The organism is Erythrobacter sp. MTPC3 (assembly GCF_042854385.1).
In the GTDB taxonomy this organism is placed as follows: Bacteria; Pseudomonadota; Alphaproteobacteria; order Sphingomonadales; family Sphingomonadaceae; genus Erythrobacter.
In genome coordinates, this window is record NZ_BTGP01000003.1 from 57,672 (window position 1) to 168,264 (window position 110,593).

A 110,593-nucleotide genomic window follows, 5' to 3' on the forward strand; every position below is an offset into this window, starting at 1 on the left:
GGGCGCGAGCGCGGGCCATCGATATCCTCTATCCGCAGCAGGAATTCGCCGTCTGCGCGTTTGGCCATGTCATGCGCGTAAATCGCCGAAAATGCGTGGCCAAGGTGCAGGTGACCGTTGGGGCTGGGTGCAAAACGCGTCACGATCGAAGGCGGCGAAGTCATGCATCACCGCATGGCACACGCGCAAGTGCCGCGCCATCCCTGCCCCGGTTTCACCCACCGCACTGCCCGCAATACCCCGTTCATTGCAGCGCCTTACCGTATCACCACTGTGGATATGGGTGTTGTCGCAGCTTTGACTCTTTTCTGTGGCACGGCATGTTCGCATCAATCAGGGAGGAACGCGCGACGTGTTCAAACGTGAACTGATCGAAACGGCAGCGAAATTTCGCAGTGCTCAGGAGGACCCGACACGCAACCTGTCGTCCTGTCCTGCGCTAGTGCTGAATGCGGATTACACGCCGCTGTCCTATTACCCGCTCAGCCTGTGGCCGTGGCAGACAGCGATCAAGGCAGTCTTCCTCGACCGGGTCGATATTGTCGAAAGCTATGACCGGCAGGTGCATTCGCCCAGCCTCGACATGCAAATCCCAAGCGTGATCGCGCTGCGGCAATATGTGAAGCAAAGCGAATTTCCCGCCTTCACACGCTTTAACGTGTTCCTGCGCGACAAGTTTGAATGCCAGTATTGCGGCAGCGGCGACACCTTGACGTTCGACCATGTAATGCCGCGGCGGCTTGGCGGAAAGACAACGTGGGAAAACATCATAACCGCCTGCGCCCCGTGCAATATGAAAAAGGGCGGGCGCACGCCGAAACAGGCGAGTATGCCGGTGCATATGAAGCCAATCCGGCCAACCAGCTGGCAATTGCAACAATATGGCAAGCAGTTCCCGCCCAATTACCTGCATGAAACCTGGCGTGACTGGCTTTACTGGGACATCGAACTGGAGGCCTAGCCGCCCCAGCCCGCTGGCAAACTTGCGCTTTTTGTATCCAGCCGGATATAGGCACGGTTTGGACATGCGCTGACATGGGGCACGGGGATGCAGGACTTACTGGCAAAATATGGTAAGGTTGCGCCGCTGCTTTCGCAGGAACAGGACGCATTTACCGGGCTTTCGACGCGGAAACGCAGCTTTGATGCTGGCACCAATCTCGTCTGCGGAGAGCTGGATGATCCCGATCAGCTTTATATCGTCGAAAAAGGGCGGCTGTTTGCTTCAACCGAACTTGCCAATGGCGAACGTGCGATCACGCGGCTGTATTTTGCAGGCGATATCGTGGGCACGGCCAATATCCCGTTTGAGCACGCGACCCAGACCATCACCGTAAACGCATCCGCAGAATTGTATATTTTTCCGCGCAAGAACCTGATCGATACATTCACCAATATGCCCCGCGTCGCAGCGATTTTCTACACCTTCGCTGCGATGGAGAACGCAATCCTCAACGACCGGCTTGTTTCAATCGGAAGAACGCGCGGCAAAGCCCGGCTTGCCTCGCTAATCCTTGAGATCGAGGCGCGGCGCAACCTGCTGCTTGACCCGGCGCGTGAACGGATCGATCTTGGCCTGACACAGGCGGAAATCGGCGACGCGATTGGTTTGACAGAGGTGCAGGTCAGCCGCCTGTTCCGCCAATTTATCGAGGATGGCATTGTCGAGCGCAGGCACGGCCAGACCAAGATTTTGGACCGGGGCCGTTTAAGCAAAATCGGGCAGTTCACCGACCGCTATGACGATCTCGATCTCGACTGGTTCGAGGATGCGTAAGCAAAGGCATCGCTGAATTTAATTGCCCCGCCGGACTGACAGGAGCCCGGCGGGGCGAGAAACCTGCCACATCGCTGCGCCGACAGGCTGGCCTCTCATTCAAAATCGGTGGAAGGGCCGCAGATGGCCCGGTTTTACACGGCGGGTTTAACCAGCCAAACGCCGCTTTCCTCAACCAGTTGCATACGGCAGATCAGGGTGTCGCGTTCATACAGATCCGCCCAGTCGCCCTTGGCCGAATTTTTCGCGACATCCAAAGCGCCCGCCGTAGAGTGTGCGTGAAACGATACTTTATGCTCGCCTTCGGAATCCTCCGCCGCGAACCGCAGTGTGTATTTGATCATACGCCGACTCCAGTAAAGGGGATTGGATAGCGCGCGTGCAGATCGCTGCCATAACAAATGATGGTGCGCCGGCATTCTGCTGCGGCGCGAAATCATGAAGTTAAGTTACAGCCCTAGGTTACGGCTGCGCGGCGATTGAACTCCTCATGCTGCCATTCCCCGGCGTCCAACACTTCCGCCAGATGCCGTGCAGCTTCGCTCATATTGGCAAAGCTGAGATAGGCCGGGGCGAAGCCCAGCCGCAGGATGTCAGGATCGCGAAAATCGCCGATCACGCCTCTCGCGATCAGCGCCTGACAAATCGCGTAGGCGTGCTCATGACGGAAGCTCAACTGGCTGCCGCGCTGGTCGCTGCTGCGCGGGCTAATCAGATCAAGGTCGAGGCCGCGTTCTTCGATACATTCCAGGAAAAACTCCGACAGCGCCTGCGATTTTGCAAACAGGCGATCCGGGCCGAGCTCCGCGATGATATCCACGCCGACTTCCAATGCCGCAAGGCCGAGAACGGGCGAAGTGCCGCATTGCAATTGTTCGATGCCGGGCGCGGCTTCGTATGTGTCGGAAAACGCGAATGGCCGCGCATGGCCGAACCAGCCGGTCAGCGGCTGTTTCAGCGAGCCATGATGGCGATCCGCGACGAAGGTAAAGGCGGGCGCGCCGGGACCGCCGCACAAATATTTGTAACCGCACCCGGTCGCGAAATCCGCGCCCGCTGCATTCAGATCGACTGGCAGCGCGCCGGTGCTGTGCGACAGATCCCACAGGACCAGCGCTCCTGAATCATGCGCCGCTTTCGTCAGCGCCGCCATGTCGAACACCTCGCCCGTTTTGTAGTGGGCATGGGTCAGCATCAGCAGCGCGACATCATCGTCCAGTGCAGCGATCAAATCACCGCGCTTCGCCAGTTTCTGCTTGGCTAGGCCCTGAGCCTCCAACCCTTCGATCATGTAGATATCGGTCGGGAAATTGCCCGGCTCGGACAGGATCGTCTTGCGACCGGGCCGCATTTGCAGGGCAGCGGCGATCAGTTTGAACAGGTTCACGCTTACCGTGTCGCAGGCGATCACTTCGTTTTCCCGCGCGCCGATCAGCGGGGCTATCTTTCCGCCGATACGGGCTGCCATGCCGAACCAACTGGCATCATTCCAGCTGCGGATCAGCCCTTCGCCCCACTCGTCTTCGATCACTCGCTGCATCACATCGGGCGTCGCCTTGGGCAAAGCGCCCAGCGAATTGCCATCGAGGTAGATGATGCCGCCGGGCAGGGTGAAACGCGAACGAAACTTCGCCATCGGATCGGCAGCATCGAGTTCGCGTGCGCGGTCAATCATGGCAGTTCTCTCAAAATAGCGCGCACCGGCGACGCATCGCCGCCAGCGATCGCCAGCGGCAGGGCGATAAGTTCGTACCGGCCCTCGGGCACGTCATCCAGCACCAAGCCCTCCAGCACGCGGATGTCATGTTTCAGCACCGCTTTGTGCGCCAGCATATCCTTCGATGATTGCGGGTCGATCGAAGGGCCGTCGATGCCCACCAGCTTGACGCCCTGTACCGCGAGCCATTCAATTGTTTCCGGTGCAATCGCAATTGTATCGGCGTCCCAATCATCTTTCGGAAATGTCTCGAACGTGCGGAACAGCACGCGGTCCGCACTGCGCAAATGCGGCAGGTCCGCAATCTCGATCTCCGCCCCGGCATCGCGCGCATCAATGACGAGGCACTCGCCAAGATACGGCTCTAGCGTGACTGAGGCGATGTCGGGGGCGGTCTGCGAATAATGCAGCGGAGCATCAGCATGCGCGCCCGAATGGGTGGACAGCGTAATCGCAGACACGTTGACAGGAGAGCCCTCCTCCATCTGCCAGGTGCGCGCCTGCTGAAACGCGGTGTCGCCGGGCCAGACGGGGAGGTCGGGGCGAAGCTGCTGCGAAATATCCCAGATGCGGCGAGCCATCAGATTGCGGTCCTTACGCTAAGCAATTCGGGAAAGAACGCCTGTTTCAGCACCCCTTCGAGATATGGCACACCCGGAGTGCCTCCAGTGCCGCGTTTGAAACCGATGACCCTCTCCACCGTTTTCAGATGGCCGAAACGCCAGCGTTGGAAATGGTATTCGAGATCGACGAGTTTTTCGGCAAGCTCGTAAAGGTCCCAATGCTTTTCAGGCTCGCGGTAGATGGCGGCCCACGCGTTTTCGACGCTGGTATTGTGGACGTAGGGTGCAGTTAGGTTGCGCTCTGTCGCTTTCTGGTCGATTTCAAATCCGCGCCGCGCCAGCAACTGGATCGCAGCATCATACAGGCTCGCTCGGGCGGTTTCGCGGCGCAATCGCCCCGACCAATCGGAGGTTTTTTCGTGAAGGGCGATATGTTTCAGATCGCGGCTGCCCAGCATGAATTCCATCATCCGGTATTGCGGCGACTGGAACCCGCTCGACGCGCCAAGATGCGGCCTGATGCGGGAATAATCGTGCGGCGTCATTGTGCTCAGCACATCCCAGCTCTGGATCAATTGCTGCTGCGCCCGCGCCACCCGCGCGAGCATTTTGAACGCCGGTCTCAGATTATCGGCCTCCACACAATCGCGCGCGGCGGTGAGTTCATGGAGGCATAGTTTCAGCCACAATTCGCTCGCCTGATGGACCACGATGAACAGCATTTCGTCATGCGCACCCGATGCCGGGTGCTGCGCTTCGAGAATGCGGCCAAGATCAAGATAGCTGGAATAGGTGACATTTTCGGCCATGTCGCACGCCCTAGCGCGCTTCATCGCGAAAAGGAATTACCCCTCGATGATACGGGTTTCGGGATGGTGTTTGTCGAGGTGTTTCTTGATGATCCGCAAATTGCGCGAATTGGAACGGAAAACGAAGTCAGCCGCATCGCCGACGATCGGGATCAGGCCAATCGCGGTATCGAACGCGACATTCGCGCCCATGCGCGTGAGTTGCCATTTCGACAGGCCAAGATTGCGCGCCTCCCATACGATATAGGCGCCCATGGCCGTGGTAATCAAATCGCCGATTACAGGGACCAGGCCGATGATCGCATCAAGGCCGATCGGCATATTCACACCGGGGACGCGAAAGCTGCGTTCCAGCAACATTTCAACCGCCTCTACACGCGCCCGCACGGATGCAGGGTCTGTGCCGCTTGGCAGGTTTATGCCCAGTGTCTGGGGCCGATCGGGGCCTTCCATAACGTCTCCTTTGCCTCGCTATGTGGTGGGCTGGGACAGCGGGAACAAGGGGTGCAGACCCCATTGGTTCGCCCGGTATGCTGCTATTGCGCCGCGCACCAGCGACCATCGCACCGGCGCGCCCAGCGGTATGAACACCTCTTCGGCGATCAACAGTCTGTGCGCCTCGGCAAGGGCGGCTTGCTTGGCTTCGGGATCGGTCAGGGTCAACGAAGCGCGCACCAGTTCATCGGCCTCGGCAGAGCAAAGTCCGATTTCCAGCTCGCAATTGAACTGGTTGAGGAACCAGCGCGGCGATGAATACCGCGCCAATCGGTCGCGCAGCTCAAGATCGGCACCTTCTCCCGGAGCGACGCGTTGCAAAGTAATGCCAATGTCCTGCCAGCTGCTGGCGATTTGATCGAACAGGATGTCGCTGCCCGGCCCCTCTGGCAGGCCCAGCCGCAGCTCCACCGGGCCGCCGCCTGCCCCGTTCCACTGGGCGATGCGGCGGCGCGCGATTGCCACGCGTTCTTCAGCGGTCAGGTTCGGCCACCTGCTGTCTGCATAAGGCGCGTCGGCAAACAGTGATGGCGGCACGATCCATGTCGCAGGTTGCCAGCCTCCAATGCCGAACGGCTGGATCAGCGCCTCCCGGTCGAGCGCCATCGACAGCGCCTCCCTGCGCTCAGGGTCTTGCAGCACGCCCGTATCGCTTCGGAAGACCAGCCCGAATACGCCAATCGCCGGATCGACTTGAATGGCCCCGCGCGACAGCGGGCCAAGCTGGGCGAGCGGGAAGCTGGACAGCCTGCCATTCAGGATCAGGTCCACTTCGCCATCTGCGAACGCTTCGACCGCTGCCTCTGCCGGAGCAGCCCGGACCGTGATACCGCGCGCCAGATCTTCCCAGTCCGCACGCGATGGCAGCCCGCGGCTTTCGGGCGGCAACGCGCTTAACCGCGCGAGCGGTGCTTCGTCATCGCGAGAGGCGATCATCGGTCCCGCCCCGCCGCCGCTTTTGACAAAGCCCAGTTCTGGCTGTGCCAGCAATCTGAGAAATTCAGGCATCGGGCTGGAAAGGCGCAGCTCCACCACGCGGCCTGTCATCGCGCGCACTTCGACCAGTTTGGCAAGATCAAGGCCCAGCGATGTGCCCTCCAGCCGCTCAACCGTGTCATTCAGGAGGTCGCGAATATCATTGGCGGTGATCGGTTCACCGTCTGGCCACTGGGTGCTGCGCAGTCTGAAAATATAGCTGAGCCCGTCATCGGCGATGATCCAGCGTTCAGCGATTGCGGGGACGATCTGCCCTGCCGGGTCGAGCGCAACCAACCCTTCGAACGATGCAGCGCGCAGGTGCTGCGCTGCCGGAGACAGCCGCACACCCTGCTGGAACATGCTGGACGGTTCGCCGACAATCACGACACTGATGGGGCCATCATCACTTGCCGGGCCGCAAGAACCCAGCATCACAGCTGCAAGTAGAAGAGAAAGGAGACGATTCACGTCTAGCGCACTAGCACCTTGCCGCGCGCCGGTCAGCTTCCGCTGACAAATCTTCCCATCAAATTATGATCAGACCTTGCGGTAGGCTTTCGGATCTGGCGCTGTCGGGGCACGGTGCCGCCATGACCGCTCTACTGGACCGCCGCCTTCAGGCGTTTCGGCCACCTGTTCAGGCCTGCGAGCACGCTGGGAATCGATGTCTTCATCGAATGCGATCCCGAACCGGTCATCCTGCACCCACGCCACGGTGCCATCGACATGCCCAACATTGCGCAATTCGATCCGTAGCCGGTTGCCGCGTTTCACGCGCAAATTTCCTTCGCCCATCATGCCGCCATCCGACAGGTTACGAACACGAATGCGGTGGGTTTTTTCGTCCTGCTCAACCTGGATATCTGCGAGCAATAGCAAGCTGTCGCGAGATACACTCCTGGTTTCCAGACCTGTCATAATCGAACGCCTCCTTCGGGCTTTTATAAGCGACCGCGTTTCGTTTCACCGCACCAGGCACCGTTAACCCAATACGCCGAAACACAGTCCTCGGCTATAAATTCAAGGTTGACGAATTATGAAGTTCTTAGCCTGAAGGAAGACGGATGGAAACCGCGTCCCAAACTGACACGTCACTGCGTCAGAAAGTTTGCTGGCAAAACAAGACCTGAAAATCAGTCGTCGCGGGAAATTTTTTCGCGGCGCTCATGCGCTTCCTGCGCTTCGACCGTCATGGTTGCGACCGGGCGCGCGATCAGCCGTTTCAGCCCGATAGGATCGCCCGTTTTCTCGCAATATCCATATTCGCCCTCATCGATGCGGCGCAGGGCGGATTCGATTTTTGAAACGAGTTTGCGCTGACGATCCCGGGTTCTAAGCTCGATACCCCAGTCCGTTTCGCTGGAAGCACGGTCATTCAGATCAGCCTCGCGGATCGGGCCATCCTGCAGCGATTGAAGCGTCTGGTCGGCGGCATCACGGATCGAACGTTTCCATTCGATGAGCAGCATCCGGAAATACGCCTGTTGCTGTTCGTTCATGTATTCTTCGTCGTCGCTCGGCACGTAGTCCGGCGCAAGAATGCTCTTCGCATTCTCCAGAACTTCATTCTCTTTAGACGCAGTCGTGGCCATGTGATGCTCTCGTCCCAATCACTTCCCGTCAGACTGTCCCCGTCCTTGCGCCCTAATTTCCCCGGCGCAATTCACCCAAGCAAGTCAATGCTTGGCCGCGCCTATAGGCAAGCGGCCCGACCTGCACAAGCCGTTTGCACGTCAGACTGACGGCATCGGTGGAATAATCCTCGCTTCGCCCCGCCCGGCGGACACACATCCATGATGCGATTGCGAAAAAAGCATGGCGCACGTTAACCAATTGTTGACCATGATCCGCAAGTTTCATGGCCAACGCAGCCTGCACAGGGGGTACGGGCAGCGGTATATTTGGGGAATACAAAATGAAACTGACACCGCTTAATGGAGGCGAGTTTGATACCGCCCATGGAGCTGAAATAGACTTGGTGGTCGCGCAAACACTCGCCGACGCATCTGGCGGAGACGTTTCGGCGCTGTTCGATCTTGGTGTTGCGTTTTCGACCGGTTCCAACGGTGTGACCTGCGACCTCATCGAGGCGCATAAGTGGTTCAATATCGCTGCCTCACGCGGTCACGAAGAGGCCGCATGGTGCCGCGCCGACGTGTCGGATGAAATGTCCGCTCGCGAAATTTCCGAAGCCCAGCGCCGCGCGCGCCAATGGCTGAATGAAACACGCGCGAAAGCGGCCTGACCGCCTTTCCGACTAGTCTTTCTTGAACGGTGTTCGCTCGCCCAGGAAAAGCTGGTCTGTCGCCACGCCATCGCGCTCACGCTCAAGGAAATCGGCGACAGCTTCGCGGAAGCCGGCATCAGCCAGCCAGTGCGCCGAATAGGTTTGAACAGGTTCATACCCTCGGGCAAGCTTGTGCCCGCCCTGCGCGCCGGCCTCGACACGCGGCAGGCCCAGCTCGATTGCGATATCGATGGCCTGATAATAACACAGTTCAAAATGCAGGAACCGCACGTCGCGGCTGCATCCCCAATACCGGCCATACAGCGCCTGCGATCCGATAAAATTCAGCGCACCTGCAATGGGGTACCCGTCGTCATAAGCAAGGATCAGGACCATCCGGTCCCCCATCCTCTCACCAAGCAGCGTAAACGCCTCACGCGTGAGATAGGGCGTGCCCCATTTTCGGGCGCCGGTGTCCTGGTAGAACGCCCAGAACGCGTCCCAATGTTCCGCCTTGATATCGTCACCCGACAGGCGCTCAATGCGCAACCCTTCCTGGGCGGCTGCGCGCTCCTTACGCAAGTTCTTGCGCTTGCGCGAGGCCAGCGCGTCCAGAAAACCGTCAAACGCGGTGTAGTCGCGGTTGAGCCAGTGGAACTGGATATCGTTGCGGATCAGCCAGTCACCCGCCTCAAACAAGGGCAATTGCTCTTGGTCGATAAAGGTCGCGTGGGCTGAGGACAGATTGTTCTGGAGGCAGACTGCCTCCGCACCTTTCAGCAAATGCGGGGCGAACGAGGGATCGGACAGCAGCAATCTGGGACCGCTCGCAGGGGTGAACGGCGCGGCGATCTGCAATTTAGGGTAATAGCTGCGCCCGGCCCGCTGCATCGCGTCGGCCCATGAGTGGTCGAAGACATATTCGCCCTGGCTGTGCCCCTTGGCATAGCTCGGCATTGCGGCGAGCAAATTGTCCGCCGCATCGGTAATCACGATAGGCACAGGATCCCAGCCGGTCCCCGCGCCGACGCTGCCGGAATCCTCCATTGTGCTGAGGAATTCATGGCTGACAAAAGGGTTCTCGTCCCCGCCCAGCGCATTCCATGCACTCGCATCGAAGCTTCCGACAGACGGGGCAAGTCGAACCGTTAGTTCAGACGCAGGTGGATCGCTGTCACTCACGCGAGGCCGTGCCCTTCCGAAATAAGCGCATCTACATGAGCCAGCGCCTTTGCCCGGCGTTCAGCAGTGCTGATCGTCCAGCTGAGCAGCGGCCTGCCCTGTGCGCGCCAGTCATCTGCCAGTTCATCAGGCAGGTCGCGAATATCGACCGCGAGAAAATCGGGGTCCGCCCGGTCAATAGCGCCGTCTGCTCGCCACGCGCCGAGCCATCCGTGATCGAGTGTGTCTGTGCAAACAAGTCCGCGGATACGTCTGGCGTCATTGGCAGCGAACCATTCGCTGCAGCGCGGATCAAAGCTCATGACGGCGACATTTCCCTCATATCCCGCAATCGCCTCTGCGACTGCGGCGCATGCCTCTTCGATGGTGAAATCGGGCAGCGACTTAACCTCGATCAGGATCGGCACCCGCTGATCGACCTGCGCAAGCAAATCGCCAAGACTCTCGATCCGATCACCGGTTTGGGTGAGCCGCATCTGGCGCAGATCATCGGCGCTGTGATCGGCCACAAACCCGCTGCCGTCGGTCAAACGCTCCAGAACCCAGTCGTGGAACACCATCGCCTGCCTGTCCCGGCTTAGCTGAATGTCGCATTCGATACCCATGCCAGCTTTAATCGCCGCAGCGAAAGCGGAGCGCGAGTTTTCAATCAGAGCATCGTTGCCTGTCCCGCCGTGCAGCCCGCGGTGGGCGTATTCCCATTGCGTAAGCCAATCGGGAGCAGTCCGTTCGGTCATATTGGTTCAGTCGCCCGCGATAGCTATTACCGCATCCACTTCCACCGCCGCGCCCAGGGGCAGCGCGGGCACACCGACAGCGGCGCGGGCGTGCCTGCCTTTTTCGCCGAACACGTCGAACATCAGATCGGAGGCACCGTTCGCAACCTTGGGCTGGTCAGTGAAATCGCCGGCCGAATTGACGAAAGCGCCAAGCTTCACGATCCGCTCTACTTTGTCGAGCGGAATCAGCGCCGCTTTAAGCTGGGCTAGAATCATTAGCCCGCATGCGCGCGCCGCCGCTTCGCCGTCTTCCAAACTAACATCCTCGCCCAGTCGGCCCGTCACCAGCTTGCCATCAACGAATGGCAGCTGCCCCGAAACGTAGGCGATCCCGCCTTGCACAACGACGGGGACATAGCTTGCCACCGGAGCTGCTGCTTCGGGAAGGGCGATGCCGAGCTGTTCGAGCCGCGCTTCGATAGTCATGCTGTTTCTCCGTCCAGTTTTTCCATCAACCACGGTAACGCTTCGGACCAGCGGTCGATCCGGGCGTCTGCATGTCCGGCCTTATGAGCGCAGTCGATCGCGCCCGCCACCATTGGCTCTCCGCACATATGCAGCCGGACGACATCGGGCGTGGTTTCGAGCACGGAATGGTGATGCTGCGGCAAATCGTCGATGAAAAACGCCTGACGCGGGGCAAGCTCTTCGACGATTTTTTGCAGCGCCGGACCTTTTGGTCCCTGATTGGTGTAGACGGGCGCATGAATGCCGTGGGCCGCCAGCTGCGCTGCGCGCATGTCGCGCCGTTTGTCGACCAGATTGGTCAGGATCACGATATCGGCGTGCTCGCTCAATGCATTGATCGATTCCACAGCGCCCGTAATTGGCATCTGACGGTCCATCTCCGTGTCGAAAAAACCGCCCAGCAGGCGCCACACTTCATCCGACGGAACCAGATCCCCGCTTTCCTTCCAGCGCATCGCCTCGCCAAAGTTGGCGCCCTCGAGGTTGAAATCGACCCCCTGGCTTTCCTCAAGCCAGTCTTTGAAAGGGGAGACCATGTACAGCAGCACCTCATCGCAATCGCTGATGATGAGAGGTCGTTTCGATAGGCGGTTCATGCAGTAAGCTCCTGACGGGCGGCGACCAGTTCCTCCGGCGTGACCGCAATGGCCTCCGCCGCGCGGATCAGGTCCGGTTCGTGATTGGATAGAAAATCGAGCGGCGCGGCGAGAATGGCATCATCGCCAAGCCCTGCGCGAAGGCTGTCGGGATCAAGCCCGGTGAGGCTTAGAAACCGTTCTGCACGGTCGCCATCCTCCAGAACCCAGCCGAGCGCGGCAAGCGCAAGAGTGCGCGCGGATAGCTGGCTTGATTGATCGCCTTGCGGGTAATCGGTGTTATGCGGGATTGTGGTGACCTCTTCGTCAGGGTAGTTTGGCTTAGATGTGGGTATTGGGGCGCGGTGTGGCAAAGCGAATTATGGTTGTCGAGGATAATGACCTCAACCGGAAACTGTTCTGCGACGTCTTGAAAGCCAATGGCTTTGAAGTGGAGCCGGTGGCCGACGGGGAAAGCGTGCTTGAAACGGCGCGCAGCACTGTGCCGCACCTGATTATCATGGATATCCAACTGCCTGGTATTTCCGGCGTGGACCTGATCGAGGCGGCCCAGCGCGATGCCAATCTGCGCAATATTCCTGTCCTCGCGGTGACTGCGTTCGCTGCAAAGGGGGATGAAGAGCGCATCCGGTCCGCTGGCGCATCGGGCTATCTGGCCAAGCCTGTCTCGATCATGCCGTTTATGAACGCGGTGAACGAACTGGTTGGCTGACGCCCGCCCCCCCCCCGCATACCAGTGCCTTGCACGCAGCTAGGGCCGTCCTAAATATCCCATCATCCGGCGCGTACGGGCACTGAAACTTGACAATCAGCGTCCGCAGCCGCTTTGCAGACGTAATAGATGGGTACGCTGAGCCCGCGATCATACAGAAAGTAGTGAGCTATCATGACCGAAGCCGAAGTCGACACTCGCATTCGCGCGCTTATCGAACCCTTCAACAAAAAGGGCGTCGAGATTACCGACAAGACGACTTTTCAGAACGATCTGGAATTCGACAGTTTGACCGTGATGGATTTCGTAGCCGAGATCGAAGACGAATTCGACATCATCATCAGCATGAACCAGCAGGCCGAGATTGAAACCTATGGCCAGCTGACCAGTGCGGTGCACAAGCTGCAAGATAGCTGATAGAGACCATCCCATGACCGATACCGCAACCGCCGAAACCGCGCCTCGCACAGACCTGTTCGCGAAATTCGATCCGATCATCCAGACCCGTGAGACTTTGCTCGCGAGCGGGGTCGAGGATCCGTACAACCTTGTGATGGAAAAGGTGCTCTCGCCGACACGGGCGATCTGCAACGGGCGCGATACGATCCTGCTGGGCACCTATAACTACATGGGCATGACCTTCGATCCGGATGTGCTGGATGCGGGCAAGCAGGCGCTGGCCGATTTCGGTTCGGGCACCACCGGCAGCCGTGTTCTCAATGGCACGTATCAGGGCCACAAGGAATGCGAAGACGCGCTCAAGGAGTTTTACGGGATGGACCATGCGATGGTCTTTTCCACCGGGTATCAGGCCAATCTCGGCATCATCGCCACCATCGCGGGCAAAGGCGATTACGTGGTGCTCGACATCGACAGCCATGCCTCGATCTATGATGGCTGCGCGATGGGCAAGGCGGAGATCGTTCCGTTCAAGCACAACGATATCGAAGCGCTGGAAAAGCGGTTGAAGCGCATCCCGGAAGGCGCGGGCATTCTCGTCGTGCTCGAAGGCGTGTATTCCATGCTCGGCGATGTCGCGCCGCTGAAAGAAATGGTCGCCATCTGCAAGAAATACGGCGCAATGGTGCTCGTCGACGAAGCGCACTCGATGGGCTTTATCGGCGAAAACGGCCGCGGCGTTGCCGAGGAACAGGGCATCATGGACGATGTCGATTTCATCATCGGCACGTTCTCGAAAAGTGTCGGCACCGTGGGCGGGTTCTGTGTTTCGAACCATCCTAAATTCGACATCATGCGACTGGTTTGCCGGCCTTACGTCTTCACCGCCAGCCTGCCGCCGAGCGTGGTGGCGACGGCGGCGACTTCCATCCGCAAACTGATGCACGGTTCGAACAAGCGCGCACATCTGTGGGAGAATTCGAGGACGCTGCATAAAGGCTTGCTCGACCTCGGGTTCGATCTCGGCACCCCCGAACCGCAAAGCGCGATCATCGCCGTGATCATGCCTGACCTGCAGCAAGGGGCGATGATGTGGGAGGCGCTATTGCGTGAGGGGCTTTACGTGAACCTCGCCCGCCCGCCCGCTACGCCTGCCAATATGACGCTGCTGCGCTGTTCGCTGTGTGCGGAGCATTCCGAAGAGGAAGTGCAAACCATCCTGCAAATGTTCGAGCGCGCAGGGAAAGCTGTCGGTATTATTTAGGCCATTCGAAGAATAACGTATTGATTTTACTTTAGCCTCCGATAACTTGACCTCCGACTAATCAGGGGGTCTCAATGAAATCTTCCAGCGCATGTTCGCGTTATTCCTTTAGCGCGTTCGCAGGTTCGCTTTGCCTTGTGCTGGCGGGATGCGGAGGGGGTGGATCTTCGCCTACGCCATCTCCCACACCTCCACCTGTGCAAACAGCGCCAGCACTGACCTCCAGCACGTCCTTAAGGCTGGCTGAAAACACGACCGGGACATTCTACACCGCGACAGCTTCCGACCCGCAAGGCGATCCGGTAACGATTGAGCTTTTCTCAGGCGCTGATGCCGATAAGTTCGTGATGGATGCGAATGGCAATTTGCGGTTCAATGGCAATCCGAATTTCGACCTGCCGGTCGATGCAAATTTGAACAACGTCTATGAAATCTCGCTGCGTGTTTCAGCAGGCGGGGAAAGCCGAATTTATTCGGTTGGCATCACGGTCGAGAACGATCGCGAGGGGATTGTCGTAAGACGCGTGGCCACCGGCATTCAGGATCCCGTTGCGATCGCTCAAATCGTGGGGGAACCGACCCTGCTTATCGCGGAATCATCTGGCCGGGTTCTCCGGTTTGATCAAACCAATGACACGCTGGTGGAGGATACGTTCATTCGCGATTCTCGTCTGCCTGGCGATATTCTGGAAATTGGTTACGCATTCCCGGGCAGGACTTATCAGGAGGGTGTTTACATGATCACCCACAGCCCGACCGAGGGGCTGTTATTGCAGGCATTCGATGCCGATCGCAGCGCATTTTCATCGACAAAGCTTGCAGAACCCTGGTCACAGCCGACCACGGTATCCTTTATTTATCAGCCCAAGGTGATGATTGCAGTCGGCGCCCCTACGCAAACGGAGGCTCAGGATGCCTCGACGGGCTATGGTAAACTGTTTGAGCTTGGGGTCTTCAATCCGTATGCTGTCGCCAGTGTTCCGGACCCGACATCAGTGGTGCTGCTGCCCAAGATAATCGGCGACGGTATCCAGCAGCCCGGCGGTTTTTCTTTGGCTGGAAACTTTTCATATCTGGCGGATCGCGGATCGAGTGTTAGCCATGAATTGACAATTTTCCGGCCCGAATGGCGCCCACTTGATTTCGGCTGGCCGTTTTACGAAGGCGCCGAAGAGGTGCGCGTAGACGCACCAGCTCAGGTTAACGGTCCGACTCTTGTTTACGAGATTGGAGACGGACGCAATCAGGGGCGCGGCATCATTGCCGGTCAATTGTTCCGCGAAGAATTCGACCCGGCGTTCGGAGATGCTTATGTTTTCTTCGATGTTAACGGGACCATTTTCTCGATCCCGACCAGCACGCTCAATAATGGTTTCAGACACTCGGCAAATGTGTTTGAGAACAAAACGCAGGACTTTGTCCCTGACGCGGGCGAGATCGGCTCGATTGTCGGTTATGGCGCGGGCGTCGGATCAACATTTTTCTACCTGCTCGACAGCGACGGCGAACTGTTTGAAGTAACGCAGGAAAGCAAATGATGCCGGCCGGGTCTTAGTCCGCAGCGATATCTTCGATGCTGGTTACGCTGTCGCAGCGGTTGTCTGACGCTTCATCATCGCCGCCGCCCAGCTGCGTCATCGCGACGAACCCTGCGACAACGAGCACCACGAAGATCGTCGTCACCGTGCCCAGATATTGATCAATCACCCGCTTGATCGGCGCGCCAAAGATCTGGAACAGCACCCCGACCACCATGAAAATCAGCGCCCGGCCCGCAATCGCTGCGCCCAGGAACGTCAGCAAATCCATTTCGATGAAGCCTGCCGTAATTGTCATCAGCTTGAACGGAATCGGCGTTCCTGCCGCCAGGAATACTGCCGCTGCGCCCTGATCGCGGATATAACATGCCGCGACGGGAAAACTTTCGGTGAGGCCCAGCGCGCCCAGCATCCAGGCACCCACAGCCTCATACAGGAAATATCCGATAGCATAGCCGAGCAGACCGCCCAGCACCGACGAGACCGTGGCTATGGCCGCATATTTCAGCGCCTTTTTCGGCTGCGCAAGACACATCAGGCCAAGCAGGGGATGCGGCGGGATCGGGAAAAAGCTGGATTCAATAAAGCAGAAAAATGCGAGCCAGTAGGGCGCCTGCCGGTGGGCTGCCTTATCCATGGTCCAATTGTAGAGCGCGCGCAGCCAAGCCATGAATTCGAAAGCCCTTCTTCCGTATGAGCGCGCACGCTTAAGCGAGGGGCTTTGCAGGCGCAACAGCCATTATATAACCTATTTGGCACTTTTGTATTGACATCGTCACGCTCTTTGGTTAGTAAGGGGCATAGTCGAAAAATACCGAGTCGCCAGCAGGCAGCTTCCCTCTCCGGGACGCTGCCTTTTTTGTGCCTGCAACGGAGAAGAACGATGGCCGCCAAGGGCAAACAGCGCACCGAAATTAAACGCCAGTTCAAAGAAGGAGAAGCCGCGCGGCTGAACCGTCATTGGCGCGGCTTGTTTCTGGATTACCTCGCCGAAAGTTCAAACGTTTCGGAATCCGCACGCAAAGCCGGGGTCAACACCAGCCGCGCCTACAAGGTCCGCCGCGAAGAGCCGGAATTTGCAAGGCAGTGGCTCGCCGCCTTGTGGGAGGGGTATGTCCATCTGGAAATGGAAGTGCTCCGCCGCCTTCGCGAAGGTGACCAGCAGACAGATGCAGCGGACAAATACGATTTCGCCAACGCGATCCGCCTGCTCAATGCGCACCGTGACAACGCCGCGCGCGCTCAGGCTGAAATGCGCAATGTAAGCGCGGCAGAAGTGCGGGCATCCATCGACCGCAAAGTAGAGGACATTCGGCTGCGTCTGCGGCAGAGCGCAGGCCGTCCAGCAGCCGATGAGGCCAAAGATCAATGAGCGAAAAGCTCGACTGGCTGGCGCAAGCCGGCCCGGACGAATTTGATCGGCTCGCTCAATCCTTCAACACCGCCGAACGTGATGAATTTCTCTACCACTGGAAATTTTTTGCCCGCGAGACCCAGTTCGCGCCGCCGGGTGATTGGCGCATCTGGCTAATCATGGCCGGGCGCGGGTTTGGAAAGACCCGCGCCGGGTCGGAATGGGTCCGCACTATCGCAGATAGCCACCCTGCAGCGCGCATTGCGCTGATCTCGTCCTCACTGGCCGAAGCACGTTCTGTCATGGTCGAGGGGGAAAGCGGCATCCTCGCCTGCTGCCCGCCCGACCGCGAGCCTGTATTCGAACCGTCCCTCAGGCGGCTGACATTTCCCAATGGCGCGCAGGCACAGCTGTTTTCCGCAGCGGAACCAGAAAGCCTTCGTGGGCCGCAGCACAGCCATGCGTGGTGTGACGAGATCGGCAAGTGGCCGCTCTCTCACGAGCGCGCTTCACGGTGCTGGGACAATTTGATGATGGGCCTCAGGCTCGGCAGCGATCCGCGCGTAACGGTCACGACGACGCCGCGCGCGGTTCCGCTGGTGCAGCGTTTACTGCGACAGGAAGGTGCCGCCTCGACCGTGGTTTCGCGCGGTTCGACCTATGACAATGCCAGCAACCTGCCGCGCAGGTTCCTGGACGCGATGGAGAGCGAATATGCAGGTAGCCAGCTCGCCCGGCAGGAAATCGGCGGCGAGCTTGTCACCGATATCGAAGGCGCTTTGTGGAGCAGATCGCTGATCGAGCAATGCCGTGAACGCGGTGCCCGGCCGCAGGACCGCCGGATTGTCGTCTCGGTCGATCCGCCCGCATCCAGCACCGGGGATGATTGCGGCATCGTGGTCGCCGCCATGGGTGACGACGGGCATGGCCGCGTGCTCGCTGATTGTTCGGTTGCAAAGGCCCAGCCCAGCGAATGGGCGGCCGCTGTCGCCCGTGCAGCCAATGACTGGAAGGCCGACCGCGTCATCGCCGAAGCCAATCAGGGCGGCGCTATGGTCGAGGCGGTCTTGCGGGCTGCGCAAAGCACCCTGCCCGTAAAACTTGTCCACGCGACCCGCGGCAAAACGGCGCGGGCCGAGCCGATTGCGGCCCTCTACGCCTCTGGCCGGGTGAAACATTGCGGGCTGTTTCCGCAGCTCGAAGACCAGATGTGCGGATTGATGGTTGGCGGCGATTATGCCGGACCGGGCCGCAGTCCCGACCGTGCCGATGCGCTTGTCTGGGCGCTTTCTGAATTGATGCTCAACCCTGCCGCTGTCCCCAGCGTGCGCACGATCTGACGGGCATTCCGCCCTGACATTTGCCTTAACAAAGGAACAGCTATGGCTTTGTTCGAAACACTGCTCTCCGCCTTTAAAAGCGGGGAGGCAAACCGCATGCCGCTCTCACCGCATCATTTTGCTGCATATTCTTCGGCTTTTGACGGCGGCGGGCGGGCGCCTGCTTACGATTATGACCGCGCGGTGCGCACGGGTTTTCTAAGTAATCCGATTGCCCAGCGCGCCGTGCGCATTGTGGCAGAGGGCGTGGGACAGGCTCCGCTGTCGGCGGGCGATGATGCGCTGAAAGCATTGGTCGCCGCCACCAGTGCAGGCCAACCGCTGCTGGAAACGCTGGCCGCGCACCTCCTGCTGCACGGCAACGGATATGTGCAGATAATCAAGGATGCAGCGGGCCGTCCGGTGGAACTGTTCGCCCTGCGCCCGGACCGCGTGAAGGTCATTGCCGGAAGCGATGGCTGGCCATGCGCATATGAATACACCGTCGCCGGAGACGCAATCCGCATCCCGGTTGAGGATGAAGATGGCTGGCCCGGCATCATCCATATCAAGACCATGCATCCACTGGAGGATCATTACGGTGCGGGCGCTCTCGAGGCCGCGCATCAGGCCATAATGATCCACAATGCCGCCGCCGAATGGAACCGCGCCTTGCTGGAAAACGCTGCGCGGCCATCGGGCGCGTTGGTGTATGATGCCGATGACGGTGCAAACCTGACCACGGATCAGTTTGACCGCCTGAAACGAGAGCTTGAGATGGCCTATTCGGGCGCGGTCAATGCGGGCCGGCCAATGGTGCTGGAGGGCGGACTCACATGGCAAAGCATGGCGCTGACCCCGGCGGACATGGATTTTGCCACGCTTAAAAGCGCCGCCGCGCGCGAAATTGCGCTGGCATTCGGTGTGCCGCCCATGCTGCTCGGTCTGCCGGGTGACAACACCTATTCAAATTACCGCGAGGCCAATCGTGCGCTGTGGCGGCTTACGCTTTTGCCGCTCGCGGCCAAGCTGTTCTCCGCCATTCAGGAGGGGCTAACCCCGTGGTTTCCCGAGGCCAGCCTGTCGGTCGATCTCGATCAGGTCACTGCTCTTTCGGAGGACCGCGAACGGCTCTGGAAACAGGTGTCGGATGCGGATTTCCTCTCGCCTGCTGAAAAACGAACGATGCTTGGCCTTGCGGCAGAGGGAGAGGCGCAATGAACCGCTCCGACGTAATTGCCAGCCTGATGATGCAGGCCAGCAAGGAAGGCGCAGAAACCGCCACACTGCGGGCCATAATCGAGGAGACGAGCGAGCTGGCTGCCGATCGTGCGCTGGGCCGGATGGGCCTTGCCGATGCGGGGGCGGAGGATGATCTGGGCGAACTGCGCGAATTGCTTGGCGCGTGGCGCGAGGCGAAATCCTCCGCTTGGAAAGCGATGATCGACTGGGCCATCCGCGCCGTTTTGGCGATGCTGCTGATTGGTATCGCGGTGCGCGCCGGTGTGTGGGACTTGCTATGACCGATACGAAGCCCATCCGGTTTGCCGGATATGCCGGTCTGTTCGATGTGCCCGATGCTGACCGCGATATGATCCGAAAGGGCGCTTTTGCCGAAACCCTGTCGCGGCGCAGCGCCCCGCTACCGCTTCTTTGGCAGCATCGCCCCGAACAGCAGATCGGAGAGATCGAAAGCGTCACGGAGGACGAGCGCGGGCTGCGCGTTGTCGCCCGCATTGATCGGCCCCAAAGCCGCGCTGCACGGATGCTGATGGAACGCACGGTGAGCGGCCTCAGCTTTGGCTACCGCGCCCGGCTTTCGCGTGTGACCGATGCGGGACGCGAACTGAATGAAATCGACCTCTTTGAAGTGAGCCTCGTCACTCACCCATTGCAACACGGCGCGCGGGTTCACCTCGTCGCCTGACCCTTGCTCATTTGAGCACCCACCGGTCGCCCTTGGGGCGGCCTTTTTCATGCCCGAAAGAAAGGCCCGATACCCTATGGATATCACTGTTACCCCAAACACCGTGACCACCGGTTCTGCCAAGCCCGCAGACCCGATGGAGCAAAGTTTCGATCTGGTTGCCCGGCAGGACAAGGCAGACGAAGAGATTGCCGGTCTGCGAACCGATGTCGATGAGGTCAAAGCCCGTCTCGACAAGGTTTCGCGGGCGGCATCGCGTCCCGCCATCGGCGGCGCGCGTGAGACAGCAAGCGAAGAGGTCAAAGGTTTTGTTGACGGCTATCTTCGCCGTGGCCGGGAAACCGAAGTGAAGTCGATCAACGGCTCCGTCCCTTCCGATGGCGGCTATGCCGTGCCCCGGACGATCGATGCCATGATCGCCCGCGAGCTGGCCGAAATCAGCCCGATCCGCTCGCTTGCGCAGGTCGTGCAGACCGGCACTTCGGGCTATCGCAAGCTGGTGGCAACGGGCGGCACGGCATCCGGATGGGTCAGTGAAACCGCTGGCCGTCCCGAAACGAGCGCTCCGAATTTCGCTGAAATCGCCCCTCCCGGCGGCGACCTCTATGCCAACCCCGCTGCGAGCCAGTCGATGCTGGATGACGCCGGTTTCGACATCGAAAGCTGGCTGGCGAATGAGATCGCCATCGAATTTGCCCGCGCAGAAGGTGCCGCGTTTGTGGGCGGAACCGGGATCGATCAGCCGGAAGGTTTCCTTACCGCCCCGACCGGCACCGGCGAAGACGGCGTGCGCGCTTTTGGCCAGATCCAGTATATCGGATCGGGCGATGCCGCCGGTTTCGATGCTGCGCCAGAGGCGAAGCTGATCGACCTTATTCATTCACTGAAAGCGGGCCACCGTCAGGGCGCAAGCTTCGTGATGAATTCGGCGACATTGGCGACTGTGCGCAAGCTCAAGACTGCCGATGGCGCGTTTCTGTGGCAGCCGGGCATGGTCGAAGGTCAGCCGGATCGCCTGCTTGGCTATCCGGTGGTCGAAGCAGAAGACATGCCGGATGTGGCGAGCAGCGAATTCCCGATCGCCTTCGGGAATTTCCGTCACGGCTATCTGATTGCTGAACACAGCGCGACGAAAGTCCTGCGTGATCCGTTCACCAACAAGCCGTTCGTCCACTTCTACGCGACCAAGCGTGTGGGCGGCAAAGTGCTCGATTCCAACGCGATCAAGCTGCTTAAAATCGAAGCGTAAACCTTACGCTTTGACATGATCCCGGCAAGGTTGAGTTCCCCCTTTTCTCCCTTGCCGGTTCCTGCACCCGCGCCGCCCGCGGCAATTCCTCCCGCCGCGAAGAGCGGCGCGGGTGCACTTTTTCAACTATTCTGGGAGACCCCGCAATGCAGCGGACAATTACGCAGGCGGCCGACGTATCGGGAGAACCGCTGGCGGACCTCAAGAGCTGGCTCGGCATATCCCGGACCAATGAAGATGAATTGCTGATCGGCCTGCTGCGCGCAAGCCTGGATATATGCGAAGGCTTTACCGGACAGATGCCGCTCGCCCAGACGGTCGAGGAACGCGTCTCGCCCATGGCAGGATGCCGCACCCTCGCATCACAGCCACTTGTGAACGTGGTGTCCGTGCAGGCGATCGCAGAAGGCGGAACCCGCGCCGAGCTTGCCCCGGATAGCTACACGGTGACCTTGCAAGCGGCAGGCGGCGCCTCTTTCGAGCTTAAACGAAGTCTGCCTGATCAATTGGTCGCCATTTCGCTGGTCGCCGGGATTGCGGGCGATTGGCAGACCATGCCGGGCGCTCTCAAACAGGGCGTGATCCGCATGGCCGCCTATCACTACCGCGACCGGGAGGGCGACGGGACGCGCAGCAGCCCGCCGCCTGCCAGCGTCGCTGCATTGTGGCGCCCGTGGCGTCAGCTGCGCCTTTCATGATGGCTCGCCCATGATCCGCGCCACATCGGACATCGCGGATCTTGCCGACCGGCTGCGGGCAAAGGCCGAAAGGCTCGCCGTGGCCAAGGCATCCGCCGCGCGGTCCGTTGCGCATGGCAGGCACCCTTGGCGAAGCGCCGATGCGCTCTGGCCAACATTCGGACAGGACTGACAGACATGGAAAACCACCTTCGCGCCAGTCTGATCGACTGGCTACGCAGCGATCCGGCGCTGGAAACCATCAATTCCATCGAAGAAGAATCGCCCCTGAAAGCAAGCGCCCCCTGGCTTGGCATAGCCGCCAGCGCCTCGGCTGATTGGGGCGTCAAGGGCCGACAGGGGCGCGAGGTTCGCATCGCGCTTGAACTGGAAAGCCGCGCCGATGAACCCGATGCCAACGCACAAGCGCTGGCCGCGATTGAGCGGCGCATTCACGAATTGCCTGTGTTCCAGACCGGTTTCGAACTTGCATCGATCCGGTTCCTTCGCGGCCGCAGCGAGGCCCGACCGAACAATCGGCGCGGTGCGCTGCTGGAATTTCGCTTTCGCATTCTCGAACCACTAACGGAGTAAGCCCATGCCAGCCCAAAACGGCTCAGCCTTCCTGCTCAAAATCGGCGACGGAGCAACGCCGCCTGTCTATGACACGATTGCAGGCCTGCGCACCACGCAGATGTCGATCAACGGTGACCCGGTCGCCATAACCCACAAGCAGTCCGGCGGCTGGCGAGACCTGCTTTCGGGCGCAGGAACGCGCTCCGTTTCGGTCAGCGCAGCCGGTATTTTTCTTGGCAGCGCAGCAGAAAGCGCGCTGCGAGCGCACGCTCTTGCCGGAACGATCGATGATTACGAATTGTCGTTTGAGGACGGCGAGCGATTGCAGGGCCGCTTTCTCGTTCAGCGTCTGGATTACGCTGGCGATTACAATGGAGAGCGCAATTACACGCTGCAGCTGGAAAGCTCCGGTCCGGTGGTCCCTGCGTGAGCCAGCGCGCCAATCCGCTTCGCGGGGAAGCTGAATTTATCATTGCCGGTTCGGTGCATGTGCTGCGGCCAGATTTCACAAGCCTTGTATGCGCGGAAGAAGAGCTCGGTTCGCTATTCGCCTTCGTTGAGCGCGCCTCGCAAGGCGCGTTGACCCTGAACGAAATGGCTGCGCTCATTTGGCATTGCCTCGCCCCGGACAATCGCCCGGAGCGCAAGGAAGTGGGTGATGCAGTGCTTGCTATCGGCCTAGTCGCCGCGACCCAGCCGGTGAAAGCCGTGCTCACGCAGGTGCTGCAAGGCAGGACGTGAGCGAGGATCAATTTGCCAGCGATGCCCGCGCATGGTGCGGAATTGCCGCCCGTGTGCTCGGCTGGAAACCGGCTGATTTCTGGCAAGCCACTCCCGCTGAACTCGTGATGTCCCTGGGCGATCCAGCAGGCAGCGCGGCGACCTCTGCGCCAAGCCGAGAATTAATCCAATCCCTGATGGAGCGCGATGCCAATGAATGACACTTTCGACGAACTCGTGGTTGACGTGCGCGCAACCACAGACGGTTTTTCCGCCGATTTGGACAAGATGCGCGGCTCTCTCGACACGTCGCTGCTTGATGGATTCGACAAAGCTGGCTCTGTTCTGGAACGCGGACTGCTTTCCGCAATCAGACAGGGCAGCCTCGGCTTTGACGACCTGAAAAACGTGGCGATGAGCGCGCTCGACCAGATCGCTTCGCACGCGCTGAGCAATGGGCTCGATTCGATCTTCGGCGGTTCTGGCGGCGGGCTTGGCGGGCTGTTTGGGCAAGGCATCGGTGCCTTGCTTGGCTTGCCCGGCAGGGCGACAGGCGGCCCTGTTTCTCCGGGCCGCGGCTATCTGGTTGGCGAAAATGGTCCCGAATTGTTCGTGCCCACCAGCGCCGGAAAGGTGGAGCCAAACGGCACTCTCGTTTCTGGAAGGCGCGATGTGAAAGTTGCGATCCAGCTTGCCGCACCGCGCGGAACCAGTGCGCCCGTGGCAATGCGCCGGTCATCGCGCCAGGTTGCCAGCGCAGTGCGCCGCGCTCTTCAAGACAGCTGATCAAAGGAGCATTATATGGCTTTCTGGCTGGCCCGCGAACGCCGCGGGCAGGAATCCTCATACATGCAGCGTTTCGACGCGCGTTTCTGGACGGTTGATTTCCCGCGTCCCGCGATGGCCGCGGCCACGGCGTTCGGTGAAAACGTCTTGCGGGTCGATGTCGAGCTGCATCACAAAGGTGAACTGGTCGGTGTAATCTGGGACAGCGTCGATGCGTGGGACCACCCGCTGCTCGCCTATGAAACGAGCCGTGATTATTCCAACACCGTGCTGACATTTGATTGGCGCTCTACAGGCGTAATGGAACTGGACCAGCCCAATGGACCGACGCTGACGATCGAAGGGCGCGATGCAGCAGGCAATCCGCAGACCTGGTATATCCGGCTGTGGAATTACGCAGTCGGCACCCCGACCTCGGCCAGCATAACGCTTCCATTCTCTGAATTGGAGAGCGGGTATGCCCTGCCCGGCACTCCGATCCACGCCGGAGACATCGACCGGATGTTCATCTCTCTGGTGGCCCCCGAATACGAAGCCCGCAGCACTGAACCATTAAGCGAACCGCTGGTCGGTGCGGTCAGGCTGGCGAACCTGAATGTCGATGGGGCGAACGCCATGCTTGAGCTGGGCGATGTCATGCTGCCGCCCCATGGCGAGCGGATGGCCACCGCTTATGACGATGCGTACAACCAGACACCCGAACGCCTGATCCGTAACCTGATCGGGCTCGGTTACCGTGATGATATCGTCCATTATGTGGGCATGAGCCACTTCATGCGGCTTCAGAGGCAGGCTTCTGGCGAATTGAAAGCCGCACCGGATGCAGAGCTGTGCCTGCCCGCGCTGATTTGGACGATCACCTTTTTCCGAAATGCAAAGGCCGCAGATTTCGAAGTCATCGCGTCAATCTCATACGAGTTGTTTGACGAATACTGCCCGGAAAGCTGGAAGCAGAGGACGTATTCAGGCGACCCGGCCCTGACAGGCTGGGAGCCGCCTTCAACGTTATTAAGCCCGGCAAACCCAGAGGCGATGGCATGGCTTCAGACAAGCGCCGGGCGATTTGTCGCCCTTCTGGAATCTGCCGAACTGCCAGTTCGCATGCAGATCGGAGAGCCCTGGTGGTGGGTGACGCCGGAAAAGCAAATCTGCCTCTACGACGATGCTGCGAAAGCGGCGTTAGGCGGACAGCCGGTTCGGATTGACGATCTACGGGACGAAATGGATGCAGCACAGACTGCGCTGCTTGATGCGGCTGGCGCCCTGCTTGCTCAATCAACCGCCGACCTGACTTCATCCATCAGGAAGGCTGCAAACGGCACTGCGGAGGTGCTGCTGCTGGCGTTTACGCCGACCATCCTCGATCAGGAAACGCCCGATCAATACCGGGCAAACCTCCCCGAAGGATGGGCAGCGCCCGCTTTCGACCGGTTACAACTCGAAGATTATGACTGGCTGACGGCTGGCTCTGACGCGCTGCGACGCGCCGCATATACCTTCGTCGATAATCGGCTCGGCTATGCTGCAGAAGATCAGGACTATCTATCAGGTTTTGTCCTCAACCAAGAAGATGCCGAACCATTCTGGACGCGGATCGACAATGCGCTGGACGAAGCGGCCGCCCGCGGGATCCCGCGTCGATATGTCTGGGCGCTGCCGCAGGTCAACCGCGATGGATACACCCGCCTGCTTTCCAATAATGAGGATGCCATGGAACCGTTTGATGACGTGCTTTACCCCTTTGCGCTGGGCCGCAACACCGCTGTCGCGCCAGAGTTTTCTACATCAGTTTCGGTCACGGCATCCGGGCATGAACAGCGCAATTCGCTTTGGTCCGATGCCCGCATCCATTTCGATGTGGGGCCGGGCATACGGTCGGAAAACGAGCTAGCCGAACTGATTGCGTTCTTCCGGGCGCGCAGAGGTCCTGCCCGGGGTTTCAAGATTAGCGATCCGTTTGACCACAGCACTAATGCAATGACAGGCACGCCTACAATGCTCGACCAGCTGATCGGGATCGGCGACGGCGCTACAGCCGATTTCCAATTGCTGAAAACCTACGGGACTGTCGGCGATCCGCAGACGCGTTTCATCACCCGCGTCCGGCCTGAAACGTTGGTCGTCAGTGTTGCGGGCCAAGCGATTTCGGACTGGACGCTGGGCGCGTTCGGGCGATTGCAGCTTGATGCGGCGCCCCCGTTTGGCGCGGAGATCAGGGCCGGCTTCCTGTTTGACGTGCCAGTGCGATTTGCGGAGGACAGAATCGACATTAACGGTGTGAACTTCGAAGCTGGCGAGGCACCCAGCATCCCGCTGATAGAATTGCGGGAAACTGCGTAATGCGCACGTTCTTTGGTCGAAGCCTCGATACAGTCGCGACATTCTGGCGGGTCTATCGGCGGGACGGAATGCTGTTCGCCTTCACCAGCCATGACCGCGACCTGGCATTCGATGGGATGGTGCACAAAGCTGCGCCAGGCATGGTGCCAGCAGCGATCCGAATGACTTCCGACCTTAGCGATGACAGTGCAGAGGTCGAAGGCGCGCTTTCGCATTCGTCAATCAGCCAAATGGATCTGGAGGCTGGACTGTTCGATGCCGCCCAAATCGAGATCGGAGCAGTCGCTTGGGAGACGCTGGAAAACCACATCATTTTCAGCGGCGAGCTTGGGCAGATCGAAGATGACACGCGCGGGTTCAAAGCTGAACTGAAGTCGGCCAAACGCATACTTGAAGAAGATCTGGTGCCCAGGACAAGTCCAACTTGCAGGGCAGAATTTTGCGGCCCTGGCTGCGGCATCTCATCACGGCTTTTCACTCGAACCGATGCGTTGGCTGCCGTCGATATCGAGTTGAACCGGGTGCAATTCCAAACGGCAACCGGCTCTGACTTTGTTGATGGGCAAGTGCGCTTTCTTGGCGGCCCTCAAACAGGTTTGCCTTTCTCCATAATCGCGCACGAGGCTGGGTGGTTTACGCTCGACCGTTCAATCGCGGCAGGCACCGCCGCCGGAACCCGCGCGCAGGTTAGAGAAGGCTGTGATCACACCTTGCAAACATGCAGCGCGCGATTTGCCAACGCTGCAAATTTTCGCGGCGAACCCTTTTTGCCGGGCAATGATCTTTTGACGCGTTACGGCCAGGGGTTGGGATGATCGCACCTCTCGCCAGCGGCCACCATCTGGCCATGGCGGCTGCGACGTTCGAAGGGTGCCGGTTCAGACTGCACGGAAGAAACCCGGTCACGGGCCTGGATTGCATTGGCCTTCTCGCCGTGAGCCTCAATGCTATCGGGCGCGATCATGGACTTCCCGTTAACTATGGGCTGCGCAATAGCGGCGTCACGCATCTGTTCGGTTGCGCGCAGCAATCTGGCTTCGTTTCCGTCACGGGAACGGTGAGGGCTGGAGACGTGCTGTTAACATCGCCCGGACCTGCCCAATATCACATTGCAATCGCCGACAATCGAGCGGGCATCATCCACGCGCATGCCGGACTGCGGCGCGTGGTTTGCCAGTCGCGCATCAGCTTGCCTGACCCGGTGCAAATCTGGCGGCTTCCATGAAATTGAAAGGATAGCGTTATGGCGACACTGCTTTTGACTGCGGTCGGCACAGCTCTGGGCGGACCGATAGGAGGCGCAATTGGCGGCCTGATCGGGCGTCAGGTGGATGGTGAGATTTTCGGCGGCGGCGCTCGGGAAGGTGCGCGGCTTTCGGAGCTTTCGGTAACCACATCCAGCTATGGTCAGCCGATTCCGCGAATATTCGGCCGCATGCGGGTGGCGGGCACTGTGATCTGGTCGACCGATTTGGCCGAACAGTCCCAGAAACAGGGCGGCGGCAAAGGCAGCCCCTCCACAACTACATACACGTATTCTGTTTCATTCGCCGTGGCGCTTTCCAGCACACCAATCGCACGCATCGGACGGATATGGGCGGACGGCAACCTGCTCAGGGGAAGCGCAGGCGACCTCAAGGTCGAAGGGCAAATGCGCACCTATCTCGGCGATGGCCTCGCATCGGTTGACCCGGTCATCGCCGCTGACAAAGGCGAGCTGGCTCCTGCATTTAGGGACACAGCCTACGTCGTGTTCGAAGACCTGCAACTCGGCGATTTCGGCAACCGGATACCGGCACTGACTTTCGAGGTATTCGCAAAAAACTCAGCGGACGTATCGCTTGGCGAAATCGTGCCGAAGACTGTGAATTCCGATGGCGGGCAAAGCCTTGATTTTGCACGCGGGTTTGCCGATGAAGGCGGCTCGCTGGCCTATTCGCTTGCGGCAATTGATCGGGTCTATCCATTGGCCTGTGTAGTAGCCGATGGCGGCTTAAACCTCGCCAGTAAGGATGTTCTTCCGGAAACGGTCATGATGCTTCCTGAACAGCTTTCGCAAGATGATAGCGAAGAAGCAGCATCGCGCCACAAACAGCGCGCAGACCAGGAGGCGGGCAGATCGATTGCTCTTCGCTATTACGATGAGGACCGCGATTATCAGCCTGGCGTCCAACGGGCCGTCGGTCGGCGTAATACCGGCCGTGAACAATCAATTGATCTGCCCGCCACATTGACCGCCGATGGCGCGAAACAGCTGGCTAACAGCACCGCCAGCCGATCACGTTGGCGGCGGGAGCAAGTCAGTTGGAGAGTCGGAGAATTGAACCCGCAGATCCGGCCGGGAAGTATCGTGAAATTGCCCGGATCGCCGGGCAACTGGCTCGTTAAAAACTGGGAATGGTTTGACCGGGGAATTGAGCTCGGCCTTGAAAGGGTGGCGCCTACCACCAGCACTGTCGTCGGCGGAGATGCTGGCACCACGATTGCGCCAGTCGATGTTGCCGCCCCCGCTACCGAATTGGCTGTGTTTGAGCTTCCGCCAGACGGATCGGGCGACGTCAATATACCGCAAATATTTGCAGCAGCGGGCGCGGTGAATTCAAGCTGGAGCGGCGCGGCGCTGTATATCGAGCAAGGTACCGCACTCGTCCCGGTTGGCACAACCGGAAGGCAGCGAAGCGTAATCGGAGCACTTGGCGGGCAGCTTAATCCGTCGGGCAGCAGGTATTTTGAACCAGAAGCGTATCTACTTGTTACCCTGCCTGAAAGTGACCTCGCATTCGAAAATACCGACCTCATTGGTCTTGCGAATGGTGCCAACAAGGTCACGGTTGCAGGCGAAATCATCCAGTTTTTGAAGGCTGAGAAGCAAACGGCGACGCTCTGGAAACTATCAGGATTGCTGCGCGGGCGCGGCGGCACCGAGGACTTGGCTGCGGCGGGTCATGCGCCGGGGGCGCCTGTAGTCCTGATTGATGAAAGCCTTACAGTGCTGAATCATTTGCAAGTTCCATCCAGCGAAACGACGCGGATCGCCGCAATCGGCCGCGGAGACGAACAACCTGTTTATGCCACGCTTAAGAATTCGGGGCTCTCGCGGCGGCCACCTGCTCCCGTTCATGCACGATCGGCTTTGTTGCCAGGCAATACGGTCCAATTCCGCTGGACACGCAGAGCAAGAGGGCAGTGGCAATGGGACCAAATTGGCGAAGTTGCGCTGATAGAAAATACCGAACGCTACCTTGTTGGTTATGGACCAACCTCAAATCCGTATCAGATTTGGGAAACCGAACAGCCAACTTTCGAATTGAGCGAGGCGGCACAATCAGCGCTTACGACGAGCTTCGGCCCTGATGCTTTGTGGGTGAGACAGATTGGCACCTACGCGCAATCTTCACCTCTCGTTCTTGCAAATCTTGTCTGACTTAAAGGAGGTCATTCATGACCGACACTTCCATGTTCCCATCAACGACAGCGCATTTCAATTTGCCACTACTTTTCGCAGGACAGGCCCAGAAAGAATTCTTCATTAATCAATCATTTGCTATGATAGACGGTCTGACCAGACACGCGGTGGAAAGCGCGCGAAATGAACCGCCTGCCGCAGCGGACGAAGGTGAATGCTACCGGGTCACAGCACCTGCATTGGGTGGCTGGTCGGGAAGAGAAGACAATCTCGCCATCATGATTGGAGGGACGTGGCATTTCATCGTTCAAAGCGAAGGGATGATGATCTTTAACGTGGCGGAAAATCGCTTTGAGATATTCAAATCCGGGTGGCTGGCGGCTTCTGCCCCGAACACACCATCGGGCGGCGCCACTGTCGACACCGAAGCGCGAACAGCAATCCAAGAGATCGTGTCGGAGCTTAGAGAAATCGGACTTTTCGCCTAAGCTGCATTTCAATTCAAAATTGAATTTTCGGGTTCTTAGGTCCTTGAATTGATTGAATTGGTCATTTTTTTGCGTCAAATGCACGATAGCGGCATTATTGCAACAGTTTGAATGCAATGTTTGCTTGCCACCTTTTTATCGGGAAGTTAGAGACGCAGTGTGCCTCAATCCGATATAAAAGGGGATTATTAGAATGCGTAAATTCGTCATTGGTATGGCGATGGCTTCGACGGCGCTAACTGCACCTGCCACGGCTCGCGAAGGCCAGTGGTACATTCAGGGTGATGGTGGCGTGATGGTTGTTGAAGACATCGATTTTGATGTGAACGACGGCGCAGCAGATGCTACGTCCGAGTATGACACCGGTTACGACTTCGGCGGTCTTGTCGGCTATGATTTCGGCGCTTTCCGCCTCGAAGCAGAAGCCAGCTACCGCGCAGCAGATGCTGAGCAGCTGTTTTACGGCGCCGCAGTGCCGACTCAGGTTGCTGCAGGAACTACTGCTGAAGCTTCCGGGGAGTTCAACGCTCTCAGCTTTATGGTGAACGGCCTTTTCGACTTCGGTTCGGATGACGGCATTCAGGCATTTGCTGGCGGCGGTATCGGTGTGGCTCGCGTTGACGTCGACGCGAACTTCTTCTCGAACCTCGCTCCGGTCTTCGATGACTCTGATACGGGTCTTGCTTGGCAGCTTCTCGCGGGTGTCCGCGCGCCGCTTAGCGATAGCTGGGATGTCGGACTGAAGTATCGCTACTTCAATGCTGAGAATGTCGAAATTCTCGACACACTTGGCAACTCGCTCGAAACCGATCTGAGCACGCACTCGATCCTGGGTTCGATCGTTTACAACTTCGGTGGTGAAGCACCGCCTCCGCCGCCACCACCGCCACCACCGCCACCGCCGCCACCACCGCCGCCACCGCCGCCGCCACCTGCGCCGCCGCCACCGCCGCCGTGCAACACTGGCCCGTATATTGTCTTCTTCGATTTCGATGAGTCGACGATCACGGCAGAGGCTGCGACGATCCTCAACAACGCAGTCACAGCTTATGCAAACTGCGGTACGGCAAACGTCATGCTGGCTGGTCACACCGACCGTTCCGGCAGCGTTACCTACAACATGGGTCTGGCAGAACGCCGCAACTCTTCGGTACGTGATTACCTCACGGGCCGCGGAATTCCGGATGGCCGGATCAGCAGCGAAGCATTCGGCGAATCGCAGCCGCGTGTGCCAACTGCAGACGGTGTTCGCGAACTGCAGAACCGCCGTGTCGAAGTGACTTACGGTCCGGGTTCGGGCATGTAAGTTTGAGCTTCACGCTCTGACAAGATTGAGGGGCCGGAGTAATCCGGCCCCTTTTTCGTTTTAACCTCCAGAACCGGTAGGAACTTTGATGGCTACTTATCCAAAACTCTTCGCACTCGCTTCGGTGGCATCCACACTCGCCGCATGTGGGACAGCTGATCAGGCGACACTACCCGATCCGAGCGAGGCACCCACAAATGTCTTGTTTGGCACTGCAGATATGGTGGGACCCAATGGCGCCACGCTCGGGACCGTAGAGATGCAGAAAGTGACCAGCGGCATTGAATTGAAACTAAAAGCGACCGGCTTGGAACCTGGAGAAAAGGCGTTTCATCTGCACACTGTAGGAGACTGTTCCGCAGCCGATTTCACCTCAGCGGGCGGTCATCTTAATCCCGAAGGGCACACTCATGGCGCCCTTAGCGATGGTGGCCAGCATCTGGGTGATTTACCGAATATCAGCGTCGATGAAACAGGTTCAGTCAATACCGAAGTCCTGCTTGAAACCACGCTTCAAGATTTGCCATCTGTGATCTTCGACGAAGACGGCACTGCGGTGATGCTACACGCTGGACCGGACGACTATCTCACCGATCCTGCCGGCGCTGCAGGCCCGCGAATTGCATGCGGTGTAGTTCAGTCTCCAGAAGGCTAAGCCGGGTTAGTTGCCACTGCCGGCTCACCTGCTGCATTGGCTCGCTCCACCACGGTCGCATTAGCTTTCGGCACCAATCGCAAGGCCGCGGTTAACAGCAAGAGACCGATAGGGGTGATCCAGAGCGTGGCGAGCACTCCGCGGCTAAGGTCGCCATCATTTTGAGCCGAAACGTAGCCAGCCGTGTACGGCCCAAGTGCCAAGCCCACTAATGTTGTTGCCAAGAAAAATGTGGCGGTCGCGGTTCCCCTCATCCGTGGCAAAACTAGCGCTTGGCTACTTGCCGCTGCCGCGCCCAAGGCAGAGGCAGCAAGAGCGCCTACGACCACATTCAACAACAAGAAAAGCGTCCAGCTTTCGGTTGTGTATTGAACAATTGCGAACGGAATAGGACTGAGCAGACCGAACAATACCACCCAGATGCGCCCGCCTTGCGTGCGCGTGTATAGGTAATCGGCCATGCGCCCCCCAAGTATGACGCCGAGAAAGCCTCCAGCGGCTCCGCCACCGCCAAGCCAAAAGCCAAGCTCTGCTTTGGAAACGTCAAAGATGCGCTCGGCATAGGGTGCTCCCCAATATGATGCCGAATACGCCATGAACGCGACGGTGCCGTACCCCAGAATGGTGCACAGGAACGCTGGCGAACCCCAAGTCAGAGCGAAGGTCGGATAGTCTCGCTTGCGCAACGCGCTAGCCCAGCAAAAAACGGCATAATATCCGATCCCCAGCAGAAACCATTGGTCGGTAACCGGAAGGAGCGAAACGCCCAGCAGAGAGCCGAGCCCAGCAACTATCACGCCCTCACCGGAATCGAGCAAATGCGTAATGATTGCCGCGGCTACTAACGCAAAAAAGAAAATTGCTATATTGATAGCGAGCGCCTGCGCGCCGCGTGCGGCCGCACCAAAAAATGTGAAGCCCGGAATGACTGTATAGAGTTCTTGGACGAAGCCTCTAAATGGATGGGGATCTTCAGGTGTTTCAAGCCCGTCAATTGCGCCTCGAACCGGCTCTTTCAATGTAAATACCCAAACAGCCAGTAACAATCCTGGCATCCCTACCGCGATAAAGGCGGCCTGCCAGCCGGCGAGGCCGAACCAAGGGTCGCCTTCTGGGTAAATCCGGTTCCAATTGTCCACGATCACCCCGCCGATTGCGAGTGAAATTCCCCCGCCGATATATAATCCCGACGAGTAAATCGCGAGCGCGGTTGCACGGAGCCGAGCGGGGAACCAGTCCGAAATAAGCGAATATGCCGATGGGCTCGCAGTCGCCTCGCCCACACCCACGCCGATCCTTGCGACCGTCAAAGTTGCGGTATCCCGGGCAAAGCCTGACACAGCAGTCATCGCAGACCACAGCGACAAGCCAAGCGTCATCAAACGCACCCGCTTCCAGCTATCGGCCAACTTACCCAGCGGAATTCCGAAAAGCGCATAGAAAATGGCGAATGCGGTGCCGTACAAGAAGCCGAGATACGCGTCATCAACGCCCAGATCTGCTTTGATATCGTTGGCAAGGATGGACAGGATCTGCCGGTCGATAAAGTTCAGCACGTAAATCAGTACAAGCACACTTAGCGCGTACCAGCTGTAAGCTGGCACTGGCTGTTCACTTGCTACCTGATGCTCGGTCGGATCCTGCTCCTCGGCAGTGGCTTCGCTCAAAGATCGATCCCCCATACTTTCATTATAATTATAAGGCAGCGAGGCGGTGATTGCCTCACGCTGCGTACACCGTGCTATCCGTTATTCCCGCTTCGGCAAAACCCTTTTTCCGCAAGCGGCACGAATCGCACAGACCGCAAGCCGACCCCTCGATCGTGGGGTCGTAGCAGGACCAACTCCATGACGGATCAAGACCAAGGCGGCTGCATTCCGATGCGATGTCCGCCTTGGTCATATGCTGAAGCGGCGTGTGGATTGTGAACGAAGTTCCCTCGACACCGGCCTTCGTGCCGAGCCGGGCAGTTTCTGCAAAGCTTTCGATGAATTCAGGGCGGCAATCAGGATAACCGGAATAGTCGAGAGCATTCACCCCGATAAAGACATCGCTCGCTCCGGAAGCTTCCGCAAAAGCGGTTGTAAGCGACAGGAATACGAGATTTCGGGCCGGTACATACGTAACGGGTATATCGTCACCGACCCCCGATTTCGGGACATCGATTTCGTCGGTCAATGCTGATCCGCCGATCGCTCTCATATCCAGCGCGATCTCTGCGTGCGATGATAGATCAAGCCTGTCAGCAATCCGCTTCGCCGACTGCAGCTCAAGCTTGTGCCGCTGGCCATAATCAATGCTAAGCGCCCGGACACTGAATCCCTGTTCTTTCGCAATTGCTGCGGTAACCATGGAATCCAGACCACCGGATAGCAGTACGATTGCGGCGGGATTGTTCTGTAAAGCCTTTTGGTCGCTCATACCGCGACGATTAGCGGGATTGCTGGAATTGGCAACGCCGCTAATTGTTTGAACGGATTAGCGGCAGGTACCCGTTAGACGGGCTTCTGCCACAAACTGGAACGGCACGCCCGATTCGATCCCCTGACTTTCAATCTGGACGAGGTTGCCAGTTTCCCGGCGGATGGACGTCCGCCCATAGCCGTTTCCGGGGCAGGTATATTGAACGGTCACTTTGGTTGCTGCGTCATCTACGACAAAACGGCTGCAATCAGCTTCCTTGTGCCGAAGCTGGATGAGTTCGCGGCCTGAGCGGACGCACACTTTCCTGATCGGAGCCCCGTCGCGGTAGGTAACGGTCCATTCCCCCTTGGCGATGCCTGCCAGCATTTTCAGCCCGCCAGCCTGCGAGAAAGCAGGCACGGCAAAACTGGCAGCGCCCAAAAAGAGCGCCAGTCCGGCAACATATCTGCTCATAAACGCTCGTCTCATAATTTGTTAGTCTTCACTTGTTCGATCCTATTCACTTGGACGTTCTCGCACATGCGCGATGAAACGTTCTTGAACAGCGGCGAGCCGTTAAATCGCGAGCTCGAATTCCTTTGCGCAAAAGGCGCAATCGACAACGATCTTGTCGTCGTCATTGCGCATTTCTTCACGTTCTGCGGCAGGAAAACGTTCGATAACGGACGTATAGTAGTCTGCGCTGCAACGACACCCGCGAAAGAGGAGTGCGCCTTGCTGGACGCGCACTTCGTCTTCTTCATGGAACAGGCGCCATGCGATCGCCTCCATCGATAGGTCCTGATCCAGCAATTCTTCGTGACTGATTGTCGATGCAAGATGGGCGACATGCTCCCAGTCGGGATGATCGCTGCGAACATGCAATCGCTCACGGCCGACCTCACCGTCAGCGAGATGCTGGATCAGCAGACCGCCGGCCACTCGTCCCGACCCGCCGGCCCGGCTGGCCACGCGGATGAGTGTGGGGATCTGTTCGGACTGGCTGAAATACATCTCACACGCTTCTGCTAAGCTGTCGCCTTCCAAGGGGACGATCCCCTGGTAACGCTCGCCCGGTCCGGTTTCGAATGTGATTGCCAGATAGCCCTCACCGAAAAGCGCAGAGAGCGGAGGATTTGCGCCAAGCGCCTCCAGCCGATCCGCGTCAAAATCGGCATAGCCGCGCATCTCACCAGCGCGAAAATCGCAGACAAGCAGCGACACGACACCTGTCCGTGTGTGCGCCTGCATGGTCAATTGTCCGGCTCCGCCTTTCAGCAATCCGCCCATCAGCGCGCCAAGAACCAGCGCCTCGCCCAGCAGGTGAGTAATCGGCGCGGGGTAATCGTGCGCCGAAAGCACATCGTCGACAACTTTATCAAGCCGCACCACTCGGGCACGCGCATCTCGCCCGGGCAAGGTGAATCCCAAAAGTTTGTCCGAAAATGTCTCAGCCTGATTTTCCATCAGCCATATATGGTGTGCTCGAATGCCGTGGTGAACCCCTCGCGCGCCAGAATCTTGCCGAGTCAGCCGAGTAAGCCGAAACTCCAGAGCAAGACCGACTTTTGTGCATGGATGCGGTTTTCCGCTTCATCGAATACGACCGATTGCGGCCCTTCGAACACCTCTTCACTCACTTCATCGCCGATATGAGCGGGAAGGCAGTGAAGGAAGATCGCATCGGATTGCGCCTTTTGCATTATCGCGGAATCGACCTGGAACGCCTCCATCGCGGCGCGTTTCTCGTCCGCATCTGCCTGACCCATCGAAATCCACGTGTCCGTGACCAGAACGTCTGCCCCCGTCGCAGCTTGGGCGGCATCCTGGCAAAGCGTGACAGTGCAGCCCGCATTCCGCGCCAAGGACACGAATTCGCTGTCCGGCTCGTATCCTTCGGGAGTGGCGACGCGCACGTTGAACTTCATCAGGCTGGCCGCCTCCAGAATGGAATGTAGCACGTTATTGCCATCGCCGAACCAGGCGACTTCCAGCCCCGGCAGCGATTTGCCATGCTCAATCACGGTGAGTAGGTCAGCTGCGATCTGGCAGGGATGCGACCGGTCTGTCAGCCCGTTGATCACCGGCACACTGGCATGCCGCGCCATTTCTTCGATCTTTGCATGATCGTCCGTGCGCAGCACGATCGCGTCGACCATCCGGCTAAGAACGCGCGCCGTATCGGCGATGGTTTCGCCGCGGCCAAGCTGGCTTGATGCCGAATCGAGAATTAGCACCGTTCCGCCGAGCTGCCGCATTGCGATATCGAAACTGACCCGCGTGCGCGTGGAGTTTTTCTCGAACACCAAAGCCAGCACCTTGCCTGCCAAGGGCGCATCGGCGTCAGCCTTACCCTTGGGCCAGCCGGCCCGCGCAGCCTTGCGGTCGATCGCGTCGCTGATCATGGCGGCGATCGCATCCCCGCCCGCATCGCTCAGATCGAGGAAATGCTGCCCGCTTGTTGGCCCAGCCATTATGCGGGCTCTGGAACCTTGAAGCTGGCAGCGCCCGCCGAAAGCTTTTCAAAAAATTCATCGATCTCCGCATCGCCCAACACCAGCGGCGGGATAATGCGCAGCGTCTGATCGCCCGCTGCCACTGTGAGCAGTTGATGGTTTTCGCGCAGATGCACAAAGAAGGGGCGGCTCTCGACCTTCATTTTCAGGCCGAGCATCAATCCTTTGCCGCGCACCAGCTCAAACAGGTCGGGATAATTTCCGATAAACTGTTCGAGGCGGCTGCGAATGCGTTCACCCTTTTCGCGCACCTCGGCAAGGAACGTCTCGTTCGCGACCGCGTCCATTACCGCGCTGCCCGCCGCCATCGCGAGCGGGTTGCCGCCATAGGTCGAACCATGCGTGCCGAACACCATCCCGCGTGCCGCTTTTTCCGTGGCGAGGCACCCGCCGAGGGGGAAGCCGCCGCCAAGCCCTTTTGCCGTGGCGAGAATATCGGGTTCGATGCCGTATTGTTCGTACGCGTACAAAGTGCCGGTACGCGCAACGCCGCACTGCACCTCATCCAGTGCAAGCATCAGATCATGCTCATCCGCGAGCGCGCGCAGCCCCTGCATGAATTCCATCGAGGCTGGGCGAATGCCGCCCTCGCCCTGAATCGGCTCGACGAGGAACCCGGCAGTGTTCGGCCCGATCAGAGCCTTGGCCGCTTCCAAATCATCGAATTCTGCATATTTGAAACCTTCCAGCATCGGTGAGAAGCCGTGGTGCATCTTGGTCTGGTTCGAGGCGCTGATTGTCGCCATCGTCCGGCCATGGAACGCGTTGGCAAAGGTGATCAGTTCATACCGCGTCGTATCGCCATCATGCTGATGATAGGCGCGTGCGCACTTGATAGCGGTTTCAACCGCTTCTGCGCCCGAATTGGTGAAAAACACGGTGTCGGCAAAGGTGTTGTCGACCAGTTGCTGCGCCAGTTTCTCCCCTTGCGGGCTACCATACAGGTTCGACACATGCATCAGCGTTTCCGCCTGCTGCTGAATCGCATGGATCAGCCCCTCATGCGAATGCCCGAGCAGATTGACCGCAATGCCGCTGGCAAAATCCAGGTAACGCGTGCCATCCTCGTCGATCAGGTGGCAATGCTCCCCGCGAACAGGCCGCACGCCGCAACGCGGATAGACTGGCATGAGCGGTGTAATCGACATAATCGGAAATCCTAGAATGAAATCAGCTGCAAAAACAAATGGCGGCTCTTAAAGGAGCCGCCATCTGGTTTGGAATAAGGCCGCTCGCTTGGTTGGTCAAACGGCCGGGCAAGGTCTGGAGAGTTTACTCCTGAACCGGCACGAGATTGACCGCAGAATATTTTCCGCGTCGATCCACCTCAAGGTCGAATTCAAACCGTTCACCTTCATTGATGGCGGTAAGGCCAGAGCGTTCGACTGCGCTGATGTGCACGAACGCATCGGGCTGGCCATCGTCACGCACGAGGAAGCCAAAGCCTTTCATCGAGTTGAAGAATTTGACCGTGCCTGTCGCCTTGTCACCGGTCAGCTCGCGCTTAGGCGGGCCTTCGGCTTTTTCGACGGCGATCACATCGCCGACAACCTGAAGATCCTGAGCGGAAATTTTACCGCCGCGGTCGACCAGGTTGAATTCCAGTTCCTGACCTTCGGCCAAACCTTCGAGACCAGCGCGTTCGACTGCGCTGATGTGAACGAACACGTCCTCACCGCCAGTTTCCTGCTGGACAAAGCCGAAGCCTTTTTGGCTGTTGAAGAATTTGACGGTGCCTTTACCCGTGCCAACGACCTGTGCGGGCATGCGATTGAAACCGCCGCCGCCGGCGCCGCCGCCGCCGCCACCGCCGCCGCGAGGACCACCGCCCCCACCGCCGCCGCGTGGACCGCCGCCGCCAAAGCCGCCGCGGTCATTGCCGCCGCCGTAACGGTCACCGCCGCCACTGCCGCCGCCACCGCTGTAACGGTCGCCGCCGCGGTCATTGCCGTAATCGCTGGGCGGAGGAAATCCATCCATACCACCACCGAAAGGATCAAAACCTTCCTCACCGAAACCGTCGCGCTTATCCTTGCCGCGCCGACGTCCCCTATCGTAACCCATAATCCGTTGCGTACCTTGTCACACTGCCCGTCCTACAACGCGTCGGTATCGGGGACAGCGATCCGCACCTAACGCAAGCGATCCATCGAAACCTCGAATATCGCTTTCTATTGCGGATCATAGCGCACAAAGCATTGCTTTGCGAATGATTTAACCCGCAGTCACGTTGTGGCGCATAATTATGACACTTTCGATCCCGGCGGAGTGCGCAAATCATTATGCGTTCATTGAAACCAATGGATTATGCCCGTCCGAATACCGCGCGCCGCCCAGTCCGCGATTGAGTTCGCCGGATCGCCGCATTAGCATTGCGAAAACCCACACAAGGATGTCCAGAGCATGAGCGACTTTCGCAAATTGTCCGATTCGGTACTCGTCAGCCCGCAAATCGATTCGAACGATATCGGGGCGGCAAAGGAGATGGGCGTCACTCTGATCGTGAACAACCGGCCCGATGGCGAGGAACCCTCCGCTCCGCAGGGTGATGAGATCGAAGCGGCAGCCAAGCAGGCCGACATGGATTACATTGCGATCCCGATCGGCCATTCAGGTTTCAGCGAACCTCAGATCGATCAGATGATCGCCGCGCTGGATGCCAACGAAGGCGCCGCGCTTGCCTATTGCCGTTCGGGCACGCGTTCTACCCTGCTGTGGTCGCTGGCGCAGGCTAAGAAGGGCGGCGAACCTGACGATATCGCACGGGCGGCCAATGCGGCTGGCTATGACGTCAGCCCGATCCGAGCGATGCTGGATATGCTGGCCGCCCGCTGAACCCTATTTGCGATAATCGAGCGGCGGCTCCCGATCCCCGAGGAGCGAACGGTATTCGTAATCCTCTCCGCGCGCTGCCTCAAACTCGGCTTTCGCGTCGGCTCGCAGCTGCGGATTGGTGAACAGCTCCACTGCCATAAGTGACATCGCCTTGGCCGCGTTTTGGGTGCCTTTATATCCGATTGAGTGCCCGCTGGCGGCAACGGCTTGCCAGCTGTGTGCGCTGGTGCCTGGCACCCATGTCGCGGTGCGCACGCCTACGGTTGGCGTGGCCCAGGAGACATCGCCTACATCGGTTGATCCATATCCAAGGCTTTTCTCATATTCACCGACTTCGAGTGCGCTTTCCAAAGGCAGCGCCGCGTCACCCAGCGAAGCCTGCAATTGCTCCGCCCATGCGCGCTCCGCATCGGTGTATTCGACCCCGCCGACGCTGCGCAGCTTGGCATCCATCACCTTGGCCAGTGTTTCGTTCACGAGAAGCGGATTGTTGCCGTGGATCACTTCCCACGTCACCTCGGTCCCGGTGCCCATCGCCGCGCCGCGTGCCGCCTGCTCCAGCCGCTCCCAAATGGCGTCCACACCATCGGGATCGGGGTGACGCACATAATAGAACACCTCGGCAAAGTCGGGGACCACATTGGGAGCATTCCCACCGCTGGTGATGACGTAGTGCATCCGCGCATCCTGCGGCATATGTTCATGCAGCATGTTAGCCATCATGTTCATCGCCTCTGCCCCGTCGAGCGCGCTGCGTCCGCGCTCGGGCGCTCCTGCCGCGTGGGCGGAGATCCCGGTGAAACGGAATTTGGCTGAGCGGTTCGCAAGGCTGGTCCGTGCTGCCGCGCTGTTTTCATCATCGGCGTGCCAGTGGATTGCGATATCGACATCGTCAAACATGCCTGCGCGGGTCATGTAGACCTTGCCAGAGCCGCCTTCTTCTGCCGGCGTGCCATACAACCGGATGCGGCCCGGCGTCCCTGTTTCCTCAAGCCAATTCTTCACCGCAATGGCAGCCGTCAGCGATCCTGCACCAAACAGGTTATGCCCGCAGGCGTGGCCTGCATGTTTGCCTGCAATCTGATCGCGCGTTGCCGATGCGGACTGGTTGATGCCGGGAAGCGCATCCATTTCTGCCAGGATTGCGATGACGGGGCCGCCCTCGCCCCATTCAGCTAGAAATGCAGTGGGAATTTCTGCGATCCCGCGCTCTACCGCAAACCCTTCTGCGGCAAGCTCGCTTTGCAACAGATCGGTCGTGCGGGTTTCGAGGTAGCCGACCTCTGCAAACTCCCACAATTGCTGCGCAACGCGCGCGGTCCGATCCGCATCAGCCTCCACGAATGCGACAGGATCAACGCCCATCGCAGAATGATCGTCCGCAGCGACAGGCGCGCTCGCAAAGACGAAAGCCGCCATGGCGGACGCGGTAAACAGTGTGGTCGGCAGTTTCATTGCATTCCCCTTGTTCTCTTGCCCCTTGCTTGCCGTAAAGTTCGGCCCGTGCCAATCCACCGCATCATGAACATCCACCCGCAGATCCTGATTTTTGCCGTATCGCTGGCGGCGATCTTTGCGCTCACGGGGCTGGCTGTCATGTTGCGGCTGGGCGGACAGCCCTTGCTATCCAGCAGCGACGATGCACGGCGTGCCGCCAGCGAAGTCGTCGACGGGTTCGATCCATCACGCCTTGCCATCGCCAAATCCGGCGATGCGGCAATCCTTCAAGACAGCGCAGGTGGCGTGATGGTGATCAAACGTCACGGAAACCGCTTTGCCGGGCGCATCCTCACAGCCGGGGCCAAAGCTGACTGCGATGGAGATCGCATGTCGATTCGCACGGGCGAGCGGCAGTTCGGCACTGTAACGCTCGAGGTGAATGACGCGGCCGCTTGGGCAGATGCGATCAATCGGCTAGGCAGTTCCGGCAATGCCTGAATTCTCACCCACCCAATTTGCCGTGCCGCTGTTTGTGATCGCCGTTCTCGCAGAGATGATCTGGGCGAAATTCCGTGCGCCTGCCTCTTACGAACCAAAAGATACGCTGGTCAGCCTCGCATTCGGGCTAGGCTCGACTGTGGCGGGCGCTCTGCTGGGCGGATTTGCGCTGTTCGTCTTCATCGAAGCCTATGAATACCGCGTCTTCGATATGGGGCCGCAATGGTGGAATGTCTGGTGGGCGTGGCCGCTGTGCTTTGTCCTGGACGACCTCAAATATTACTGGGTCCACCGCGCCGGGCACCGCATCCGGTGGTTCTGGGCGAGCCATGTGAACCACCATTCCAGCCAGCATTACAACCTGTCCACCGCCCTGCGTCAAAGCTGGACCGGCGCTTTTACGCTCGGCTTTCTGTTTGCCTTGCCGCTGGTACTGCTGGGCTTTCACCCGGCGATGATCGCGATCTGCGGCGGGTTCAATCTGATCTACCAATTCTGGATTCACACAGAGGCGATAGACCGGATGCCGCGCTGGTTCGAAGCGGTGATGAATACGCCAAGCCACCACCGCGTGCACCATGCGACAAATCCGCGCTATCTCGACCGCAATTACGCAGGTGTTTTTATCGTCTGGGACAAGATGTTCGGGACATTCGAGCCAGAGCGCGGTGATGACAAAGTCCGCTATGGCATCGTAAAGCAACTGGGCAGTTTCAACCTGTTATGGGCGGTCTTCCACGAATGGATCGGGATGATCGCGGACATCTGGCGAGCGCCCTGGCGGCATAAGCTGTCCTATCTTTTGCGAGAGCCGGGCTGGAGCCATGACAATTCGCGCGAAACCTCAGACATGATCCGACAGCGTTGGCGTGCCCGCCAAATGCCGCAGCAGCACGCCGAGGAACCGGTTGCGACAAGAAACTCGATTGAAAGCCCCGGCGAAGCGGCTTAACTCTTCTGTCAGAGGAGAGAGCATGGAAAGTTTCGATTATATCGTCATAGGCGGCGGCAGCGGCGGAAGCGCGGTTGCCGGACGGCTTGCCGTAGATGGAACCCGCAGAGTATGTCTGCTGGAAGCGGGCGGGCGCAACGACAATGTGCTCATCAAAACGCCCGGCTTCATGCCCTTCATCCGCAATTCTTCGAATTACAAATACGATACCGTCCCCCAGCCCGGACTAAATGGACGCATCGGCTATCAACCGCGCGGGAAAGGGCTGGGCGGATCGTCGGCCATCAATGCGATGGTCTATATCCGCGGCAACAAATGGGATTACGACAACTGGGCGGCTATGGGCTGCGATGGCTGGGCGTATGACGATGTGCTCCCGTATTTTCGCAAAGCCGAGGCGAATGAGCGCGGCGCGGACGAATATCACGGCGAAGGCGGGCCGTTGTTTGTCTCTGACCAGGTCGATCCCAACCCTGTCAGCCACGCCTTTGTCGAAGGGGCCGCCGCGCTGCAGCTTCGCACCAATGACGATTTCAACGGAGAGCGGCAGGAAGGGTTCGGCCTTTATCAGGTAACCCAGCGGAGCGGCGAACGCTGGTCGGCATCGCGCGCCTATGTCGAGCCGATCCGGGATCAGGGCAATTTCGCTGTCCGCACCAACACTCTGGTCGAGAAACTGGAAGTCGAAGGCGGGCGTGTCACCGGGGTGCGAGTGCGCCGGGGCAATCGCAGCGAGATGATTTACGCACGGCGCGGTGTGATCCTGTCGGCGGGGGCGTTCAATTCTCCGCAAATCCTGATGCTGTCCGGCATCGGACCTGCAGCCCATCTGAAAGACCAGGGTATCGCCGTGTTGGCAGACAGGCCCGAGGTCGGCGAAAACCTGCAAGACCATATCGATTACGTTTCCGGCTGGTCCACAACATCCGATGTGCCGATAGGCGGGACGCTGAAAGGCACGCTTAAAATGGCAGGCGCGATCCTTCAGCATCGCCGCAGCAGAACCGGCGCGATGACCACATGCTATGCCGAGGCAGGCGGTTTCTGGACAGTCAAAGACGGCGCGCCTGCCCCCGATGTGCAGTGGCATTTCGTCCCCGCCGTGCTGGAAGATCATGGCCGCGAGAACGTCAAAGGCTACGGCTTTTCGCTGCATGCCTGCGTGCTTCGGCCGGAAAGCCGCGGTAATGTGCAGCTGGGATCGGGTGATGCTGCCGCGCCGCCGGTCATCGACCCCAAATTTCTCAGCGATGACCGCGATATTGAGGTGCTGCGCGAAGGCGTGCGGCTGTCACACCGGATCGCCGATGCACCGCCGCTTCAGGCGTTCGGCCCAAGCGATCGCCACCCGGTTGATTTGAACGATGACGATGCGCTCGACGCGCTGATCCGCACCCGCGCCGACACCGTCTATCACCCGGTCGGCACCTGCCGCATGGGGTCGGACAAGGACGCGGTGGTCGATACGAAGCTGAAGGTGAACGGGGTCGATGGCCTGTGGATCGCCGACGCAAGCGTCATGCCCAAAATCGTCAGCGGCAACACCAATGCCCCGTCAATCATGATCGGCGAGCGCTGCGCGGACTTCATCAAAGCGCAGGAATGATTCGTCGGGGCGATTCCCGGCCCCTCTCCATACAAAGACGAAAAAAGAGGCCGGAGCGAACATGCCGCTCCGGCCTTCATTAGTCTGTTCGTTCGCAGGAGGAACGTGTTGAGGCGGGGAAAGGGGAGAGGAGAGAAGTCTTCCCCCGCCAAACGGATGCGCTCAGGTTCGAGCGAATTCAGGATAGGCTTCGACACCGATTTCGGCTTTGTCGAGACCGCCAATTTCGTCTTCTTCGCTCGGACGGACACCGATGGTGTATTTGAGAGCGACCCAGACGATGGCAGAGGCGCCGCTGACCCATACTGCGGTGAGGAGGACGCCCACGAGCTGACCGAGCAAGGTCGCATCGCCGGTCCACGCCACGATCAGGGTGCCCCAGATACCTGCGAACAGGTGAACCGGGATTGCGCCGACCACATCGTCGATTTTCATCTTGTCGAGCATCGGAACAGCGAAGACCACAATCACGCCGCCAATGCCGCCGATCAGGATCGACTGGCCCACGGAAGGTGCAAGTGGTTCAGCCGTGATCGAAACAAGGCCGGCCAGCGCGCCGTTGAGCGCCATTGTAACGTCCGCTTTCTTGTACAGGACCTGCGTCAGGATGATCGCAGTCACCACACCGCCAGCAGCGGCCATGTTGGTGTTCACAAAGATCTTCGACACGTCCGAAACATCGCCAACTGTGCCCATCGCAAGCTGCGATGCGCCGTTGAAACCGAACCAGCCGAGCCAAAGGATGAACGTGCCAAGTGTCGCCAGCGGGATGTTGGTGCCGGGGAAGACGTTGACCTTTCCATCAGGGCCATAGCGGCCGATGCGCGAACCGATAATCAGTGCGCCCATCAATGCTGCCCAACCGCCGGTCGAGTGCACCAGGGTGGAGCCTGCAAAATCGCTAAAGCCCCATTCGCTGTCGAGGTAGCCGCCGCCCCATTCCCAGCCGACCACGACCGGATAGATAATTCCGGTGAGGACAGTGACGAAAATGAAGAACGGAACGATCTTCACACGCTCTGCCACGGTGCCCGAAACGATTGAGGCGGTCGTGGCGCAGAACACCATTTGGAAGAACCAATCCGATGCCACCGAATAGCCGGTTTCGGTATCGGCTTCACCCACGCCTTGCATCGAATAGATCGGGCCACTTTCAGCCATTCCGAACAGACCGCCGAAAAGGAAATCGCCCGGATAGGCGATGCTGTAGCCGATCACCCAGAACATCAGGCCTGCAATCGAATACAGGCCAATGTTCTTCAGACACTGGGTCGAGGTGTTTTTGGCACGAACAAGTCCGGCCTCCAGCATGGCAAAACCCGCCGCCATCCACATGACGAGGAACCCGCCGATAAGGAAGAGGAGGGTGTTGAGAATATAGGCTGTGCCGCCGCCCACTGCCTCGGCAGCAGGCACCGCTGCGAGCGCGGGCTGGGCGGAAAGCCCGGCGCCGGCTGCAAGAGCGGCAAGTTTCAGGAAAGTACGCTTCATGATGCTTGCCCCCTTAAAGTGCTGTTTCGCCGGATTCGCCGGTGCGAATACGGGTTGCCGATGCGAGATCGAGCATGAAAATCTTGCCGTCGCCGATGGCTTCGGTGTTGGCTGTTTCCTGGATGGTCTCGACCACCTGCGCGGCGATATCGTCGCTCGCTGCGATCTCCAGCTTCACTTTTGGAAGCATGTTGGTCGAATATTCCGCACCGCGGTAAATCTCGGTTTGCCCTTTCTGGCGTCCGAAACCCTTGACCTCAGATACGGTCATCCCGGCGACACCGATGGCCCCCAGTGCTTCACGGACTTCATCGAGCTTGAATGGCTTTATTATGGCGATGATGAACTTCATCACTGACCCCCTTTGGCTCACCGGGCGCTTCCCGGCAGGGGTTAGTCAGCAAGAGCCGTGCCAATTCCACGAAACGCACATTTCACAGCAAAAACTGCAGCCGCACACCGGTCATAGGCAACAGGTCTGCTCAAAATTTAATCTTTTGGTCATAAATTAGGCAGGCTTGGACGAAAAGTTGCCTTAATCAGGCGGAGCGGAGTCATTTATATCCCCTGTACCCTGCTTGACTGCCCAGTTTATTCGCCGCTGATAAAGCGGTCCGTAGCGCGGGTTGGCAGCCCGTCGATGCTGCGCACCCGTTTCGCCGTCTTGCCCGTCCATTCCTCGGGCTCGCTCTGTCGGTGCGCTTTCTTGAGCGTTTCGCGCTCGCCCTCCAGCGTCATGAATGGCACGCCCCAGCCGCATGATGTCTGCACGCTTTCCACCTCGATATCGAAGATTTGCCGCGTTCCGGGCATCATGGTGAAGTACGAGGCGAGATTTTCCCACCCGGCATCCTGCGGCAGGATCGGCTGCCCGCGGCCATAAATGCGCAGGATCAGCGCCGGGCGGTCAAAATTGCAAAACATCACCGTGATGCGGCCATCGGCAGCCAGATGCGCATGCGTCTCGTTCCCCGATCCGCCCAGATCGAGATAGGCGACCCGCGTCGGCGACAGGACGCGAAACGCATCATACCCTTTCGGACTGAGGTTTATCCGCCCCTCCGCCGCAGAGGTTGCAACGAAAAAGACCGGCTGCGCCTCGATCATCGCGGTGTGCTTTGGTTCCAGCGCATCGAAGAAATCGGACATGATCGGCCTTTCGCGAATATGGTCTTCGGGATCAGAGGAAGTCTTTCACCACTTCGATAAATTTGTCGAACTGGTCATGGTGCAGCCAGTGTCCCGCTTTTTCAAACTCGATCACTTCGGCCGTGCTGAAATGTTCGATGCGACCATCCTGTGCCGGATTGGATGCCCAGCTGTCTGCACCGTACAACAATAGCGTGGGACAGGTGATCGCCGCCCATGTGGCCTCGATGAATTCATCGGCAACATCTTCGACGCCCCAGACATTCAGATGCGGGTCGAATTTCCACGTGTAGGTGCCATCTTCATTGCGGTTCACCCCGTGGACCGTCAGATGGCGGGCCTGTTCCTCCGTCAGGTAGGAATTTTCCTCGATCATGCGCGCAAACGCTGCCTCGATGGTTTCATATTTGCGCGGAGAACGCCCTGCGGCCTTGCGCTTCTTGCCGATCCATTCGCGCATCCGTTCGGGATACGGGGTGGCGCGCTGTTCCTTGCGCCATTCGGGAGACGGGCCCAGCCCTTCGATGGCGACCAGTTTGGTGACCATTTCAGGGAACATCCCGGCATAGCGCAGCGCGACATTGCCGCCCATCGAATGCGCGATCATGCGCACGGGGCCAGCGCCAAGCTGGTGGATCAGCTGGGCGAGGTCATAAACCATATCGCCAGCGGAATAATTGCCGTCGGACACCCAGTCACTGTCACCGTGGCCGCGGTGATCCATCGCGATGACGTGGTAATCTTGGCTGAGGGCCTCTGCCGTCCAGTCCCAGCTGCGCGCATGATCGCGGCCGCCATGCACCAGCACCAGCGGGGGCTTTCCCTCACCGCCAGCCGATCCGCCCCAATCTTCGTAATTGAGACGCAGACGCTGCGAGATGAAGGTTTGTGATGTCGGGCCGAAGCGTGCGGGCGTGTATCCGTTCATGACAGACCACATGCCGCGAACAGCGTGCGCTCGCAAGCCTGCTGCCCGCTTACCGCTCTTTCGTGGCGGAGAAGTTCAGTTCGGGGTTCTTTTCGACCTGGTAATTCACATCCCACGGGCTTTTCGCCATGAACACCAAATCCCCGTCACGGTCCCGCGCAAGATTGGCGCGGTTGAAACTTTCAAATTCGTCCAGCGCCTTCTGATCGCCTTTAAGCCAGCGCGCGGTGGCAAATGGCGATGCCTCCAGAGCGGCCTCGACCTTGTATTCCGCCGAGAGCCGCGAAATCAGCACGTCCAGCTGCAATTGGCCGACCACGCCGACAATATGCTGCGCGCCAATCTCTGGATAGAACACCTGGATCACGCCCTCTTCGGAAAGGTCGTCCAGCGCCTTTCGCAGCTGCTTGGTTTTGGTCGGGTCTTTCAGCTGGACACGGCGCAGGATTTCCGGCGCAAAGTTCGGCAGGCCGGTAAAACGCACGGTGTCTTTTTCCGAAAGCGTATCGCCCACGCGCAAGGTGCCGTGGTTCGGGATGCCGATAATATCGCCCGCCTCGGCAGTATCGGCGATCTCGCGGTCTTGCGCGAAAAACAGGATCGGGGAATGAACCGCGATGGGTTTGCCAAGGCCGGAAGGCGTCAGTTTCATGCCGCGTTTGAACGTGCCCGAAACCTGCCGCATGAATGCAATCCGGTCGCGGTGGTTTGGGTCCATATTGGCCTGCACCTTGAAGATGAAGCCGGTGACCTCGTCATATTCGGGCGTAATCCTGTCATCGCCAGCAGGCTGCGGACGCGGCGGCGGAGCATACCGGGCAATCGCATCAATCAGTTCCGTCACGCCAAAATTCTTTAGCGCCGACCCAAAATACACCGGCGTCAAATCGCCGCTGCGATACGCCTCAAGGTCGAATTCAGGATAGCCGACCTGAGCCAGTTCAGCCTCTTCCGCCCATTCGGCAGGGATCTGCGGATCGCTTTCGCGCTTGCCCAGAAACTCTTTCGACGGTCCTTCCGGGCGGCTGACTTCGCCGCTTTCAAAATCGAGTAGCCCCTCGAACTGGCCGCCCATCCCGATCGGCCACATTTGCGGCGAGACATCGAGCGCGAGCATATCGGCCACTTCGTCCAGCGTCTCAAACGGATCGCGGCCCTCGCGGTCAACCTTGTTAACGAAGGTGATAATCGGCACATTGCGCAGCCGGCACACTTCGAACAGTTTGCGGGTCTGCGGCTCAATTCCTTTGGCAGCGTCAATCACCATTACGGCGCTGTCTACGGCGGTTAGGGTCCGGTAGGTGTCTTCTGAAAAGTCTTCGTGGCCCGGAGTGTCGAGCAGGTTGAAGGTGATTTTCTCGCCCTCATACTCTTTCTCGAACGTCATCACGCTGGACGTGACCGAGATGCCGCGTTGCTGCTCGATCTTCATCCAGTCAGAACGCGCCCGGCGGGCCTGCCCGCGCGCCTTTACCTCGCCGGCAAGATGGATCGCACCGCCTTGCAGCAGCAGTTTTTCAGTGAGCGTCGTCTTACCCGCATCGGGGTGAGAAATGATGGCGAAGGTGCGGCGGTTGGACATGATCGGCAAGCGGCACGGAGATTATCCGCGCAGCACTGCTCCCTGCTTGGCCGCGCTGGCGACGATGGCGTCCGAAATCTTTTTCAGATCGGTATCCTTGAAGGTATTTTCCTGCGGTTGCAGCGTCACCTCGACAGCCACCGATTTCTGGCCCTCGGGCACACCCTGTCCGGCGAACACATCGAACACACGCGCATCGACGATGTTTTTCTTGTCCGCCCCCTTAACGGCGCGGACAAGCTCGCCAGCGGCGAGCGTCTCAGGCACCAAAAACGCAAAATCGCGTGTGACCGATTGCAGTGCGGGCGGCGCAAAACTTGCCCGGGCAAAGCTGGCCGCGCCCTTGACGGCTTTCTTGCCCGGTATCGCATCGAGGAAGATTTCGGCAGCCGCGACAGGCCCATCCATATCGAATGCCTTCAGCGTCGCTGGGTGAAGCATGCCAAATCGCGCCAGAACCTTCTTCGGACCCAAGCGCAGCGTTGCGGACTGTCCGGGGTGGAACTGTGCGCCCGCCTCGCCCATCACCATCAGCTTGTCCGCCGGCGCGCCAGCCGCGCGCAGCAATTCGAGCGCGGCGCTTTTGGCGTCGTAGGCATCGAACATCTGCGCCTTGCCATCGGTCCATCCACGCGCAGTTTTCTCGCCCGCCAGCACCACGCCCAGAGTTGCGCGTTCATCGCTGAGGCGATCATTACCGCGGAAATAGCGCCGGCCCAGCTCGAACAGGCGGGTCGATGCGCCGCCGCGCGTCGCGGCGCGCTTTGCCGCTGTCAGCAGGCCCGGGATCAGCGAGGGGCGCATCACTTTCATGTCTTCGCTGATCGGGTTGGCGAGGCTCCACAGCTCCTCACCATCGGCGAAATGCGCGGCTTCTGCTTCGGGCAGGAAAGACCACGTGATTGCCTCGTTCAACCCGCTTGCCGCAGCCGCGCGGCGCAGCTTGCGCTCCAGCACCTGCTCAGGTGTGGCCGTCGGACGGGCAACGCCCTCGCTGCGAGGCAAGGCAACGCTTTCAACCTTGTCGAGACCGTAAATGCGAACCACTTCCTCGACCAGATCGGCCGGCCCTTCGATATCGTGACGGCGCAGCGGGCAAACGACCTGCCAATCGTCGGAAACCTCAAAATCAAGGCTTTCGAGAATCCGGCGCTGCTCATCGGCTGGCACATCGACCCCGCCAAGCTTTTTGGTCAGCGCGGTATCGAAAGCGACAATCTTCACCTCGCTCGGCGGCTTTCCAGCATGGACTTTTTCGCTCGCCGTGCCGCCTGCCAGTTCGGTGATCAGACCGGTCAGCAGGTCGAGGCCATCATCCAGAAACGCAGGGTCCACCCCGCGCTCAAACCGGGTGCGCGCATCCGAGGCAAGGCCAAGTTTGCGCCCGGTCACACCAATACGCGGCGGATCGAAATAGGCAATTTCCAACAGGATATCGGTGGTGTCTTCGGACACTGCGGAATTCTCTCCGCCCATGATCCCGGCAATATCGTGCACCTCTGCATCGTCCGCGATCACGACCATGCTTTCATCCAGCGTGTAGGTCTTTTCATTCAGCGCAAGCATCTGCTCGCCGGCTTTCGCACGGCGCGCTCTGACCGGGCCTGACAGCTTGGCAAGATCGTAAACATGCGCTGGACGGCCATAGGCCAGCATCAGGTAATTGGTGAGGTCGACGAGCAAGGAGATCGGCCGCTGGCCCGCGCTTTTCAAACGCAGCTGGAGCCAGTCGGGCGACGGGCCGTTCTTTACGTCTTTAATCGTGCGCCCGTAAAACGCCGGGCAGCCGTCTGGATCATCGGTGCGAATTTCGACCGCGCAATCGCCTTGCGCTTCGAAATCGGGAACCGCGATGGGTTTCAGAGTGCCAAGGCCTGCTGCGGCAAGATCACGGGCAATGCCGTAAACGCCCATGCAGTCAGGCCGGTTAGGCGTGATCGCGACATCAATGATCGGCGATGAACCGTGGTAGTCGGCAAAGCTGTGGCCGACCGGCGCATCATCGGGCAGTTCGATAATGCCGTCATGGTCTTCGCCCAATTCCAGTTCGCGGACCGAGCACATCATGCCATTGGATTCGACACCCCGGATCGCGCTTTTGCGCAGTTCCATGCCATTTGACGGGACAACCGCGCCCGGCTGGCCAAGCACGCCCATCATCCCTGCGCGCGCATTTGGAGCGCCGCAGACGACCTGAAGTGGATCGCCCTCGCCAGTGTCGACCGTCAGCACCTGCAGCTTGTCGGCATCAGGGTGTTTCTCTGCGGTCAAAACCTTTGCCACGGTGAAACCGGCCAGCCGTTCGGCGGGATCTTCGACGCCCTCGACCTCCAGGCCGATTGCATTGAGGCAGTCGGTAATTTCACTAAGAGAGGCGTCGGTTTCGAGGTGGTCTTTCAGCCATGTAGTCGAAAACTTCATGATGCCACTCCCACACCTGCGGAAAGCGTCGGCTGATCGACCGCGCCGAATCCGTAATGCGATAGCCAGCGGGGATCGCCGTCAAAGAAGGCGCGCAGATCGTTCATCCCGTACTTCAGCATGGCGATCCGGTCGATTCCTAGGCCAAACGCAAACCCTTGGTATTCGTCGGGATCGACACCCGCCATCTTGAGCACACGGGCATTCACCATGCCGCTGCCGCCCAGCTCCATCCAGTCATGCCCATCGGCATCGCCGTGCCCGCCAACCACGCGGCGATTGCCCTCGTTGGAATAGCCGACATCGACCTCCACGCTTGGTTCGGTGAAGGGGAAGTAGGATGGCCGCAGGCGCAGCGTGATATCCTCACGCTCAAAGAAAGCCTTGAAGAAAGTCTCCAGCGTCCATTTCAAATGGCCCAGGTGGATATTCCGGTCGACGACCAGGCCCTCAACCTGATGGAACATCGGCGTATGCGTCGCATCGCTATCGGAGCGGTAGACGCGGCCCGGCGCAATAATGCGGATCGGCGCGCCCTGTTCTTTCATCGAACGGATTTGGACCGGCGAGGTGTGCGTGCGCAACAGGATTTCGCCGCCATCGGCGGTCTTGTCCGGGAAATAGAACGTGTCGTGCATAGCGCGGGCGGGATGACTTTCATCCATGTTGAGCGCGGTGAAATTGTGCCAATCATCCTCGATTTCAGGGCCGGTGGCGACGGCGAATCCCAGATCCGCGAAAATCTCAGCCAGCTCGTCCATGACTTGGCTGACTGGGTGGACAGAGCCGCGCGGAGCCTCTGGCGCGGGCAGTGTCAGATCAAGCGTTTCACTGGCAAGCTGCGCTTCCAACGCGGCGGTTTCCAGCTCGCCTTTCTTGCCGTCGATTGCAGCCGCGATCTCGGCTCGGATAGCCTGAATTGCCGGGGCCGCTTCCTGCCGCTCTTCCGGGCTCATCTGCCCAAGTGTTTTCAGCGCGAGGCTGACCCAGCCCTTTTTCCCGAGCGCAGCGACGCGCTGTTCATCAAGAGCTTCCAGCGAAGCGGCCTGCGCAATCGCCCGAAGGCTCGCGTCTTTCTGTGGTGTCAAATCGGTCATCATCTGGCTCAATCAATTGAGCGCGTCCGCTAGCGAGAAATGGCGCTCAAGGCAAAGAGCCTTTGCTGTAGCGGCGTGATTTATCGCGCGCGGTTGCACCTTTTCCCGTTACGGGCGGTCCAGCGCCTGCGCTGCGCTGCCCCAGATCCGGGCGCGCGCTTCCATGAATGATGACAGGATCGGATGGTCGAGCGCGGCATATTCGCTCGGGTTCATGGTCATGAATTCGTGGAATTCGCGGGTGAATTGTGCCTGATCGTGGTAATCGGCATCCATCGCTTCTGTCCAACGGCTACCCCGATGAAGCATGTAGCTGGTCAGGCTGCGGATGAAGCGTTGCCTGCGCATCAGCCGTTTAGGTGTAAATCCGAAATACCGGCAGCAGACCCGTTCCAGAGTGCGGATGCTCATACCGCATGCTTCGGCGAGGTCTTTCACCGCAAGGAAAGAGCCATCGACCAACGCATTGTGCACGCGCAGGATCTTCGGTTCATCGCGGCTGGGCTGCATCAAATTTTCCATCGTCGCGGCGATCAGCGCAGCCTGCTCTTCGCGCGTTGCATCAAGATCGCACAGCACATCGGACAGGACTTCAAATTTGGCAAACGCCGAACTGTTCCGGCCGTCCCAAGCGGTGTTGGCTAACGAATGCGCATCTTCGTCGATGAAACGCGCCCAGCCCAGCGGTAGGAACCCGATGCCCCACATCTCGCAAGAGCCGAGTTCAAAATGGCAGGGCAGCGAACTCGGCCCGGTGGCATTGAAGCGCGCACCGGAAATCTTGCAATCGGCAAGCTCGGCTTTTGGCGAAGATCCTGCGAAGAAGCGGATGTTGCTCCATTCAGGCTGGAGGAAATCCTCGATCGTTCCGCCGTTTTCGACTTGCAGGGAGAGATGGTAGAAGGTCGTAAAGCAGCCATTAAACTGGCTCGGCGGCGTGTGGAAATGGCTGCGGACGGTGTAGTCCGGCTGGCCCGTTTTGCCCTGATCGCCCCTTGACACCATTGACCCCACTTGCAGCGCTTGTCGCATTCTTACAAGAAATGTCGTGCTTACGCAAAGCAAACAGGGGCACATGCGCAAACATGTGCCCCTGTTGAAACGGGTTTTGGGTTCGCCGCCAATTCAGGCGGTTAGCCGACCAATGCTGTTAAGCTGGCAGTGCGTTTTTCGCCTGGGCGATAATAGTCTTGAACGCCGCCTCTTCGTTCATGGCCAGATCGGCCATAACCTTGCGGTCAAGCTCGATACCGGCGAGTTTTACGCCGTGCATGAACTGCGAATAGGTCAGACCTTCGGCGCGAACCGCTGCGTTGATGCGCTGAATCCAAAGAGCGCGGAAGTTGCGCTTTTTGATGCGGCGATCGCGGTAAGCATACTGGCCAGCCTTTTCGACGGCCTGACGCGCGACACGGATGGTGTTCTTCCGGCGACCGCGATAGCCCTTGGCTTGTTCTAAAAGACGTTTGTGCTTCTGGCGCGTGGTGACGCCGCGTTTAATGCGAGGCATATCTGTATATCCTTTGTCTGGCGGGTGAGGAGCCGGGGCTCACTCAGCCCTCAATCGAGGCCGTAAGGCGCCCATTTCTTGATCGTCGCGGTATCGGCGTCCGAAAGGACCTTTGTGCCGCGGTTCTGGCGGATATACTTCGCATTGTGGTGGGTCAGGCGGTGACGCTTACCAGCGACGCCGTGCTTGACCTTACCGGTTGCGGTGATTTTGAAGCGTTTCTTCACACCGCTTTTGGTCTTAAGCTTGGGCATTTCTATCTCCTTTGATCAGAGACACATTGGACCAGCCCTGGCAGCCCTTGTCGCCAGGCCGGACTCGAAATCTGTGTCGTGAAGGACGCGCACATAGCGGTTTAGCGCAGCTTTGCAAGTGATTCGGGGCTGCATAATGCCAATCCGGTCATGAGACATGGACCGCATGTTACACGGTCCTGAGGGCAAATTGCAGCGCCCGAAACCCGCCGTGCAAAACGGCTTGCTTAGCGAGGTTAGGACAGCGATGACCATCCGCGCAGCCATAAGCCGAATGCCGCAGCGTAGGAAAGCGGCCCTCACCCTACCCCATAGCCTCCAGCACCTCTTCAAGCCGGGCCGGTTCGCCCAGCGCGATAACCGTGCCGTCGCTGTCTGCATCCAGCGGATTGCCCTGCCAATCGCTCATCATGCCGCCCGCGCCCTCAACCACCGGGACTAGCGCGGCGTAATCGTGAATCTCGAGCCCTGCTTCACAAACGAGATCTATATGCCCGCTCGCGAGAAGGCCGTAATTGTAGCAATCGCCGCCGTAGATGATCGGCGCCTGCACGGCATTACCGCCCACCGTCTGGGCCAGCGCCATATATCCATCGGCCTGATCGGAAGAGAAATAATGCGGGCTGCTGGTGGCAAGGCTCGCGCCGGGCAGCTCGCGGCATGGCCGTGTCCGCACGGGCAGACCGTTTAGCGTGGTGCCCTCACCGATCCGCCCGATCCAGCGTTCCCCTGCGACGGGCTGGTCGATCACGCCCAGAACCGGCCAGCCATCCTGCATCAGAGCGATCAGCGTGCCGAATATCGGGCGGCCAGCCATGAAACTGACGGTCCCGTCGATCGGATCGAGCACCCATTGGCGGCCCGCACCTTCGTTACGCGTCCCGTATTCCTCACCGATGATGCCATCATCGGGATGACGCTCCTCGATGATGGCGCGCATCGCGGCCTCTGCGGCGCGATCCGCTTCGGTAACGGGTGATCGGTCAGCCTTTCGCTCCGCGCTCCATTCTCCGCGAAACAGCGGACGGATCGCATTGCCGGCCGCATCTGCAAGAGCATTGGCAAGTTCAAGATCGGACGGTTTCATCGCAAGGTCTTTCATAATCGGGGGAGCGGTTTGCACGCGTAAACATCGCCAGGACGCGGCGGTCAAACGGTATTCCAGTACGATCGCACACAGGCGCAATTTGCCGGTTCCGTCCTAGACTGTAAGATCGACACAGGTGGATAGCCATAAATCTGGAGGATTCTGGGTCGCACCTGAACCAAAAGATGCGCGAGGTCGCACATGCGTAATAGGGTAGAAAAGCCGCCCGGCACTGCTGCGGCGGATGACGGATCGAACCGTATTGAGCAGGGGCCAAAAAACTTCCCCGAAATGCGCACCGCGCTTGGCTACTCACGTCAGGGCGAACCGCTTTCGCTGAACCGCGCCCCAGCAAAAGAGATCGCGCCCTGGGTTGCGCGGGTCTATTCCACCAAAGTCGAATTGGCGCCGGGCGATCAGGTGTCATGCGGGCTTATTTCCGACGTTCCGGTCATGCGTGTGCTGTTTTCAGGAGCCTGGACAGCCCAGACCCGCGATGGCCACGGACGATACGGGCCGAGTGCGTTGCTGTTTGGCGCTCACACCAAACGTATGCCTGTCACGGTGCGCGACAGTTTTTCAACCGTCGGCGTCTGGCTGAAACCCGGCGCGATGGCCGCTTTGAAAGGGCCGGACGTTGCCAGCACGCTCGACCGGATCATCCTGTACGATCATATCTACGGAAATGAGGAATGGGGTTCGAGCCGCAAACTGCTCGAATGGTTTGATCCCGGTGGGACGCCAAAACGCTGGATGCGGGTTGGGGAAAAGCTGGTTGCACAATTGATCGAACTGGCTGGCGGCAAGCGTCCCGATCCGATCATCGAGCAATTCGACAAGGCCGCTTTCCGCGATCCAAATCTCAATATCGGTGAATTTGCAAAAGAACATGCGATCGAACGGCGGCGGCTAGAGCGGCTTATCAAGCACGGATACGGCCAGACCGCGACGCAGGTTTTGCGCCGCGCGCGTGCGCTGGACATCGCCGCCCATCTGCGCGGCGTTGCAGATGATAGCGAGGCGGAGGATGCTGCGCTCAGATTCTTCGATCAGTCGCACATGATCCGTGAGTTCAAGACATTCTTCGGCATGACACCGCGCCAGTTTGCCACCACGCCGCAGCCCTTCATGGCGATAACGCTGGAGGCGCGCCAAGCAAGGCGATTGGAGACGATCGGCAGGATGGAGCCTAACGCTCCGCCGCCGTGGCGTGACCCGGACTATTACGCTTTGCGCCGGGCGGCTGTAAGATAACCGGGCGCGTCAGTCGAACAGCGAGCTGACGCTGCTTTCATCGGCGATCCGCCGGATGGCCTCACCCACCAGCGGTGCGATGGTCATGATGCGGATACGGTCAGACGCCTCGGCAGCTTCTGTCGGGCGGATCGAATCCGAAATCACCAGCTCTTTCAATTTCGAACCGTTGATCCGCGCCACCGCACCGCCCGACAAAACACCGTGGGTGATGTAGGCCGCAACCGATTTTGCTCCATTTTGCAGCAGCGCCTCGGCTGCGTTGCACAGCGTTCCGCCCGAATCGACAATATCGTCGATCATGACGCAGTGACGCCCTTCGACCTCGCCGATGATGTTCATGACTTCACTTTCGCCCGGACGATCGCGGCGCTTGTCAACGATTGCGAGCGGTGCGTTGTCGAGCCGCTTTGCCAGCGCGCGGGCACGGACCACACCGCCGACATCGGGGGAGACGACCATCAAATCCTGATCGCCGTAACGCGCCTGAATGTCAGCTGCCATCACCGGTGCGGCGTAAAGGTTGTCGGTCGGAATATCGAAGAAGCCCTGGATCTGGCCCGCGTGCAGATCGACTGCCAGAACGCGGTCTGCTCCGGCCTCTGTGACCAGATTGGCGACAAGTTTTGCCGAAATCGGTGTGCGCGGTCCGGGTTTGCGGTCCTGCCGGGCATAGCCGAAATACGGGATGACGGCAGTGATCCGGCGGGCCGACGCGCGGCGCAGCGCGTCGATACCGATCAGCAATTCCATCAGATTATCGTTCGCAGGAAAACTGGTCGACTGGACGATAAATACATCTTCGCCGCGCACATTCTCGTGAATCTCGACGAACACCTCCTCGTCGGCAAAGCGGCGCACGCTCGCATCGGTAAGAGGCATTTCAAGATAGGCCGCGATGGCCCGGGCAAGCGGCAGGTTTGAATTGCCGGACATGATTTTCATCGGTCGCGAATCCCCGAGAGACAAATGGTTGCCCTCGCCTAGACGAGAAGCAGTGCAACGCAATAGTGGGCGCGCAGCTTTGTCCTCAAGTCAGCGACTGTGCCGCGCGATAATCGCGGCAAGATCATCGGGCAGCGGCATCGGCTTAATCGGGCTGACATTGGCGCCTCCGGTGTTGCCCGTCGGGATCCATCCGATGGCGGTTTTCGTGGCCGCACCTATAATCCGCAGCAGCTGGCCTGCGACTTCGCGCGGCTCGCGCTCTCGCAGACCCCATTTCAGCATCAGCACGTGAACGCGCACATGATCGCGCGTAGAATACTGGCTAAGGATTATGCGCCCGCTCCAGATGGGCGAACTCACACCCGCGATCGCCAACCATCTTAGCGAGGTGAATTTCCCGATCAACATAGTCTGTCAGGTTCGGCATCTTGTCATCCTCCTGCCCGGAAAATAGCAAATGAGTTGCGGATTGCAACTGGTATTGCGGGGCGACACAGCAGGTGGAGAACCGTGGCTCTGACCGCGGGGCCTAGCTCGTCCGATGGGGAGCGATGCGGTGCTGGCCTTTGATCCAGCGCGCTTTGCTACATGATCCGTGCGAGGACCCTCGCCCTTACCGCGAGGTCTAGCTCGTCCGATGGGGAGCGATGCGGTGGTGGCCTTTGATCCAGCGCACGGTGCCGGAACTGGCGCGCATGACGACGCTGTCCGTGGTCATGATCGTCGCGCCTGTCGATTTACGGCGGCGTTTCACTCCGTCCAGAAGCGAACCTGAAGTCACGCCGGTCGCAGCGAAAATGCAGTCGCCTTTGGCCAGCTCTTCCAGTTTGTAGATGCGATTGAGGTCGGTGATGCCCCACTTCTTTGCCCGGGCACGCTCATCATCGTTGCGGAATACCAGCCGGCCATTGAACTGCCCGCCGACGCAGCGCAGCGCCGCTGCGGCGAGCACGCCTTCGGGCGCTCCGCCCTGGCCCATATACATGTCAATCGTGGTGTCCTGATCCGTTACCGCGATCACGCCTGCAACATCGCCGTCGCCAATCAGGACAACGCCGCAGCCCAGTGCGCGCAGTTCTGCAATCAGATCGGCATGGCGCGGCCGGTCAAGCACACACACAATGATATCGGACGGCTCCACACCCTTTGCTGCCGCGACCGCTTCGACGTTTTCGGTAGGGGTCTTGGCGAGGTCGATCACGCCTTCGGGGTAGCCGGGACCAACGGCCAGCTTGTCCATGTAAACATCAGGCGCGTTGAGCAGGTTGCCCTCTTCCGCAGCCGCCAGCACGGCGAGTGAGTTCGGACCAGCCTTTGCCGTGATGGTCGTCCCTTCCAGCGGATCGAGAGCGATGTCGATCTTCGGCCCCTTGCCCGGCGCGCCGCCGACCTTTTCGCCGATATACAGCATCGGTGCCTCGTCGCGCTCACCTTCGCCGATGACTACGGTGCCATCCATGTAGAGGTCGTCAAAGGCGCGTCGCATCGCTTCAACAGCGGCGGCATCGGCGGCCTTTTCATCGCCGCGACCGACAAGCTGCGCAGCGGCAACTGCTGCCGCTTCGGTCACACGCACCATCTCCAAAACGAGCACGCGGTCCAGCGCGCTTTCGGTTTGCGGCTCTTTATCGGCCAGAACGTCGGTATTCTCGATGGTATTCATGCGAAATTCAGTCCCCGTGGTCTTTCACACGCGTCAAAATGCGTGCATTGATATGCGCCGACCGCTTAAGCCGAAGGAGACGGGCTTGTCGAGCAATGCTGCACCCGTTTTGCGCTTATGCGCCGTTTCGGCACTGATCGCCAGTCTGGCCAGCGTGCCCGACCCTCTCGCAGCCCAAGATGACCCTGCCGTGACGCCTGCGGTCGATGCCTCAGAGCAAAGCGAACCTGCGCCCCGTCCGCAGCCTCTCGATCTCTCAGTCACCGTCCCGCGCGACGAGTCTGACCAGCTGCTAGAACAGGATTGCGAACGTGAAGCCGATGCCGGGAGGATCGCGAATGAAATCGTGGTCTGCCGCCAACTTGGCGAGGCAAGCGATGGTTCGTGGAACAAGGCCGAGTGGGAAAAACGGTATGCCGAGCGGACAAAGGGTGGCAGCACACCCAACACTTTCGGTATCCCCAACCATGGCAATTCAATCGGCTTTGGCTCCGTCCCGCCGCCCGCGCTGCTCATCGATGTCGAGGCTCTGCCCGAAGCGCCAGCGGGATCGGACGCAGACCGGATCGCCCGCGGTCTGCCTCCGCTGGGGGAGGACGAGGAGCTTTCTCCCGAAGAGATCGCCAAACGCCGCCGCGCGCTGGGGCTCAACGCGCCGCCGGTCGAACCCGCGCCTGAATGAGGCGGGCCGCGCTACCCCTGATAGCAGGCGCAGCGCTGCTCACCGTCTCCGCGCCCTTAGCCGCACAGGAGGAAGCCGAAGCCGATGACGGCAATCTGGTCATCGACATTCTGGTCGAGCCGCCCGAACCCCCATCGCCAAGCGAAGCCGAAATCCGCGAGTGCGAGGCTGAAATCGACGCGGCTCGCGTCACGCGGGAGATTATCGTCTGCCGCCAGATCGTCGAAAATCCGAATGATTATTACAGCGGTAGCCGCGCCGATGCACGCCGCAATTATGCCGAAGAAACCGTCTTTGCAGGCACAATTGCTGCGCCGGACGTCGCTGGCGAAGGCATATTTCGCGGCGAGCCGTCGATCAGCGGCCTATGCTTCTTTCCGCCATGCCCGAAAGACCCGGCCCTGATGATCGATGTCGAGGCATTGCCAGAGGCTCCGTCAGGTTCCGACGCGGACCGGATTGCGCAGGGGCTGGTCCCGCTTGGTTCGGATGACGAATTGTCCGCCGAAGAGATACAGCGCCGCTTGCGCGCACTTGAAAACGCTGTTCCGCCCCAGGACGAGCCCGAATGAAGCGGCGTTTCAGCAAAGCATGATCAGTTTGGCAGGATCGGCATGACCAGCGGTTCTCCTGTCAGGCTGTCCGACCCTTCGAGCAGGTCGAGCGCCTGACGCACACAGCGTTCCGGTCCCTCATGCGTGACCATTGCGACCAGCACTTCGGTGCCTTCGTTCGCGCGGCCCTGCTGGATCAGGCTTTCGATGGATACGTCCGCATCGCGCATCGCAGCCGTAATCTCGGCCAGCACACCGGGACGGTCATTGACGGTAAAGCGTATGTACGTTCGCTCCATCCGGTGCCCCGGTTCTGCCGGGCCAAGCGCGGCAAGCTGCGCTGCTGGCATGGAGAACGGCGCACCGACTTCCCCGCTTTTGCCGTGAGTGCGGGCAATATCGATCAGATCGGCGACCACCGCGCTGGCTGTTGGTCCGTCGCCTGCGCCTGCGCCCTGAAACAGCAGGCGGCCTGAAAAATTGCCTTCCGCCACGACGGCGTTGGTTGGGCCATAAACCGGCGCAAGCGGGTGATCTTTCGCGACCAAGCACGGGCGGACACGTTGCAGCAGGCGCGCATCGGCGCCTTCACCTTCTACATCAGCCTGCGCGATCAGGCGGATTACAAAGCCAAGTGCATCGGCTTGCGCAATATCGGCAGCGCGCACCTGCACGATACCGGTGGTGCGAACCGAGCCGAAATCGACCCGCGCACCAAACCCGATTGCCGCCAAAATCGAAAGTTTATGCGCGGCATCGATCCCTTCAATATCGAAGGTCGGATCAGCTTCGGCGTAACCCAGCTTCTGTGCCTCGGCGAGAGTCTCTGCAAAGTCTGCGCCGGTCTCTTCCATTTCGGAAAGGATGTAATTGCAAGTGCCGTTGAGAATGCCGTAAACCTTGGTCAGCGCATTGGCCGATGTTCCTTCGCGCAATCCCTTCACGACGGGAATGCCGCCAGCAACAGCAGCCTCGAATTTCAGCGGGACACCGCCCGCTTCGGCCAGTTCAGCCAGCGCAAGGCCATGATGCGCAATCATCGCCTTGTTCGCCGTAACCAGCCCCTTGCCCGAAGACAGCGCGGCACGCGAGGCGGCGAGCGCCGGGCCGTCCGATCCGCCGACCAGTTCCACCATCACATCGATATCCGGGCGCGATGCCAGCGCGCTCATATCGTCTTCCCACGCAAATGGGGTGATATCGACGCTGCGCTGCTGGGTGCGGTCACGGGCGCAGACGGCGACGACCTCTATCGGCCTGCCCGCGCGTGCGGCGATCAGGTCGTGATTGGTGTTAAGGAGCCTGATGACACCGGCACCCACTGTGCCGAGGCCTGCGATAGCGATGCGCAAAGGTTCAATGCGGCCGGGCGCAGGGATCGAATTTTCGGACAAAGGAGGCTCCAGTCAGGCGGTGCAGAGCGCGTCCGATTAAACCAAGCTGCCGCGCGGTCAAGGAATTGAAAATGACGCGCGTTAAAGCTGGGCTTGCAATGATTGGCGACTCGCTGATGCTTTCGCTATTCGGTAATTGCGCGGTCACATTCCCCCAACTGCTCAATTACAAAAGCGTAGTCGGCAGCGGCCAGACGGCGCGCCGCCGCATCGCGGGCCAGATTGGCACTGCTGGGCAATTCTGCCGGCAGCGCGCAGGCAAGCCTGTACCAGCGCAGTGTGCCGCGTTCCGGTGATCGGGCCGCAGCGTCGATAATTTCGCCCCAGGAAACACCCCAGACCGGTGGTTGGCCCGGGCGGCGCAGCACGGTGAGCGAGACCGGCGAGCGGTCCTGTGTGCGCAGGAAGACCTGCGTTTCTGATTCTCCGGCCAAAGTGCCCTGCACTGCGAGAGCATCGGCAATCCCTTCCACTACTGGCGGTAGATCGGCCGAAGACAGCGACGTTAAAACTGGGCGAAGGCGGGCCTCGAATTCCGGCGAATATGGCAACTGCCCGTTGGGACCGATCAGCTGTATTTCCTGCCCCCGACTTGAGACGGGCCTGCCCGGCACGGTGTTGGCAAACAGCAGCACCTGCTGCTTTTTCAGCTTGGGCGGTTTGCCATCTGCATCCAGCGGGACATCTGCCAGATAGACTATCGATTGGCCAATTGCGGTGTCACCCGCGATCAGCGCCTGGGTGTCGGCTTCTATATAGAGCCGTGCGAATCCGGGCTGAAGCCCCGGCGCACGTTCGGCGATGACACGGGTCTGCCTGCGAATCTGGGCACGAATGACAAGTTCGCTTTGTTCGGCAATGCGGACCAGATCGGCATATGTCGCGCGATCGGCTGCGCTTTGCGTTTGCGCCGCGGCGGGAACAGCGGCGATTGTTGCCGCCCCTGCAAGCGGGGCGGTTGCAGCCAGCGCAAGTGTTGCTAGACGCTTGAATCCAATGTTTAATTTTTGGTTAATGATCGCCATTGTTTAAAAATTCCCGGCCGGTTTTGCGGCGTTCTATGCAGACTTTCACATTTGAAAGGAAGCGCAGTGAATTGCCCCTGAACCGATAAAGCGTTTGATTGCCCAAGGGTTGACCGTTAAAGCCTAACCGTCTTGTGAGGCATCTGGGGACATCGTCCTCACAAGGATAAACACCGTTTTTGCCCTGCATTAACGGTGGCCCACTGGGCGGGGACTGGCCATAATCTTTGGAACAGTCACCAATCTGTGGGATTCAATATTCTGGGATTCGCGTATTAGCGGTCCGATTCGGAACCTTTCTGATTCGGACACGACGTGAGAATTGTGCCGGTATGTCCGCCGGCTTGTGATGGAGAGAAGCGACTGGATGGCCTACGCTGACCAACAAATGAGTGGGAACAAGATCGTTTCCATTGTCATAGTGGCGATAATCCATGTTCTGATCGGGTACCTGCTCATCTCCGGCCTAGCCATTTCGGCTGTCAAAGAGGTTATTGAGCGGGTCGAGACGTTCGACTTGGAAGAACCACCACCCCCGCCTGAAGAGCCGGATGAGCCACCGCCAGAGCAGCCGCAAGAAGTTGCGCCGCCGCCTCCGGTAGCGCCGCCGCCTCCGATTAATATTGCGCCGGCACCGCCGCCGATCCGGACGCAGCCGACGATACCGCCGCCCGCTCCGCCGGCGCTGGTTATCCCGCCGCCTGCTCCGGTCGCGCCGCCAGCACCGCCGCCGCCGTCTCAGGCACGTGGCGCAACCACCCGCGGCGAACGCCGCTGGGCGGCCCGTATTCAGGAAAACTATCCCTCACGCGCTCTGCGTGAAGAGATCGAAGGCACGGTTGGCGTTCGCGTCACCGTCACCGCCGATGGGCGTGCCACGAATTGCTCGGTCACCGCATCCAGCGGGTCCAGCATTCTCGATGATGCAGCATGCCGCGGGATGGAACGATATGCCCGGTTCAACCCGGCGCTAAACGCAGCAGGCAATCCGACATCGGATAGCTATGCAACGCGGATTACCTATCGTTTGAACTGATTACGCATTTCGGCTTCGCCCTTGTGGAGAGGGCGCTGCCACTGGGACGAAATTTTCAAGAGGAATACTCGCAATGAACCTTACCTATCTCACAGCTGCCGCCGCTGAAGCGCCAGTCAACGAATTCGGCTTCTGGAAAGCCATGGAAGAAGGCGGCCCCGTCGCCTGGTCGATCCTTGCTGTCATGGTCATCATGTCTGTCGGCTCGTTCTACATCCTCTTCACCAAGCTGTTCGAACAGAACAAGGTGATGAAACAGTACAAGGCTGTCCGTAGCTCATACTGGCGTGCTCCTACGCTGAAAGAAGGCGCGACCAAGCTTGAAAAGAACAGCGCATGGCGCCAGCTCGCCGACGACGCGGTGACCGCGCAGGAGCACCACTCCAAAATGGAAGGTGCTGGCAACGAGATCCACTTCGTCGAGGAAGAGCTTGCTCACTCGCAGGACACGATCAACCAGAGCCTTTCGGGTGGCCTGTCGTTCCTCGCATCGGTCGGTGCTACCGCGCCGTTCATCGGTCTGCTCGGTACGGTTATCGGTATCTATCGCGCCCTGATCAACATCGGCATCGAAGGTTCTGCCTCGATCGATAAGGTTGCCGGTCCGGTTGGTGAAGCTCTCATCATGACTGCCATCGGTCTTCTCGTGGCTGTGCCTGCCGTGCTTGCGTTTAACTGGCTGCAGTCGCGCAACCGCCGCATCAACGCCCTGATGACCGACTTCTCGAACGACATCGTGGCATATATCGGTTCCAACGGTGCGGTTAAGCCTGCCGTCGGCACCCCGGCTGGCAAGCCAAAGGCTGTTGCCAAGCCAGCAACGACCGCAGGTGGTGTTCGCACTCCGCCGACCAAGTCGTAAGGCCAAGGTGAATTAATCGGGGGCCGCTGAGCTTGCGGCCCCTGTCTCACCCCAATTCACGTCCGTGACCAAACGAACGTGTCGAATGAAATTTTTTAGGGATAGGAATTAGGCAATGGCGATTTCGATGGGAGGCGGCGAGACGCCGATGTCCGACATCAACACCACCCCATTGGTGGACGTGATGCTCGTTCTCCTGATCATCTTCCTCATCGCGGTTCCGGTTGCGATCCAGACGATCGAAAAGCTGGAAATTCCAGTCTTCGAATCGATTGAATCGAAGAACAAGGTTGAAAACCTTCTTCTGACCGTCAGCACGACAGATAGCAGCGGACGCAGCGCGGGTGAGCCCGGCTTCGAAGGCGCATCGCGCGGCGGCGAATGCCGGGTCTACTTCAACAACATCACCCCGGTGACGTCTGAAGAATTGTATGACCGGGCCTTTGCCCGCCTCGATGCTATTGTCGATGCAGCTGGCGGAGCCGAAGCCATCATGGAAGATCCGGAGCGTATTCCGCAGGTTCACATCCGCGGTGATACGCAGGCGCCATGGCGCTGTGTTGCCGGTGCGATCTACAACGTGCAGGCCGCAGGCTATCCGACCGTGGGCTTCATTTCGAACCCGGTCGAACCCGGTATCTAACGATATATTCGGACCGGCGATCCGGTTCGACAGCAAGGAGTAACAATCATGGGTATGGCAGGAGGCCAGCTAGACGGCGAGCCGATGCTCGATATGAACATGACACCGCTGATCGACGTTTTGCTCGTTCTGCTGATCATGTTCATCATCACCATCCCGGTGGCAACGCACTCGATCGATATCGATCTGCCGCAGGACAATTCGAACACGCCGCCGCCGGACATTGATCCGGTCAAGAACAAGCTTGTCCTTTCGGCCGCCGACCAGATTCTTTGGAATGGCGAGGCCATTTCGCAGGGGCAGCTGGTTACATTGCTGCAAGAATCGACCCTCATGGCAACCGAGCCTGAGCTTCAGTTTGAGCCAGAGGCATTGGCGAGTTACGACCTGTCGGCCCGCGTGCTGAACCTGATCAAGGCTTCAGGCGTCACCAAGTTCGGTTTTGTCGGTAATGAAAAATACCGGTCATTTGGCACCGGAGGTCCAGGAGCAGGCGGCCAGCAATAGGCTCCAGCCAGCTTTCGGCTAGTACAATCAAGGGGCGGCCCGTAAGGGACCGCCCCTTTTTCATGTCCGAGATGCAGCATGGCCAGCCAGTTGCGATCCACGTACGGGTACGCATTAGGCAACCTTTCAGTTATGATATACAGTGTCTGCCGATAGTGCACGTCCATCTATCGAAGTGCGCGCATTCAGGGAGTGCAATCATGACTACTCAGATCATTCCGTATCGTAGCCGGTTTTCCGGGAGCCCGCGCAAGGGACCGTTTAGGCGCAAGCAGCCCATGGGCGAAATGAACGTCACCCCGTTTATCGACGTGCTGCTGGTCCTGCTTATCATGGTCATCCTTGCCGTGCCCATGCCGACCCATCAGACCAGCGTTGAACTACCGGGCGAACCGCCAGTGCTGCCCCTCACAATCGCAGAGGAAAACACGGTGTTCATCACTGCGAATGACGATCTGCTCTGGAACGGCGAGCCTGTTACCCATGCGCAGCTAAGCGCGTCCGTTGCGGCGGTCACCGCGATGGATGAAGAGCCGCTCCTGCGCTTTGAACCTGCGGCCCTCGCCAGCTATGACATGTCAGCGAAAACCATTTCGCTTATCCGGGATGCAGGCGCTGAACGCTTCGCCTTTGTCGAGAACGCCCGGCACAAAGATTTCGGATTGTGAGGCGCAGGATGAGCGTTCGGGGTCGCACCGGGCGCCGCACCCCGCCACCGGAGCTGCCTATCAGTCGCATCGACATTCGCCCGATCGCGATTTTTGCAGCGATCCTCGCGGTGCTTACCTTGCTTTGGAATGCTGCAACACCGCGTACCCATACATTGCTTGTTGATTTGCCATATGTCTCCCACCCATTGGAAACTGCATTCGCTCCAGCATATCTAACGGTGGAACTGGCTAAAGATGGGGCTGTGTTCCTAAATGGATCGCCTATTGCGTTGCGAGAGCTCTCACAGGCGATACAGAATGCCGGGATCGACTACCCGACCGTGCTCTTCAGCCCCCACCCCGATGCTGCTTATGGAAAGTCAGCAGAGGTGCTCGCCGCGATTGCCGCGGCGGGAGTTCACTCAAGCGAAATTTGCTTCGACCGGTTACAGCGATACCAAATGTTCGATCGAGTTTATTTCATACCTCCCCGGTCGGCAGACGGCACAGATGCTCTTGGGTCCGAAGTCAGCTTAATCGTGCCAAGTGGCTGCGAGCAGTTCTTTCAAGGATCAGGGGAAGTTATCTAATCCTCGCCCTCCTGCATTCACTCTTCCGGCGCGATCCGCATGGCATCGCCAATCAGGCTTTCCGCCTCGATCAGCAGCTCATCGTCGACCGCACCCTGCGGCACGGCCTCGCGCCCAATCATGGTCATCACCGGCACCGATAGCGGGCTGACACGGTCCAGCTTCACATGGACCAGTTCGGTCTGTGACCGCTCCAGCAAATCGGCGAGCCGCCCGACATCGGTCATACGTGCCCGCGCATCGGCCCATGCTGCCTCCAGCAGGACATGGTCGGGCTCATACTTCTTCAGCACATCGTAGATGAGGTCGGTCGAAAAGGTGACCTGTTTGCCCGTCTTGCGCTTCCCCGGTTGCTGGCGCTCCACCAGCCCGCTGATCACCGCCACTTCGCGGAAGGCGCGGCGCAGCAGGTGGCTCTCCGTCACCCAATCGGTGAATTCATGTGTCAGGATATCGGGTGACAGCAGCGGTTTGGGATCGTCAACCGGTCGCAGACCCCAGACGGCGAGGCAGTAATCATTGGCAACGAAACCGGCGGGCAACAGACCGCGATCTTCCATGCGGCGGGTGATAAGCATCCCCAGCGACTGGTTCGCGTTCCACCCCTCGAACGTATAATAGGTCGTGTAATGTTTGCCCGCGCGGGGAAAGCTTTCGACCAACAATTCGCCCGGTGCAGGCAAGCGGCTGCGATAATCCTGCACCTCAAGCCATTCACGCACATCGTCGGGAAAACGCCCCCAGCCTGCACGGTCATCCAGCATTTCCTGAACCCGGCCGGCAAGGTGCGTGGTCAGCGGCAGGCGCAGCCCGCCATAGCTGGGGATCGTCGCGCTGGTTTTGGCCGCCCGAACGATCACGTCCATATCCTTCACGCTCTCGACCTCCACACTCATTCCGGCAAAAAAGAATGTGTCACCGGTCGATAATTGCGCAGCGAAGCGTTCTTCGACCTTGCCGAGTTGCCGGCCATTCTTGAACCGCACGGTCAGCATTTCGCTGTCGATAATTATCCCGGCATTCAGCCGGTGGCGCTGCGCCTGATTGGGGTGGGCGAGCCGCCATGTGCCATCTTTCGACCGGACGATGCGCTTGAACCGGTCATAGGCTTTGAGCGCATAGCCGCCGTTCTCGACAAAGCTGAGGACGCGCTGCAGGCCTTCCTCATCCAGCCAGGCATAGGATAAGGCCGAACGGATTTCAGCGAGCAGATCGTCTTCATGAAAAGGCGCGGCGCAGGCGCACGCCATGACATGCTGAGCGAGGACATCCAGCCCCCCTGCGCGAAATTCCTCACCGTCCCGCTGCCCTTCGTCAACGGCGTCCTTTGCTGCCATCGCTTCGAGAAATTCGAAGCGGTTGCCCGGGACCAGGACAGCCCTGCTGCGCGTATCAAGCCGGTGGCCTGCGCGCCCGATCCTCTGCAACAGCCGAGAAGACCCTTTGGGCGCGCCCATTTGCACGACCAGGTCGATATCGCCCCAATCTACGCCCAGGTCGAGGCTGGCTGTGGCCACCAGCGCGCGCAATTCGCCCCGCGCCATTGCCTCTTCCACCTTACGCCGCGCTTCCTTTGACAGGCTGCCGTGGTGAACGCCGATGGGCAGGTGATCTTCGTTTTCCTCCCACAAGCATTGAAAGATAAACTCGGCGAGGAAACGGGTGTTTGTGAAAATCAAAGTGGTGCGATTGGCCTTGATCGCTTCATAAAGCTGACCCACCGCCCAGCGCCCGGCATGCCCGCCCCACGGGATGCGCTCTTCGATGGGCAGCAGGATCTCGACGTCGGGCTCTGCGCCCTTTTCGCCCAGCACCAGATCGGCGGCATGTATCTCTCCTGCCGCGTCTGCGGGTTGCGGCGCGAGCCATTCCTGAAAGCTCAGCGGATTGGCCAGTGTCGCGGACAGCGCAGAGCGTTGCATATCCGGCGCGATTTTGCCGAGCCGTGCCAGCGACAGCGCAAGCAGATCGCCGCGCTTTCCGGTGGCGAAGGCGTGGACCTCATCAATCACTACCCGTTTCAGCCCCGCAAACAGATCGAGGCTCTCGGGATAGGACAGGAGCAGCGAAAGGCTTTCCGGTGTGGTCAGCAGGATATGCGGCGGTTTTTCGCGCTGGCGTTTCTTGCGATCCGACGGGGTGTCGCCGCTGCGCGTTTCGACCTTGATCGGCAGTCCGATCTCCTCAATCGGCGTCAGCAGGTTGCGCTTCACATCATGGGCCAACGCCTTGAGCGGGGAGATATAGAGCGTGTGCAATCCGTCCTGCGGGGCGGTGCCTGAAGAGGGCGCAAAATCGCACAAGGTCGGCAAAAACCCGGCAAGCGTCTTGCCCGCGCCGGTATCTGCCACCAGCAAAGCGTCGCGCCCCTCGCGCGCCTTTTCCAGCATTTCGAGCTGATGACGGCGCACACGCCAGCCGCGCCCATCGAACCATTGCTGGATTTCTACGGGAAGGGATGGTTCCGGCGAAAGAGCGGATGGGGCGCGGGTCATGTTGTCACAACCGACCGGAGCGCGCGCGCGTTCCGCCTAATGTGAGGCAGCGTTAAAAGAAGTCCCCAGCATCCTCTTCGACCACTTCCTCTTCGGGCGGCTGCAAGGCGTCGAGTTCAGCTTCACCCTTGCCGATCAGCCGCGCGGCGCGGGCCCGTTCATTGGCGCTGAGATCGCCGAAAGAGCGGGCCTCTGCCAATTGCTCATCCAGCGTCTTAAAGCTTTCCATCATACCCGGCATGACCTCCATCATGGCCGGACCCATCTGCTCCATCACGCCCAGCATCTGCGGGTCGTATTGAACCAGAAAGCTTTGCTGCGCGAATTTCTCTCCGACCGGCTTTTCAAAAAAAGCGAGCAGTTCGGTCATTTCATCTGCGCCGAATTTGGTCGTGAGCGCGCGGGCATACGCATCGCGATATGCAGGCTCAATCGCATTAAACAGGCCGCCCACCATCTCAATGAGTATTTCACTCATCTTGTTGGTGCGCGCCTCAAACGCTGGATCGAAGATATCGAGCACCTCCTGCGCCTGATCGTCATCCAATGCTTCGAGTTCATCGGCGTCGACGCCCGTGATGCTTGAAATGCGTAAGCGCGGATTGCCCGACACCGCCCCCATCATGGCAGCCATCATTGGCTCCATCGAATCCTGCATCGCGATGCCAAATGTCCCGACCGGCATGATCTTGTCGACCATCTCGCTTGCAAGCGGCATCAACGCTTCCTGCTCTGCCGTCAGCGGCTCGGCCTTGAATATCTCACCGAAGATCGCAAAACTCTCGTCCATTTCGCGTTCCAGAGTGGCCATTGCCTCCTCTTCTTCAGTCGGGAATTCGAAGGCTTCTTCGACCTCCGGCTCGTCTTGCGCCGATGCCGCGACGGGGGTCAGTGCGAATGCAGCTGCTGCAAAAAGTGCCGGAGGCGAGAGCATTGTCCTTACAGTCATCGATTTCCCTCTGTTGAACACATGTGTGGAGTGTCTAACGCCCCGAAAATTACCAGCGGGATAACGCCGTTCTATTTTCCGGCCAAGCCTGGAATGCTGGGTTTCCTTGCGCGAATCGCCAGCCCAAAATCGGTTCAGTGTCCCATGCTTTCGCCGCGCTCCAAACCCGATAGCGCGAGTTGCTCATCGATCTGGCCCATTAGCCGCTCCAGTCCTTCCTCGGTGTCGCTCTCGGCGCGCGCTACCAGCACGTCCTGCGTGTTCGAGGCGCGCAGCAGCCACCAGCCATCGGCGGTGTTGACCCGCACGCCGTCGGTGGCGTTCACTTCTTCGACTTGCGGTCCAGGATTGGTGGTGAGCCGCTCGCTGATCTCGGCAATCGCCGGGAACTTGCGCGCCTCGTCGACCTGAAACCGCATTTCCGGCGTATTGAGCATGTCGGGCATGGCAGTGCGAAGCTCAGTCACCGATTTACCCAGCCGCGCCGATGCCGCGAGCAGACGAATCCCTGCGTAAAGCGCGTCGTCAAACCCGTAATATGTGTCGGCAAAGAACACATGCCCGCTCATTTCGCCGGCCAGCGGTGAACCTGTTTCCTTCATTTTGGACTTAATCAGTGAATGGCCGGTCTTCCACATCAGCGGCTTTCCGCCGTTGGCTGCGATGGAATCAAACAGCGCGCGGCTGGCCTTCACATCGGCGATAATCGTCGCGTTCTGGTGGGTTTTGAGCACGTCCTCGGCATAGATCATGAGCAATTGGTCGCCCCAGATGACCCGGCCCTCACCATCGATCGCGCCGATTCGGTCGCCATCACCATCAAAAGCCACTCCAAAATCGAGGTTCTTGGACGCGACCAGCTCCCGCAGATCGGCCAGGTTTGCCTCAACAGTTGGATCAGGATGGTGATTGGGAAAATGTCCGTCGACTTCGGTAAACAGAAGATGGTGCTCCCCGGGGAGCTTCGCGGCAAGAGCTTCCAGCGCGGGACCAGCGGCGCCGTTTCCGGCGTCCCAGCCGACCTTGACCCCTTCCAAAGAGGCTCTGTCGATCCCTGCCAGTCCTTCGAGCATACGCTCGACATACTCGCTCAGGATGTCGCGGCTGGAAACGTCTCCGGCACCGTCGTTCCAATCCCCGACAGCGGAGATTTCGCCGAGCTTCTGGATGTCGGCGCCGAAGAACGGACGCCCCTGAAATACCATTTTGAAGCCATTGTAATTGGGGGGATTGTGGCTGCCAGTTATCTGAATGCCGCCATGCACCTCTTCGCTTGATGCTTCTGCGTAATACAGCATCGGGGTCGCCCCCATGCCGATTTTCACGACATTGCAGCCGCTGGCGGTAAGCCCTTCGACCAGCGCATGTTCGAGCATGGGGGAACTGACGCGCCCGTCATAACCCACCGCGACAGTCGGACTGGTCAGCCCTTCATCGCTCTCACGGATCAACAGCGTGCCAAAACTGCGGCCAATGGCGCGCGCATCGTCCGGCCCCAGCGTTTCACCGATAATGCCGCGAATGTCATATTCGCGAAGGACCGTGGGATCGAATGTGTGCGTCATAATGATGGTTCCTGTTGTTGGTCAGGGTCATAAGGGGCGAAGTGCTACGCGCTTATGACGGATCGTCACGCTCGATATCTGCAGTTGGTGGCGGCAGATCCTCCAGCAGCAGGTCACGCGCGTCATTCGCTTCATGCACGTCGGCATTGGTGCCGCCCTTGTCAGGGTGAACCTTTGCCAAAAGCTTTTTGTGAGCGGCCAGCACATCCTCGCGGCTGGCGCCTTTCTCCACCCGAAGCAATTGCCGCGCGCGTGAAATGCGCTGGGATCGAGAAGGCGTGCCCTGCATGGATTGCCAGGGCCATTGCCCGAACGCCCATCGGAACAAAACTATGAGGATCAGGAGGATTATCGCAATGCGAAGCATACTGCTTACGCTAGCTCTAAACGCTTTTGGCTGCGAGAGAATTCGGGAAGATTCAGCGCTTTCAGCAAAGCGCGCAATTCCTGCCGCGCGACCAGATGGCTTGTGCCAAGCTCACCCAGATGCCCCTTGTCGAGCAATGTCAGACCAGAAGGAAACAGCTCGCGGTAAATCACGCGCTCTGAAAGGCCGTGCGACACGCGAAAACCGACGCGTTTCGACATTTCAGCGAGCGCCTGCTCGATCCGGACCATGTTGCGCGCCTCGGTATGGCCGGTGCGATTGCGCACCACGATCCAATCCATCTCAGGACGGTTGCCTTCTGCTGTGGCCCGACTGCGTTTAAGGCGCGCCTCCCAGATCAATTCGGCGAAGAAGGACAGTTTCTTCACCTTGAATGTATCGGAATCGACTTGCCCGATAAGGTCGAAATCGACGAAGCTGTCGTTCATCGGCGTGACCAAAGTATCGGCATTTTCCGCCGCCAGTCGCGCCAGCGGATCGTCGCGGCCCGGATTGTCGATGACGAGGAAATCACAGGTCCGCTCCAGACGGTCCATCGTGCTCAGCAATTCCTGCGCCGTCTCTCCGCGAAAAACCTCGCAGCCGGGTGTGGGCAGCGTGATCTTGCGCCGCTCAAGCGTGCCGAGGCGGTTTTCGATATAGCGATGCGTGGTGCGCTGGCGCGGATCGAGGTCCAGCGCGGTCACGCGCGCACCGAGATATGAGAGCGCCACGGCGATATGAACCGCGGTCGTGGATTTGCCTGTCCCGCCTTTCTCGTTTGCGAAGACGATGCGGTGGGCGGGTTTGGGGGTGGATTTCGCGGAGGTATCTGCGGAATTAGGGGGGCTTGTGCGTTCGGTCATGGCTAAGGGAGCGTTCCTGAAGGTGGCCGTTGACAGCGAGACCGAAAACTTTTGCCCAAGCCGCGGTGCGGACAAGGTTTGAGTGTGGACTGCGACCGTCTACTATTGCCCTAGAACTTACCGGGGGAGGACAACAGGTGCAAATCGCAAACACGCTCGATGTGTTGAGAACAGGCGTCGACAAGCTGCGCAGCGGCGGCGACACCGTTGCACTGGTGCCCACGATGGGCGCTTTGCATGAAGGGCACCTGACCCTTGTCCGCCGGGCCCGCGAGGTTTGCGATCATGTCGCCGCGTCCATCTTCGTCAATCCCACGCAGTTCGGACCGAACGAAGATCTCGACGCCTATCCCCGCCAGATGGAGGAAGACGCAGCGATGCTGGCGCGTGAAGGCTGCGCCCTGCTGTGGGCACCCGATGTGCAGGTCATGTACCCGGATGGCTTTGCCACCAGCATATCCGTTGCCGGAGTTAGCAAAGGGCTGTGCGGGGCGTCGCGTCCGGGGCATTTCGACGGCGTGGCAACGGTGGTCTGCAAACTGTTCAATCAGGTCCGACCGACCCATGCATTTTTTGGAGAGAAAGATTACCAGCAGCTCGCCGTGATCCGCACCATGGCCCGCGACCTCGATTTATCGTTTCCGCATGTCCATTCTATCATCGGCGTGCCTACCGTGCGCGAGGAGGACGGCCTCGCCATGTCCAGCCGCAACCGGTATCTGTCGGCAGAACATCGCAACGCCGCCGCCACGCTCCCGCGCGAGATGCAGGAGGCAATTGCCCGGATCGAGGATGGGCAGGACGTAACGCCGACGCTGGGCGCACTGGAGGATGCCCTGCTGGGCGCAGGTTTTTCATCTGTAGATTATGCGAGCCTCGTCGATGCGGCATCTCTTGCCCCGCTATCGGCACTGGAACAAAGACCCGCCAGATTGCTCGTCGCAGCCCGCATCGGAACGACGCGGCTTATTGACAACATGGCGGTGGAAGCGGCGTCACAGGCCACCTGTATGTTGACGCGGCGGCCCTAAAAGTGGCAAGGGGCCAGCGCCCGGTGGGAACTACCGTCGTGAGCGGGTATAGCATAGTGGTAATGCTCTAGCCTTCCAAGCTAGCTAGAGGGGTTCGATTCCCCTTACCCGCTCCATTCCTTCCCATCTGCAACGCTCGGATTTGCCGGTCTTGGCAAGCCCGGATTTGCGCGCATACCCCCTTCGGCTAGTCGGCGCGGCAATATGCATCTCTTTGATAGCTGCAACTATTTCTACGCTTGTTTTGTGCGGGCAGCCCTTTAGCTGATGCTGCATGCGCACACTGACCCATCTCGAACGGCTAGAAGCCGAGAGTATTCATATTTTCCGCGAAGTCGTGGCCGAGGCTGAAAACCCGGTTATGCTGTATTCGGTCGGCAAGGATTCGTCGGTTATGCTGCACCTTGCGCGAAAGGCGTTCTATCCCTCGCCCCCGCCATTCCCGATGCTGCATGTTGCGAGCGGTTGGGATTTTCAGGCACTGCTTGAACACCGGGACAAAACGGTGCGCGAATACGGGCTGGAGCTGATCGTTGCGCAGAATGATGAAGCAGAGGCGCAGGGTATCAACCCGTTCGACACTGGCAGCGCGCTTTACAGCCAGGCGCAGCTTACCGATCCGCTGAAACGTGCACTTACCGAAAACGGGTTCGACGCAGCATTTGGTGGGGGCCGCCGTGACGAGGAAAAGGCGCGCGCGAAGGAGCGCGTATTCTCTTTCCGCACAGCCTCGCACCGCTGGGATCCGAAGAACCAGCGCCCCGAGCTTTGGAACCTTTACAACGCGAAAAAGAACAAGGGCGAAAGCATCCGCGTCTTCCCGATCTCCAACTGGACCGAGCTGGATATCTGGCAGTACATCGCGCTGGAAAACATCGACATCGTGCCGCTTTACCTGTCGGAAAAACGCCCGACGGTTGAGCGCGACGGGCTGCTTCTCGTGGTTGATGATGACCGGTTCCGCCTTGAAGACGGCGAGGAGCCGGTTGAACGCTCCGTCCGTTTCCGCACGCTTGGCTGTTATCCGCTGACCGGCGCGACGGAAAGCGATGCAACCGATATGAATAAGATCATTCAGGAAATGCTGCTGGCCACCGGGTCAGAGCGGCAGGGGCGCGCCATCGATAAAGGGCAGTCGGCCAGCATGGAAGACAAGAAGCAGGAGGGGTATTTCTGATGACCATTCAGGATTCCAGCTTCAAAACCGATGCGCTGATCGCTGAGGACATCGACGCCTATCTGGACCAGCACCAGCACAAAAGTCTGCTGCGGTTCATCACGTGCGGCAGTGTGGATGATGGCAAATCGACGCTGATCGGGCGGTTGCTTTACGATTCGAAAATGATCTTTGAAGATCAGCTGACCGCGCTGGAAAGCGACAGCGCGAAACACGGCACACAGGGCGACGAGATTGATTTCGCACTGCTGGTCGATGGCCTCGCCGCAGAGCGCGAACAGGGCATCACCATCGACGTAGCCTACCGGTTTTTCACGACCGAAAAGCGCAAATTCATTGTCGCGGACACGCCCGGCCACGAACAATACACCCGCAATATGGTCACTGGCGCCTCGACCGCCGATCTTGCTGTCATTCTGGTCGATGCGCGCAAGGGTATCCTGCAGCAGACACGGCGGCACAGTTTCCTGGTGCATCTGCTGGGGATCAAGCATCTGGTGCTGGCGGTGAACAAGATGGACCTGGTTGATTACGATCAGGCCGCGTTCGACGCGATTGTCGCCGATTACACCTCTTTTGCGAAAGAGGTCGGTATCGAGGCGTTTACCCCGATCCCGATTTCCGGGTTCAAGGGCGACAATATCACCGTGTCCCCGTCGCCGAACACCCCATGGTATAACGGGCAGGCGCTGATCGAGCATCTCGAAACGGTCGAGCTTGCCAACACCGCCGCGCAGGAACGGTCTTTCCGTATGCCGGTCCAGTGGGTCAATCGTCCCAATCTCGATTTTCGCGGGTTTGCTGGTTTGATCGCGGGTGGTACTATCCGTCCCGGAGATGCGGTGCGCATCGTGCCCGCCGGAAAGACCAGCAAAATTCGCTCGATCACCACCTTCGACGGCGATCTGGAAGAAGCGGTTGCCGGTCAATCGGTCACACTCACCCTCGAAGACGAGGTCGATTGCAGCCGCGGCGACGTGATCGCGGCCGCAGACAATCCACCTGAAGCTTCCGACCAGTTTAGCGCGAAATTAGTCTGGATGGATGAAGAGGCGCTGAAACCGGGCCGCGGATACTGGCTCAAAATCGGCAGCCAGATGGTGACAGCGACTATCCAGCCGCCGAAGTATGAAATCGATGTCAATTCGCTTGAACATCTGGCGGCCAAGACGCTGGAGCTGAACTCGATTGGCGTCGCCGAATTCTCGACCGACCGGCCGATCACCTTCGAACCGTACGAAACAAGCCGCCAGATGGGCGGTTTCATCCTTGTCGACAAATTCACCAACGCCACCATCGGCGCCGGGATGATCGATTTCAGCCTTCGCCGCGCGCAAAACGTCCATTGGCAGCCGACCACGGTTTCCCGCGAAGACCATGCCGGGATGAAGAACCAGAAACCGCGTGTGCTGTGGTTCACCGGTCTATCCGGCTCGGGCAAATCAACCATTGCCAACGAGGTTGAAAAGCAGCTCGCGATCATGAACCGCCACACCTTCCTGCTCGACGGGGACAATGTTCGCCACGGTCTGAATAAAGATCTGGGCTTTACCGAAACCGACCGGATCGAGAATATCCGGCGCATTGGCGAGGTCGCGAAACTGATGGCGGATGCCGGCCTGATCGTGCTCACCGCCTTCATCTCGCCGTTCCGCGCGGAACGCAGGATGGTGCGCGACATGTTGCCCGATGGCGAGTTCATCGAGGTGTTTGTGGACACCCCGCTGGAGGTTGCAGAGCAGCGCGATGTGAAGGGTCTGTACAAAAAAGCCCGTGCAGGAGAGCTGAAGAACTTTACCGGAATCGACAGTCCATACGAACCGCCGGAACAGCCCGAAATTCGGGTGAACACGGTCGATATGACACCGGTTGAAGGCGCCGATTACATCATCAAACAGATCCTGCCGCTCAAGTAAGGCTCGCCGACATGACACCAGCTGAGATGACCGACGCGCAGCTAGCCGCGCACCTTGCGGAGATTGCCGGTCGCATTCTGCTGGATGTGCGCGAAAGCGGCATGTTCGAAGGCAAAGCTTTGGGAAAAGCGGGCGATGCGACCGCGAATGAATTCCTGTGTCACGCCCTGCGCGCGGCGCGGCCCGATGACGCATTGCTGTCTGAAGAGGAAAAGGACGACACCGCCCGCTGCGATATCGAGCGCGTCTGGATCGTCGATCCGGTTGATGGCACACGCGAATATGGAGAGCAGCGCGGCGACTGGGCGGTGCATGTCGGTCTTTCGGTAGGCGGAACTGCAACCATAGGCGCTGTTGCTCTGCCCGGCCTTGAGGGCGGGATCGTGCTGCGCACCGATGAGATTTCTGCACTGCCGAAACCTGCTGGAAAGCCGCGGTTCCTCGTCAGCCGATCCCGTCCCGCGAAAGAAGCGGTCGCCGTTGCTGAGGCGATGGACGGCGAACTGGTCGGCATGGGCAGTGCCGGTGCGAAAGCGATGGCTGTCCTGCGCGGAGAGGCTGAAATCTACCTGCATTCCGGCGGTCAGTACGAATGGGATAGTTGCGCGCCGGTGGCTGTCGCGGCGGCGTATGGCCTGCATTGCTCGCGCATTGACGGTTCGCCCATGCGATACAACCAAGCCGATCCCTATTTGCCGGACCTGCTTATCTGCCGCCCGGAATATGCCGAACAAGTTCTGGAATTAGTCGCTGGCCTCGGCTGATTCAGGCTCGTCTTCTGAGCTGTCGCCCAGCGACAGCGTCGGCACGTAAATCTCCACCCGGCGATTGGCAGCGCGTCCCGCCTCGTTCGGTTCGCCATCAGGCAGCGCGTTGGGTTCAACCGGGTTCTGTTCGCCGAACGCGATAATTTCCAGCCGGTCTTCGGCAATTCCGTTTTCAACCAGCCATGCTGCAACGCTGTCCCCGCGCGAGCGTGATGCGCGCATATTGACTTCGTCTCGGCCGCCCGCGTCGCTATGCGCTCTTAGTGTGATCGGCAGGCCAAGCGCGGCCTGCTCAGAGGCCAATAGCTCTTGCAGGGTGGAGATTGCGGCATCGTCCAAATCGCTTCCGCCATCGGGGAAACTGACGGTCAGGCGCAGCTCTTTCAGCGGCTCTTCGGGCGTTTCAGGCTGTTCGACGTCCGGTCTTATTATAGACACCGGCGCATCGGGCGAAGGTGTCGCAGCGGTGTCGACGGTGTCGTCTGCCGGCAAATTGGCGTCCTCTCGCCCCCCGCATGCAGCAAGGGCAGCGCAGGCTGCCACGGTGATCGGGAGGGTCGTGAATATCGAATGTTTTCTCATCGGGGCCTCGTTTTCGAAGTCTTCTCGTGTGAGCGGGTTCATGTCGCTTGCGGCTTGGGCGGTTTGGCTTGCGATTGCTCATCGCGCGCCCGTCCGCTTTCCTTTGCCGCGCGTTTTGCAGCCTGTTCCTCGGGTGTCCGCAGCTGCGGCGGGGTGAAGGTTATGATCGTATCGCCCGCACGCGGTTCAGGCCGCGCTGCGTGAGTGAAAAACCGCAAGGTTCCGGTGCTGCGCACCAGCAATAGCATATTTGCGCTATCCGGCAGTTTTTCCTGCGCCTTTTCAAAATCAAATTCGTCTGAAAGTTTCGTTTTGCGGAACACCCAGCCCTGCTGCTGGCGTTCGAGCACATCGGTCACTCCGAAACCGCTTTCAAAGAGCGCGCGCCCGCGCAGTGTTGGCGGAAGGGCATGCTTGTCATCATCACCATCTGCGCTTTCGCCCAGCTGATAGACGCTGTCGCGGCCAATTTCGTGCGCGAACTCATTACAAACGAGGGTATTGTATGCCTCGTTATCGGTGGCCGCGACGAGCACTTGATACGGCGACAGGTCGAGGTTGTGCTCAGTTGCCTCGTTCAGGATTTCACCGTGGTAAAATGGCAGTCCCTCACGGCGTGCCGGACCCAGGCTTTGCCAGCTGGGATCGACGATCATGACGGGCGTTTTGAGCGCCTGCATCTCTTTCGCGAGCGCGATTGTCCAAGGTGTGGAGCCAACGATCAGCAATCCGGGCCGTGACGTGCCTTTTACATCCAGCCATTTGGCCACGATGTTGATCGTGAAACCGTGCGCAACGACCGTCGCGACGACCACCGCAAAGCTGAGCGCGGTAAGCACCTGCCCGTCGCTATAGCCCAGATCGGCGAGGCGCAGTGCGAACAAGCCCGAAATCGCGACAAGCACAATACCGCGCGGCGCGATCCAGGCGATAAACAGCCGCTCGTTCCATGGCACATCCGATCCGAGCAAGCTGATCAGCACCGTCAGCGGGCGCACAATAAACAGCAGCGCCAGCACGAACAGGATGAAGCGCAGTCCAACCTCGGTCGAAGGATCGAGATAGGCGAGATCGTTGATCGTCAGGCTGGAGGCGAGCACGATGAAGATGCCGGATACAAGCAGAACCGCGACGTTTTCCTTAAACAGGTGGATCGACCGCAAGCTTGAAAAGCCGCTATTGGCGAGCGTTACGCCCATCACGGTTACCGCAACCAGCCCCGCTTCATGCTCGATTTTGTTCGTCAGAACGAAGACGAAAATGACGGTGATAAACAAGACCGGCACTTTAAGATATTCGGGGATCGCGCCCCGCGGAAAAGCATAAGTGACAAAACGAGCCGCGGCATATCCTACCAATCCGGCAAGGATCGCGGCGATGATGAGCGGCGGGACCACTTCGAACAGCGAGGCGTTGGGGCTCTCCGCGACACGGCGAAAATATTCGTAAGCGATCACCGCACACAATGCGCCGGTGGGATCGTTGACAATGCCTTCCCATTTCAGGATCGAGTTGGGACGGGTCTGAACGTTCGCCTGACGCAGCAGCGGGATCACCACCGTAGGGCCGGTTACGATAAGGATACCGCCGAACAAAATGGCGACGGGCCAAGCCAAACCGCCGATCTGGCTAGCCGCCAGCGCACCAAGCGCCCAGCCTATGACCACGCCGATGGTCGCCAGTCGCCACACCGCTTTACCAGAATGTTTAAGTTCGCGAAGGTCCAGGCTCAGCCCGCCTTCAAACAGGATCAGGGCGACACCGATGCCGATGGCAGGTTCCAGAAGGTCTCCGAACGCCGCCTCCGGGTCGAGCAGGCGGAAACCCAGCTCGCCAGCCACTGGCCCTGCGAGAAATCCTGCGGCCAGCATCAGCACGATGGCTGGCCAACCTGTGCGCCATGCGACCCATTGCGCCCCCACACCGAGGACGCCGATCGTGGCAATTACGAGCGCTTGCGATTCCATTTAAGTTCCTGATTGACCCATGGGATACAATGAATTGCTGGAGCACTCGTTCCTGCGGCGGGTTTGCAAAGGCTCAATCGCCTTCGAACTGCATCAGCGTCTGAACCGCAATTCCCGCCTTGCCGAGTTTCGCCGCGCCGCCGAGATCGGGCAGGTCGATGACGAAAAGTGCATCGCGCACCTGTCCGCCTGCATCACGGAGCAATTGTGCCGCAGCAACGGCCGTGCCCCCCGTTGCGATCAGATCATCGACGATGACGACACTCTCCCCATCACTCACAGCTCCGGGATCAACCTCCAACCGGTCGGTCCCGTATTCTAGCGCGTAATCGACACCGATGGTTTCAATCGGCAGTTTTCCCGGCTTTCTGATGAGCACGAAGCCAATTCCGAGCTGCACTGCAACCGCCGCGCCAAAGATGAATCCGCGCGCCTCCATACCGGCGATCTTGGTCGCACCCTTGGCGCGGGCGAGTGCGGCAAGATGGGCAACGCTGGATGCGAGCCCGTGAGGGTGGCTGATGAGCGTGGTTATGTCGCGGAACTGGATGCCCGGCTGCGGAAAATCCGGCACGGTTCGCACCAGACCTTTCAGATCATCGGGTGAAAGTGTCGCCTGCATCGCTAGTCGTTCCTTAATCTTGCTCCGCACGGACATACCGCGTTCCGCAAAGCAAGTCGCCCCACCATCCGCGGCGGGATGATGGGGCGACTGTCATTTATAAAAAGCACGCTTGCAGTGCGGATCGGCTTATTTTTTCTTCGGCTTCTTACCTGCCCAAACCTGTTTGTACGACAGGTATGCGAGGCCGGTGGCAAAGATCAGGAATGCGATCACAAACCAGCCGGTCTGTTTGCGCTGGATCATCTTCGGCTCTGCTGTCCACGTCAGAAATGCTGCGATATCGGCCGACATTTGCGCGGTCGTCGCTTCTGTCCCGTCATCATAGGTGATGAGGTCAGGGTAAAGCTGCGGGGGCATGGCGAGGTTCACGTTTGCAAACCACGGGTTGAAATACAGACCCATGGGCGTTTCGAAACCGGCTTCCTGTGCCTTGGCAAGCTTTGCGGGATCGGGTTCGACATAACCGTTAAGCAGCGAATACACATAGTTCGAACCATCAGCCCGGGCCTTCGTCATAAGCGAAAGGTCAGGCGGGATCGCATTGTTGTTTGCAGCGGCGGCGGCAACATTGTTCGGATAGGGGTTTGGAAACTGGTCGGTCGGGAGACCGGGACGCAGAACCGCTTCACCCGTATTGGGATCAATACCCGGTACGTTCCAGGTTGCTGCCTCTGCGCGAACCTGTTCTTCGGAATAGCCGAGCTCTTGCAGGTTGCGGAAGGCCACGAACTTCAGTCCGTGACAGGCCGAACACACCTGCTTGTAAACGGCATAACCGCGCTGCAACTGGGCGTAATCCCACTTGCCGAGAGGGCCATCAAAAGAGAAGCCGCCCGCTGGCGATACCGGCTCTTCCTTGAACACGTAATAGGCGGGCTTTTCGGCTGGGGGGCCGGAGACCAGTGCGACTGCACCGGGAACCAGCGACCACAGCAGAAGCACGGCGGTAAGGCCGAGGCCAACAAGGATGCCTGCTAGACGGATTGTCATGACCTAACTCTTTCTCGTTATCGGGTCAGTAAAGGTGGTGTCGGCGCGGGTTTATTCGGCCGGTTGGGGCGAACCGGCAGGATCGCCGCCCGGCAGAGGCTTGACCGCAGCCTGCGGGTTTTCACCGCCGCCATCGGTTCCGCCCGGCTTGTCGTCCGAACCCAGCACCGCCTCTGTGATAGAGAACGGCAACGGCTTTGGCACTTCGATCTGGCTGATGATCGGCAGGATCACCAGGAAGTGAAGGAAGTAATAGGCCGTGAAGATCTGGCTCAGGATCACATAGGGCTCCTCAGCCGGCGCACCGCCGCAGATGGTCAGAACAATCATGGTCGGGATCAGGCCGAACCAGAAGAACTTCTTGAACATCGGGCGATAGTGACCGGACCGGACCGGGCTCTTGTCGAGCCATGGCAGGAAGAACCAGACAAGGATCGAACCAAACATCGCGATAACACCCAGCAGCTTCGCCTCGATGATGACAATGCCGGTAAGCGGGATCGTGAGATCGCCAGTGAAGGCACGCAGGATCGCGTAGAACGGCAGGAAGTACCATTCAGGAACGATATGCGCAGGCGTCGAAAGCGGGTTCGCCTCGATGTAGTTGTCAGGGTGGCCAAGCGCATTCGGCAGGAAGAACACCATGAACGTAAATGCGATCAGGAATACGCCCAGACCAAAGCCATCCTTGGCCGTGTAATACGGGTGGAACGGCACGGTATCGCTTTCCTTCTTCACTTCAACGCCGGTTGGGTTCGAAGAGCCCGGAATGTGAAGCGCCCAGATGTGGAGGATAACCACACCGGCAATCACGAATGGCAGCAGGAAGTGAAGCGAGAAGAAGCGGTTCAGGGTTGAATCGTTCGGCGCATAACCGCCGACCAGCCAGATCTGCAGCGGCTCGCCGATGATCGGTATGGCACCAAACAGCCCGGTGATAACCTTCGCACCCCAGAAGCTCATCTGGCCCCACGGCAGCACGTAACCCATGAAAGCGGTCGCCATCATAAGCAAGAAGATGACCACGCCCAAGAGCCAGATCATCTCGCGCGGCGCCTTGTAAGACGAATAATACAGACCGCGGAAAATATGCAGGTAGATGACGATGAAGAAGAAACTTGCGCCGTTGGCGTGCGCATACCGCATCAGCCAACCGTAATTCACGTTGCGCATGATGTGTTCGACCTGGCCGAACGCAACCTCTGTATTGGAGGCATAGTGCATCGCCAGGATCACTCCCGTGACGATTTGCAGCATCAGGCAGAAACCGGCGAGAACACCGAAATTCCACATGTAGTTGAGGTTACGCGGAACCGGATAACCTGCACCCACGGCATCATAGACGAGCCGCGGAACTGGCAATTTTTCGTCCAGCCATTTGGTGAAGCCGTTTTTCGGTTCGTACTGCTTGGCCCAGGCAAAACTCATAATGGTCTCTCGGTTCTCAGCGTGAAATCAGTATAGATCAGATAAGTTACGCGGCATCACCCAACACGGATGACATCCCCGTTGAAAGCGTATTCCGGAACTTGAAGGTTGGTCGGCGCCGGGCCTTTGCGGATGCGGCCTGCCGTGTCGTAATGCGATCCGTGGCACGGACAGTAATACCCGCCGAAATCGCCTTTGTTCTCTCCCTCGGCAGCGCCCAGTGGCACGCAGCCAAGGTGGGTGCAAACGCCCATCGTGACTAGCAGGTCTTCGCTGCCCTCTTTGGTCCGATCGGCGAGCGTTTCGGGATCGCGAAGGCTGGATGCGTCAATCGCGTCGGCTTCGGCCATTTCCTCAGGCGTCAGACGCTTGATGAAAAGCGGCTGTTCGCGGAAAACCGCCTTGATCGTCTGCCCGGCTTCGACTTTGGATACGTCAACATCGGTCGTGCTAGCGGCAAGGACGTCAGCGGTCGGCGCCATCTGCGAAACCGCAGGCAGAATAACCGCCGCAGCGCCAACACCGGCTGTGCCGAGTGCCGCAACGTGGATCCAGTCGCGGCGCCGAACGCCTTCTTCGTTAGCCGAAACTTCGGAAGCAGTGGTGCTTGCTCCTGTTGAAGCCATTTTGTCTTACCTTGCTCGTCCATCCGCACAGGCGCAGTGCCAGCACGAATTGGTGTTGAAACTCGTTTATCCGGGGAACTGATCTATCAGGTTCGCTCCCCAGAGCCGTTTGCGGGACATTTCTTATCCCATTAATTTACCGGCTCGCGGCGCAGATAGACGCAAAACCGGCGAAATCCAACCGTGTTTTCGGCATCCCATGTTCGCTTTCACGCAAGCAGGCCGTGCAGTAACGTCAGCCAAGCGCAATAATGCTGATCTGGCGTCCATAATTTGGTTCACCGGATTGGGTGGATTTTCGATAGGAGTGGTAACGCGCGGAATGCGAAAAAGTATCCAGCCCGGTGCAAGAAATCATGCCGACGCCCACGCGCTCCAGCCGTGACCTGATATAACCGGGCAGGTCGAAATGCCAGCGTTCCCGCCCCTCTCGCGGTGGCGCAGAATTAAAATGCGCTTCGTCTTCAGCATTGAAATTGCAGCGGAATTCCGCATCCACTTCATAGCTTTCCTGTGCAATCGTCGGCCCAATCGCGGCGCCAATGTCGCTGCGCCGTGCACCCAGTTGCTCCATCGCAAAAACTGTATTTTCGAGCACACCGCCATGCGCCCCGCGCCACCCTGCATGCGCTGCCCCGATCACCTGCGCGTTGGCATCGGCAAACAAAACCGGTGCGCAATCGGCCGTCACGATGCCCAGCGCGATACCGCTGTTCGCTGTGACCAGTGCATCCGCGACCGGACGACCTTCGGGCTGATCCGGCCATGGGCGATCCACCGATACGACATCGCAAGAGTGCACCTGGTGCGGAGCCGCAAGCTCCGCATCCGCCGCGATATTATGCGCGGCCTGCCTTCGCCTAAGCCTGACGTGCTCCGGTGCGCCGGGTCCGCCATAGCCGAATTGATGCCGCCCGCCGCCGCTTCCGAAAAAGCCGTGCGGGACATGGCCCAGCGCCGCAGCGCGCACGACATCGAAATCGGCTTCGTCAGCCATCGAGGCTGCGCGAAACCTGCTCGAATGTATCACGAGAAAGCCCATCGGCACCCGCGATCCGTTCAAGCTCCGCTTTCATCAGGCCAGCGCGAACCGATTCGATCCTCCGCCAGCGGCCAAGCGGCGAGACAAAACGCGCCGCGGTTTGCGGATTGATCGGGTCTAGCGCGAGAATGACGTCGGCAATCATCTTGTAGCCAGAGCCATCCTTGGCATGAAAGCCCTGCGGATTTCCGGCAAACGCCATGTATAGCGAGCGCACACGGTTGGGGTTCTTCATGGTGAAATCGGGGTGCTGCGCCAAAGCTCGTACCTGATCGATCACATCCGGGTGGAGTGACAGCGCCTGCAGGGTGAACCATTTGTCGATCACCAGCGCATTGCCTTTGTAGCGGTCATAAAATGCTTGAAGGCGCTCTTCGCGTGAGGGTGATTGCAATCCGCACAGCACCATCAGCGCGCCCTGACGATCGGTCATGTTGTCGGCGGCATCGTATTGGCGCGACGCCATAATTGCCGCGCGTTCAGGATCACTCGCCGCAAACAGCGCCGCAATCTGCGTCTTCACCTTTCGCGCGCCGCGTCCGATGGGGTCGTCATAGGCAATATCGGCGACCTGCGCGTAAAGCGATTCGAGCTCCCGTTTCAGCCCGACGCCGATTGCAGCTTTCAATTGCTCGCGCTCTTTATGGATCTGGCCGGGGTCCGCCTTGCGAATGCCAGCCGAATCTGTGCCCGCCATCGCTTCGAACAGATACGTCTCGCTCGGCAGCATCATCAGCTCGCCGCGCATCGAATGATCAAGGCTATCATCGGTGATTATCGAGCGGAACGCATCGCGCAGGGCCAGCTTGCCAGCGGCGCGCCCAGCCTCGTCCAGCTCGAAGCTCGCTGCCGCCACAAGATGGCGCACGGCGAGGTCTTGCAGCGCCTCGTACCGGGCGAAGGGATCGTCGTCTTTCGCGGCGAGGAAGACAAGATCTTCGGTTTCGAGATCGCGCTCGATCACAACCGGGGCAGTAAAGCCGCGATTGATCGACAGAACCGGCACCGGTCCTGCCAAAGGTAAAGTGATTGTCTGCTCATCATGCCGCAGCTCGATCAGCTGTTCATTGCCCAAAGCGCCGGTTTCGCGGCAATGGACCGCGACGCGCAGCGGGATGTGCATCGCGCCCTTGTCTGTCTGACCCGGAGTGTCGGGCACAGTCTGCTTGAAAGTCACATCCAGGCCGTCACTGCCAAGTGTCTGGCTGACCTGAACGCGTGGAGTGCCTGCCTGACGATACCAGCGCCGGAATTGCGCCAACTCCAGCCCGGTGCCATCCTCAATTGCCGTGACGAAGTCTTCGCAGGTCGCGGCCTCCCCGTCGTGCCGGTCGAAATACAGATCAGTGCCTTCACGGAAAGCGTCCGGCCCCGCCATGCTGCGCATCATGCGGATCACCTCTGCCCCCTTGTTATAGACGGTCGCGGTGTAGAAATTGGAAATTTCGCGGTAACTGTCCGGCCGGATCGGATGGGCGAGCGGGCCTGCATCTTCGGGGAATTGTGCGGCGCGCAAAATGCGCACATCCTCGATCCGCTTCACAGCTTCACCCTGCATGTCCTGCGAAAACAGCTGGTCTCGAAGGACGGTAAAGCCCTCTTTCAGCGATAACTGGAACCAGTCGCGGCAGGTGATCCGGTTGCCGGACCAATTGTGGAAGTATTCGTGCGCGATGACTCCTTCGACCGCATCGAAATCGGCATCGGTTGCGGTGTCCGGGTCGGCGAGAACATATTTAGTGTTGAAGACATTCAGCCCCTTGTTCTCCATCGCGCCCATGTTGAAATCGCTGACGGCAACGATGTTGTAGAGGTCAAGATCGTATTCGCGCCCGAATGTGTCCTCGTCCCACTTCATCGATTTTTTGAGCGACTCCATTGCATGGTCGGTGCGCGCAAGGTCTTCTTCGCGGACCCAGACATTCAGCTCGACCTCGCGGCCGTTCATCGTAGTGAAGGTCGCTGAGTTGGCCACCAGATCGCCGGCCACCAGTGCAAAGAGATACGATGGCTTGGGCCATGGATCATGCCACTCGGCCCAATGGGTTCCGTCTTCACCTTCGCCAGATGCCTCCTGATTGCCGTTGCAAAGCAGGATCGGAAAATCGCTTCTCGGGCCGGACATGCGGACACGGTATGTCGAGAGCACATCGGGACGGTCGGGGAAGAACGTGATCCGGCGGAACCCCTCTGCCTCGCACTGGGTGCAAAGCATCCCGTTCGACGCATACAGACCCATCAGCTGGGTATTCGCGCTGGGATTGATTTCGGTCACGATCTCAACCTCGTGCGAGCTGCCCGGCAGGGTGATGACGAGGTCCGGCCCGTCCATCGCATGATCGCTGAACGGCGCGCCATCGACGCTGACGCTGGCCGCGCTAAGCCCGTCACCGTTCAACCGAAGCTCTGTGCCAGCATACTCGCACGCAGGATTGCGGCGAACCATCAGCCGCGATGTCACCACCGTTTTATCGGCCCCCAATTTAAAATCGAGCGCGGTTTCGGGGACGAGCCACGGAAAGGGCGCATAATCCTCACGCCGGATTACGGGCGGATCGGTAGGCATGTGGGCCGCATCGGCGAGCTCTGGGTTGCCTTCGGGGTTTGTCGGGGTTGTTGCAATATCCATGGGAAACCGATTTCAGTTGATTTGTGGGTGCGTCAAGCGATTAGAACGCCTGCATGGCGCATTTGTTCATTTTTGGTTTGGGCTACACGGCAAAACGGATTGCAGCGGCAATGGAGGCGCGCGGCTGGCAGGTGTCGGCCACCGGCAGCGCAGGCAATGTCGATTTCGAAGATAGCGATGCGGTGCGGGCATCCTTGGCAGAGGCGACGCATATATTAAGCTCGGTGCCGCCCGATCGGAAACGCGGCACAGATGCGGTGCTGGAAAGCTACCGCGCAGACATTGGCGATCATTGGCTCGGATATCTTTCTTCGACCGGAGTGTACGGCGACCAGCAGGGTGCATGGGTCGATGAAAGCTCGCCCACAGGCGACGGTCGGCGCAGTGCCCGCTCGGACGCGGACGCTGAATGGATGCAGATGGGGGCGAGGGTGTTTCGCCTGCCGGGAATTTACGGGCCGGGCCGCAGCGCGCTGGACCGCGTGCGCGAAGGTAAAGCGCGGCGGATTGATTTGCCCGGACAGGTCTTCAGCCGGGTGCATGTAGACGATATTGCCAGCGGCGTGGTTGCTGCACTCACCACCAGCGCTCCATCGGGCGCATACAATCTGGGCGATGATCTGCCCGCAAGCGGGAACGCGGTGACGGAGCACGCCTGCGCTCTGCTAGGTCTGGAACCGCCCCCGATGCAAACGCTCGACGAGGCCAATCTGTCTGAAATGGCGCTCGGCTTTTATTCGGAGAACCGGCGCGTGGCGAACGGCAAAGCCAAACGGGTGCTCGGATGGCGGCCGCATTACCCGACCTATTTCGAAGGGCTAGCGTCGCTGCTTGGCCCGCAGGGCGAGGATCATGCCTCCGACGGCCAGCGCCATTCCTGACGCGGTGAGCCAGCTCCACCGGTAATCTTCGAACAATGTCGATAGCAGCATGGCGACCGAAACCGTGACGATGCTGTTATAAGCGGTGCGCCCCGCCCCGATCTCTCGCACCAGATTATAATGCAGCGGGAAGGTAATGACCGTCCCGATCAGGGCGAGATAGACGATGCCCATCCAATATTCGGCGCGATCGGGAAACGGCGGCGGCCCAGCTGTCAGCGCCGCAAATCCAAGGTCGAAAATCGTGCCGTAAAGCATCGCCCACGCCAGCAGGCTTGGCATGGGAACCGCGCGGCCTGTGGGATTGGCCTGGACGACATTGGCAAATGATGCTGCCAGCAGTCCGCCAACGGCAAGGATAATGCCCAGCGCGACATTTCCGCCCAGCACACCGGCACGCGGCGCGGCGCTCCATTCATTGACGAGCAGCATCGCCACTCCGGTTATCGCTACAATACTGCCCAGAATAAAGCCGCCCTGCACCCGCTCGCCCAGAAATACGCGGGCAAACACGGCATTAGGCACCATCAGCAGCGCAAACATCATCGCGACAATGCCGGATGTGAGGTAAAGCTCTGCGTGGTAGACGAACAGGAAATTTCCGCTAAACTGCATCACGCCTACCAATATGGCGAGCATGTGTTCAGGCCGCGTCAGGCGCAGCCGCCGCTTCATCAGGGCCGCCACAAGGAACAGCGCAGGCGTGGCAAGCGCGAACCTGTAAAACACCGACCACGCCGCTGGCACTCCGTCGATCTGGCCGGTGATGACGAACCACGTCGAACCCCAGATCGCGCCGGTCAGCACGAATGGAACGATAATGCGCCAATGCAGCATCGGTGATTGGGCCGCAGTCATCGAATTGCGGTCATGGGGCTAGGCGTCACAGTGCCGCTATCGCTTTTCCAAGCGCGGCTGCATCGTCCTCTCGGGTGTTCCAGGCGGTGACGAAGCGCGCGGCATCTGCGCCCCAATCGTAAAACTCGAAACCCTGCTCGCGCAGCGCCTCTCGCTCTGCTGGCGACAGGCGCACGAACAGCTCGTTAGCCTCTACCGCGTGCATCAGCCGGTCCCCGCATCCCCCGGCAATATCCTGCGCAGCGGCATTCGCATGGCGCGCATTGCGGAGCCAAAGGTCGCCCTCCAGCATCGCGAGGATTTGCGCGGCGAGATACCGCCCCTTGCATTGCAGGTGCCCGGCCCGTTTGCGCCTGTAGCGGACAAGGTCAGCCTGCGCAGGGTCAAACAACACCACGGCCTCGGCATTCATCCCGCCGTTCTTGATAAAGCCGAATGCGAGGCTGTCTACGCCGTGCGCGGCATCGCGCGCCGACCCGCCCAGAAATGCCGCCGCATTGGCAAAACGCGCGCCGTCCATATGCAGGCCGAGAGAACGCGCGGCTGCAAAATCGCTGAGGGCGGACAGCTCTTCGGCTGCGTAGCTGCGGCCATATTCGCTCGCCTGCGTGATTGCGATGGCATGGGGCTGCACCTGATGCACATCATCGCGGATCGGATCGATAACGGCTGCGATACTGTCAGGCGTCAGCTTCGCGCCTTCGCCGCCATGACCATCGGGGCACAGGATCAGCTTCGCACCGTGGAGGTAAAAACCCGGCGCGCCTCCTTCATCAACCTCGATATGTGCCTCTTCATGGCATACCACGCCGCCATGCGGCTGGCACATCGTGGCGAGCGCGAGGCAGTTCGCCGCCGTCCCGGTCGCAACCCATTCCGCTGCGCATTCCCGTCCGAACAGGTCGGTGAACCGTTCATCCAGCTGCGCGGACAGTGCATCGCCGTCATATGGATTGTCAGCCTCATCAGCGGCGCGCATCGCCTCCCACAGATCGGGATGGACGGCGGCAGCATTGTCGGAGAGAAATTTGGTCATGCAAACCGCCTCTAATGCGCGTGGCCGCGGGCGCAAGGTTCAGCTTAATGCGCCCTTGTGTTTGGAACCGTTTTCGATACCCTCAGCGATGAACGGCGAGAGGGAAATCAAAGATGCAACAATCAAACTGGCTGTTGGAATATCGGCGCTTGCCGCGATGACCGCGACATCTGTTCAGGCACGTGACGCTAACGCTTTGAGCGATCTGGTCGGCGCGCGCGCAGGACAGGCAGAGATGGGGGTTACCCAGCGCGGGTTCACCTACATCAATGGCAATGTGGGCAAGCACAATACAAAGCACGCTTATTGGTGGAACCGCGATTCCAAACAATGCGTTCACATCGTCACGCGCGATGGCCGCTACACGTCGATCACCGACGCATCCAAACGCGACTGCAACCAGGGAGAAGGCGGCAGCGATGTCGCGGCTGCGGTTGGCGTGGTCGCCGGAGCGGCATTGCTGGGCGCGCTGCTGGGCGGTCACAAAAAACACCACCACGATGATCAGCGCCATCACGATAATGATGCGCGCGAGGCGCAGTATGAGCGCGGGTATTCCGACGGACTGCACAATGTCTCGTATCACAATTATGATCGCTCAGATGATTATGCCGACGGATACGGCGCCGGCGTCGACCAGCGGCGCGCCAACACAGACTATCACCACGGGCACGGCGGGTATGACCGCAAGGCAAAGTTCAAGGATCTGATCGGTGATCGCGGACCGCGGGCACGCAGCGAACTGAGCAATCGCGGATTTACGCGCGTCGACCGGTTTGGTGATGATGACACGCGCTATTCCGTGATGTGGCGATCGCAGAGCCGGCAGTGCATTCAGGTTACGATCGCGGACAGCCGCGTCTATGACATCCGGGATATCGGCCGCCATCCAAAATGCAGTTGATCCGCTGAAGAAACCGGAACCAGGCTCCTTTGCACCGCGTTAACCGGGCAAAGGAGCCTTTTTTACATGTCAGACAAAACCGCAGGCGAACTGGACGTTACCATCACCCACCACGCGCAGGGTCAGGGCGGCAAATATATCGCTGAAGTCGCAGGCGCAGAACACCAGGGCTATCTTGAATGGGAGCCGAAGACCGGCCTGCCGCAGGAGGCCGTGGCCAGCGACGTGCGCGTCGCCACCCACACGGTGGTCCCGCCAGAGATTGGCGGACGCGGAATCGCAGCGCAACTGGTTGACCGTTTGGTGGCAGACGCGCGGACGACCGGGTTCAAGATTGTTCCGCAGTGTTCTTATGTCGCAGCTAAATTCGACGAGAACCCCGATTGGGCAGACCTGCGAGCCTGAGCGATCTCAGCGCCCTGTTTCCAGCTCACTGAAATCGGTCGCTGCAATGGTTTCCAGCACTTCGCGCCGCACTTCGCGGGCACGCTCCAGCGGGACGCCGGGAATTGAAAACTCTCCGCCGGCGAGGCCGAGATGGATCGTCGCATATCCGCGAAGGCGCGCAATCGGTCCCTGCGCCACCTCGACCGAATGCAGTTTGAGCCGCGTCGCAATCTGACTGCTGGGGGACAGCACGCCGCTGCGCGCCATGATCTGTGTATCATCGAGCGAGTGACGCTTGAACTGCCACGAATAGAGTGCCGCTATGGCCGAAAATGCAGCCAGAATCAGCAGGACCGAAACCGCGAGCGCGGCCCATTCAGGCGCGAAGACGACCAACACGGTCCCGCCGACCAGCGCCGCGACAAGGAAAACGAGCGAATCCACGATCATGCTGTCGGTGCGGTAATTGGTGCTGGCCCGATGCCAATCCGCATCCTCGACCGGCAGGCGGAAACCGGCGGTTTCAACAATCGGCTCAATCTCATCCATCTTGGCAAATGGCGCGACCACATGGTTGCTTGACCCGGCATCCTGCGCGAGACTGACAAAGCGAAGCGAGTGCCAACCGAACCTGTACCGCACGAAGCGCGTTCCGATCTTAATCGCTTGCACGCGGTGGATGGGCATCACGACGTCGGTTTTGGTGAAAAGCCCGCGCCGCCTGCGGAAACCACGCGCGGTGCGTTCCAGCAAGAATTCCCATTCGCGCGTGAAAACCCGGATCATGCCCGTGGCCGATCCGACAACGAAGACTGCGAACAATCCAGCAAGCGCGCTTATGACCTGAACCGTCGCGCCCAAACCCGCGACCTCTTCACCGCGCTCGGTGAACCAGCCACCGACAAGGTCGATTGCGTCACCAATCTCGATAAAACCGTCGAGATATTGCGCGAGGCCCGCCAGCACTGCGAACACGGCGAGCGAGAATTCGAACAGGCCGAATGTGAACAGACGCCCCGGCCCCATCGTGAACAGCGTCTCTGCCCGTTCTTCCGATTGGGAAGCAGGCGCTTCGCCCGTTTTACTGATCGCAGCGGCATTGTCTTGCGCATCGCGGCGTTCGCGGATCAGCTGGCGCAGCCGCTCCCCTGCGTCCTCCGTAAGGTAAGCGAGGCTTAGATCTTCGCCCCCGCCTGCGCCGGTTTCAAACTTTACTGCAACCAACCCGAACAGGCGCGGAAGCAGCTTTTGTTCAAGGCTGACATCCTGAATGCGTTCATAGGGGACTGAACGCGCCGCCCGGCTTAGCACGCCGCTTTCCACGCGAATGTCCTGCGTCCCGATCGTGTAAGTCAGACGCCGCCAGCGGATATAGGCAAAAAGCCCGCCAAACCCGATAATCGCCACGCCCAGTAGAAACGCTGCAATCAGGGAATTGCCGCTACCCATCCTGCTGAAAGCCACCAGCGCAATCGGTATTACCGCCTGACGAAGCGTGCCAACAATGCCGATCACCACGCTTAACGGCGCTGTGCGGTGCACATCCGGCGCTGTGGCAGGTGCGGGCATATCTTTGGACGGCGCTGCGCCTGCCGGGGCGATCACAGCTGAATCTCGGCCCTCGCTCACATGCTTTCCCGCTTGATGTGGGCGCGGATTTCCTCCCGCATCTCGCCTGCAAGCTCCCGCCCGAGACCTGGCAGGTGAACCGACGCGTTATGGCTGCCGGCGGTGTGCAATGTGAGGGTTGAGATGTCGAAGAACCGCTCCAGCGGGCCTTGATCGACGTCGATATGCTGCACGCGCCCGAACGGCACCACAGTATCGGAACGCCAGAGCAGCCCCTTCACCACGCGCAGCCGGTCGTCACTGATCTGGTAACCACGCGCATGATAACGCCGTGATGGCAGTCGGATGATAAGCAGCAGGGCAACGAACACCACCACGCCCAAAATTACCCCGAAAGGCAGCGGAGACTGCCCTCGCAATACCCCTTCGAGGACGATAGCCCCGATGATGAAAGGGATCGCGGTGAGCACCGCGTTAACCCGCAGCGCGGTTTTGTAATTCGGGTGCAACTGCGTCAGCGCATCCCCGTCATCGACCGCTGTTTCACTGGCGGTCATGCCCGGCGGGGGCGGTGCCTGCGGATCGGCGCGCGGCTGGGCGGCGGATTGGCTTTGTTCCATGTCGCCCTATGTGCGTGGCGCAGCGTCCCCGTGCAAGCGCAAACAGGCACCTATTTGCGCTGGTCGAACCGGCGGCCGATCATGGCTGCTGCGATATTCGTTTTCTGCACATCGATAGCCCCGCCAGCGATGCCCCACGCGTAGGCATCGCGCAGGCGCTGTTCCATGCCGTAATCCTTGTGATAGCCGTATCCGCCCATCACCTGCATACCCAGCGCCGTCACCTCGCGGACAATTTCATTGGCGTAGCATTTGGCGACACTGCTTTCGTAAACGGTCGGCAGACCGTCTGCGTTGGTGGCTGCTCCGGCGGCGGCGCGGTGGATCAGCAGGCGCGCGGCCTCTACTTTCATTGCCATCTCGGCGAGCTTCATTTGAACGGCTTGAAAATCGACGATGGGTTTTCCGAAGGCCTCGCGTTCCTGCGTATATTGCAGCGCCTGTTCGAGAGCGGCAGCAGCCACGCCGAGAGACTGGGTGGCGTTGCCGCAGCGTTCCAGACCGAACGCGCTCATCAATTTGCCGAATCCGCCAGAGCCGATGATGACGTTTCCGCCCGGCACCTTAACATCTTCGATCGCGTAATCGGCGGTCGGGATACCGCGAAATCCCATCAACTCTTCGCGCTTGCCAAACGACATGCCTTCCATGTCTTTTTCCAGCAGGACTGCGCCGATCCCCTTCGCGCCTGGTTCGTCATTCATTCGGCAATAGGTGACGTAATAATCGGAGTGCCCGCCGCCGCTGGTCCAGCGTTTGTAGCCGTTGACGATGTAGCCATTGCCGTCCGCAACCGCTTTTGTCTTCAGATCGGTAAGCGCGGTTCCGGCGTCGGGTTCGGACATGGACACCGCGACGATTTTCTCACCCCTGATAACCTCGGGCAGGATTTTCGCCTTCATCTCTTCCGAACCGAACCGTTCGATTGTGCGCACCGGCCCTGTCAGCGCCTCGAACACGGGGAATGCCACCGCGTTGGAAACCTGCGCGAATTCCTCAAGCACCAACAGCGCCTCGACGTGGCCCAGCCCCAGCCCGCCATATTGTTCCGGCAGGTTTACGCCCAGAAAGCCCATCTCGCCGTATGTCCGCAGCATGTCGTGCGGGACGGGATAGTCTTTCTCCTCCATATCGCGGGCAAGGTCCGGCAGCTCGGCGCGGGCGAATTTGCGGGCGGTTTCCTGCAGCTCGCGCTGCTCGTCGGTCAGTTGGAAATGCATGGCGCGACTAAGTCCTCTCTTCTCTTAACTGTCCCCTAGCGCATTTGTGAGGGCGACGCGCAAGCCTCGTGCGCATAGAGTTATGGCCGAGAGATTTTCAGGAGAGATATAATGACAAAGCTTCATTCCAGCCTCGGGCCCAACCCGCGTCTCGTGCGGATGTTTGCGGTTGAAAAAGGCCTTGAGGAAGGCAAGGATTTTGAGCGGGTGCATTACGACATCATAACCGGCGAAAACCGGCAGAATGCCAGCTATCTGGAGAAAAACCCGCTGGGCACTATCCCCACGCTGGAACTGGATGACGGCACATGCCTCACCGAAAGCTGGCCGATCTGCGAATTTATCGAAGAAACTCACCCTGAGCCGAACATGTTCGGCGAAACTCCGGCAGAGCGGGCCGAAGTGCGCAAATGGGCGCGGCTATTCGATCAGGAGGTCGTGGTGCCGATGACCATGGGCTTCCGCGCCGGGGCAGGCCGCCCGATGTTCGCCCCGCGCATGCCTGTTTTGAGCGAGGAGGCAGGCGCGGAAATCGCAGCCATGTCCGACGAAAAATGGCGCTGGTTCGATCAGGCGCTCGGCGGCAGCAATCACTTCGCCCTTGGCCGGTTCACCTTTGCCGACCTGATTGTCTTCTGCTTTGCGAATTTCGGCTTCACTGTGGGATGGAAACTGCCCGAGGGCACTGACAATCTTGCACGCTTTGTCGATACCCATAATCAGCGGCCCAGCGCCGCGATCTGGCAGCAAGGCGAATAGTGGCAGACCTTTCCGGCAAGGCGGCCATCGTCACGGGATGCGCCAGCGGGATCGGCGCAGCTACAGTACGCAGGCTGCGCGCGGACGGGGCGGAGGTTCTCGGCACGGATGTAGACGCTGAGGCGGGCAAGGCCCTTTGCAGCGAAGTGGGCGCGCGCTTTGCCGTGCAGGATGTGGCCAATACTGAACTATGGCCCCAGATTGTTGAACAGGCGGTCAGTGCGTTCGGTCGGCTCGACATCCTCGTCAACAATGCGGGCGCTGTTTCGCAGCATTCGATAGAGGATGTGACGGATGATATCTGGCACCGCGCTTATGCGATCAATGTCACCGGCACGATGGCCGGATGCCGCGCCGCCATTTCCGTGATGAAAACCAATCCCGGCGGGCCAAGCGGATCTCTCATCAACATTGCATCCACTTCCGCCATGGCTGCTTTGCCCGGAGATGCAGCCTATTGCTCAAGCAAGGGAGCCGTGCGCGTCCTTAGCAAAAGCATTGCAGTGCACTGCGCAAAGCAGGGTTACGCCATTCGCTGCAACACCGTGATCCCCGGCGCGACGGAAACCGGCATCCTGGACAAGGCAGAAGAGGCGATACCCGGGCTGAAAGCGGCAGTTGCGGCGACATCGCCGATGAACCGGCTGGGCGATCCGGCAGAAACGGCCGCGGCAATCGCTTTCCTGGCGAGCGACGATTGCCCGTTCATGACCGGCGCGGAAATGCTGGTCGATGGCGGTGCGTTATCGATCCATCCCGGCTTTTAATCGCGGGCCATCTTGTCGAGATACCCTGATGATTTCATCTGGGCGGCGGTCCATGCGAAAACCACCATCGCCAGCAGGCCTGAAAACAGGCAGACGCCGAACACCGCAATCGTCAGCGAAATTGACCCTTGGGACGGGGCAAGCCAGTCGCTCACCCAGCCAATCACCGCCAGACCCAGCGCCTGTCCGACGAGATTGTTGAAGAACAATGCGATTGCGACTGCGAAGCCGCGCTGCGAGGGTTCCACTGCGGCCTGAATGCCTGACAGGATTGGCGCCTGACTGGCGACGTAAATCGCATAGGCAAGCGCAAAGAACGTGAGGAACGGCCAGAATTCCGATGAAGACAGGCTCACCCCCAAGGGCAGCACGCAGCCCAGACTGACCATTCCGGGCAGCCATGCACGCCAGCGTTCATCACGCTTGGTCAGCCAGCCTGCGACGTAACCTCCCAAGATCGGTCCGGGGATCCCGCCGATAAAGAACGCAAGGCCCAAGTAAATGCCGACATCGCCGCTGGAGATGCCGAAATTGCGCATCATCACCGCCGCCATCCAGAACGCGAGTGCGTAACCGATCATGATCTGAACCGCCCACCCGACCGCGAGGCCCATGAAGACCCTGTTGGCTGTCAGCGTGCGCGCCGTATCGATCAGCGGCTGCTGTTTCATCTGCGCATCCGCCGGCGCATAGCGCCCGCGCCGCGGCTCTCGCATGGTGAAATAGACCACCGCGCCGATCAGCATTCCGGGAAGCCCCATCAGCACGAACGCCCAGCGCCAGCCGAACATTTCATTCAGCTGCCCGCCAATCAGCAATCCGCCGGCCGTCCCCATGCTTGCGCCGATGGTGAGAAACCCCATCGCCTTGGCCAGTTCATCACGTCGGAAATAATCCGCGACGAGGCTTTGAGAGGCCGGGCCGGAACAGCCTTCGCCCACGCCCACTCCAGTGCGCGCAAGAAACAGGGTCCAGAACCCTGTTGCCAGACCGCACAGTGCGGTCATGCCGCTCCAGAATGTGATTGCGCCCGCCACGATGTTGCGCCGAACAGACCGGTCGGCAAGGCGCGCGGCGGGAAATCCGACGAGGACATAGGTAGCAGCAAACGCAAGGCCGCCCAGCAGGCCGATCTGCGCGTCGCTGAACGAAAATTCCGCCTTTATGTCTTCCAGCAGGATGGAAAACACCAGCCGGTCGGCAATCGAGAACATGCTGACGAGCGTCAGCAGGCCGAGCACGTACCAGCGATAGGCGGGCCGCTCCGCCCGCTCATCCTTTATGACGGGATCAGGATCAGTGGTGCGGGCGGGCATCTAGGCCGTTGTCCACCGGGATGGTCAGGCCGTTCAGAAACCGGGCTTCATCGGATGCGAGAAACAGGACGCAGCCAGCCACATCCTTGGGCGCGCCGAGGCCGTCCTGCGGCAACGGACCGTCGGCTATCTCCATCAGTTCCTCATCACCGCGCCCCGATATATCGCGCACCATCGGCGTCTCGATCCCGCCGGGTGCCAGCGCATTGACGCGGATGCCGTATCTTTCATCCTGACAATGTATGGCGATAGAGCGCGTCATCGAGCTGATCCCGCCCTTAGCCGCCGTGTAAGCCGGGATCATCGGATACCCCATCAGCGCGGCGGTCGATGCCATATTGACGATCGACGATCCGCCGCCGCCATTTGTCTTGTGCCGGTGTTTCATCAGCGGAAGCGCGTATTTGCAGCCCAGAAACGTGCCGACCACATGAATGTCGAGGTGGAGTTTGAAATGCTCAAGCGAGCAATCCTCGATATTTTCAAAGATCACGTTGCCGGCATTGTTGACGAGTATATCGAGGCCGCCGTGGCGTTCGGCCACCGCGTGCATCACGTATTTCCATTGCTGTTCATCTGCCACGTCCAGCGCCATTGCATCGCCGCCGATGCTGTCCGCGACCGTGTGCGCCAGTTCCGCATCGCGATCTGTCACGATAACCTTGGCGCCTTCTCTGGCCAGCGCCTCGCAATCGGCTTTCCCAAGCCCCATCGCGCCGCCTGTTACCAAAGCTACGCGGCCCTCTACCCGTCCCGCCATATCTCTCTCCCGAAGCAGGTTGTTTTGCCGCGGAACCTATCGCGGACCCGCCCGCACACCACTGGCTAAACAAATGGGTTTTGCGTCAAACGCGGGGTGCGAACGCGAAGACCCGCAATCGGTTAACAATAGACAAGGCAGGCCGGGTAAGCGTGCTCGCGATGCTTCGTTATTCTGCCTGGAACCGGGTGTCGTTCCGACCCATAACGCTGTGCAAACGGCTTGTTTTGCACCGCGCGCGGCCCTTCCGTTAACGGAACGTGACGCTACGGCTTGGTGGCTTTTTTGCGCGAATTAGCGGTCGATGTGGCCAAATGGTCGCACTTTCGCAGAGTTCCTAGCGCTTTTGCTAGATGAGCGTCCACACCCTCATCCATACACTCCCCATCACATCAGAAGACGCATTCGAAGCGTCTCGTATTTGGGGATTGGAGGGCGGAGATCATTCCCGCGCTCTGCAAGGGAGAGATCATATGACCACATTTCACACCCGTATTGCCTTCGGCAAATCTTCACCCGCCATGCGGCGCACGCTTTTAAGCGGTGCGGCCATCGCAGCCTTCGCAGCAATGCCGCAGGCCGCATTGGCGCAGGATGCCGAAGAGATCGAGGAGATACAGGATGAAGGCGGTCTAACCGATACGATCAACGACAACGTGATTCTGGTCCAGGCCCGCCGCCAGACGGAGACGCTGCAGGAAGTTCCCGTGGCCGTGACAGTGATCGGCGGCGAGACACTCGAACGCTACGGCGTCGATCAGGTTGCCGACGTGACCAGCCGCGTCCCCACGCTGAATGTGCAGGTCGGCGGGTCGGGTTCGGGCGGCCAGCTGTCGCTGCGCGGGGTCGGTTCATCAAACATTTCCGCCGCGTTCGACAGTGCAGTCGCGTTCGATTTTGACGGGGTGCAGGTTTCGACCATGCGGCTGGTGCAGGCGGGCTTTTTCGACACGCAGCAGATCGACGTGCTGAAGGGTCCGCAATCGCTGTTCTTTGGTAAGTCCGCCTCAGCCGGTGTCTTCGCCATCCGTTCTGCAGACCCCACCGCATCGTGGGAAGTGGGCGGCCGCGCGCAATATGAATTCGAGGAAAAAGGTTACACACTCAACGGGTATGTTTCCGGTCCGCTGACCGACACTCTGGGCATCAGGGTCGCGGCGCAATGGAACGATATCGACGAATACCTTGAACTGCAGGAGGGAACTCCGGCAGCCAACGGCCAGTTCCGCGGGCAAGACAATCTGGTTGCGCGTCTCACGCTCGATTTTGAGCCCAGCGACCGGTTCGATGCAAACATCAAATTGCAGTATGTCCGCAACACCAATGACGGCGCGATCCAGCATTCAGACCTAAATTGCGGCGCAAATGGCGTGGCAGACCCGATCGTCCTTTTAGGCGGCGGTATCCTGATCGACCCCGGATATGATTGCGCCGATACCGATCAGAAATACTTTCTGCCCGATGCCGCCGCTCCGCTGGCCGGAGGTGTGCCCACCCCATCGAAAGCTGCCGGGCGCAACGGCGTTCCATTTGGTGAGACCGACATCTGGTTCGGGCGACTGCTGTTCAACCTCGATCTGTCCGATTATCTCACGCTCACATCAACCACCGGCTTTCTTGATCTGACATCGGTCGATTTTGACAGTTACAGCTATGGCGGACTGCTCGGGCCGGGGATACCGGGGGGCGTTGGTTCATCCGATCCGCTGAATACACTGGAGCAATACACGCAGGAAATCCGCCTGACATCGGATTTTGATGGCGGGCTGAATTTCATGTTCGGCGTGTTTTACGAAGATCGCACATTCGTGTTCGACACCGCGCAGCAGGCGGTCAATATCTCGTTCCTTGGCGCCGATCCGGTGACAGGCTTCACCTATGACTGGGATAAGCGCCAGGAAACCAAGACTGAGGCTTTTTCGGCGTTCGGATCGGTTATCTTTGACCTTACCGATCAATTGGAGCTGTCGGGCGGCGTACGCTACACCGATGAGAAAAAGGTGTCGACGATCTCGGTCCCTTACCTGCACACTTTCCTTCAGGGCCCCGGCTTTGTGTCGCCGGGCTTTTTCTCCGGCCCAATCCGGTTTGCCGATGACAATATTTCGCCCGAGGTCACGCTGAAATATCAGGCGACTGACGATTTCAACGTTTACGCCGCTTTCAAGACCGGCTTCAAATCGGGCGGGATCGACAACTCGGCACTGCCATCCAACAGCCTTAGTGTTGCCGCTCTTTCGGGAGATTTCGGCGCTCTGATCTTCGATTCCGAAACAACCATAGGCGGCGAAATCGGGTTCAAATCGCAATGGGCTGATCGTTCAGTCACACTGAATGCGACGGTTTATTACTACATTTTCGATGACCTTCAGGTGCAGAATTTCGATGCGATCAACATCCAGTTCCTGACCCTCAATGCCGGTGAATTGACGTCCCAGGGTGTCGATCTTGAATTCAGCTGGCGCACGCCGATCGACGGCCTGAGCATTTCGAGCAATCTCGCCTACCTTGATGCTGAATTCACCGATGAATTCAACACCAGCGCCGGCGAAGATCTGAACGGGCGGGCCGCCGCGCGCGCTCCGAAATGGTCGGGCAATGTCGCGTTCGATTATTTCGTGCCGCTGGGCGACAGCCTTGAACTGGGCCTTGGCGGCAACGCGATTTTTTCGGATGATTACCTCACAAACGAAGACACGTTTGCCAACGATTTCGTGCAGGATGGATACATCACCTTCGATGCACGAGCATCGATCGGTCACCCTGACGGCAATTGGAAAATTTCGCTGGTGGGCGTGAACCTTGCCGATGAAATCTGGACGAACACATCGGCTGGCCGGCCGTTCCTTCCGGCTGACGGCGATGACCTGATCCTCACCCAGAACCGCGGGCGGCAGGTCTTTGTCGAGACCAGCTTCAAGTTCTGATTCAGGACCAATAATCCTCCACGATGGGGCGGGCCTTCGCGATGCGAGGGTCCGCCCTTTGTTTTCGCCCACGGCACCTCCCCCCAAAAACGTGCATTGTCGCCGCATGGCAACCGGGTGCATCCTGCGAACAAATCCGGGATTGGGAGTATAGAATGTCTCGCGAAGAATTGGTCGCAATGACCCGCAATCTTATCGAACACGGCGCGGCGGACACGATGGAATACGCCGATGAAGTCGTGCGCGTTCCAGCATCATCCTACACCGACCCTGACCTGTATGAGCAGGAAAGGCGCAATATCTTCCGCCGCCTGCCGCTGATGGTTGCGCCGTCATGCGAACTGCCTGAACCGGGCGATTACAAGGCGATGGACATATGCGGCATTCCGCTGCTGCTGACGCGCCAGCGCGATGGCAGCGTGGCTGCTTTTCTCAATATGTGCAGTCACAGGGGCAATCCGGTGGCCAGCGGCAGCGGCAATGCCAGCCGGTTCACCTGCGGGTATCACGGATGGACGTTTAAGAATGACGGCGCGCTGCTGGGCGTTGCCAGCGCCAAGGATTTCGGCACCGTGGACAAGGCCGCGCTGTGCCTCAAACGGTTCCCATCTTACGAAAGCGCTGGGCTGATCTGGGCGACACTCGATCTGGAATCCAAGCTACCGATCGCCGATTATCTCAGCGGATATGACGCGCTGTTATCGGCATTCGGGTTCGAGGGGTGGACCCTGTTCAGCCAGCGGACGATACCGGGGCCAAACTGGAAAACGGCCTATGACGGCTATCTTGATTTCTACCACCTGCCCGTACTGCACAAAGACACGTTCGGCGCGGACTTTTACAACCGCGCGAACTATTTCTTCTGGGGTCCGCATCAACGCCTTTCAGCGCCGTCCAAAATGGCAACGCGCGTTGGTTCGGATATAGAGGAAGACCTCTCTTTGCTGAGCGATGACGAGATACCCAACGATGCCCTGCTATCAGGTGTGTGGACGATTTTCCCGCATGTCTCGATCGCAAGCTTTTACGGCGGCGGTCAGCGCGGGGCGATGATCAGCCAATTGTTTCCGGGCGAGACTGTCGATGAAAGCTTCACCACGCAGTTTTATGTGATGGAAAACCAGCCGGAAACGGACGAGCAGGTCAAATCGGCGCATGAACAATTCGACTTCCTCGAAGTGGTGGTGCGCGATGAGGATTATTCGACCGGCAAACGCCAGCATCAGGCACTGCAATCCGGCATGTTGAAAGAGGTGCTGTTCGGCAAAAACGAACGCGGCGGGCAGGTCTTTCACCAATGGGTCGATAAACTGACCCACGCGAGCGACACCGAACTGCTCGATATCTTCACCCCGGAGCAGCGCGAAGCGGCGGAATAAAGCTTTGACGATGGCGCAGGACGACGCCTGGGGTGGCTACCGGGTTTTCATCGATAGGTCCGACAATCAAGTGGCAAGCGGACTCAGAGACGAGCGGTTGACGTGAGACCTTTTCTGTTTCCGAACTCCTTGCGCAGCGCGTCTTTCGGGGGGAGGCGCAGCAGAGCCTTCTCGGTTCCCGTAGCCTCTAGGCTATGCGCTTCCTCCCATAGTCTGTCGATTTCCTCGTAAGCGCAATTCACGTCGTACATAGAAAGCCAAAGCCTGCAGTACGGCGCAACATACTTCTTCTCTGCATCCATTGCCGCTTCAAGCGCAGATAAACTCTCGCGGAACCGCTTTCGCGCGCTTTCATGCCGATCTTCGCTGACCATCAAGATACCATCGAAAGCCATGAGATATGGCTCTGCGTCGTTGGTGAGACTAAGAGCCCTGTCAAGGCGATTTCTTGCCCTTTCAATCCGCCCCTGACTCTTGTGGTTAAAAGCGAGGAAGAGATTGAATAGATGTGCGAGCTCGCTGGCTAATGATCTTTTCGTCATGCTTCGACTATCGCTTGTGGCGACAAAATAGCAATGTCCGGCGGACGAGAAGTAGATAAGCTATACCCGCAATTGGGTCGTGAGCGGACAAGCTGCTATCTTGCACATCGTAAAGAACATGCCCGCCGATCCGAGGCGCAATCGGTTAACCGAACGCGGGCCTTGAATTGCTTTCGCCCCAATCCTGACGCTTAGTCCAGTCGCCAAGGTTCTCCAGTTCGCCCTCCAGCTCGGGGAAGCGTTCGTATACGTGGTCCATATCGACCTCGAACGGACGCGTGGGCGCTTCGTTGTTGTATTCGTAGAACGCCTGAATGCCCTTGGCGAAATCCTCGCGCATTTCCGGCGGCATGGTGTCACCCGCCGCTTCGACCAGATAGCGACCAAACTCTTCGGGAGTGCAGGGATCGTACGCAATATCCTTGCCCAGCGCATCCGACAGGTATTTCGTGACCTGTTTGCCAACCAGCCTTTCCGGCCCGCCGATATTGAGCCATGCGCCCTCCATATCGGGGCGTTCAAGACTGGCGAGCATAAATTTCGCCACGTCATCCAGACTGATCCAGTTTGCCTCCAATTGGGGGTTGTGCGGGTACACATAGCGCCCCTCATTCACGATGAATGGCCGCGCCCAGTTGGTCAGCAAGTTGTCCATGAACAGCACGCTGCCAAACACCGTCCCCGGCGCGCCTGATCGCCACAGAGCATTGATGCCTTTTGTATTCTCGCCGTAAGTGAACGGGTCGCCGGGGCGGTCCGGGATCCAGCTCGACGTGTTCCAGACGACACGTTTTACATCCAGGTCTGCCGCGACCTTGCCCAGTTCCCCGATGAGGACAGCCCGGTCTGCGCGGGCTTGAAGCGGGTGCGTGTAGAAAATGTAATCCGACCCTTCGAGTGCGGGTTTGAAACTGGCGCTGTCATACAGGTCCATCGGCCGGATTTCGACGCGGTCCACGCCGTCGATCTTTGACCCGCCAAAGGGATCTTCCTGCCGCGAAATCGCGCGCACATCGTATCCTGCGGCGAGCGCCTGCCTGACCTGCGCCATGCCTTGCCTGCCGGATGCGCCGATGACCGTGATGAGTGCCATTGTCTCTCTCCCTCGAATTCCTGCGGCAAGGGTAAGTTTGGCGCGCCCGCCGCGCACCGCGCCAAAGTGATAGCGACCTAGCAAAAGCGCAGCTTGCCCCGTGCGGTCTGCAAAGGGACAACGCTGTGCATGGATAACCAGTTCTGGCGTATCGAGCGCCGCCCCGATGGCACGGATTTTGGCAATGCGCTGGCGCTGGTCGATGCGCCGCTGCCCGATCTTGCCGAGGGTGAAATCCGCATTCGCAACGCGCTGATTTCGATGGATGCAGGCACGCGGCTGTGGCTGACCGACCGCGAAGATGGCTATCAGCCGCCGCTGCCCACCGGGGCGCCGATGACGGGTCTGGTGGTCGGACATGTGATCGCTTCGCGCGCGGATGGCTTTGCCGAAGGTGATCTGGTGCGCGCCTTTGGCGTGTGGGGCCGGATCAGCCAGGTCGATGCAGTGTTGAGCGGCGCGATCACGCTGGACCCGGCGGTTTCTGACAGGAAGGCGTGGTTCGGGCCGCTCGGCATGAATGGCTGGACCGCGCTTTGGGGGATCGAGCAGACCGCAGCGGCCCAGCCGGGCGAGCGGGTGATCGTGTCTGCCGCCGCCGGGGCGACGGGGATATTGGCGGTGCAGATCGCCAAACTGCTGGGGTGCGAGGCGTGGGGCATTGCAGGCGGCGCGGAAAAATGCGGTTACCTCACCGAAGAGATCGGCATCGTTGGCGCGGTCGATTACAAGGCTGACGACGTAGGATCGCAATTGGATGCGGCGGGCGGTTTCGATGTGTATTTTGACAATGTCGGCGGGCCGATGCTTGACGAGGTGCTGCTGCGCATGAACCATTATGGCCGCGTCGCGGTCTGCGGACTGCTCGCCGATTACAACACTGGCACGCGCACCGCCCCGCGCGAGTTTGACCAGATATTGATGCGCCGCCTGCGGGTCGAAGGGTTCTTCTCACCCGATTTCATGGATCAGGGCGAACGGCTGACAGCGCGGCTTAAAACATGGCTCGACCAAGGCAGCTTGAAAATGCCTTATGACGTGACGCACGGGCTTGAAAACACACTCAGTGCGTATGAAAAACTGTTTACCGGCGGCAATATCGGCAAGGTTATCGTGGAGCTTGAAACGTGATGACATCGGCCAAACTGTTTCTGGAAGACCGCGCCCAGATCATGGATGTAATCGCCGCCTACGCGCACGCAGTGGACCGGCGCCGATGGAATATGATGGACGCTCTGTTTCACGAAGATGCGCAGTTCCAGTTCGGACCCGTCGCGGGCGATTGGCGCGGCTTTGTCGAGCAGGCAAAATCCATTCTGGAGCCATGCCTCGCCACGCATCACCAGCTTGGCCAGACACAGTTTGCTTTTGAAAGCGCAGATCGATGCCTGACCGAAACATACATGACCGCGATGCACACTGTGCCGCCTGGTTATCCTGTTGCCGAGGTGTTTCCCGACAAGGGAGTGATTTATTCAGCGGTCATTGCGGGGCGGTATATCGACCGGTTTGAAAAGCGCGGCGGACGCTGGGCAATGACGCATCGGCGGGGAGTGTATGACTGGCGCGAATTTCGCGTGATCGAAGGGACCGACCTGTCCGAGCTTCCCGCTGGATCATGCGGCGCACACGATGCCAGCGACCCCGCTGTTCCCGTCGCAGCCCGCTTTGCCGGGTAATCTGGGGCGGTCCGGCGGCACTGGCGATGCGGCGATGCGGCAGGCCCGCTATGAATTATGCCAATGGCCCGCGCGCCTGTCTGGCGTAGCGTTGCGGGTATGGGAAATGAAACTGTGACCGCCGCCGCCTCTTTCTGCGATATCGTGCGCGAACATGCGCGCCTGCGCAGCGACACCTCCGCTTTCACATATGGCGATGAGGTGATGACCTTCGCCGAACTCAACGAAGGCAGCAACCGCGTTGCCAATGCCCTTACCGCGCTGGGCGTGACCAAGGGGGAGCGCGTCGCGTTCCTTGGCAAAAACCATCCGCTCTATTTCGAGGCGCTGCTGGGCGCGGCAAAGATCGGCGCGGTGATGACGCCGGTAAACTGGCGGCTTGCCGCGCCAGAAGTTGCCTACATCCTCGCCAATTGTCAGGCGCGCATCGTGTTCGTCGCGGAAGGGTTCTCCGAAATGCTGGACCGTGTGCGCACCGAAACGCCGCTGGTCGAACAGGTGATCGGGATCGACGCGCCCGACCATGCCGGAACCGATTACCGGACATGGCGCGACGGATTTCCTGCGAACCCCGTGCTGAACGATGTTCGATTGAAAGATGACGCGCTGCAGCTTTACACCTCGGGCACGACCGGTAGGCCGAAAGGCGCGGTCATGACGCACGGTTCAATCCTTTCCAGCCACAATGCCGGCGCGCCAGAGGGCAAAAAACGCAAATGGCAGGAACCGGTCGAAGGGGACGTGACCTTGCTCGCCATGCCGTGTTTTCACATCAGCGGGACAGGCACCGGGATCGGCACTATGATCGCTGGCACCAATGCGATTGTTTTGCCTGAATATGACCCGACCAAGGCGCTGGACCTGATCCAGAATTATAACATTTCGAAGATCTTTCTGGTGCCTGCCGCGATCCAGATCCTGCTGAACCAGCCCGGCGTGAGGGACACAGATTTCAGCCGGCTCAAATACATCACCTACGGCGCGTCGCCGATCCCGCTGGAGCTTATGCGGGAGGCGATGGACGTGCTGGGATGCGGGTTTGTGCAGATGTACGGCATGACCGAAACCAGCGGCACGATCACCGCGCTCGATCCTGAAGACCACGTGCCCGAAGGATCGCCGCGGATGCGCAGCGTTGGCACCGCGCTGCCCGGTGTCGAACTGAAAATCATTGATGAAGCGGGTGCGGAACTGCCCGCGGGCACTGTCGGCGAAATCGCAACCCGATCATCGAAAAATATGAGCCGGTATTGGAACAACCCCGAAGCGACCGCCGAAACGATCGACGCCGAAGGATGGCTGCGCACCGGCGATGCGGGTTATCTGGACGCGGACGGCTATCTCTTCATCCATGACCGGGTGAAAGACATGATTATATCCGGCGGCGAGAACATCTACCCTGCCGAGGTTGAGAACGCGCTTTATGCCCACCCGAGCGTCGCGGATGTCGCGGTGATCGGTATCCCGTCGGAGAAATGGGGCGAGGAAGTAAAGGCATGCGTCGTTGTGAAAGACGGCGAGACATTGAGCGAGGCGGACATGATCGCCCACGCGCGAGATCATATCGCCGGATACAAATGCCCCAAATCGGTCGATTTCATCGAGGCATTGCCGCGCAACCCTTCGGGTAAGATCCTGCGCCGCGAACTGCGCGGACCCTATTGGAAAGGAAAAGACCGCGCGGTAAACTGAGATGGCGCAGGCCAAGGCGATAACAGTCCGCGCGGCCGGTCCGAACAGCCTTGTTCAAGCGTTGGCGCGCGCCGCCGTTCGCCCCGCGATGTAACCATAGGTCAGCGCCGGTCCCAGCGTGCCCCCCGCCCCTGCATAAATCCCGCCGGTGGGGCAGGCGATCGCGTTGCCCGCACCGTAAAGACCGGCAATCGGCTCTCCATTGTGGCCCAGAATGCGCGCCTTGCCATCGGTGCGCGCGCCGCCATTCGTGCCGAGCAGGCCCATGCGAATCTCGACTGCGTAAAACGGCGCGCGCGCTATCTCTCCCAAAGTGACCGATGCGCCCTCGCGGCTGCGGTCTCCGTAAAAATGGTCATAGGTTGCGGTGCCGCGCTCAAAATCGGGGTCGCTGCCCGCCCGTGCATGAGCATTGAACCGCGCGGCTGTACCGGACAGACTGCCTACTGGCAGGCCAAGCTTGTCCGCCAGTTCATCAAGGGTTTCGGCGCGCACTACCCAGTCCGGCACGGGTTGGGGCGGCAAGCGCAGGCCAATAGGATAACGCTCGGCAAAGTTTTCGTCGAAAATCAGCCAGGCGGGCAGGTTTGGATAATCGTAGGTTTGCGGATCGAACTGGTGGAATGCACCCGCCAGCGCGGAATAATTGGCAGCTTCGTTGCAAAACCTTTGCCCGGCGCGATTGACCATCATAGAATGCGGAACGGTCCGTTCAATCAGCACCGGCAGCGCGCGCTCTTCGCCGCCGGGCCATGGCATATCCGGGATTACCAGCGTCGGCGCCCACCAGCCCTGCGTCATATTACCCAGTTTTGCCCCGCTTTGCATGGCCAGATCCAGCCCATCCCCGCGCGCGGTTGGCGGGCTGGCGGGCGCATCCATCGGTCCGCGCAGGAAAGTCTGGCGTTTGTCTTTATCCCATTCAAAACCGCCAGTCGTGATGATGACACCGCTGCCCGCGTGAAGTGTGAATGGCTCGCCGTCCCGTTTGCCCTCGATGCCGGTGATGCGACCGTCCTGTTTCAGCAGCCGTTTGGTTTCGACATTCAGCAGCGGCTCGATCCCGCGATCAAGGCACGCTTTCAGCAGCCGCGCGACCATCGCCTGCCCGAATCCGCGCTCGTTATTTGCCATCCGCCGCTGCATCTCTTCAGGTGGAACAATGCCGGTGCCGCCGCCCAGCGGGGTTTCGCGCAGCATCATAGGCTTTGGTTCTTCGATGGCGGTGATGCGCCCCGCCCACTCGCCCAGCTCACCGAGCGCAAACAGATCGTGATCCATCGCCCGCCCGCCTTCAG

116 protein-coding genes and 1 tRNA gene (2 of these 117 only partly in view) are annotated in these 110,593 nt (G+C 59.5%); 55 read left to right on the plus strand and 62 right to left on the minus strand.

The window, feature by feature from the left end; genetic code table 11:
- Positions 1-164 carry the 5' end (the start) of a tRNA glutamyl-Q(34) synthetase GluQRS gene (gene gluQRS / locus ACGHU1_RS04885; protein WP_390584018.1) on the minus strand. It extends 667 nt beyond the left edge of the window, so the window shows 164 of its 831 coding nt (coding positions 1-164); its start codon is at positions 162-164; the stop codon falls past the left edge of the window.
- A gap of 203 nt (positions 165-367) precedes the next feature.
- Between gluQRS and ACGHU1_RS04890 the strand changes: the two genes are divergently transcribed.
- Both ACGHU1_RS04890 and ACGHU1_RS04895 read left to right on the plus strand, forming a co-directional pair.
- On the plus strand, positions 368-961 hold the full coding sequence (locus ACGHU1_RS04890; RefSeq protein ID WP_390584813.1) for an HNH endonuclease: 594 nt from the start codon (positions 368-370) through the stop codon (positions 959-961).
- A gap of 87 nt (positions 962-1,048) precedes the next feature.
- The gene (locus tag ACGHU1_RS04895; RefSeq protein WP_390584022.1) at positions 1,049-1,777 is read left to right on the plus strand and encodes a Crp/Fnr family transcriptional regulator; all 729 of its coding nucleotides are present in this window, start codon (positions 1,049-1,051) and stop codon (positions 1,775-1,777) included.
- A 134-nt stretch (positions 1,778-1,911) separates the two neighbouring features.
- Here ACGHU1_RS04895 and ACGHU1_RS04900 read toward each other — a convergent pair whose 3' ends face one another.
- The 8 genes from ACGHU1_RS04900 to dksA all read right to left on the minus strand — a co-directional run bounded on the left by ACGHU1_RS04900 (position 1,912) and on the right by dksA (position 7,931).
- Entirely contained in the window at positions 1,912-2,121 is a 210-nt protein-coding gene (locus ACGHU1_RS04900; RefSeq protein ID WP_390584025.1) for a hypothetical protein, read from the minus strand.
- A gap of 113 nt (positions 2,122-2,234) precedes the next feature.
- Positions 2,235-3,452 carry a kynureninase gene (gene kynU, locus ACGHU1_RS04905; RefSeq protein ID WP_390584028.1) on the minus strand — a complete coding sequence of 406 codons (1,218 nt, stop codon included), beginning with the start codon at positions 3,450-3,452 and terminating at the stop codon, positions 2,235-2,237.
- Positions 3,449-4,075, minus strand: coding sequence for an arylformamidase (gene kynB / locus ACGHU1_RS04910; RefSeq protein ID WP_390584031.1), 627 nt, complete (start codon positions 4,073-4,075; stop codon positions 3,449-3,451). Before kynB ends, kynU begins: the two co-directional genes overlap by 4 nt.
- The gene (locus tag ACGHU1_RS04915; protein ID WP_390584034.1) at positions 4,075-4,866 is read right to left on the minus strand and encodes a tryptophan 2,3-dioxygenase; all 792 of its coding nucleotides are present in this window, start codon (positions 4,864-4,866) and stop codon (positions 4,075-4,077) included. Before ACGHU1_RS04915 ends, kynB begins: the two co-directional genes overlap by 1 nt.
- Positions 4,867-4,902: 36 nt before the next feature.
- Entirely contained in the window at positions 4,903-5,319 is a 417-nt protein-coding gene (locus ACGHU1_RS04920; protein WP_390584037.1) for a DUF4112 domain-containing protein, read from the minus strand.
- An 18-nt stretch (positions 5,320-5,337) separates the two neighbouring features.
- Complete coding sequence (locus tag ACGHU1_RS04925; RefSeq protein WP_390584040.1) at positions 5,338-6,807, minus strand: ABC transporter substrate-binding protein; 1,470 nt, start codon at positions 6,805-6,807, stop codon at positions 5,338-5,340.
- A 69-nt stretch (positions 6,808-6,876) separates the two neighbouring features.
- Positions 6,877-7,257, minus strand: a complete 381-nt coding sequence (locus ACGHU1_RS04930) for a PilZ domain-containing protein (protein ID WP_390584042.1) — start codon at positions 7,255-7,257, stop codon at positions 6,877-6,879.
- Positions 7,258-7,472: 215 nt separating this feature from the next.
- Entirely contained in the window at positions 7,473-7,931 is a 459-nt protein-coding gene (dksA, locus tag ACGHU1_RS04935; protein ID WP_390584045.1) for an RNA polymerase-binding protein DksA, read from the minus strand.
- Between the two features lie 323 nt (positions 7,932-8,254).
- Between dksA and ACGHU1_RS04940 the strand changes: the two genes are divergently transcribed.
- The gene (locus tag ACGHU1_RS04940; protein ID WP_390584047.1) at positions 8,255-8,584 is read left to right on the plus strand and encodes a hypothetical protein; all 330 of its coding nucleotides are present in this window, start codon (positions 8,255-8,257) and stop codon (positions 8,582-8,584) included.
- Positions 8,585-8,596: 12 nt separating this feature from the next.
- Here ACGHU1_RS04940 and ACGHU1_RS04945 read toward each other — a convergent pair whose 3' ends face one another.
- From ACGHU1_RS04945 to ACGHU1_RS04965, 5 genes are read right to left on the minus strand one after another with little or no spacing between them, the layout of a single operon-like run.
- The gene (locus ACGHU1_RS04945; RefSeq protein WP_390584049.1) at positions 8,597-9,748 is read right to left on the minus strand and encodes a GNAT family N-acetyltransferase; all 1,152 of its coding nucleotides are present in this window, start codon (positions 9,746-9,748) and stop codon (positions 8,597-8,599) included.
- Complete coding sequence (locus ACGHU1_RS04950) at positions 9,745-10,485, minus strand: glycerophosphodiester phosphodiesterase family protein (RefSeq protein ID WP_390584051.1); 741 nt, start codon at positions 10,483-10,485, stop codon at positions 9,745-9,747. The genes ACGHU1_RS04945 and ACGHU1_RS04950 overlap by 4 nt, the downstream gene beginning before the upstream one ends.
- A 6-nt stretch (positions 10,486-10,491) precedes the next feature.
- The gene (locus ACGHU1_RS04955) at positions 10,492-10,953 is read right to left on the minus strand and encodes a RidA family protein (RefSeq protein WP_390584053.1); all 462 of its coding nucleotides are present in this window, start codon (positions 10,951-10,953) and stop codon (positions 10,492-10,494) included.
- Positions 10,950-11,591: an HAD family hydrolase gene (locus ACGHU1_RS04960; protein ID WP_390584056.1), complete on the minus strand. Its 642-nt coding sequence runs from the start codon at positions 11,589-11,591 to the stop codon at positions 10,950-10,952. Before ACGHU1_RS04960 ends, ACGHU1_RS04955 begins: the two co-directional genes overlap by 4 nt.
- Positions 11,588-11,944 (minus strand): DUF3572 domain-containing protein, encoded by a 357-nt coding sequence (locus ACGHU1_RS04965; protein WP_390584058.1) that lies wholly within the window; start codon positions 11,942-11,944, stop codon positions 11,588-11,590. The genes ACGHU1_RS04960 and ACGHU1_RS04965 overlap by 4 nt, the downstream gene beginning before the upstream one ends.
- Between ACGHU1_RS04965 and ACGHU1_RS04970 the strand changes: the two genes are divergently transcribed.
- From ACGHU1_RS04970 to ACGHU1_RS04985, 4 genes are all read left to right on the plus strand, one after another.
- Entirely contained in the window at positions 11,938-12,303 is a 366-nt protein-coding gene (locus ACGHU1_RS04970) for a response regulator (protein WP_390584062.1), read from the plus strand. The two genes, ACGHU1_RS04965 and ACGHU1_RS04970, sit on opposite strands and share 7 nt — an antisense overlap.
- Positions 12,304-12,477: 174 nt before the next feature.
- Positions 12,478-12,720 carry an acyl carrier protein gene (locus ACGHU1_RS04975; protein ID WP_390584065.1) on the plus strand — a complete coding sequence of 81 codons (243 nt, stop codon included), beginning with the start codon at positions 12,478-12,480 and terminating at the stop codon, positions 12,718-12,720.
- A 13-nt stretch (positions 12,721-12,733) separates the two neighbouring features.
- Positions 12,734-13,966, plus strand: a complete 1,233-nt coding sequence (spt, locus tag ACGHU1_RS04980; RefSeq protein ID WP_390584068.1) for a serine palmitoyltransferase — start codon at positions 12,734-12,736, stop codon at positions 13,964-13,966.
- 197 nt (positions 13,967-14,163) lie between these two features.
- Positions 14,164-15,504, plus strand: a complete 1,341-nt coding sequence (locus ACGHU1_RS04985; RefSeq protein ID WP_390584069.1) for a hypothetical protein — start codon at positions 14,164-14,166, stop codon at positions 15,502-15,504.
- A gap of 13 nt (positions 15,505-15,517) precedes the next feature.
- On the opposite strand, the gene ACGHU1_RS04990 is transcribed toward ACGHU1_RS04985, so the two are convergent.
- Positions 15,518-16,174, minus strand: coding sequence for a YqaA family protein (locus tag ACGHU1_RS04990; protein WP_390584072.1), 657 nt, complete (start codon positions 16,172-16,174; stop codon positions 15,518-15,520).
- A 213-nt stretch (positions 16,175-16,387) separates the two neighbouring features.
- Here ACGHU1_RS04990 and ACGHU1_RS04995 point away from each other — a divergent pair, with 213 nt between their 5' ends.
- From ACGHU1_RS04995 to ACGHU1_RS05090, 20 genes are all read left to right on the plus strand, one after another.
- Positions 16,388-16,876, plus strand: coding sequence for a hypothetical protein (locus ACGHU1_RS04995; RefSeq protein ID WP_390584075.1), 489 nt, complete (start codon positions 16,388-16,390; stop codon positions 16,874-16,876).
- Positions 16,873-18,198 (plus strand): DNA-packaging protein, encoded by a 1,326-nt coding sequence (locus ACGHU1_RS05000; protein WP_390584077.1) that lies wholly within the window; start codon positions 16,873-16,875, stop codon positions 18,196-18,198. Before ACGHU1_RS04995 ends, ACGHU1_RS05000 begins: the two co-directional genes overlap by 4 nt.
- Before the next feature lie 42 nt (positions 18,199-18,240).
- Positions 18,241-19,398, plus strand: a complete 1,158-nt coding sequence (locus ACGHU1_RS05005) for a phage portal protein (protein WP_390584080.1) — start codon at positions 18,241-18,243, stop codon at positions 19,396-19,398.
- Positions 19,395-19,700 carry a DUF6127 family protein gene (locus ACGHU1_RS05010; RefSeq protein WP_390584083.1) on the plus strand — a complete coding sequence of 102 codons (306 nt, stop codon included), beginning with the start codon at positions 19,395-19,397 and terminating at the stop codon, positions 19,698-19,700. The genes ACGHU1_RS05005 and ACGHU1_RS05010 overlap by 4 nt, the downstream gene beginning before the upstream one ends.
- On the plus strand, positions 19,697-20,104 hold the full coding sequence (locus ACGHU1_RS05015) for an HK97 family phage prohead protease (RefSeq protein WP_390584086.1): 408 nt from the start codon (positions 19,697-19,699) through the stop codon (positions 20,102-20,104). The genes ACGHU1_RS05010 and ACGHU1_RS05015 overlap by 4 nt, the downstream gene beginning before the upstream one ends.
- 76 nt (positions 20,105-20,180) lie before the next feature.
- Positions 20,181-21,353: a phage major capsid protein gene (locus ACGHU1_RS05020; protein ID WP_390584089.1), complete on the plus strand. Its 1,173-nt coding sequence runs from the start codon at positions 20,181-20,183 to the stop codon at positions 21,351-21,353.
- Positions 21,354-21,499: 146 nt separating this feature from the next.
- Positions 21,500-22,051, plus strand: coding sequence for a hypothetical protein (locus ACGHU1_RS05025; RefSeq protein WP_390584092.1), 552 nt, complete (start codon positions 21,500-21,502; stop codon positions 22,049-22,051).
- A 10-nt stretch (positions 22,052-22,061) separates the two neighbouring features.
- Complete coding sequence (locus tag ACGHU1_RS05030; protein WP_390584095.1) at positions 22,062-22,223, plus strand: hypothetical protein; 162 nt, start codon at positions 22,062-22,064, stop codon at positions 22,221-22,223.
- Between the two features lie 5 nt (positions 22,224-22,228).
- Positions 22,229-22,624, plus strand: a complete 396-nt coding sequence (locus tag ACGHU1_RS05035) for a DUF3168 domain-containing protein (protein ID WP_390584096.1) — start codon at positions 22,229-22,231, stop codon at positions 22,622-22,624.
- Between the two features lie 4 nt (positions 22,625-22,628).
- Positions 22,629-23,036, plus strand: a complete 408-nt coding sequence (locus tag ACGHU1_RS05040) for a phage tail tube protein (protein WP_390584099.1) — start codon at positions 22,629-22,631, stop codon at positions 23,034-23,036.
- Entirely contained in the window at positions 23,033-23,347 is a 315-nt protein-coding gene (locus ACGHU1_RS05045) for a gene transfer agent family protein (protein ID WP_390584101.1), read from the plus strand. Before ACGHU1_RS05040 ends, ACGHU1_RS05045 begins: the two co-directional genes overlap by 4 nt.
- Positions 23,344-23,547, plus strand: coding sequence for a phage tail assembly chaperone (locus tag ACGHU1_RS05050; RefSeq protein WP_390584104.1), 204 nt, complete (start codon positions 23,344-23,346; stop codon positions 23,545-23,547). Before ACGHU1_RS05045 ends, ACGHU1_RS05050 begins: the two co-directional genes overlap by 4 nt.
- Positions 23,540-24,112, plus strand: a complete 573-nt coding sequence (locus ACGHU1_RS05055) for a tail tape measure protein (protein WP_390584106.1) — start codon at positions 23,540-23,542, stop codon at positions 24,110-24,112. Before ACGHU1_RS05050 ends, ACGHU1_RS05055 begins: the two co-directional genes overlap by 8 nt.
- A gap of 15 nt (positions 24,113-24,127) precedes the next feature.
- Positions 24,128-26,452, plus strand: coding sequence for a DUF2460 domain-containing protein (locus ACGHU1_RS05060; RefSeq protein WP_390584109.1), 2,325 nt, complete (start codon positions 24,128-24,130; stop codon positions 26,450-26,452).
- Positions 26,452-27,267 carry a DUF2163 domain-containing protein gene (locus ACGHU1_RS05065; RefSeq protein WP_390584112.1) on the plus strand — a complete coding sequence of 272 codons (816 nt, stop codon included), beginning with the start codon at positions 26,452-26,454 and terminating at the stop codon, positions 27,265-27,267. Before ACGHU1_RS05060 ends, ACGHU1_RS05065 begins: the two co-directional genes overlap by 1 nt.
- Positions 27,264-27,677, plus strand: a complete 414-nt coding sequence (locus ACGHU1_RS05070) for a hypothetical protein (protein ID WP_390584114.1) — start codon at positions 27,264-27,266, stop codon at positions 27,675-27,677. Before ACGHU1_RS05065 ends, ACGHU1_RS05070 begins: the two co-directional genes overlap by 4 nt.
- An 18-nt stretch (positions 27,678-27,695) precedes the next feature.
- Positions 27,696-29,876, plus strand: coding sequence for a phage tail protein (locus ACGHU1_RS05075; protein WP_390584117.1), 2,181 nt, complete (start codon positions 27,696-27,698; stop codon positions 29,874-29,876).
- A 17-nt stretch (positions 29,877-29,893) separates the two neighbouring features.
- Positions 29,894-30,346 carry a DUF2793 domain-containing protein gene (locus ACGHU1_RS05080; RefSeq protein WP_390584119.1) on the plus strand — a complete coding sequence of 151 codons (453 nt, stop codon included), beginning with the start codon at positions 29,894-29,896 and terminating at the stop codon, positions 30,344-30,346.
- A gap of 193 nt (positions 30,347-30,539) precedes the next feature.
- On the plus strand, positions 30,540-31,652 hold the full coding sequence (locus ACGHU1_RS05085; protein ID WP_390584122.1) for an OmpA family protein: 1,113 nt from the start codon (positions 30,540-30,542) through the stop codon (positions 31,650-31,652).
- A gap of 88 nt (positions 31,653-31,740) precedes the next feature.
- A complete protein-coding gene (locus ACGHU1_RS05090; RefSeq protein WP_390584125.1) occupies positions 31,741-32,307 on the plus strand; it encodes a superoxide dismutase family protein in 567 nt (188 codons plus the stop codon).
- On the opposite strand, the gene ACGHU1_RS05095 is transcribed toward ACGHU1_RS05090, so the two are convergent.
- From ACGHU1_RS05095 to ACGHU1_RS05125, 7 genes are all read right to left on the minus strand, one after another.
- Positions 32,304-33,989, minus strand: coding sequence for an MFS transporter (locus ACGHU1_RS05095; RefSeq protein ID WP_390584127.1), 1,686 nt, complete (start codon positions 33,987-33,989; stop codon positions 32,304-32,306). The genes ACGHU1_RS05090 and ACGHU1_RS05095 overlap by 4 nt on opposite strands.
- Positions 33,990-34,029: 40 nt before the next feature.
- The gene (gene queC, locus ACGHU1_RS05100) at positions 34,030-34,728 is read right to left on the minus strand and encodes a 7-cyano-7-deazaguanine synthase QueC (RefSeq protein ID WP_390584130.1); all 699 of its coding nucleotides are present in this window, start codon (positions 34,726-34,728) and stop codon (positions 34,030-34,032) included.
- 57 nt (positions 34,729-34,785) lie between these two features.
- Positions 34,786-35,184, minus strand: coding sequence for a hypothetical protein (locus ACGHU1_RS05105; RefSeq protein ID WP_390584132.1), 399 nt, complete (start codon positions 35,182-35,184; stop codon positions 34,786-34,788).
- A 102-nt stretch (positions 35,185-35,286) separates the two neighbouring features.
- Positions 35,287-36,177: an Hsp33 family molecular chaperone HslO gene (locus ACGHU1_RS05110; protein WP_390584135.1), complete on the minus strand. Its 891-nt coding sequence runs from the start codon at positions 36,175-36,177 to the stop codon at positions 35,287-35,289.
- 62 nt (positions 36,178-36,239) lie between these two features.
- Entirely contained in the window at positions 36,240-37,184 is a 945-nt protein-coding gene (argF, locus tag ACGHU1_RS05115; protein ID WP_390584138.1) for an ornithine carbamoyltransferase, read from the minus strand.
- Entirely contained in the window at positions 37,184-38,374 is a 1,191-nt protein-coding gene (locus ACGHU1_RS05120; protein ID WP_390584141.1) for an aspartate aminotransferase family protein, read from the minus strand. Before ACGHU1_RS05120 ends, argF begins: the two co-directional genes overlap by 1 nt.
- A gap of 124 nt (positions 38,375-38,498) precedes the next feature.
- Complete coding sequence (locus tag ACGHU1_RS05125) at positions 38,499-39,290, minus strand: cold-shock protein (protein ID WP_390584143.1); 792 nt, start codon at positions 39,288-39,290, stop codon at positions 38,499-38,501.
- A gap of 339 nt (positions 39,291-39,629) precedes the next feature.
- On the opposite strand from ACGHU1_RS05125, the gene ACGHU1_RS05130 reads away from it, so the two are divergent.
- On the plus strand, positions 39,630-40,061 hold the full coding sequence (locus ACGHU1_RS05130; protein ID WP_390584146.1) for a TIGR01244 family sulfur transferase: 432 nt from the start codon (positions 39,630-39,632) through the stop codon (positions 40,059-40,061).
- Positions 40,062-40,064: 3 nt separating this feature from the next.
- Here the strand turns inward: ACGHU1_RS05130 and ACGHU1_RS05135 are convergent, their stop codons facing one another.
- Positions 40,065-41,516: an amidohydrolase gene (locus tag ACGHU1_RS05135; protein WP_390584148.1), complete on the minus strand. Its 1,452-nt coding sequence runs from the start codon at positions 41,514-41,516 to the stop codon at positions 40,065-40,067.
- A 48-nt stretch (positions 41,517-41,564) separates the two neighbouring features.
- On the opposite strand from ACGHU1_RS05135, the gene ACGHU1_RS05140 reads away from it, so the two are divergent.
- Genes ACGHU1_RS05140 through ACGHU1_RS05150 form a run of 3 tightly spaced genes read left to right on the plus strand, consistent with a single transcriptional unit; the run spans position 41,565 to position 44,557 of the window.
- Positions 41,565-41,999 (plus strand): hypothetical protein, encoded by a 435-nt coding sequence (locus tag ACGHU1_RS05140; protein ID WP_390584150.1) that lies wholly within the window; start codon positions 41,565-41,567, stop codon positions 41,997-41,999.
- Positions 41,992-42,951, plus strand: coding sequence for a sterol desaturase family protein (locus tag ACGHU1_RS05145; protein ID WP_390584151.1), 960 nt, complete (start codon positions 41,992-41,994; stop codon positions 42,949-42,951). The genes ACGHU1_RS05140 and ACGHU1_RS05145 overlap by 8 nt, the downstream gene beginning before the upstream one ends.
- A gap of 22 nt (positions 42,952-42,973) precedes the next feature.
- A complete protein-coding gene (locus ACGHU1_RS05150) occupies positions 42,974-44,557 on the plus strand; it encodes a GMC family oxidoreductase (RefSeq protein ID WP_390584153.1) in 1,584 nt (527 codons plus the stop codon).
- Positions 44,558-44,719: 162 nt separating this feature from the next.
- Here the strand turns inward: ACGHU1_RS05150 and ACGHU1_RS05155 are convergent, their stop codons facing one another.
- The 11 genes from ACGHU1_RS05155 to ACGHU1_RS05205 form a co-directional block, all read right to left on the minus strand.
- On the minus strand, positions 44,720-46,048 hold the full coding sequence (locus ACGHU1_RS05155; protein ID WP_390584156.1) for an ammonium transporter: 1,329 nt from the start codon (positions 46,046-46,048) through the stop codon (positions 44,720-44,722).
- 13 nt (positions 46,049-46,061) lie between these two features.
- Positions 46,062-46,400: a P-II family nitrogen regulator gene (locus ACGHU1_RS05160; RefSeq protein ID WP_390584159.1), complete on the minus strand. Its 339-nt coding sequence runs from the start codon at positions 46,398-46,400 to the stop codon at positions 46,062-46,064.
- A gap of 239 nt (positions 46,401-46,639) precedes the next feature.
- On the minus strand, positions 46,640-47,197 hold the full coding sequence (locus tag ACGHU1_RS05165) for a pyridoxamine 5'-phosphate oxidase family protein (RefSeq protein ID WP_390584162.1): 558 nt from the start codon (positions 47,195-47,197) through the stop codon (positions 46,640-46,642).
- A gap of 31 nt (positions 47,198-47,228) precedes the next feature.
- Complete coding sequence (locus ACGHU1_RS05170) at positions 47,229-48,125, minus strand: alpha/beta fold hydrolase (protein WP_390584164.1); 897 nt, start codon at positions 48,123-48,125, stop codon at positions 47,229-47,231.
- A gap of 49 nt (positions 48,126-48,174) precedes the next feature.
- Positions 48,175-49,707 carry a peptide chain release factor 3 gene (locus tag ACGHU1_RS05175; protein WP_390584167.1) on the minus strand — a complete coding sequence of 511 codons (1,533 nt, stop codon included), beginning with the start codon at positions 49,705-49,707 and terminating at the stop codon, positions 48,175-48,177.
- Between the two features lie 21 nt (positions 49,708-49,728).
- On the minus strand, positions 49,729-52,128 hold the full coding sequence (gene pheT / locus ACGHU1_RS05180) for a phenylalanine--tRNA ligase subunit beta (RefSeq protein ID WP_390584170.1): 2,400 nt from the start codon (positions 52,126-52,128) through the stop codon (positions 49,729-49,731).
- Positions 52,125-53,225: a phenylalanine--tRNA ligase subunit alpha gene (gene pheS, locus ACGHU1_RS05185; RefSeq protein WP_390584816.1), complete on the minus strand. Its 1,101-nt coding sequence runs from the start codon at positions 53,223-53,225 to the stop codon at positions 52,125-52,127. The genes pheT and pheS overlap by 4 nt, the downstream gene beginning before the upstream one ends.
- Before the next feature lie 108 nt (positions 53,226-53,333).
- Positions 53,334-54,230 (minus strand): helix-turn-helix domain-containing protein, encoded by an 897-nt coding sequence (locus ACGHU1_RS05190; RefSeq protein ID WP_390584172.1) that lies wholly within the window; start codon positions 54,228-54,230, stop codon positions 53,334-53,336.
- A gap of 145 nt (positions 54,231-54,375) precedes the next feature.
- Positions 54,376-54,735, minus strand: a complete 360-nt coding sequence (rplT, locus tag ACGHU1_RS05195) for a 50S ribosomal protein L20 (RefSeq protein WP_390584175.1) — start codon at positions 54,733-54,735, stop codon at positions 54,376-54,378.
- Between the two features lie 50 nt (positions 54,736-54,785).
- Complete coding sequence (gene rpmI, locus ACGHU1_RS05200) at positions 54,786-54,989, minus strand: 50S ribosomal protein L35 (protein WP_390584178.1); 204 nt, start codon at positions 54,987-54,989, stop codon at positions 54,786-54,788.
- A 304-nt stretch (positions 54,990-55,293) separates the two neighbouring features.
- A complete protein-coding gene (locus ACGHU1_RS05205; RefSeq protein ID WP_390584180.1) occupies positions 55,294-56,076 on the minus strand; it encodes an inositol monophosphatase family protein in 783 nt (260 codons plus the stop codon).
- A 201-nt stretch (positions 56,077-56,277) separates the two neighbouring features.
- Between ACGHU1_RS05205 and ACGHU1_RS05210 the strand changes: the two genes are divergently transcribed.
- Positions 56,278-57,330, plus strand: a complete 1,053-nt coding sequence (locus tag ACGHU1_RS05210; RefSeq protein ID WP_390584183.1) for a helix-turn-helix domain-containing protein — start codon at positions 56,278-56,280, stop codon at positions 57,328-57,330.
- A 9-nt stretch (positions 57,331-57,339) separates the two neighbouring features.
- Here ACGHU1_RS05210 and ACGHU1_RS05215 read toward each other — a convergent pair whose 3' ends face one another.
- The 3 genes from ACGHU1_RS05215 to glpX all read right to left on the minus strand — a co-directional run bounded on the left by ACGHU1_RS05215 (position 57,340) and on the right by glpX (position 59,941).
- Entirely contained in the window at positions 57,340-58,275 is a 936-nt protein-coding gene (locus tag ACGHU1_RS05215; protein ID WP_390584186.1) for a ribose-phosphate pyrophosphokinase, read from the minus strand.
- 90 nt (positions 58,276-58,365) lie between these two features.
- Positions 58,366-58,638 (minus strand): DUF3703 domain-containing protein, encoded by a 273-nt coding sequence (locus ACGHU1_RS05220; RefSeq protein WP_390584188.1) that lies wholly within the window; start codon positions 58,636-58,638, stop codon positions 58,366-58,368.
- A gap of 265 nt (positions 58,639-58,903) precedes the next feature.
- Positions 58,904-59,941: a class II fructose-bisphosphatase gene (gene glpX / locus ACGHU1_RS05225; RefSeq protein ID WP_390584192.1), complete on the minus strand. Its 1,038-nt coding sequence runs from the start codon at positions 59,939-59,941 to the stop codon at positions 58,904-58,906.
- 85 nt (positions 59,942-60,026) lie between these two features.
- On the opposite strand from glpX, the gene ACGHU1_RS05230 reads away from it, so the two are divergent.
- Positions 60,027-60,623 (plus strand): hypothetical protein, encoded by a 597-nt coding sequence (locus ACGHU1_RS05230; RefSeq protein WP_390584195.1) that lies wholly within the window; start codon positions 60,027-60,029, stop codon positions 60,621-60,623.
- Positions 60,620-61,195 (plus strand): hypothetical protein, encoded by a 576-nt coding sequence (locus tag ACGHU1_RS05235; protein ID WP_390584197.1) that lies wholly within the window; start codon positions 60,620-60,622, stop codon positions 61,193-61,195. Before ACGHU1_RS05230 ends, ACGHU1_RS05235 begins: the two co-directional genes overlap by 4 nt.
- Before the next feature lie 23 nt (positions 61,196-61,218).
- Here ACGHU1_RS05235 and ACGHU1_RS05240 read toward each other — a convergent pair whose 3' ends face one another.
- Together ACGHU1_RS05240 and ACGHU1_RS05245 are read right to left on the minus strand one after the other, a co-directional pair.
- The gene (locus ACGHU1_RS05240; protein WP_390584200.1) at positions 61,219-62,571 is read right to left on the minus strand and encodes a homoserine dehydrogenase; all 1,353 of its coding nucleotides are present in this window, start codon (positions 62,569-62,571) and stop codon (positions 61,219-61,221) included.
- Positions 62,572-62,696: 125 nt separating this feature from the next.
- Entirely contained in the window at positions 62,697-63,596 is a 900-nt protein-coding gene (locus ACGHU1_RS05245) for a hypothetical protein (RefSeq protein ID WP_390584202.1), read from the minus strand.
- Positions 63,597-63,963: 367 nt separating this feature from the next.
- Here ACGHU1_RS05245 and ACGHU1_RS05250 point away from each other — a divergent pair, with 367 nt between their 5' ends.
- The 6 genes from ACGHU1_RS05250 (at position 63,964) to ACGHU1_RS05275 (ending at position 67,884) form a co-directional block, all read left to right on the plus strand.
- Entirely contained in the window at positions 63,964-64,632 is a 669-nt protein-coding gene (locus tag ACGHU1_RS05250) for an energy transducer TonB (RefSeq protein WP_390584205.1), read from the plus strand.
- A 73-nt stretch (positions 64,633-64,705) separates the two neighbouring features.
- Entirely contained in the window at positions 64,706-65,494 is a 789-nt protein-coding gene (locus tag ACGHU1_RS05255) for a MotA/TolQ/ExbB proton channel family protein (RefSeq protein WP_390584208.1), read from the plus strand.
- Between the two features lie 115 nt (positions 65,495-65,609).
- Positions 65,610-66,137, plus strand: coding sequence for an ExbD/TolR family protein (locus ACGHU1_RS05260; protein ID WP_390584210.1), 528 nt, complete (start codon positions 65,610-65,612; stop codon positions 66,135-66,137).
- A gap of 48 nt (positions 66,138-66,185) precedes the next feature.
- Complete coding sequence (locus ACGHU1_RS05265; RefSeq protein ID WP_390584212.1) at positions 66,186-66,644, plus strand: ExbD/TolR family protein; 459 nt, start codon at positions 66,186-66,188, stop codon at positions 66,642-66,644.
- Between the two features lie 200 nt (positions 66,645-66,844).
- A complete protein-coding gene (locus tag ACGHU1_RS05270) occupies positions 66,845-67,312 on the plus strand; it encodes an ExbD/TolR family protein (protein ID WP_390584215.1) in 468 nt (155 codons plus the stop codon).
- A gap of 8 nt (positions 67,313-67,320) precedes the next feature.
- Positions 67,321-67,884 carry an ExbD/TolR family protein gene (locus tag ACGHU1_RS05275; RefSeq protein ID WP_390584217.1) on the plus strand — a complete coding sequence of 188 codons (564 nt, stop codon included), beginning with the start codon at positions 67,321-67,323 and terminating at the stop codon, positions 67,882-67,884.
- 17 nt (positions 67,885-67,901) lie between these two features.
- Here the strand turns inward: ACGHU1_RS05275 and ACGHU1_RS05280 are convergent, their stop codons facing one another.
- The 5 genes from ACGHU1_RS05280 to ACGHU1_RS05300 all read right to left on the minus strand — a co-directional run bounded on the left by ACGHU1_RS05280 (position 67,902) and on the right by ACGHU1_RS05300 (position 74,126).
- Complete coding sequence (locus ACGHU1_RS05280) at positions 67,902-70,379, minus strand: ligase-associated DNA damage response DEXH box helicase (protein ID WP_390584220.1); 2,478 nt, start codon at positions 70,377-70,379, stop codon at positions 67,902-67,904.
- A gap of 52 nt (positions 70,380-70,431) precedes the next feature.
- Entirely contained in the window at positions 70,432-71,328 is an 897-nt protein-coding gene (locus ACGHU1_RS05285) for a DUF2059 domain-containing protein (protein ID WP_390584222.1), read from the minus strand.
- A gap of 134 nt (positions 71,329-71,462) precedes the next feature.
- Positions 71,463-72,893, minus strand: coding sequence for a phosphoglucomutase/phosphomannomutase PgmG (gene pgmG, locus ACGHU1_RS05290; protein ID WP_390584224.1), 1,431 nt, complete (start codon positions 72,891-72,893; stop codon positions 71,463-71,465).
- Between the two features lie 52 nt (positions 72,894-72,945).
- Positions 72,946-73,260, minus strand: a complete 315-nt coding sequence (locus ACGHU1_RS05295) for a molecular chaperone DnaJ (protein ID WP_390584226.1) — start codon at positions 73,258-73,260, stop codon at positions 72,946-72,948.
- A 5-nt stretch (positions 73,261-73,265) separates the two neighbouring features.
- The gene (locus tag ACGHU1_RS05300) at positions 73,266-74,126 is read right to left on the minus strand and encodes a division plane positioning ATPase MipZ (protein ID WP_390584229.1); all 861 of its coding nucleotides are present in this window, start codon (positions 74,124-74,126) and stop codon (positions 73,266-73,268) included.
- 137 nt (positions 74,127-74,263) lie between these two features.
- Between ACGHU1_RS05300 and panC the strand changes: the two genes are divergently transcribed.
- The 5 genes from panC (at position 74,264) to ACGHU1_RS05325 (ending at position 79,014) form a co-directional block, all read left to right on the plus strand.
- Positions 74,264-75,157: a pantoate--beta-alanine ligase gene (gene panC / locus ACGHU1_RS05305; RefSeq protein ID WP_390584231.1), complete on the plus strand. Its 894-nt coding sequence runs from the start codon at positions 74,264-74,266 to the stop codon at positions 75,155-75,157.
- Between the two features lie 42 nt (positions 75,158-75,199).
- A tRNA-Gly gene (locus ACGHU1_RS05310) sits at positions 75,200-75,273 on the plus strand.
- 158 nt (positions 75,274-75,431) lie between these two features.
- Complete coding sequence (cysD, locus tag ACGHU1_RS05315) at positions 75,432-76,334, plus strand: sulfate adenylyltransferase subunit CysD (RefSeq protein ID WP_390584234.1); 903 nt, start codon at positions 75,432-75,434, stop codon at positions 76,332-76,334.
- A complete protein-coding gene (cysN, locus tag ACGHU1_RS05320) occupies positions 76,334-78,250 on the plus strand; it encodes a sulfate adenylyltransferase subunit CysN (RefSeq protein WP_390584237.1) in 1,917 nt (638 codons plus the stop codon). Before cysD ends, cysN begins: the two co-directional genes overlap by 1 nt.
- An 11-nt stretch (positions 78,251-78,261) precedes the next feature.
- Positions 78,262-79,014, plus strand: coding sequence for a 3'(2'),5'-bisphosphate nucleotidase CysQ (locus ACGHU1_RS05325; protein WP_390584240.1), 753 nt, complete (start codon positions 78,262-78,264; stop codon positions 79,012-79,014).
- Here ACGHU1_RS05325 and ACGHU1_RS05330 read toward each other — a convergent pair.
- The 8 genes from ACGHU1_RS05330 to pepN all read right to left on the minus strand — a co-directional run bounded on the left by ACGHU1_RS05330 (position 78,994) and on the right by pepN (position 88,906).
- A complete protein-coding gene (locus ACGHU1_RS05330; RefSeq protein WP_390584242.1) occupies positions 78,994-79,599 on the minus strand; it encodes an OmpA family protein in 606 nt (201 codons plus the stop codon). The genes ACGHU1_RS05325 and ACGHU1_RS05330 overlap by 21 nt on opposite strands.
- Positions 79,600-79,637: 38 nt before the next feature.
- Positions 79,638-81,566 (minus strand): cation:proton antiporter, encoded by a 1,929-nt coding sequence (locus tag ACGHU1_RS05335; protein ID WP_390584244.1) that lies wholly within the window; start codon positions 81,564-81,566, stop codon positions 79,638-79,640.
- Between the two features lie 73 nt (positions 81,567-81,639).
- Entirely contained in the window at positions 81,640-82,188 is a 549-nt protein-coding gene (locus ACGHU1_RS05340) for an adenine phosphoribosyltransferase (protein ID WP_390584246.1), read from the minus strand.
- Positions 82,189-82,317: 129 nt separating this feature from the next.
- Positions 82,318-83,181 (minus strand): cytochrome c1, encoded by an 864-nt coding sequence (locus tag ACGHU1_RS05345; protein ID WP_390584248.1) that lies wholly within the window; start codon positions 83,179-83,181, stop codon positions 82,318-82,320.
- Positions 83,182-83,232: 51 nt separating this feature from the next.
- Positions 83,233-84,609, minus strand: coding sequence for a cytochrome bc complex cytochrome b subunit (locus tag ACGHU1_RS05350; protein WP_390584250.1), 1,377 nt, complete (start codon positions 84,607-84,609; stop codon positions 83,233-83,235).
- 56 nt (positions 84,610-84,665) lie between these two features.
- A complete protein-coding gene (petA, locus tag ACGHU1_RS05355) occupies positions 84,666-85,235 on the minus strand; it encodes a ubiquinol-cytochrome c reductase iron-sulfur subunit (protein ID WP_390584252.1) in 570 nt (189 codons plus the stop codon).
- A 235-nt stretch (positions 85,236-85,470) separates the two neighbouring features.
- Positions 85,471-86,232, minus strand: coding sequence for a peptidoglycan editing factor PgeF (pgeF, locus tag ACGHU1_RS05360; RefSeq protein WP_390584254.1), 762 nt, complete (start codon positions 86,230-86,232; stop codon positions 85,471-85,473).
- Positions 86,225-88,906, minus strand: a complete 2,682-nt coding sequence (pepN, locus tag ACGHU1_RS05365; RefSeq protein WP_390584256.1) for an aminopeptidase N — start codon at positions 88,904-88,906, stop codon at positions 86,225-86,227. Before pepN ends, pgeF begins: the two co-directional genes overlap by 8 nt.
- Before the next feature lie 53 nt (positions 88,907-88,959).
- Between pepN and ACGHU1_RS05370 the strand changes: the two genes are divergently transcribed.
- Positions 88,960-89,787 (plus strand): SDR family NAD(P)-dependent oxidoreductase, encoded by an 828-nt coding sequence (locus tag ACGHU1_RS05370; RefSeq protein ID WP_390584258.1) that lies wholly within the window; start codon positions 88,960-88,962, stop codon positions 89,785-89,787.
- On the opposite strand, the gene ACGHU1_RS05375 is transcribed toward ACGHU1_RS05370, so the two are convergent.
- A complete protein-coding gene (locus ACGHU1_RS05375) occupies positions 89,725-90,645 on the minus strand; it encodes a DMT family transporter (RefSeq protein ID WP_390584260.1) in 921 nt (306 codons plus the stop codon). The genes ACGHU1_RS05370 and ACGHU1_RS05375 overlap by 63 nt on opposite strands.
- Positions 90,646-90,670: 25 nt before the next feature.
- Positions 90,671-91,681: a threonine aldolase family protein gene (locus tag ACGHU1_RS05380; RefSeq protein WP_390584261.1), complete on the minus strand. Its 1,011-nt coding sequence runs from the start codon at positions 91,679-91,681 to the stop codon at positions 90,671-90,673.
- An 88-nt stretch (positions 91,682-91,769) separates the two neighbouring features.
- Here ACGHU1_RS05380 and ACGHU1_RS05385 point away from each other — a divergent pair, with 88 nt between their 5' ends.
- Both ACGHU1_RS05385 and ACGHU1_RS05390 read left to right on the plus strand, forming a co-directional pair.
- Complete coding sequence (locus tag ACGHU1_RS05385; protein ID WP_390584263.1) at positions 91,770-92,585, plus strand: hypothetical protein; 816 nt, start codon at positions 91,770-91,772, stop codon at positions 92,583-92,585.
- 66 nt (positions 92,586-92,651) lie between these two features.
- On the plus strand, positions 92,652-92,990 hold the full coding sequence (locus tag ACGHU1_RS05390; RefSeq protein ID WP_390584266.1) for a GNAT family N-acetyltransferase: 339 nt from the start codon (positions 92,652-92,654) through the stop codon (positions 92,988-92,990).
- A gap of 6 nt (positions 92,991-92,996) precedes the next feature.
- Here ACGHU1_RS05390 and ACGHU1_RS05395 read toward each other — a convergent pair whose 3' ends face one another.
- Genes ACGHU1_RS05395 through ACGHU1_RS05405 form a run of 3 tightly spaced genes read right to left on the minus strand, consistent with a single transcriptional unit; the run spans position 92,997 to position 96,381 of the window.
- Positions 92,997-94,601, minus strand: coding sequence for a PH domain-containing protein (locus tag ACGHU1_RS05395; RefSeq protein WP_390584269.1), 1,605 nt, complete (start codon positions 94,599-94,601; stop codon positions 92,997-92,999).
- Positions 94,598-95,161, minus strand: a complete 564-nt coding sequence (locus ACGHU1_RS05400) for a PH domain-containing protein (RefSeq protein WP_390584272.1) — start codon at positions 95,159-95,161, stop codon at positions 94,598-94,600. The genes ACGHU1_RS05395 and ACGHU1_RS05400 overlap by 4 nt, the downstream gene beginning before the upstream one ends.
- A 50-nt stretch (positions 95,162-95,211) precedes the next feature.
- The gene (locus tag ACGHU1_RS05405) at positions 95,212-96,381 is read right to left on the minus strand and encodes an acyl-CoA dehydrogenase family protein (protein ID WP_390584275.1); all 1,170 of its coding nucleotides are present in this window, start codon (positions 96,379-96,381) and stop codon (positions 95,212-95,214) included.
- 111 nt (positions 96,382-96,492) lie between these two features.
- On the opposite strand from ACGHU1_RS05405, the gene ACGHU1_RS05410 reads away from it, so the two are divergent.
- Complete coding sequence (locus tag ACGHU1_RS05410) at positions 96,493-97,140, plus strand: glutathione S-transferase family protein (protein WP_390584278.1); 648 nt, start codon at positions 96,493-96,495, stop codon at positions 97,138-97,140.
- Positions 97,140-97,907, plus strand: a complete 768-nt coding sequence (locus tag ACGHU1_RS05415; protein ID WP_390584281.1) for an SDR family NAD(P)-dependent oxidoreductase — start codon at positions 97,140-97,142, stop codon at positions 97,905-97,907. The genes ACGHU1_RS05410 and ACGHU1_RS05415 overlap by 1 nt, the downstream gene beginning before the upstream one ends.
- On the opposite strand, the gene ACGHU1_RS05420 is transcribed toward ACGHU1_RS05415, so the two are convergent.
- Both ACGHU1_RS05420 and ACGHU1_RS05425 read right to left on the minus strand, forming a co-directional pair.
- Positions 97,904-99,223 carry a spinster family MFS transporter gene (locus tag ACGHU1_RS05420; RefSeq protein WP_390584284.1) on the minus strand — a complete coding sequence of 440 codons (1,320 nt, stop codon included), beginning with the start codon at positions 99,221-99,223 and terminating at the stop codon, positions 97,904-97,906. The two genes, ACGHU1_RS05415 and ACGHU1_RS05420, sit on opposite strands and share 4 nt — an antisense overlap.
- On the minus strand, positions 99,204-99,983 hold the full coding sequence (locus ACGHU1_RS05425) for an SDR family oxidoreductase (protein ID WP_390584286.1): 780 nt from the start codon (positions 99,981-99,983) through the stop codon (positions 99,204-99,206). The genes ACGHU1_RS05420 and ACGHU1_RS05425 overlap by 20 nt, the downstream gene beginning before the upstream one ends.
- A gap of 473 nt (positions 99,984-100,456) precedes the next feature.
- Here ACGHU1_RS05425 and ACGHU1_RS05430 point away from each other — a divergent pair, with 473 nt between their 5' ends.
- Both ACGHU1_RS05430 and ACGHU1_RS05435 read left to right on the plus strand, forming a co-directional pair.
- Positions 100,457-102,910 (plus strand): TonB-dependent receptor, encoded by a 2,454-nt coding sequence (locus ACGHU1_RS05430; protein WP_390584289.1) that lies wholly within the window; start codon positions 100,457-100,459, stop codon positions 102,908-102,910.
- Between the two features lie 155 nt (positions 102,911-103,065).
- Entirely contained in the window at positions 103,066-104,289 is a 1,224-nt protein-coding gene (locus ACGHU1_RS05435; protein ID WP_390584291.1) for an aromatic ring-hydroxylating dioxygenase subunit alpha, read from the plus strand.
- Positions 104,290-104,372: 83 nt separating this feature from the next.
- On the opposite strand, the gene ACGHU1_RS05440 is transcribed toward ACGHU1_RS05435, so the two are convergent.
- Positions 104,373-104,831, minus strand: coding sequence for a hypothetical protein (locus ACGHU1_RS05440; RefSeq protein ID WP_390584293.1), 459 nt, complete (start codon positions 104,829-104,831; stop codon positions 104,373-104,375).
- 145 nt (positions 104,832-104,976) lie between these two features.
- Entirely contained in the window at positions 104,977-105,924 is a 948-nt protein-coding gene (locus ACGHU1_RS05445) for an SDR family oxidoreductase (RefSeq protein ID WP_390584296.1), read from the minus strand.
- 129 nt (positions 105,925-106,053) lie between these two features.
- On the opposite strand from ACGHU1_RS05445, the gene ACGHU1_RS05450 reads away from it, so the two are divergent.
- The 3 genes from ACGHU1_RS05450 (at position 106,054) to ACGHU1_RS05460 (ending at position 109,295) form a co-directional block, all read left to right on the plus strand.
- Positions 106,054-107,055: an NADP-dependent oxidoreductase gene (locus ACGHU1_RS05450; protein WP_390584298.1), complete on the plus strand. Its 1,002-nt coding sequence runs from the start codon at positions 106,054-106,056 to the stop codon at positions 107,053-107,055.
- Entirely contained in the window at positions 107,055-107,603 is a 549-nt protein-coding gene (locus ACGHU1_RS05455; protein WP_390584300.1) for a nuclear transport factor 2 family protein, read from the plus strand. Before ACGHU1_RS05450 ends, ACGHU1_RS05455 begins: the two co-directional genes overlap by 1 nt.
- Positions 107,604-107,702: 99 nt before the next feature.
- Positions 107,703-109,295 (plus strand): fatty acid--CoA ligase, encoded by a 1,593-nt coding sequence (locus tag ACGHU1_RS05460; protein ID WP_390584303.1) that lies wholly within the window; start codon positions 107,703-107,705, stop codon positions 109,293-109,295.
- A 54-nt stretch (positions 109,296-109,349) separates the two neighbouring features.
- Here the strand turns inward: ACGHU1_RS05460 and ACGHU1_RS05465 are convergent, their stop codons facing one another.
- Positions 109,350-110,593, minus strand: partial view of an FAD-dependent oxidoreductase gene (locus tag ACGHU1_RS05465; protein ID WP_390584306.1) — the 3' portion only. Its footprint extends 376 nt past the window's final position; 1,244 of the gene's 1,620 nt are visible here — the last part of the coding sequence; its start codon lies off the right edge, out of view; it ends in the stop codon at positions 109,350-109,352.

What these genes read in the sequence shown, in the direction of transcription:
- petA (WP_390584252.1), bottom strand. Translation starts at nt 85,235, where the DNA reads ATGGCTTCAACAGGAGCAAGCACCACTGCTTCCGAAGTTTCGGCTAAC.
- kynB (WP_390584031.1), bottom strand. Translation starts at nt 4,075, where the DNA reads ATGGCTCGCCGCATCTGGGATATTTCGCAGCAGCTTCGCCCCGACCTC.
- ACGHU1_RS05235 (WP_390584197.1), top strand. Translation starts at nt 60,620, where the DNA reads ATGAGGCGGGCCGCGCTACCCCTGATAGCAGGCGCAGCGCTGCTCACC.
- pheT (WP_390584170.1), bottom strand. Translation starts at nt 52,128, where the DNA reads ATGAAGTTTTCGACTACATGGCTGAAAGACCACCTCGAAACCGACGCC.
- ACGHU1_RS05015 (WP_390584086.1), top strand. Translation starts at nt 19,697, where the DNA reads ATGACCGATACGAAGCCCATCCGGTTTGCCGGATATGCCGGTCTGTTC.
- ACGHU1_RS05175 (WP_390584167.1), bottom strand. Translation starts at nt 49,707, where the DNA reads ATGTCCAACCGCCGCACCTTCGCCATCATTTCTCACCCCGATGCGGGT.
- ACGHU1_RS05335 (WP_390584244.1), bottom strand. Translation starts at nt 81,566, where the DNA reads ATGGAATCGCAAGCGCTCGTAATTGCCACGATCGGCGTCCTCGGTGTG.
- ACGHU1_RS05190 (WP_390584172.1), bottom strand. Translation starts at nt 54,230, where the DNA reads ATGGTGTCAAGGGGCGATCAGGGCAAAACGGGCCAGCCGGACTACACC.
- ACGHU1_RS05450 (WP_390584298.1), top strand. Translation starts at nt 106,054, where the DNA reads ATGGATAACCAGTTCTGGCGTATCGAGCGCCGCCCCGATGGCACGGAT.
- ACGHU1_RS05020 (WP_390584089.1), top strand. Translation starts at nt 20,181, where the DNA reads ATGGATATCACTGTTACCCCAAACACCGTGACCACCGGTTCTGCCAAG.
- ACGHU1_RS05165 (WP_390584162.1), bottom strand. Translation starts at nt 47,197, where the DNA reads ATGTCCGATTTCTTCGATGCGCTGGAACCAAAGCACACCGCGATGATC.
- ACGHU1_RS05120 (WP_390584141.1), bottom strand. Translation starts at nt 38,374, where the DNA reads ATGTCGATTACACCGCTCATGCCAGTCTATCCGCGTTGCGGCGTGCGG.
- ACGHU1_RS04955 (WP_390584053.1), bottom strand. Translation starts at nt 10,953, where the DNA reads ATGACTATCGAAGCGCGGCTCGAACAGCTCGGCATCGCCCTTCCCGAA.
- ACGHU1_RS04950 (WP_390584051.1), bottom strand. Translation starts at nt 10,485, where the DNA reads ATGACCGAACGGACTGCTCCCGATTGGCTTACGCAATGGGAATACGCC.
- ACGHU1_RS05245 (WP_390584202.1), bottom strand. Translation starts at nt 63,596, where the DNA reads ATGGCGATCATTAACCAAAAATTAAACATTGGATTCAAGCGTCTAGCA.
- ACGHU1_RS05105 (WP_390584132.1), bottom strand. Translation starts at nt 35,184, where the DNA reads ATGAGCAGATATGTTGCCGGACTGGCGCTCTTTTTGGGCGCTGCCAGT.
- queC (WP_390584130.1), bottom strand. Translation starts at nt 34,728, where the DNA reads ATGAGCGACCAAAAGGCTTTACAGAACAATCCCGCCGCAATCGTACTG.
- ACGHU1_RS05380 (WP_390584261.1), bottom strand. Translation starts at nt 91,681, where the DNA reads ATGACCAAATTTCTCTCCGACAATGCTGCCGCCGTCCATCCCGATCTG.
- ACGHU1_RS05110 (WP_390584135.1), bottom strand. Translation starts at nt 36,177, where the DNA reads ATGGAAAATCAGGCTGAGACATTTTCGGACAAACTTTTGGGATTCACC.
- ACGHU1_RS05400 (WP_390584272.1), bottom strand. Translation starts at nt 95,161, where the DNA reads ATGGAACAAAGCCAATCCGCCGCCCAGCCGCGCGCCGATCCGCAGGCA.
- glpX (WP_390584192.1), bottom strand. Translation starts at nt 59,941, where the DNA reads ATGAATACCATCGAGAATACCGACGTTCTGGCCGATAAAGAGCCGCAA.
- dksA (WP_390584045.1), bottom strand. Translation starts at nt 7,931, where the DNA reads ATGGCCACGACTGCGTCTAAAGAGAATGAAGTTCTGGAGAATGCGAAG.
- ACGHU1_RS05055 (WP_390584106.1), top strand. Translation starts at nt 23,540, where the DNA reads ATGAATGACACTTTCGACGAACTCGTGGTTGACGTGCGCGCAACCACA.
- ACGHU1_RS05445 (WP_390584296.1), bottom strand. Translation starts at nt 105,924, where the DNA reads ATGGCACTCATCACGGTCATCGGCGCATCCGGCAGGCAAGGCATGGCG.
- ACGHU1_RS04995 (WP_390584075.1), top strand. Translation starts at nt 16,388, where the DNA reads ATGGCCGCCAAGGGCAAACAGCGCACCGAAATTAAACGCCAGTTCAAA.
- ACGHU1_RS04940 (WP_390584047.1), top strand. Translation starts at nt 8,255, where the DNA reads ATGAAACTGACACCGCTTAATGGAGGCGAGTTTGATACCGCCCATGGA.
- ACGHU1_RS04930 (WP_390584042.1), bottom strand. Translation starts at nt 7,257, where the DNA reads ATGACAGGTCTGGAAACCAGGAGTGTATCTCGCGACAGCTTGCTATTG.
- ACGHU1_RS05350 (WP_390584250.1), bottom strand. Translation starts at nt 84,609, where the DNA reads ATGAGTTTTGCCTGGGCCAAGCAGTACGAACCGAAAAACGGCTTCACC.
- ACGHU1_RS05030 (WP_390584095.1), top strand. Translation starts at nt 22,062, where the DNA reads ATGATCCGCGCCACATCGGACATCGCGGATCTTGCCGACCGGCTGCGG.
- kynU (WP_390584028.1), bottom strand. Translation starts at nt 3,452, where the DNA reads ATGATTGACCGCGCACGCGAACTCGATGCTGCCGATCCGATGGCGAAG.
- pheS (WP_390584816.1), bottom strand. Translation starts at nt 53,225, where the DNA reads ATGACCGATTTGACACCACAGAAAGACGCGAGCCTTCGGGCGATTGCG.
- ACGHU1_RS05150 (WP_390584153.1), top strand. Translation starts at nt 42,974, where the DNA reads ATGGAAAGTTTCGATTATATCGTCATAGGCGGCGGCAGCGGCGGAAGC.
- ACGHU1_RS05005 (WP_390584080.1), top strand. Translation starts at nt 18,241, where the DNA reads ATGGCTTTGTTCGAAACACTGCTCTCCGCCTTTAAAAGCGGGGAGGCA.
- ACGHU1_RS04920 (WP_390584037.1), bottom strand. Translation starts at nt 5,319, where the DNA reads ATGGAAGGCCCCGATCGGCCCCAGACACTGGGCATAAACCTGCCAAGC.
- ACGHU1_RS05280 (WP_390584220.1), bottom strand. Translation starts at nt 70,379, where the DNA reads ATGACCCGCGCCCCATCCGCTCTTTCGCCGGAACCATCCCTTCCCGTA.
- pepN (WP_390584256.1), bottom strand. Translation starts at nt 88,906, where the DNA reads ATGGATATTGCAACAACCCCGACAAACCCCGAAGGCAACCCAGAGCTC.
- ACGHU1_RS05285 (WP_390584222.1), bottom strand. Translation starts at nt 71,328, where the DNA reads ATGACTGTAAGGACAATGCTCTCGCCTCCGGCACTTTTTGCAGCAGCT.
- ACGHU1_RS05155 (WP_390584156.1), bottom strand. Translation starts at nt 46,048, where the DNA reads ATGAAGCGTACTTTCCTGAAACTTGCCGCTCTTGCAGCCGGCGCCGGG.
- ACGHU1_RS04915 (WP_390584034.1), bottom strand. Translation starts at nt 4,866, where the DNA reads ATGGCCGAAAATGTCACCTATTCCAGCTATCTTGATCTTGGCCGCATT.
- ACGHU1_RS05330 (WP_390584242.1), bottom strand. Translation starts at nt 79,599, where the DNA reads ATGAGAAAACATTCGATATTCACGACCCTCCCGATCACCGTGGCAGCC.
- ACGHU1_RS05075 (WP_390584117.1), top strand. Translation starts at nt 27,696, where the DNA reads ATGGCGACACTGCTTTTGACTGCGGTCGGCACAGCTCTGGGCGGACCG.
- ACGHU1_RS05370 (WP_390584258.1), top strand. Translation starts at nt 88,960, where the DNA reads ATGGCGCATTTGTTCATTTTTGGTTTGGGCTACACGGCAAAACGGATT.
- cysD (WP_390584234.1), top strand. Translation starts at nt 75,432, where the DNA reads ATGCGCACACTGACCCATCTCGAACGGCTAGAAGCCGAGAGTATTCAT.
- ACGHU1_RS05325 (WP_390584240.1), top strand. Translation starts at nt 78,262, where the DNA reads ATGACACCAGCTGAGATGACCGACGCGCAGCTAGCCGCGCACCTTGCG.
- ACGHU1_RS05405 (WP_390584275.1), bottom strand. Translation starts at nt 96,381, where the DNA reads ATGCATTTCCAACTGACCGACGAGCAGCGCGAGCTGCAGGAAACCGCC.
- ACGHU1_RS05170 (WP_390584164.1), bottom strand. Translation starts at nt 48,125, where the DNA reads ATGAACGGATACACGCCCGCACGCTTCGGCCCGACATCACAAACCTTC.
- ACGHU1_RS05070 (WP_390584114.1), top strand. Translation starts at nt 27,264, where the DNA reads ATGATCGCACCTCTCGCCAGCGGCCACCATCTGGCCATGGCGGCTGCG.
- ACGHU1_RS05390 (WP_390584266.1), top strand. Translation starts at nt 92,652, where the DNA reads ATGTCAGACAAAACCGCAGGCGAACTGGACGTTACCATCACCCACCAC.
- ACGHU1_RS05300 (WP_390584229.1), bottom strand. Translation starts at nt 74,126, where the DNA reads ATGACCGAACGCACAAGCCCCCCTAATTCCGCAGATACCTCCGCGAAA.
- spt (WP_390584068.1), top strand. Translation starts at nt 12,734, where the DNA reads ATGACCGATACCGCAACCGCCGAAACCGCGCCTCGCACAGACCTGTTC.
- ACGHU1_RS05375 (WP_390584260.1), bottom strand. Translation starts at nt 90,645, where the DNA reads ATGACTGCGGCCCAATCACCGATGCTGCATTGGCGCATTATCGTTCCA.
- ACGHU1_RS05410 (WP_390584278.1), top strand. Translation starts at nt 96,493, where the DNA reads ATGACAAAGCTTCATTCCAGCCTCGGGCCCAACCCGCGTCTCGTGCGG.
- ACGHU1_RS05065 (WP_390584112.1), top strand. Translation starts at nt 26,452, where the DNA reads ATGCGCACGTTCTTTGGTCGAAGCCTCGATACAGTCGCGACATTCTGG.
- ACGHU1_RS05210 (WP_390584183.1), top strand. Translation starts at nt 56,278, where the DNA reads ATGCGTAATAGGGTAGAAAAGCCGCCCGGCACTGCTGCGGCGGATGAC.
- ACGHU1_RS05385 (WP_390584263.1), top strand. Translation starts at nt 91,770, where the DNA reads ATGAACGGCGAGAGGGAAATCAAAGATGCAACAATCAAACTGGCTGTT.
- ACGHU1_RS04975 (WP_390584065.1), top strand. Translation starts at nt 12,478, where the DNA reads ATGACCGAAGCCGAAGTCGACACTCGCATTCGCGCGCTTATCGAACCC.
- ACGHU1_RS04895 (WP_390584022.1), top strand. Translation starts at nt 1,049, where the DNA reads ATGCAGGACTTACTGGCAAAATATGGTAAGGTTGCGCCGCTGCTTTCG.
- ACGHU1_RS05085 (WP_390584122.1), top strand. Translation starts at nt 30,540, where the DNA reads ATGCGTAAATTCGTCATTGGTATGGCGATGGCTTCGACGGCGCTAACT.
- rpmI (WP_390584178.1), bottom strand. Translation starts at nt 54,989, where the DNA reads ATGCCCAAGCTTAAGACCAAAAGCGGTGTGAAGAAACGCTTCAAAATC.
- ACGHU1_RS05460 (WP_390584303.1), top strand. Translation starts at nt 107,703, where the DNA reads ATGGGAAATGAAACTGTGACCGCCGCCGCCTCTTTCTGCGATATCGTG.
- ACGHU1_RS05135 (WP_390584148.1), bottom strand. Translation starts at nt 41,516, where the DNA reads ATGAAACTGCCGACCACACTGTTTACCGCGTCCGCCATGGCGGCTTTC.
- ACGHU1_RS05345 (WP_390584248.1), bottom strand. Translation starts at nt 83,181, where the DNA reads ATGACAATCCGTCTAGCAGGCATCCTTGTTGGCCTCGGCCTTACCGCC.
- ACGHU1_RS05420 (WP_390584284.1), bottom strand. Translation starts at nt 99,223, where the DNA reads ATGCCCGCCCGCACCACTGATCCTGATCCCGTCATAAAGGATGAGCGG.
- ACGHU1_RS04960 (WP_390584056.1), bottom strand. Translation starts at nt 11,591, where the DNA reads ATGAACCGCCTATCGAAACGACCTCTCATCATCAGCGATTGCGATGAG.
- ACGHU1_RS05250 (WP_390584205.1), top strand. Translation starts at nt 63,964, where the DNA reads ATGGCCTACGCTGACCAACAAATGAGTGGGAACAAGATCGTTTCCATT.
- argF (WP_390584138.1), bottom strand. Translation starts at nt 37,184, where the DNA reads ATGGCTGGGCCAACAAGCGGGCAGCATTTCCTCGATCTGAGCGATGCG.
- ACGHU1_RS05080 (WP_390584119.1), top strand. Translation starts at nt 29,894, where the DNA reads ATGACCGACACTTCCATGTTCCCATCAACGACAGCGCATTTCAATTTG.
- ACGHU1_RS05145 (WP_390584151.1), top strand. Translation starts at nt 41,992, where the DNA reads ATGCCTGAATTCTCACCCACCCAATTTGCCGTGCCGCTGTTTGTGATC.
- ACGHU1_RS05125 (WP_390584143.1), bottom strand. Translation starts at nt 39,290, where the DNA reads ATGGGTTACGATAGGGGACGTCGGCGCGGCAAGGATAAGCGCGACGGT.
- ACGHU1_RS05010 (WP_390584083.1), top strand. Translation starts at nt 19,395, where the DNA reads ATGAACCGCTCCGACGTAATTGCCAGCCTGATGATGCAGGCCAGCAAG.
- pgmG (WP_390584224.1), bottom strand. Translation starts at nt 72,893, where the DNA reads ATGACGCACACATTCGATCCCACGGTCCTTCGCGAATATGACATTCGC.
- ACGHU1_RS05130 (WP_390584146.1), top strand. Translation starts at nt 39,630, where the DNA reads ATGAGCGACTTTCGCAAATTGTCCGATTCGGTACTCGTCAGCCCGCAA.
- ACGHU1_RS05430 (WP_390584289.1), top strand. Translation starts at nt 100,457, where the DNA reads ATGACCACATTTCACACCCGTATTGCCTTCGGCAAATCTTCACCCGCC.
- ACGHU1_RS05040 (WP_390584099.1), top strand. Translation starts at nt 22,629, where the DNA reads ATGCCAGCCCAAAACGGCTCAGCCTTCCTGCTCAAAATCGGCGACGGA.
- ACGHU1_RS04990 (WP_390584072.1), bottom strand. Translation starts at nt 16,174, where the DNA reads ATGGCTTGGCTGCGCGCGCTCTACAATTGGACCATGGATAAGGCAGCC.
- cysN (WP_390584237.1), top strand. Translation starts at nt 76,334, where the DNA reads ATGACCATTCAGGATTCCAGCTTCAAAACCGATGCGCTGATCGCTGAG.
- ACGHU1_RS05160 (WP_390584159.1), bottom strand. Translation starts at nt 46,400, where the DNA reads ATGAAGTTCATCATCGCCATAATAAAGCCATTCAAGCTCGATGAAGTC.
- ACGHU1_RS05000 (WP_390584077.1), top strand. Translation starts at nt 16,873, where the DNA reads ATGAGCGAAAAGCTCGACTGGCTGGCGCAAGCCGGCCCGGACGAATTT.
- ACGHU1_RS05440 (WP_390584293.1), bottom strand. Translation starts at nt 104,831, where the DNA reads ATGACGAAAAGATCATTAGCCAGCGAGCTCGCACATCTATTCAATCTC.
- ACGHU1_RS05260 (WP_390584210.1), top strand. Translation starts at nt 65,610, where the DNA reads ATGGCGATTTCGATGGGAGGCGGCGAGACGCCGATGTCCGACATCAAC.
- ACGHU1_RS05295 (WP_390584226.1), bottom strand. Translation starts at nt 73,260, where the DNA reads ATGCTTCGCATTGCGATAATCCTCCTGATCCTCATAGTTTTGTTCCGA.
- ACGHU1_RS05425 (WP_390584286.1), bottom strand. Translation starts at nt 99,983, where the DNA reads ATGGCGGGACGGGTAGAGGGCCGCGTAGCTTTGGTAACAGGCGGCGCG.
- ACGHU1_RS05275 (WP_390584217.1), top strand. Translation starts at nt 67,321, where the DNA reads ATGAGCGTTCGGGGTCGCACCGGGCGCCGCACCCCGCCACCGGAGCTG.
- ACGHU1_RS05435 (WP_390584291.1), top strand. Translation starts at nt 103,066, where the DNA reads ATGTCTCGCGAAGAATTGGTCGCAATGACCCGCAATCTTATCGAACAC.
- rplT (WP_390584175.1), bottom strand. Translation starts at nt 54,735, where the DNA reads ATGCCTCGCATTAAACGCGGCGTCACCACGCGCCAGAAGCACAAACGT.
- ACGHU1_RS05255 (WP_390584208.1), top strand. Translation starts at nt 64,706, where the DNA reads ATGAACCTTACCTATCTCACAGCTGCCGCCGCTGAAGCGCCAGTCAAC.
- ACGHU1_RS05060 (WP_390584109.1), top strand. Translation starts at nt 24,128, where the DNA reads ATGGCTTTCTGGCTGGCCCGCGAACGCCGCGGGCAGGAATCCTCATAC.
- ACGHU1_RS05215 (WP_390584186.1), bottom strand. Translation starts at nt 58,275, where the DNA reads ATGAAAATCATGTCCGGCAATTCAAACCTGCCGCTTGCCCGGGCCATC.
- ACGHU1_RS05205 (WP_390584180.1), bottom strand. Translation starts at nt 56,076, where the DNA reads ATGAAACCGTCCGATCTTGAACTTGCCAATGCTCTTGCAGATGCGGCC.
- ACGHU1_RS04900 (WP_390584025.1), bottom strand. Translation starts at nt 2,121, where the DNA reads ATGATCAAATACACACTGCGGTTCGCGGCGGAGGATTCCGAAGGCGAG.
- ACGHU1_RS05090 (WP_390584125.1), top strand. Translation starts at nt 31,741, where the DNA reads ATGGCTACTTATCCAAAACTCTTCGCACTCGCTTCGGTGGCATCCACA.
- ACGHU1_RS05025 (WP_390584092.1), top strand. Translation starts at nt 21,500, where the DNA reads ATGCAGCGGACAATTACGCAGGCGGCCGACGTATCGGGAGAACCGCTG.
- pgeF (WP_390584254.1), bottom strand. Translation starts at nt 86,232, where the DNA reads ATGGCTGACGAAGCCGATTTCGATGTCGTGCGCGCTGCGGCGCTGGGC.
- ACGHU1_RS05035 (WP_390584096.1), top strand. Translation starts at nt 22,229, where the DNA reads ATGGAAAACCACCTTCGCGCCAGTCTGATCGACTGGCTACGCAGCGAT.
- ACGHU1_RS05340 (WP_390584246.1), bottom strand. Translation starts at nt 82,188, where the DNA reads ATGCAGGCGACACTTTCACCCGATGATCTGAAAGGTCTGGTGCGAACC.
- ACGHU1_RS05095 (WP_390584127.1), bottom strand. Translation starts at nt 33,989, where the DNA reads ATGGGGGATCGATCTTTGAGCGAAGCCACTGCCGAGGAGCAGGATCCG.
- ACGHU1_RS05270 (WP_390584215.1), top strand. Translation starts at nt 66,845, where the DNA reads ATGACTACTCAGATCATTCCGTATCGTAGCCGGTTTTCCGGGAGCCCG.
- ACGHU1_RS05265 (WP_390584212.1), top strand. Translation starts at nt 66,186, where the DNA reads ATGGGTATGGCAGGAGGCCAGCTAGACGGCGAGCCGATGCTCGATATG.
- ACGHU1_RS05455 (WP_390584300.1), top strand. Translation starts at nt 107,055, where the DNA reads ATGACATCGGCCAAACTGTTTCTGGAAGACCGCGCCCAGATCATGGAT.